This window comes from Pantoea eucrina (assembly GCF_001691555.1).
GTDB classification, from domain to species: Bacteria; Pseudomonadota; Gammaproteobacteria; order Enterobacterales; family Enterobacteriaceae; genus Pantoea; species Pantoea borealis.
The window spans coordinates 230,686-342,609 of record NZ_MAYN01000001.1 but is presented as its reverse complement, the minus strand read 5'-3'; the positions used below and the strand labels follow the sequence as shown (position 1 = coordinate 342,609).

The window sequence follows — 111,924 nt, the reverse complement described above, 5'->3', positions numbered from 1 at the left end:
ATCAATGCCCCACTTTTGCTGCAGCATTGCAATGCCATGCGCTTTATGACAGCCCGGAATGATCAGATCAATAAAGCCAAATCCGCTGGAGACCGGATGCATGATGTTCTCAATTGCACTCAGCTCGTGATGCAAACGCGTCATCAGCGCCTCAACACCTTCATGCTCCAGATTCAGTGAAAATTTAAATATGGTGTCATCGATGCTGCTCAGATCGTCGCGCTTTTCCAGCCGGCGATAATGATTGCTGAGCTTATTGACGATATGTTCAGGCATCGAAGTATGCACATAGGCGCTGTTACGACCGCAGACCACGACGCTGATATCAGGCTCTTTTGCCAGAATAGTGAGGATCTGCTCTACCCGCTCAGGGGCCAGCTCTCCGCAAAACAGCTCTTCATTGCAGTCTGAAACCCAGGCCCCGTTTTCCGCGACGAAAGCGATCTCATCCTTGATGTCAGGAAAATAGTGCTGCAGCTGATAATACTGATTGCCGCTGGCCACAACAAAGCGGATCCCTTTATCTTTAAGCAGTGCATACTGGCGGGCAAAACGCTGCTGATTATAGTGCTTGTTGTCATCAAGGAAGGTGCCATCCATATCTACTGCAATCATCTTAACTGCCATTATTCTCTCCCGTATTGAATCTGTCGTCAGCGCGTCCGGCCTGTCATAAAGTATAAGCTTACTCGCGACATGGATTAATGAGAATGTTAATAGTGAGGATGCTCACTGCTTTCAGAGATTTCTCGCTGGTGAAAGTGGAGTACCTTCACTCTTTACTGATTACAGTGAATGAGACGAGTGATGCAGCAGTGCGAGACAGGCAGAAAAGGATGCCGGCGGCGCGTTACGGCCGCCGGACTGAATCAGTGATTATCAGGATAGCTTAGCGTAATTGCATCATCAGGCAGATGCGTAAAGGTCTTAACCAGCTGATGATAATCGGCTACCGGATTAAGCGCTGCAAACTGTTGCGGATAGAGATCCTTCGCCAGAATTTCCATGCCGATGATATTCCAGGGGTGATTGTAGAAATGGTGATAGATGCCATAAACCCGGTCCTGCTTAACCGGTTCAATCTGTGCCACGCCGGTACGGTGCGTCAGCGTCTGGAAGGTCGCGGTAACGTCCTGAGGCTTAATGTCGTAGCCAAACGGCAGGACATTACTGTTCGGGCGCTTTGAGCCAGTCATGATATAGACGTCTGGCTTCATCGCGATGATTTTTTCCAGCGAGACAAATCCTGAATTACCCGGTAAAAGTGCAGAGCCAATGTTTTTGCCCCCTACTGCTTCAATCAGGCCGCCCCAGCCATTATGACTGTGCGTAAAACAGCAGTTGTCACTGTTACCGGCAATGGGCTCAATAAACACGGTCGGTTTTGTTTCAACGCTTTTTACAGTGTTTGTAATGGCCGACATTTTTTGCTGATAGAAGGTTGTATAGTCACGGGCTTCATCTTCACGATTGAGGATCTCTCCAAGCAGTGAGACGCTTTTGGCCGTGTTCTGTGCCGGATGGAGTTCATAGTCAACAAACACAACCGGTATATGCAGGTTTTCGAGCGTCCTGATCACGCCAGACTGAATCAACGCCGGTTTTGCACGTAACTGTGCAATCATGACATCAGGGTGCTGCGCCAGCACGCTTTCAAGATTAACCTGTCCCTGATCGTTGAATCCCATATCAACAATTTTTTCCGCCTGCGGCCAGCGTGTCTTCAGCATTTGCCAGGTTTGCGTATCCTGCTTTTTGGGCAGGTTATTCCAGGCCACAACGCGTTCAAAAGGATTGTCACGATCGAGCAGGGCAAGCGTCAGTACATCACGCCCATCCTGTAAAATAATATGCCGGGGCTCTTTAGAAAACGTATGTTGCTGTCCATCCAGATCGGTGATGGTCAATGGATAGGTGGTGGCTGACGCTGATACTGCTACACCCAGAGTCAACACCATGCCGCACAGAACTTTCATTTGAACTCCCTTCTTTACTGAATAGTAATTATTATCATCTAATTTATCATAACTCTGAAGGCTCAGGCAGGTTACGTATGGCTGCGGTTGTAACGGAATGCGTCATCTTCCGGTATCTCTGTTTGCCTTCTTGCGCATAAAGGGGAGACCAGAAGAATGAATCAGGACGTTGATTGTTGAGAGGGGTTCACAAATCTGTAAATCCGCAATGCGCGCTGGCAGAGTTTACTATCGTATAACCTGAAACAGTGGCGATTTCAGGCTGAAATTATTAGCAGAACTCCAGACGGGACAATGACTTAGACATGAAATTGCAGTGGAGAACGTTAAAAGCCGCCCGCAGGCGGCATGGTTACTGCTCCAGGTATTTAGCAAGCGTGCTGCTGATCACCTTGTCCAGTTCATCCTGAAGCTCTTTAGGCTGGCGACTGAATTCATAACTGAAGGTTCGCCCTTTGGATTTTTTCCGGGCATACCGATCTTTATCGGCAAAGTTCCAGAGCGGCGTCGTGACGATTTTCTCTTTTCCAGGCGCCTCAAGCAGGGCATTACTGCCATTGCGCACCAGACGTAGAATCGCATTTTTGATTTCATCCTCAGCCAGTCCCTCTTCAGAGGCAACATCATCAATATCTGCACTGATCGTCTCAACCAGCGTTGTTATGCTCTGTTGTTTCTCCTGCAGCTTTTCATACGCCTGAAGCAGCAGCTTATAGTCCGGATAGGCGAGTTCAGCATGGTTAGGAAACAGCATAATCAGTTCAGCTGGCACGCTCGCTGCCTGTAAAGCGCGCGTCACTTTCGCTTGTGACAGCCCCTGTTGTTCAGCAATCTCTTTTTGCGACAGACCACTCTGCTTTAACGCAAGCAGACGCAGGCCGACTTCGCGCAGATTGTGCTCACGCGCGGTCTGAATATCCTGAGCCAGACGACGCGCCTCTTCGGCAGAGATATCTTCATCAGTCACCAGTATGCTCAGGCCCGTTTTGCATAAAAGCGCGGCTGCACGACGGCGCGATCCATCAAGCACCTCGATACGGTCACCGCGCTTTACCCCAATAGCGGGAAAAAACTGCTGCAGTTTAATTGTACGAATAATGTCACGCAGAGATTCTGGCGTCAGGCCCGACTGGTCACGCCCATTCGTCTCCTGCACAACAAATGTCTTTGTTTCCACATCGCGAGCAGAAACGTGCTGAAGTGAGAACAACGCACGCTTGCCGGTATTCAGCACAAACGTTTGCGTATGTTCTGCAGCCTTATCTTCATTTTGCAGAGGTGACTGGCTGAAAGTACGGCCAATAGTAATGCGTTTTGCGCTCATCTTAACCTCAGTTCAAACGAATAAATTCAATACGGTCAAATACGGCTTTGGCAAAATCCTCCGCAGCTGAACGGGCGTTTTTCAGGGCCTCACTGCTGCCTACATAGGTAGAAGGATTCGCTGAAATGACCGTATCAAACGACTCACCACAGCGCTCAAACCCATCAAGCCGCGGCAGGGCGGCATCCAGCATATCACCGCCGAAAATCTCTTTAGCCAGGCTGTGGCACATCTTATGATCGGCTTTATTGGAGAGCTTTGACATAAAACCAATATTGCCCTGCAGCCGGCACTCAGCCCCTGAGGCTTCAATAATCCCGACCAGCTCAGGCAGTCGGGTGAGATATTTGAGCGTTGAATGAAAATCGACCTGTGCCGGGGGAACGGGCGTCATCAGCAAATCAGAGGCAGCAATCGCATTTTTGAGAAAGGCATCCAGATGCGGACCACTGTCGATAAAAATAAAGTCATAATCTTTTTTCAGCTTCGCTACAACGTTTTGATACAGCACGGCGTGCACGTTCTGACCAGGCAGATGCTCGTGACAGAGCTCCTCCCAGCGTGAAGCAATAAACGCATCATCAATGGAGGCCGGCAGCACATCTACGCCCGGGATGATAGAAGGCACGATGAAATCGCTTTTCAGCTCTTCTCCGCTGACATTTTGTAGCATCGCCTGCGCGGCGGTAGCCTCAACCAGTCCAACAGAACGTTCATGATTCAAAAACATGGTGGCAGAGGATTGCGGATCGAGATCGATGACCAGAATGCGTAAATCTTCAAACAGCAGGTGCGGATGGGCCCGCAACGCATGCGCCAGGGAGACGGTTGAAACCGTTTTAGAGACGCCGCCTTTCAGATTGCCTACGAAGAGGGTATACGCTTCAGCGTGACGATCGCGATATTTAGGCACGCCCCGGTGATGGTAGATATCGACAATATTTTCAATCGACATTGCATATTTGGTGGAACTGCCGGCAGCGCGTTTATCAAACACGTAGCCGTTTTCTTCCATCTCATTGACCGCATAATCAACGCTGGCGCGCGTCAGCTTAGGCAGTTTGGCCAGTGCGGCTTTCGCATAGACCTGATAAAACGTGTTTTCTTTGAGTTCTTCTTTTTGCGCCTGAATCTGTTCGGTGAGACTCATCAGCATTCGTTCTGAACGTTGAGCAACCTTCAGAATCTGCTTCTCATCATTAGCCATACCTGCTCCACACATGTAGGATTTATGACTTTATACTTAAATCCTGCACATAAGGCAATTAATTATCCTGTAAACCAGATTGCTCAATTATAGGTACAGAGTGAGTTGCTCGCAGCATTCACTGTGATCAGTAACCGCTCTCCGCACGGGCAATAGCGTTCACTGTAATCAGTAAAAGCAGGGCTGCGGCCAGTCCGGGCGGGAAGCACACGCCTGAACATTCACTGTAATCAGTAAATGGCGATGCTGGCGTTCACTGTAATCAGTAAAATGACCGATAACGGTTTGCCTCGCATACCGTATGCAAGAGAGAAGAGCGTTCTGCGTCAGCGTAGTGAGCCTGAATAATCCGGCATGTTCACTATAATCAGCAGCTGACTGCAGGAAGAGAAGAGCCTTTTCTTCAGCATTCACTGTAGTCAGCCGATCCCGACGAGTTAATCCTTCAGGCAAAAACGTTCACTGTAATCGGGAGAACGCGATGCCGCTTCCGGTAAAACCAGAGACACCTTAACCGCATACCGTCAGCACATTCACTGTAGTCAGTAGCCGGGCGGTCAGTTTTGCCATAAAGGAGTGACTATTCACTGTAATCAGTAACGGCACACTATCCTTCTGCTATTAGCATTCACTGTAATCAGGAGACTGGCCAGAATCCGCCCCGGGCGACCTGCGTGACAGCGGTATACCGGGCTTTATGCCCTGTTATGTTTGGATACCGTAGCCGTTCTTGCTCTCGTACTGATTACAGTGAACAGCAGCATTGCACTCTTTTCACTGGTGCGGGCAGGGCAGGGGGTATGGTTAGACATTCACTGTAATCAGCAGCCGCGATCGAAAGACGCTGCCCAATGATGTATGTTAGTACTTACTATCAATATAGCCCGCAGCAAACGCAAAACGTAACCGGCTGTTTAGCCAGATCAACATAAATCTACTGCTTATAGTGAACGTTACTGACTACAGTGAACAGGCGAGGACAATGCAGAGTTGAGATACTGATTAGCGCTGCACGGCAGGCGCAGCGCAGCAGCGGGAAGACGTTTTACTGATTACAGTGAATGCCACCACTATTCATCAAAATCTATCTCGTCCAGCACATCGATGCTCTCCAGATTTCCGATGCCATCCAGCTTGGGCGTCCTGCTGTGGATGATGAAAAACACTGAACGTCCGCGCTTAACCTCAGAGTAATCAAGATAGCCTATCTCTTTCAGCTGCTCCATGGCACGACGCACCACATGGTTCTGCGTGGTGGTCTTTGAACCCAGATTAAGACGCATACGCAGTCGTGCCAGCGAAATAGGCGCCGGATTGACAGGAAGGCTTTCCAGATAGGTATAAAGCGCCTGCGCAGACTCTTTACGTTTCAGACGCGAAATGGCCCGCAGCTGAAGCAGAACTTTGTGATCAAAGTTATATAACTCAAACAGCTTCGGATCGGCCTGAATACGAACCAGATCCTTTTCCCGATCGTAATAGGCAGATTGCACAAGGTGCGTGTGATAAGCCTTGCCGTTGCCTTCAAAGGAGAGCGTATTGGTTGCAATACGCCGTAAAGAGGCATCCAGGCGCCTGCGCAAAGCTGCAGAGGAGTTAGCTGACGGAATACCACACATCTTAACAAAATCGATAAAAGGCAGCGTAACCGTGTCGCCTTTCGTCGGATAGCGTGAGAAAGACTGAATAATACCTGCCCAGGTTTTGAAATCGTTATCCATATCCAGCCTCGCGCCGGTTATAGTGATCTTTTCATATCCTTCGGCTTTCACCAGTGACAGGTTTTTCAGCTCTTTTGTCGCATCAGTAGACGCCATAGCCCCTGATTTGCCACGAGCAGTGGATTTAAGAGTAGGAACAAACAATCCCAGACGCATCAGTGCCACAGGCTGAACCGTATTATTCTTGTTAGGATGAAGCTGGATAACTTCACCGCTGTTTTTTGTCACCGACAGAAAAGGTTCCAGTAACGCCTTGTTTTTACTCTCGTTGTCTGCCATGGCATGAGATCTTCATTTTGTGGATGAAAGGGATCGTTTTCTGACTACAGTGAACATTAGCACTGATTATAGTGAACATTCCACAGAGTATAGTGAATATAGCACTGATTACAGTGAATGCTTTACTGATTATAGTGAACAGCATCACCCTTTGAAGCCTTGTGTGGCGCGGCCTGCGGCGATCGGGGATCTCTTAGGATCTATCTTTGATCTCTTTATGATCTCTTATTAGGATCTGGTTTATGTATAAGTGGATAACTCAGGATCCGGCGATACATCGTCTCTGTGCAGTTGCTTTCAATATAAGAATAACTTGCTCAATATTATTCATTTTATATCAATAATAATCGGGCGTATCGTGATACACATAATCAACAGCAATGTACTGAGGAATTCTGATGACTGACCATGTGATTTCACGCAATCCTGCAACGGGTGCCATTCTCGCAACGTATCCGCTTCAGACCCCCGGGGAACTTGATCACTCCCTTGCACAGAGTGCTAAGGCTGCTGAGCTGTGGCGTAATACACCGATTGAACAGCGTGTAAAGGTACTGCGCCAGTTGGGTGAACAGCTGCGTCAGCGTCAGGATGAGCTGGCAGCCATGGCCACACAGGAGATGGGAAAACCGCTCGCTCAGGCACGGGCAGAAGTGCTGAAATGTGCCAGCTTATGTGACTGGTATGCTGAAAATGGTCCGGCCATGATTGCCGACAAACCGGCTCCGGTAGAAGGTGAGCAGGCGTGGCAGTCATTCAGACCCCTGGGCGTCATACTGGCTGTTATGCCGTGGAATTTTCCTTACTGGCAGGTTCTTCGTGGCGCTGTCAGCATGCTTCTTGCCGGCAATACTTATCTGTTAAAACATGCACCGAGCGTAATGGGGTCAGCTTATCTGATGGCTGAACTGTTTGAGGCAACAGAGCTGCCGCAGGGTGCTTTCACCGTTATCAATACGGACAATGAAGGCGTTTCTGCGGCGATAAACGATCCGCGCGTTGCAGCCGTTGCAGTCACCGGGAGCGTACGCGCAGGCGCCGCTATCGCAGCACAGGCCGGCGCAGTACTTAAGAAAACAGTGCTGGAGCTGGGAGGGGCCGATCCCTTCATTGTACTGGCCGACGCCGATCTTGACGCTGCCGTCGCTTCAGCCGTTATCGGCCGTTATCAGAATACCGGACAGGTCTGCATGGCAGCGAAGCGCTTTATTATCGAAGAGAGTATCGCGGCTGAGTTTGAAGCACGCTTCAGCCAGGCTGTATCCGCGCTGAAGATAGGCGACCCGCTTGATGAGCAGACCTTTATCGGTCCGATGGCACGTTACGATCTGCGCGATGAGCTGGATGCACAGGTACAGCAAACGCTTAAAGAGGGCGCCCGCCTGGTACAGGGTGGCCATAAAATTGATGGTGAAGGGAATTACTATGCCCCTACCATTCTGGCTGACGTCACGCCGGAGATGACAGCATTTCAGCAGGAAATTTTTGGCCCGGTAGCGGCAATCACCACGGCACGTAATGCTGAACACGCGCTTGCCCTGGCTAACAACAGCGATTTTGGCCTGAGTGCCACGGTCTGGAGCCGCAATGAAACAGTGACCGGCTGGCTGGCAGAACGCCTGGAAACGGGAGCAGTGTTTATCAACGGTAACGGCGCATCCGATCCGCGCGTCGCAATTGGCGGCGTAAAAAAGAGTGGTTATGGCCGTGAGCTTTCCAGTTTTGGCGTGCATGAGTTCTGCAATATCCAGACAGTATGGAAAAACCGTCGCTAACTGCCCTGAGGCGCGCAATACTGTGCGCCTCACGATTTTCAGGCAGCCACTAATATGAAGAGTCCGGGCATTATTATCCTTGCAGCAGGGCGGGGAACTCGTTTTCAGCAGGCGGGAGGAAAGGGCAACAAGCTGCTTGCCATCTGTCCTGACAACACCGGTGCACTTCATCCTCTGCTCAGTATGACGCTGCGTGCAGCGCAGCGCAGCGGCCTGCCGTTTCTGCTGGTAACACGACCTGAATATACCGCAATACAGGCGCTGGCTGCGGTGCAGGCGATACCGGTGCTGTGTGTCAGCAGTGCAGGCAGCGGTGAAACTATTGCTGCTGCCGTTCACGCCACTCCGCACTGGTCTGGCTGGCTGATCCAGCCTGGCGATATGGGCTGGGTCACTGCAGACGATCATCAGCGTATCGCCAGCGCGCTCTCTGAAGGCGCCTGCCAGGTCCGTCTTTGCTGGCAGGACAAACCCGGCCATCCGGTCGGCTTTGCAGCAGAATATGGCCCGGCACTGGGTCAGTTAAAAGGGGACAGCGGCGCCCGCTCGCTGCTTGATCCCGCCCGCCTGTTACGTTTGCCGGCGCACGCTGGCGTTGTCCGCGATGCCGATCTCCCCGTTACCGGTACTCCGTTCGCTCCCCACAGGAAATAGTGGCGCAGGGTGATAATTACCGCTACTCTCGCGCGGTCATATTTATGCGATCGGGTAACATAAACCCGGTTGACAGTTCCTGTTCAGAGTCATGATATGCGGAGAGAGTGATGAGCGCAGTATCCGATCCTTCAGTAATTCAGTCGCGGCGGGAGAGTGCCGCTATCTATCGAAAAATAACGTTAAAACTGATCCCCTTTCTCTGCCTGTGTTATCTGGCAGCTTATCTTGATCGCATCAATATTGGCTTTGCCAAACTGCAGATGGCAAGCGACTTAACGCTAAGCGAAACAGCATTTGGCCTGGGGGCGGGGCTGTTTTTTGTGGGTTACATTCTGTTTGAAGTGCCGAGCAACCTGTTCCTGCAACGCACCGGCGCCCGGATCTGGATCGCGCGGATCATGATCAGCTGGGGAGTGCTCTCCGCGTTAACCCTGCTGGTGAAAACGCCGGGCCAGTTCTATACGATCCGCTTTTTACTGGGGGTGGCAGAAGCAGGGTTTCTGCCGGGCGTGCTGTTTTATCTGACCCGCTGGTTTCCCTCATGGCGGCGTGGCCGCATTATTGCGCTGTTTATGCTGGGACTGCCACTTTCCAGCATCATTGGCGGGCCGCTTTCTGGCTGGATCATGACGCACTTCGACACACTGCACGGGCTGCATGGCTGGCAGTGGCTGTTTCTGCTGGAGGGCCTGCCGAGCATCTTACTGGGGCTGATGACGCTGCGCATGCTGCCGGATGGCCCGGTGCAGGCATCCTGGCTGAGCACGCATGAAAAACAGGTCATTGCTGATGAGCTCCGCAATGATGCGGGCGAAGCGGCTGAAGCGAAACACCGGTTACGGGATGGCCTGCTTAATCTGCGGGTGGTGATGCTGGGCGGGATTGATTTTTCCATACTGCTCAGCGCTTACGCCATGGGCTTCTGGTTACCCACGCTGCTGAAAAAAGCAGGCTCAACCGATCTCACCACGATTGGGTATCTCACAGCGATACCAAGTCTGGCCGCGCTGGCTGGCATGCTGCTGATTGGTGCCAGCTCAGATCGGCTGCGTGAACGCCGCTGGCATATCATTGTCCCTTTTATCATCGGTGCAGCCGCAATGGCCTGCAGCCCGTTCTGGAGCAGCAATGTGGCTGTGACGGTGCTGCTCTTTTCTATTGCACAGGCGATGATCATTGGTGCCGTGCCGGTTTTTTTCAGCCTGCCTGCGACTTTCCTGACCGGTACTGCCGCCGCCGCTGGTTTTGCGCTCGCCTGCTCCATTGCCAATATCGCGGGCCTGGTCAGTAATTCCGTTATGGGGATTGCGCTGGATATGACCGGCAGCAGCGACGGGGCGTTGTGGCTGTTTGCTGCCTGTTTATTGCTAAGCTGTCTGCTGGTGCTGGCTCTGCCGGCAAAACTAGTTAACCGGTAATCGCCTTTAAGCGCGCCTGTTGCGGGCGCGCTTTACTGATTACAGTGAACGTTGCTCACACAGTTAGTCAGGCTCAGGTGAGAATCAGTTCTGCTCGGAAAGTTGCACCGCCATGGTGTCAGCTTCCAGAGCTTCAAACACGTGGGGTTCATCAGCGGGATAGCAGATGTAATCGCCCGGATTCAGCTCTACCGGCGCATCGCTGGGCCCTACGCGGGCACGTCCGCGGGCAATAATAACGTGTTCAACCGAACCCGGCGGATGCGGCTTTGAAGCGCGTGGCGCGCCTGGCTGACTGGTCACCAGATAGAGATCGCGTCGCCCGCCAGGCGGGCAGCTGGCCAGCAGGGCCGCCTGGTAATCAGCCAGTTCAGCAGAGACAATCATCCCTTCACCCTTACGAATAACCTGCAGGCGTTGCACCTCTGGCTCCAGCAGGCGAGCAAAGGGAATATTTAACGCCACACAGAGCGCCCAAAGGGTTTCAATGCTGGGATTGCCGTTGCCCGCCTCCAGCTGAGAGAGCGTTGATTTTGCCACCCCTGCGCGGCGAGCCACTTCGGTCAGTGAAAGTCCGGCACGCTGCCGCTCGCGGATCAGCCCAGCGGCAATAATATCAATCGGTGGTGTCACAGCGGCTCCTGTTCGTTTTATCGAACGTTTGTTCATCTTGTAAAACATCTCCTGCGCGTTCATTATACTGTCTTTATTGTTCGATATGAGATCAATATGTGATGCGTGCAGGGATTAACGTGCTTGATCGCGGCGTAATAAAAGCGATTGTTCTGGTCTGTCTGGCTGATGGTATTGTCGGCCTTTCCTATGGCTCACTGGCGGCTGCGCAGGGCTTCCCGCTGTGGGTGCCGATAGCGCTCTCAACCCTGGTGCTGGCGGGGGCATCAGAATTTCTGTTTATCGGCATTGTGGCCGGTGGAGGAAGCCCGCTCACTGCCGCAGCGGCAGGGCTGCTGGTCAATGCGCGTCATCTGCCGTTTGGTATTGCGGTAAAAGATCTGGTGGGTCAGGGAGGCCGCAGCCTGCTTGGCTGCCACATCATGAACGATGAAAGTGTGGTATTTGGTATCTCTCAACCAGCGTTACAGCAGCGCCGGGTGGCCTACTGGCTGTGCGGGCTGGGTATTTTTGCAGTCTGGCCGCTCACCGTTATCGGCGGCGCCTTGATTGGCCGCTTTATTCCTGATGTTTCCGCAATCGGACTGGATGCCGTTTTCCCGGCAATTTTGATTGCGCTGATTTTTCCGGCGCTGCGCAAGCGGCGAACACGCATTCCGGCGCTGGCGGGGACAGCGCTCTCGGTGGCGGTCACGCCTTTTGTGCCGGCAGGAATGCCGGTGCTGTTTTCACTGCTTGGGCTGCTGAGCTGGCGGGAGCGTAAAGATGGACAATAGTCTGGTCATTGCGGGTATCGTACTGCTGGCCGTCGGAACGTACGCTATTCGTTTTGCCGGATACCGCCTGGGCAGCCGGCTGCCGATGTCAGAAAAAACGCGCAATATGCTGTCAGATGCTGCCACGGTGCTGCTGCTGGCGGTGGCGGTAACAACTGCCCTGTTTGAAGGAACACATTTTGCCGGTATCGCCCGGGTAGCCGGCGTACTGTTTGCCGTTTTTCTGGCGTGGCGACGTACGCCGCTGATTCTGGTCATAGTCGGTGCTGCAGTAATGACAGGATTACTGCGCTATCTGGGCGTATCGTAACGATTTCTCTGGCTGGCAATATCCGCTCTTCACGACTTTTGCTACCTTAACACTATAAAGCGTCGCTCCCGAACCCTTGTCACAGAGCGGCAGAGTAAGCCAGAGCAGGATTGAGGCAAAGATGGAAAATCAGGAACAAAACAGCAATCACGCCGATGAGATCGTCAACTGCGTGGTGTACCGTCATGGCGAGCGGGAAGAGCATGTCAATGTTGCAGAGATCAGCGATATCCTGAAAGAAGATAAATCGTTCGTCTGGCTTGGGCTGTATCAGCCCGAACCTGCATTCATGCAAAAACTGCAGGAAGAGTTCGGACTGCACGAGCTGGCGATTGAGGATGCTCTGCTGGCGCATCAGCGTCCCAAGATTGAACAGTATGGCGAATCCGTATTCATTGTGGTTAAGACAGCGTATATGCAGGCGCAGCAGCACATCACGTTTGGCGAGACGCACTTCTTCCTGGGCAAAAATTTTCTCATCACTGTACGCCACGGTTCGCGCGAAGGATATGCTGCTATCCGGGAAAAAGCGGAAAAGAATCATGCCATGCTGTGCCAGGGGCCAGGCTATGCGCTCTACTGTATTCTCGATTTTATCGTGGACAACTACAGTAAAATTACGCAAACGCTCAGCGAGCGCATCGGTAATCTCGAAGATAACATGTTCTCCACGCGCTTTGATAACCACGCGCTGGAGCAGGTTTATCATCTGCGACGTCAGCTGCTGGCGCTGCGCAATGCCGCGATGCCGGTCACTGAAATCTGCCCGCAGCTGGTTCGTTTTCATGAAGATATTATTCCAAAGAACCTGCGAGCCTACCTGCGCGATGTGCAGGATCATGCGCATCATGTCATGATTGATGCAGAAGATATGCGCGAAACGCTGGCCAGTGCTATGCAGGTCAATCTGGCGCTGGTTTCTGTACAGCAGAGTGAAGTGAATAAAAAGCTGGCTGGCTGGGGCGCTATTTTGATTGTGCCGACCATAGTGTTCAGTATGTATGGCATGAACTTCTCCGATATGCCGGAGCTGCACAGTCATTTTGGTTATCCGGTTGCGCTGGGATCAACGCTGCTTATCTGCTGCATTATGTGGTGGCGACTGAAACGCGCGGGCTGGCTGTAACGGCGCCCGCGCGCGGATACCTGAAATTTCAGCCTGAAATCGCCAGGATTTTTATGGCTTAAAACGGGCTGGCAGTAGGGCGCAGCGTGATTTCACTGACGTCAACTTCGCCAGGCTGGTCGATCGCCCAACCGACCGCCTGCGCTATCGATTCCGGTTTAAGGGCAATAGCCCGAAAGCTGCGCATCGCTTCCTGTGCCACTTCATCAGTGATGCTGTCAGCCAGCTCAGACTCCACGACGCCCGGATTAATAACGGTGACGCGCAGGGCGGGTGACTCCTGCCGCAGCCCTTCAGACACCGCGCGCACCGCAAATTTCGTGGCGCAGTAAACCGCCGCGGTAGGCGATACCGTAAGTGCACCAATAGAGGCGATATTGATAATATGCCCTGCCTGCTGCTGTTCCATAGCCGGCAGAACCGCAGCAATGCCATACAGCACGCCGCGTACATTGACATCCAGCATCTGGTCCCACTCCTCAACTTTCAGGGAACGCATGGGAGAGAGTGGCATTACGCCTGCATTGTTGATCATGACATCGATCCGCCCATATTTTTCCAGGGCCAGACGCGCTAATGCCTGAGTGTCCGCACGCTGTGTCACATCTGTGGTCAGGTAATCTATCCGGGCACCCTGCTGCTGCAGCTCATCACACAACGATGCCAGCCGTGTGGCCCGACGAGCCCCCAGGATCAGCCTGTGACCCTGTCTGGCCAGGTAGCGGGCGATGGCCTCCCCAATCCCGCTGCTCGCACCGGTCAGGATAATTACTTTCGCTTTTGCATCAGTCATCTTTTTTTCCTCATGTGAAGTCGCCCTGCTATTGTTGGAAAATACCGCAACCGTCAACAGACCTATTCACGGCGCATCTTTGCCCAATCCTCTCGCGTGAGGGGCGGGCGCTGCGCCTCATGACGATGCTGAGTCTTAACTATCCGGGAGAACGTGTGATGTATGACGTGCAGCAGCAAATTTGCACCTTGCTGAACCAGCTGGCGCGACAGGAGGGATATACAACCTCTCTGCTGGATAGCGTGTTATTTATGCGCGCTAATCAGCAGTGGGCCCGCACACCGGTGCTCTATGAACCGGGCATCATCATTATTTGTCAGGGAGCCAAGCGTGCCTTTCTGGCGGATAACGTCTATCGCTATGATGCGCAACACTATCTGGTGTTATCGGTGCCTTTGCCTTTCTCAGCGGAAACGGAAGCAACGTCTGCTGAACCGCTACTGGGCCTGGCCATTCGTTTTGACGTGAATGTCCTGGCGAAACTCATTGCGCAGGTGCCGGAAAAGCCCGCGGGTGAAGAAAAGGCAGCCGCCGCTATTATCTCTACGCCGCTGGATAGCGCACTGTTACAGAGCACGCTGGCGCTGCTTCAGGTATTACGGGATCCACTCGAAGCCCGGATACTGGGGCCGGGCCGTGTGGAAGAGATCTGCTTTCGTATCCTGATGGGGCAGCAGGGTGCTGCTGTACGCGCGGCGCTGGCTTATCAGGGCCATTTTGGCCGCATTGCCCGCGCCCTGCAGCAACTTCATGACAACTGGCAGCAGCCCATAAACGTCACGCAACTTGCCCGGGAGGCGGGGATGAGCGTGCCGCGCTTTCACCTGCATTTCAAAACCGTTACGCACACTTCACCTATTCAATATCTTAAATCCCTGCGCTTACATCGCGCCCGACTGATGCTGATCCAGCAGAACATGACGGCTGCCGGAGCGGCGGCACGCACAGGCTACGAGAGTGATTCACAGTTCAGCCGTGAATTTAAGCGCCTGTTTGGCCGTAGCCCGGCAGAAGAGGCGCGCATAATGAAACAGGCATTCCGGCTGCAGTCAGCAGGGTCCGGTGAGCTTTTCTGATCTGACAGCATTGAAGGCTTTCAACACCTTGCCCATGATGCTGACCCGTCACAGGCAGCGGCTTACTGGCGTTTTATTTCGTTCAGCGTCTGCCACAGGCGCAGCACCTCTTTCTCACTGAGATTAGGCTGCTTTACCGTCTGTATAAAGGTGTCACGATCGGGCAACTTTTTATGCTGCAGATTTTCATTAATATCCTTCAGAATCGTTGTGTTGAGCTGGCTCAGCCGTGTCCTGATGACATCAAGTGGCTGAGGCTGCCATCCGGCTTCAGGCGCTGTCAGCCAGTCTGCGCGATAACGGTACTGAATCGCTTTCGCCGCATCCATCTGCGCCTGAATAAAGGGTCTGACAGAATGGCCATCCAGCCCCAGCTTTTCCGCTTCCGCTACGGACTTCGCCAGCACATTCGCCTCCTGCTGTAAATCCTCTATGGGCAAATGCCTGACAGCTTTATAACCGGCAACATCTTTCATCCAGCTGAGTCGCTGATTAACGTTTTCTGCTACGTCAGTGGCAGATGCCATTATGCTGCCGGAAAAACAGATCCCGGCAAAAAGCAGGGCAAAATGCAATTTCTTATGGAGCATCGTTACACCTCTTTATACGTTATTCCGCCTGCGGCATGAGTTTAGAGTGGTACTGCAGGCTGCGCTATCCAGACTACTGCTGATAGTGTTCTGAAAACGATTGTGGAAAGATCACACCCGGTAAACGCTGAATAATTCAGTGTCTTAACAAAGCACTATGCCGCAGATGCATTGCCTGTGAAAGATAAGCAATTATTTTTGCTGACTATTGTTGATTCTGTTCACACTATGCCGATGGTTTGCAGGAGAGTAGCAGGCCTGACAGACGTATCCTGTGCAGCAGGCCGGATATCACGCTTATGGCATCGAGCTGAACAGCGGGATCCGCTGCGGCAGGCAGCGAACTTTTCTGAAAATACGCGCATGCAGGGGTGGCGACTGCTCATAAATCAGTACCAGATGTTTGTTCGGAGCAGAGCGGACATCAGCATCGCACAGCGTGCGCGGACAGGACTGAACGATAACAACAGGGCTTTCCTGCTGACAGCCCGACTGAAGCCTGTACGTCATTTTGTTGCTTTCTTCCGGACAGTTCCGGGCCGGGCAAGCGCTGATAGCAACCCTGGTTTTGCGCACGAGCGCCCGGCGGCAACGGGTAAACAGCGCCACATATGGCGCAGAGATAACGTTAATTTTTCCGGCAGCGGAGTAATGGAATGAGCGCGAAAGTGTGGTTAGTGGATGATGATTTGTCAGTAAGGGAGTCGCTGGGATTTCTGCTGAAAACTGTGGATTATGAGGTGGCCGATTTCGGCGAGCTGGCTGCGTTTGATGCCGCGGCCACTGCAGAACCGCTGCCGCTGCGCGGCTGTTTGCTGGTGGATGTCCGGCTATCCGGCATCAGTGGGCTGGAGTGGCTGACAGCACAGCGCGCCCGTCATCCTCTGCTGCCGGTCATTCTTATGACCGGATATGGCACCCTTGATGTCTGCCGCAGTACGTTTCAGGAGGGTGTATTTGACGTTTTTACCAAGCCGCTGGATATTGAACCGCTGCTTGATACCCTGCACCGCGCGATGAACGAGAGCGAACAGCGCGCACTACAGCAGAACTGATCCTGTCTGTTACGTCGTCCGGCCAGCCGGTGAGTTCTCTGGATCCCCACACAACGCTTTGCGCAAGCCAGAGCGCCTCTGACAGCTCAACAGAGGCGTTCCGGTTTTAGCTGACTTTCTGCTGCTTAAATCCGGCGATGACCTTTTTAGCGCTCAGCAGAGAGAGCATCGGGGCACCTGCCATGACGGCAAAAAGCAGCCAGGCCGCAGAGGAGGCGCCAGCGATCCCCCCCGGCGCGGACAGGCCACCGGCGTTGGCAAGCATACCGGCTATGGCGGAGCCCAGTGCGGTAGCAAACAGCTGAACCGTGGTGATAGACGTTGCGGCAGCGTCCTGATCGTCTGCGGGAACCACCTGCAGGATGCGCGTCAGCAAATGTGGCCAGCCCAGTCCGATGCCAAACCCAATCAGAGCCAGCCCCGTCCCGATCAGCACGAGTATCTGCCCGTCGCTACTGGCTGAGCGTGGAGTTACAAACGCCAGCAGCACCATGCCAGCCAGAACCAGCGCGGGCCCTGCGGCAATCGCGCGCTTAATGCCTCGCATCTGCCAGCCGGAACTCCATATTTCTGATACCGTCCAGCCTGCCGCCATCAGCGCCGCCAGATAACCGGAAATCAGCGGCGTCTGGCCATGCAGGATTTGAAGAAAATAGGGCACAAAGGTTTCACTGGTCATGCCGATAATGAGCAGAGCCATTGTGATGTAGAGCGCCAGCAGAGGCGAATTCAGACGCAGCGCATTACGCGGTAACAGGCGGGTTTCACTGATAAATTCCTGGCGGATCAGCAGCAGTATCAGTAAAGCCGCTGCGCTTATTCCGGCTATATTCACCGTGATGGCAGAGGACATACTCCCTGCGCTCACAGCCAAAACGGCTGTGACCAGGAATATTAACTGTACCCAGGGGAGCTTACCGGTGTGAGAGGCCTCTGCCCGTTTACGCGCCGGGAAAATCAGCCAGACCAGCAGCATATAACTCAGCGTAACCGGTATCAGTATGCCAAATGCCATGCGCCACGCATCCATTTCGGCAAATATTCCGCCCGCCGCCGGACCCAAAAGCGTCGCCACGCCCCACATGCCGGAGATCAGCGCCATCGCCCGTGGCCAGAGCTTCTCCTCAAAAACGGCATAGATCATGGCATAGCAGAGTGCGAACAGAAAACCACCGCCCAGCCCCTGTAGTGCACGGCCTGCCAGCATTACCGGCATGTCGGGTGCCAGCGCACAGACCAGACTGCCCGCTATAAACAGCAGTGCCGCCACCAGATAAGCCTGCCGCGCGCCGGTTACGGCCAGCAGGCGTGCGGTCAGCGCAGAACCCAGTATTGAGGCGACGACAAATAACGTCGTGTTCCATGCGTAGAGATGCAGTCCGCCAATTTCCCTGATAACGGAGGGAAGCACCGTGGTGGCAATGTAGATATTAATGGCGTGCAGTGCGACGCCGCCTGAAAGCGCAACGGCAAAAAACAGATTTTTGCCTCCCAGTAACTCACTCCAGCTTCCTTCCTGTCCTGACGACATATAAGCCTCCCGGCATGCGTTGCGTCATTTGCCCCGTTGCTGAGCGCAGCGGGATCCGTTACATTAATAAAACAAGAAAACGCTTGGATTATTAAAGAGGGTAAAATATTTTGTCAAGCAATCGCTTGTTAAATTCGGGTGAAAGCGCACAGGCAACACCAGAACGTTTGCTTTACCTGCTGAAAACGCGCGGGCCGCTGCAGTCTGCTGAGGCGGGAGACCTGCTGGGCATGACGGCTGAAGCGGCTCGTCAGCAACTCAGCAAACTTGCGTCATCAGCACTGGTAGAGTCTTTCTCGCGGAGCAAAGGAGTAGGGCGTCCGGGACAGTTCTGGATGCTGACGCAGGCGGGACACGGTCGCTTTCCGGATGCGCATGCAACGCTGACAGTGCAGCTGCTGGATACGGTGCGGCACGCTTTTGGTGAACAGGCGATTGATCGCCTGATAGATTTGCGCGAACAGAGCAGCCGCGCCGCCTACCTGCGTGAGCTACAGGATGCTGCCAGCTTGCGGGAGCGGGTTGCGCGCCTGGCAGCCCTGCGGTCGCTGGAGGGCTATATGGCGGAGTATGAGGAGCAGGCCGACGGCACGCTCCTGCTGATTGAGAACCACTGTCCCATCTGTGCCGCTGCCGCTGCCTGCCAGGGGTTCTGCCGCGCTGAACTGATGCTGTTCAGTGAGGTACTGGAGGCGAAAGTAGAGCGCGTTGAACATATTCTGCAGCAGGCGCGACGCTGTGCATACCGCATCACGCCGCTGACAAACCTCGCGCCTGAATAAAGTACGCGGTTAATGCGCCGGGGCTGAGTGGATGGCTGGTCGCTGTGGTAATAGCCAGAGCAGCGTCACGATAAGTAGCGTCAGGGTCAGGGACGCACTATAGCGACTCAGCGCCATCCCGCCCGCCGCTAGCGGCTTATCGAGGAAATCCCCGACAACTGCACCCAGCGGCCGGGTAAGAATAAAGGCGGTCCAGAAAAGTGCGGTGCGTGAGAAGGTCGTAAAGCGGCTGCCAGCCCAGACAACAGCGAGTGCGCCGGCAAACAACATCATGCTGCCCTCATAACCCAGTCCTTCCGTGTCTGCCGTCCAGTCGCCGAGTGCCGTACCCAGGGTTTGCGAAAACATAATTGTCACCCAGTAAAAAATCTCCGTCACGCCGGTATTGACTGAGCTTACCGCAACGGTACCGCAGGTCACGCGCCAGAGAAACAGCGTGAGTATTAACAGCGTGCTCAGCAGCAGCGTTCCGCCCGGATAGCCTATCCCGAGTGAGCGATCGGCAAAATCGGCCAGCGTGGTTCCCATTGTGGTGGTTGCCACCACAGTGATCCAGTAGATCCACTTATTGAAGCTGCTGTGTCTTATCTGAACAACAACGGCAACAAGAAAAATCAGGGCAAAAATCAGGGTGCCGGTGAAATAGCCGAGATTCATCGACATTGTGACTGCATCACCCCCGGTTTCACCAAGCGTTGTGGCAAGAATTTTCACTAACCAGAACGTTGCGGTGACTGTGGGTACTTTGCTTAAAGCGAGAGGCTGTGTGTTATTATTTTGCATGAAAGTGCTCCGGAAAAGCCCGGCATGGGCTGACAGAGCGACCAGATTAACGGAGTATGCTTAAGCAAAAATTAAGCAGGATGGTAAATAGTAAGCGATAAGACGGGCAGTCAGGACTATGCCGGCGCTAAATAACGCCAGCAGATTATGCTCACTATTTGATGACAGGGATATCAGCCAGGCGCGTAGTGTAACGAGGCGGCAGCATGTTACGTTTCATCTGCCACGCCTGGTTTCCTGTGGTCTGACTGGCAAAACCGATTTTCCCCTTCCCTGAACGGTTGATGGCGTCCAGCGCCGTCATCAGCGCAAAGGCTACAATGTCACGCGTGTCCGCCGTCGGATATTGCCAGCTGACGGGTGCCGTAGCCGAGTATCTGGGTTCATCGCCATAGCGCCCGGTCGTCACAGAGACGGTGAGATGCCGGCAGCGGGAGCCCCATCTCTTCCAGACGCTGGGCGATGCGCCAGCCAATACCTCAGATATCGCCAATGGGCGTCAGCTGCAGCTATTTTTGCTGGCGCCGTGTCTCCGAGAGATCGACCACGCCGTGTGTTTTCGTCCACTGCTTTGCCGCCTGATTCGCAAGACTGGCCAGCGTTTTGGTCGGGCCAAAACCTACACCAATGGTCAGGCCGGTTTCCCGGCGAACGCGCTCGCGCATCTGCTGACCGAAGCGTTCCAGCGGCATATAACTGCTGATGCCGGTGACATCGAGAAAGCTTTCATCGATAGAGTACACCTCCTGCCCGGCAGGCATCTCGTCAAGTATTGCCATCATCCGCGCCGACATATCGCCATAGAGTTCATAGTTAGAACTAAAAACGTGTACGCCGTTATCGCGAAAATAGCGTTCATGCTTAAACCAGGGAGCCGCCATTTTGATACCCATGCGCTTTGCTTCAGCTGAACGGGCAATCACGCAGCCATCATTATATCTGAATGGCCCTAACAGTTAGTAATATGTAACGACATGATTTTTATGCGTATTGAATTACTAACTTTTTCTGTGTGTTAAGACTCGGAGGGCTACTTCAGTTAGCAAATTTTAGAGCGAATCCTATGAGAAGCATCTTCAAAAGGAAATGATCAGTCACCGTCCGTTGTGTGCCAGAAGCGGACATTAATACGTTATGGCGATGTGCCGTTCAATCAAAAAGCACCGGTAAGAACTCGTATCTGAGAACGCATGCCCGTCCCGCTTTTTCAGCTGTTCTTATAGATGGAAAATTTTCCGGAAGGATAGTTCCTGTAATCAAGCTATCCTCCCGGCTAAAGTGGTAAAGGGGGTTACGCAGCAAGCGCTGTGCCCGGGAAGCCAGAGCGCGTCCGCGAAACGTGGGAAGGATGACTTCTTCTGAAATCCGCCAACCCTTTAAAAAAGCTATTTCCCCTGGCTCGCAAATGATTAAGCCGGCCCTGTCGCCTTGTTCGTAAATTATATACGCATGGCCCTTGAGAATATGTTTACTGAGGTCTTCGTTATCTACAGAGCGCAGGCTACCTGATAAGGCAGGTATCGTAGACCATGAATGCTGGTAGGCCTTCAGCAAAGCCTGTCGGCACCAATCAAAATCGGCGCTTGCAGCAGGCTTTAGGGTAAGGGCATCGTCATAATATTTTGGTTTATTAACCGGGCAGGATGCATATATAAGCTGATCAGTTATACCCTGGGCAGCAGTGTGGCCGGGCGTAAGCTGGCGAATATGTTGTGGTTTTAATTCCCTCCATTCCCGGCTGATAGCTTTAAGCACGGAATCATCCATTCCGGCGCTCGAAGCTACGACATCGATAAAAGGGCAGTTAATATCGCCGCCTTTATAACGCGGGCCTGTCAGAAAATATCGGCCATTGATACAGAGCTTTCGCTGTAAAAAATAGGATTGAGGCAAACCCGTTTCTTTCCACGGAAACCTTGCGGCAAAAGCACTGTCTGCGCATCTTAGTTCCTGCTCATAAATCCATTTTTCAACCCAGCTATGAAGATTTTTCTGCGAAAAAGGCAGCTCTGCATATTGGGAAAGCATAAACCTAAGCATCATATCCATCTGACATCGCTCCCGGTCACAAATTAAGCTCTTTGATTGTGCTGTTTTTTATTCTTACAGCAAGTGGCATCTTAAGCTATAACGTCCGCTTTTTGCTCATAGCGAACATTGACGGCTAACCTAGCCGTTGCCATCAGACCCTAGCCGTAAGGCCCGAACACCGGAGGGAGTCGGCGGAGCTTACCGGCGCAGTTGGTTAGCGCAGTAGGGCTGACGACCCGGCAACGCCGGGGAGCCGGAGGGGGCCAGCAAGATGGTATTACAAGGTCTGCTATGTGCTAAAAACGGACATTGAAAAGCGGGCAATTGATTGCTGATAAGCGCTGTAGTTATACTTCGCCAGAAAGAGTAGATCGGACCTGTCCGGTTTAGATATCGAGCAAGATTTATATGATTTCTTTTTTTGTAAAACTGCTGTGCAGGCTTTTCAGCACTCCATTCATTGCTCTGCTTACAATCCGGTCCTCCCGCATAACTGCCCCGAGCGTCCTGTGAAGAGGGGGCGTCAAAGAGTAAAGATCGAGTCCCGCTCTTTCCCCAATACATGCAACAGACATTCGGGGAACAATGCTGTAGCCAAGACCAGCACGGACCATTCTCTTAATAGCCTCAATACTGCCCAGCTCCATAACCGGGCAGGCCATATGCCCCGTCTCCCGGAACCATTGATCAATCAGGGCGCGTGTCCCGCTTCCCGGTTCGAAGATAATCAGCGGGAGCGGCAGCAATGCGCCCGGAGTCCATATTTTCGCGCTCTGCTCTGATGCATCCTTTCCCATGATGACAACGAACTCATCCGTACCCAGCGGGATGATGCTGAGGCTTTTACCTGCGACAGGCAGAGTCACCAGCCCAATATCGATACGATTTTCCTCCACGCCCCGCACAATATCGGAAGTGTTACCTGTGCGTACGTCCACTTTCAGGAGGGGATGGGTCTGTCGTAATTGCTGCAGTAAAGGAGGCAGCAGATGTATACAGGCCGTTGCGCCTGTGCCGACAGTAACAGTGCCGGTTATCTCATCGGAATGCATACACACTGATTCAACTGCTGTACTTACCACGGCATCAATTTTTAAGCTGTGCTCAGCCAGAGTCAGACCGGCAGACGTGGGTCTTACTCCCCGGCTGGTTCGCTCGATAAGGCGGACCTGAAGCGCCTGCTCCAGTTGTCTTATCTGCAGGCTCACTGCAGGCTGCGACAAACCAAGTGCTTCAGCCGCGCCAGAGAAACTGCCCCGGCTGATAACCAGTCTGAAAGTAGCCAGATGATCGAGATTCAGGTTTGCCATCCCAAAATTTTCCTTATGCCGCTGATAAGTCCTGCTGCCTGTCTGAAATTCTTCGTTCGGGTTAGTCTCTGCTTCTGACCGCAGAAGGAGCAGTATCGATGGAAATAACTGAAGCAGATGAACGACATATTCCTGCCATCCAGCAGATTTATGCTTATCACGTATTGCATGGCACCGCCACCTTTGAAACCGAACCGCCGGATTCGGCTGAAATGACAGCCCGTCTGAAAAAGGTGCAGGCAGCAGGACTGCCCTGGTTTGTGGCGGTTGAGGACGGCGATATCTGCGGGTACTGCTACCTGTCACTCTACCGTGAGCGGTGTGCATACAAATTCACCCTGGAGGACTCGGTATATATTGCCCCTGACTTTCAGGGTAGGGGGATTGGAAAAAAGCTGTTATCGAGTGCGGTCGTATGGGCAGAGGCCCATAGCTTTCGCCAGCTCGTGGCCGTAGTTGGCAACAGCGAAAACACCGCCTCTATTGCCCTGCATAGTGCGGCAGGCTTCAGCATTACCGGAACGCTCAAATCTGTGGGCTTCAAGCACGGACGCTGGCTTGATACGGTCATCATGCAGCGTACGCTTGGGCAGGGCGACTCCACATTTCCGGAGAGTAGATGTGACTGACGGGCATCTAACAGGCCGCACCATTTTCTGCATTGGCATGACGCAGCTTATCAACTGGGGTATCACATTCTATATGCCAGGAGTCTTCGGGAGCGCCATTATGGCGGATACAGGCTGGTCGCCGGTTGTGACATTCTCCGGCCTGACTATTGCCATGCTTGTTATGGGCCTTGTTTCGCCGCTTACCGGTGCCCTTATAGCCCGTACCGGCGGACGTACGATGATGATGGCGGGAACCTTCACCATTATCATCTGTTGTTTTCTGATGGCTTTCACCCATTCAACAGCATCGTGGGTTGCCGTCTGGCTCCTGACAGGAGCTAGCATGCGACTTGCTCTGTATGATGCCGCCTTTGCTCTGCTTGTAGACACCGCAGGCGCAGGGGCCCGCCGGGCAATTGCACTGGTCACACAGCTTGGCGGTCTCGCTTCAGTCGCGTTCTGGCCTGCTGGCGCTGGGCTGCTGCACATTACCGACTGGCGGCATGCCGTTATCGTTTACGGCTGTGCGGGCATTGTCAGCCTGCTTTTTCTGTCCACCGTTCCGGCAGGGCGTCGGAGTCAACCTCCCGTTGCCGGGCAGTCCGCTCTTCCGGCTATCGGAACAGCAGAAGACCGAAAAGCATTCTTGAGCGGCCTGTGCTACGCCACGCTAATAGCGCTGATAAGCTTTGTTTCCACCGGCGTGTCCACTCATTTTCCGCAGATACTGGCCGCTTATGACTTGCCTGCTGTGGCGGGAATGTTGTGGGGCATGGGGCAGGTAAGCGCCAGACTGCTGGATGTGGCTTCTGGCACACGTACCTCTGCGATCCGTCTCAGCCTGGTGACTGGCATTCTGCTGCCATTTTGCTTTCTGGCTGGCCTTGCGGGTGATATTACCCCTGTAGCTACAGCCATCTTTATTCTGAGTTACGGTGCGGTGAACGGACTGAGTACGGTAGTTAAGGCCGTACTACCCCTTGTGCTGTTTGGTTCGCAGCAATATGCCCGTAAAACAGGCGTACTGCTGTCACCCGCTTTTTTCCTCGCGGCGCTCGCTCCGTCAGCTTACGCCATGCTACTGGAGCGATACGGCATACCCGGCACATTGCTTTTATCTTCCATCCTTACCCTTTTCATAACGGCAATTTCAATAGTTATCTGGCGTATCCACCCCTCCTCTGCCGGACAGAACCGGGTTAAGAGCGTGACATCCATTCCGGGGGAAAATATTTGACGCTGACTATATTTCCATTATTCTGGAAACATAGATTGAGGAGGCCGTATGGATTTAAATATCGCAGCAAGTGCGCTCCGTGAGCTGGGGCACCCGACCCGTCTCAGCGTGTACCGGGAACTGGTTAAAGCGGGTCATGACGGCCTGCCGGTCGGTGCTTTGCAGAAGCGCCTCGGCATTCCTCCCTCCACGCTCAGCCATCATATTTCCGCGCTAATGTCCGCCGGGCTGGTCAGTCAGGAGCGCCAGAGCCGTACCCTGTTCTGCAGACCCTGCTATGCGAAGCTTGAACAGTTGATGGCCTTTCTGACAGAAGAATGCTGTGCAGGCGGCAGCTGCGGCCTGTCACCCGTGACGACTCCCGAAGAGACCCTATTGTGAACAACATGAAAGATACCCTGAAAAACATTGCCCCCAGCCTTTTTGACGCGCCGCTGACTGAAGAGAAACTGCGTACCACAGAAGTGGCGCATCCACCCCGCATCCTGATGCTCTATGGCTCGCTGCGGGAACGCTCTTACAGCAGGCTGGCGACGGAAGAAGCCGCCCGCCTGCTGACCGCGATGGGTGCAGAGGTGCAAATTTTTAACCCGTCCGGCCTGCCGCTGCCCGACGATGCACCGGAGACGCATCCGAAAGTTGTGGAGCTGCGCGAGCTGGTGCTCTGGTCTGAAGGCATGGTCTGGTGCTCGCCGGAACGGCACGGCGCAATGACCGGCATCATGAAGACACAGATTGACTGGATACCCCTGACGTCCGGCGCGGTCCGACCGTCACAGGGGAAAACCCTCGCGGTCATGCAGGTCAGCGGCGGCTCGCAGTCGTTCAATGCCGTTAACCAGATGCGCATTTTGGTGCGCTGGATGCGTATGCTCACCATCCCGAACCAGTCATCCGTTGCAAAAGCCTGGGCCGAGTTTGAGGAAGACGGCCGCATGAAGCCTTCCCCGTATTATGATCGCATCGTTGACGTGATGGAGGAGCTGATGAAATTCACCCTGCTGACGCGCGGTCGCAGTGATTATCTGAGCGATCGCTACAGCGAAAGGAAAGAAAGTGCCGCGCAGCTTTCAGAGCGGGTAAACCAGCGCAGCATATAAAAAAGCCGGCAGATACCGGCTTCTGCCTTTGCATCTCACGTTCTGTTGACAGGACGCTCCAGATTCAGTGGCTGATTCGGTTCCCGTGCTCATCAATGACCTGTTCGCCATCTTCTTTGGTAAAAGGTCCCTGCTGCGGGTCTGGCAGGATGTCCAGAACCACCTCAGACGGGCGACAGAGCTTTGTGCCGAGCGGCGTCACGACCACCGGACGGTTGATGAGGATGGGGTGTTCCAGCATCGCATCGAGCAGTTCGTCATCGCTGAACCGGTCCTCTGCCAGACCCAGGTGCTCATACGGCTCTGTATTTTTACGCAGCAGGTCGCGTGCGCTGATACCCATATCGGCTATCAGCTTTTTCAGCCCGTCGCGGGAGGGTGGCGTCTCCAGATACAAAATCACCGTGGGCTCAACATCGCTGTTGCGGATAAGCGCCAGGGTGTTACGCGACGTCCCGCAGGCCGGGTTGTGGTAAATGGTAATGTCAGTCATGAGCGGTACTCCGTTAAGGAGCTGCGCAGACGCAGCCCCGGGGTTAAGGTTAAACAGACAGGCGCAGGGCAAGTGCGGCCAGCGTCACAAGAAGCACCGGCAGGGTCATCACAATTCCCACGCGGAAGTAGTAGCCCCAGCTCACGGTGATGTTTTTCTGCGCCAGCACGTGCAGCCACAGCAGGGTCGCCAGGCTGCCGATGGGGGTGATTTTAGGGCCGAGGTCACAGCCGATGATGTTGGCGTAAATCATGGCTTCCTTAACCACGCCCTGAGCCGTGCTGGCATCAATGGAAAGGGCACCGACCAGGACGGTAGGCATGTTGTTCATCACCGAGGACAGAAAGGCCGTCAGAAAACCGGTGCCGAGCGTGGCACCCCAGATGCCGTGTTCTGCAAACCGGTTCAGGATGGCAGAGAGGTAATCCGTCAGTCCGGCGTTGCGCAGTCCGTATACCACGAGATACATCCCCAGCGAGAAGATGACTATTTGCCAGGGGGCGCCTTTCAGCACTTTACGGGTGTCAATTATGAGCCCCTTCCGGGCAACAAGCCAGAGAACAAATGCGGCTACAGCCGCTACCAGACTGACCGGAACGCCGAGCGGCTCCAGGGCAAAAAAACCGGCCAGCAGCAGGATCAGGACCAGCCATCCGGCTTTAAAGGTTCGCATGTCCCGAATGGCTTCCCGTGGCACCTTCAGTTTCGCCAGGTCATAAGTGGCCGGAAGGTCTTTACGGAAGAAGAGGTGAAGCATAACCAGCGTGGCCGTCACGGACGCGATATTGACCGGCACCATGACAGACGCATATTCGCTGAACCCCAGTTTAAAAAAGTCTGCCGTCACGATGTTGACCAGATTCGATACGATGAGCGGCAGGCTGGAGGTATCCGCGATAAAGCCTGCCGCCATCACAAACGCCAGCGTGGCGCCAGGGCTGAAGCCCAGCGCCAGCAGCATGGCGATGACAATCGGGGTCAGGATAAGTGCCGCCCCGTCATTGGCAAACAGCGCCGCCACTGCCGCCCCCAGCAGAACACTAAACGTGAACAGCAGCCGGCCTTTACCGCCTCCCCAGCGGGAAACGTGCAGCGCGGCCCATTCAAAAAAGCCAGACTCATCAAGCAGCAGGCTGATGATAATCACCGCGATAAACGTGGCCGTGGCGTTCCAGACAATCTGCCAGACGGCCGGAATGTCACCGATATGCACCACACCTGTCAGCAGCGCCAGCGCGGCCCCGATAACGGCACTCCAGCCAATACTGAGTCCCTTTGGCTGCCAGATAACCAGCACCAGCGTCAGGACGAATATAGCGCCTGCCAGAATCATACTTTCTCCTTTGAATATAAAGCCTGTAAACCGAACTCAAGATAACCCTGCAAACAAATATGAAAAAACATATGTGTCTGGATAAATTTTAAATACAGACAGGCTTGCCGTTGGTAGTCGCGTTATTCATTTCAGCCTGCTGACTGAGTTGCATAATGTCATCGCGCTGACACAGGTAAGCCTGCTCAATCACCGCAGCAGCCCAGGCGGGCATGTGTGGTGACAACCGGTAATAAATCCACTTGCCGTCACGCCTGTCGATAAGCAGACTGGCGTCTCTGAGCAAGGCCAGATGTCGGGAAATTTTAGGCTGACTTTCTTTCAGGATTGACGTGAGCTCACAGACGCAGAGCTCCCCTTTTTCACGCAGCAACAGCACCAGACGGAGACGTGTCTCATCAGAGAGATTTTTGAAAAGCTGAAGAGGCTGAAAATGAGGCATGATGACTCCTGAGTCCGGAAATAAAGATATTATCACTGCCTGCAATTCTTGAGTTAATAATATATTCGTTATTTCAGATGTGTTTGTCTGGTACTGGCTCATTTTGTGACAATTCGCTTACGGTATGCCTGCACAGGTAAACCAGAAGGATGCAATTAATCTTCGAACACTCAATGTCCGCTTTTCGCTCGAAGCAGACCTTCCACTCAGTCAGATTGTCCACTTTGTGCCAGAAGCGGACATTTTACTGGGATGCAGCACGGCCCTTTGCCAGAGTTGCTCCGTTGTTAACGTGATTTTTTCCGATACCAGCTGGTGCTTTTAAGACGACATATCGGCGATTGATTAGTGCAGAATGTTTTGTGCGCAATGATGCTGATTCTGATGGAGTTGATTGACTGCGTCATTTGCTGAATCGTTCTTTACGCATTGACAGAAAATTTTTCACTGTGCATATTGTTACGTTATAACATAACTTTAAGCATAATGATGAAACTGATTTCCCCTCTAATTATGTCTGCAATATTGCTATTCCCTCTGATCAGCCTGGGCGCCACTAACTACCCGCTCACAGTTGAAAACTGTGGGTTTAAAGAGACGTTCAGTCAGGTACCCTCACGTGTTGTGACCATTGGTCAGCATGAAACAGAACTGATGCTGGCGCTGGGACTGGAACAGAAAATAGCAGGCACATCCGTCTGGTTTGGCGCACTCCCCGATGATCTGAAACAGCAGGGTGAAAAACTGAAACGGCTGGCTGAGAATGCGCCTGGATTCGAAGCAGTAGCAGCTCAGCGCCCCGAGATTGTACTTGCCCAGTACAGCTGGCACGTTGGGCCGCAGGGCGAAGTCGCCACACGCCAGCAATTTGAACAGCTGGGTATCAAAACCTGGATATCGCCAGCTGACTGCACAGCAAAAACAGTCACCGCTACCTCGAACAGTGATGGCGCACGTTCTGAACCTTACTCTATTGATATTATTTTTGATGAAATTACCGCACTGGCGCGCATTTTTGATGTACCTGAACGTGGCGAAGCGCTGAAGCAGACGCTGTCTGAGCGCATCGCTGCCGTGCAGAATCAGAGTCGTGTAAAGCCATCAACACCGCTTAAAGTCGTGTACTGGTTTTCAAGCACTCGTCTGAAAGGCGACCCGTGGGTAGCCGGTAACAAAGGCGCACCAGGCTGGATCAGTAAAACCCTTGGTCTGTCTAACACCATCGATTCAGACGAAGAGTGGCCTGCGGTGACGTGGGAATACATTGTTAAGGCTCAGCCAGATGTTATCGTCATCGCGAGCATGGACAGGCGTCTTTACCCCGCAGATGACGTGATGACAAAAAAAAGATTTCTGGAAACTGACCCTGTCACGCGCGAAATGCCTGCGGTGAAACAAGGCCATATTGCAGTGGTTCCGGCTATGTCGCTCAATCCGTCATTACGTAATGTAGAAGCGGTGGAGCTGATTGGGCAACAGATCCATGCTTTCGATCACTCCAGATGACAAATCATCCTTTTTTTTACTGGCGAAACGGCCTGATAATTTTTACTGGCATACTGAGTCTGCCTGTAATGATGGTGCTGGCTGCTGCGACCGGCGATATACCAGTGAGTTTTGCCACTACTGCTCGTGCAATAACTAATGGCCTTGGTTTAACCCACTTCGATCTGCCCTCTGTCGAAGCCGGAATTATCTGGCAGTACCGTATGAGCCGGGCGCTGATGGCAGCCAGCAGTGGTGGTGGCCTGGCGTTATGCGGCCTGGTTTTGCAGTCGTTATTGCGTAATCCGCTTGCTGATCCTTATTTACTGGGCATCTCTGCCGGAGCCTCAACCGGTGCCGTCAGTGTCATGCTGCTTGGTATTGGCAGCGGCGCACTCACCACAGGAGCCGGGGCATTCACCGGGGCCTGTATTGCTTTTTCGCTGATCGTAGTGTTGTCGGGCGGCATGCGCGAGAACGCGTCACGCATCATCCTGGCCGGTATCGCCGGTACACAACTGTTTAATGCGCTGACATCCTACATTGTCAGTACGGCGGCAAACGCCGAACAATCGCGCGGCGTAATGTTCTGGTTGCTGGGTAGCCTGAGCGGTGTACGCTGGGCTGATGCACTGCTGTGCCTTGTCGTAGTGGCGACAGGCTTACTGATAGTGATCTGCTATGCCCGATCACTGGATACATTCAATGTGGGTACCGACGTCTCTGCAACGCTTGGCACACGGGTATTGCTGGTACGCATTATTTTGCTGCTGACTACCGCTTTGATTACCGCAGTTATCGTCAGCGCTATTGGCGCTGTAGGCTTTGTCGGGCTGGTCATCCCGCATATAACGCGCATGATGGCCGGGCACCGGCACCTTATCACGATACCAGTCGCCTTTCTTGCCGGATGTCATTTCATGATCCTTGCAGACCTGGTATCACGCACCCTGATTAGCCATCAGGTCTTACCCATTGGCGTGGTTACGGCTCTGGTCGGCGCCCCTGTTTTTGCCCTGATTCTGTACCGAAACCGGGAGAAATGATGATGCATGTCGTGGTTGAGAAACTGAGCGTGACACTTCAGGCTCGTAGCATTTTATCTGATATCAGTTTTAGTGCGAAACGATCGCAAACAGTGGGGCTGCTTGGCCCGAACGGCTCCGGTAAGTCCACGCTGATTCGCGCTATGGCTGGCGTACAGGCCTGCGCTTACGCGGGCGTAAAAATTGGCGGTACGCTGACAAGTAATCTGAGCCGACGTCAGCTTTCCCGCAAGATTGCTTTTGTGCCGCAGCATGCGGAGTCTGAGGCGGAGATGAGCGTTATTGATATTGTGCGTCTCGGCCGTACACCGCATCGCAGCGCATTCGCGCCATGGCGTCAGGCTGATGAGGAGGCTGTGCAGCAATCGCTTTCGCTGATGAAGCTTAATGCCCTGGCGCACCGATCCTGGCATCGCCTGTCAGGCGGAGAACGTCAGCGTTGTCAGATAGCCCGTGCCCTCACACAACAGCCGGATATCCTGCTGCTGGACGAACCGATCAATCATCTGGATATACAGTTTCAGCTGGAACTAATGCGACTTATCTCCGCATTGCCCGTTACCGTGTTTGTGGCACTGCACGATCTCAATCTCGCGGCAAAATATTGTCAGCATTTGGTGGTATTGCATGAGGGACAGATCGTGGCCACGGGTGCTCCGGCTGCCGTGCTTACGCCGGCGCTCATTCGGTCGACCTGGCAGGTCGATGCCTCCATCAACCGAACCGAACAGGGAATGATGAACATTCAGTACGCCTGAGGCAAGAAGGCTGAAAAACCGTTATTAACGGGCTGATAGCGCCGTCGATATCCTGAGAGACCAGGCGGCGACTGGTCTGCAATTTCAGCCTGTTCTCATCTGATCCCTGTCTAAGGAGTAGTTATGTCCGTAAAGTCCCCCTGTACTGATATCTGTATCTTCAGTAAAACAAAAGGCTGGTGTGAGGGCTGTGGTCGTACGCTGCAGGAAGCGCGTGAATGGCGCAAGCTTTCTCCTTTCCATCGTAAAAAAATCGAACGGGAGTTGCCTTCGCGACTAGAAATCATTTCCGCAAAGGCGGAAGAGTAGCGCTCATTTTCCTTCGTTTAAAGAAATGTGGCCATTGCGCTATGGAATTGCTCAGCGTGCCAGTAAGCCTTTGATAACAGTACAAAAAATTTTAGGCTCGGGACGCTTCGGTTAAGCCGTCATGCTGGTATTGACCCGCCTGAATGCCTGAATTTGAAAATGTTATTTCAGCTAAGCTTTCAACTGGCTTTTATATTGTTATTTCAGGAGAAAGCGGTGACACATGCAAAACCATGTCTCAAACCAGACCTGAAGCGTTCATTAAAGGCTGCAGTCCCTCTCGGTATCGGACTAATGGCGGCTGTTGATGAAATCATTTTTCATCAAATCCTTGCCTGGCATCACTTTTTTGACTGGGGCACGCTAGCGTTCAGCCTGTTTTCGGACGGTCTGCTGCATTCGGGCGAGCTGATCTTTTTTGTGCTCGGCTTTTTTATGTTTATCGATCTACGCAGCCGAAAACGACTTGATCTCACTGCGGCATGGGCGGGCTTCATTCTGGGTCTGGGCGCTTTTCAGCTGTTTGACGGCATTGTCGACCATAAGCTGCTCAGGCTGCATCAGATCCGCTATGTCGATAACCTGTGGCTGTACGACCTTGTCTGGAACGCTTTTGGTCTGCTGTTCATTGCGGCAGGCATTTTCCTCTATCGCCACGCGCGGGCGGCCGCGCATCTTGAGACGGGAAGGTAGCCAGTGGATTCGATGATACATCATTCAGGAGGACACCCTTCAGCCGCATTGTGGCTGCTGCTGGGCATCCTGCCTTTCATCCTGCTCTGCTTTTATCTGCTGGCCGCGGTGCGGCTGCGCCGTACCACCCGATGGAGCCTCTGGCGCCTGGCCAGCTTTACGGCCGGTACCCTTGTGCTCGCGGCCTCCGTGTTACCGCACCTGGCTGACTGGGCGCATCACGATTTACGGGGTCACATGCTGCAGCATCTCTGTCTGGGGATGTTTGGACCGCTTGGCCTGGTATTCGGCGCACCAGGCTCGCTTTTGCTGCGCAGCGTTTCCGCGCAACGGGCGCGCGGCATCATGACTATTCTGCGTATCCGGCCGGTGCGATTGTTAATCCATCCGGTTACCGCTGCCTTTTTAGATATTGGCGGTATGTATCTGCTTTATCTCACCCCCTTTTACGCCCTGAGTATGGCGAATCCCCTGCTGTTTGTTCTTCTTCATCTGCATTTTGTCCTCTCTGGCTACCTGTTTACCTGGTCGGTCGCCGGGCCTGATCCTGCGCCCCATCGCCCGCCGAGATCGGTACGACTTTTGGTCATCTTCCTGGCCACAGCCGCTCATGCCATTCTCGGTAAACTGATGTACGGCTACGGCTACCCGCACGGCACCGCAGCCAGCCTTGCGGAGATACAAGCGGCCGCGCAGTGGATGTATTACGGCGGCGATATCGCCGAATTCTGCATTATTATCGGTTTTTTCGCGGCGTGGTTCCGGCAGCGCAGCACGCTGCCGGATGCGTTGGTGGATAAAAGTCCTCAGGCCAGATAGCCACAGCCTGCGTAACGGCATTTCAGTCCGTTATTTTCAGTCGCAGGGAGCCATGTGGCCCTGCCCGGCGGGCGTTTTTTCGCCGTTGGCGATCCAGCCTGTCCTTACAGCCAGATGCTGTCCAGGGACATCGGTCCTGATTCATGAGGTTCAGTTAAAACGGCAAGCGCACGGGGAAACAGGAATTCTGAGCGGTTCGGGTCAGGAGCAGACATCGACAGGCCCTCAGCCCGCTCCCACAGACACACTCAACACATCAGATAGCGGCGTTCAAAATCGCTGGCTAACTCTGCCAGGGTCACGCTTTCGAGTCGTTTCAACAGCAACGCCTGCGCCGCGTCGAACGCTTCGGTTAATGCGGCGTTCACCGCCTGCTCGACCAGGCACTCCGGATGATCGGTCGACAAGCCGATCGCGAACAGTGAAGAGGAGCCCAGCGCCTTATGAATATCCAGCAAGGTGATACCCGCCAGCGGTTTCGCTAACGTCCAGCCACCCCGATGGCCTTTTTCCGAACGCACATAGCCCTTTTCTTTCAGCAGTGCCATGGTGCGCCGCACTACAACTGGGTTGGTATTGAGCATCTCCGCGATGGTATCCGACGTGGCGGGCCGGTCATGCCGGGACATGTGGATCAATACATGCAGCATACGGGAGAGACGGGTGTCATTTCTCATGTCGATCGCTTCCTGAAGAACTGGCGACGAGCATAACTTGAAACAGCATAAGTTACGAGAGTATTGACACCCCATTATCAAGTAACTTATGTTGTTTCGAAAAATACCTGGCCGTTACCGATTTCAGGAGAGCAAGATGGTTTATGATACGATTATCGTCGGCGGCAGCTACGCCGGAGTTTCCGCAGGCCTGCAGCTCGCACGGGCGCGCCGGCAGGTTTTGATCATCGATGCAGGGCAACGCCGCAATCGCTTTGCTGAGAGTTCTCACGGCTTTCTGGGGCAGGACGGAGAGCATCCCGGCACGATAGCCAGCAAGGCGCGCGAGCAGCTGATGGCCTATCCCACGGTCGAATGGGTGACGGACACCGCCATCCATGCAAAAGCGGAGCCAGAGGGCTATGCCATCGCTGTCGGATCCGGGCTGTCGTTTGCGGCGCGCCGCCTGATCCTGGCGACGGGGGTGAAGGACGAGCTGCCGGCGTTCCCTGGACTGACCGCGCTGTGGGGAAAGAAGATTTTTCACTGTCCCTATTGCCACGGCTATGAACTGAACGGCGGAATGATCGGCGTACTGGCGTCATCGCCGCTGGCTATCCATCAGGCGCTGATACTGCCGGATTGGGGGCCAACCACACTGTTCCTCAATGAGGCCTACACACCGGATACCGCGCAGCTCGCCCAGTTAGCCCGACGTGGCGTAACGGTAGAAGCCGAGCCGGTTTTATCCATCGGGGAAGATCAGGCTGATATCACCCTCGCCAGCGGGCGAATCATCAGGCTTGCCGGGCTGTTTATTCAGCCCCGGACACGCCTGAGTTCTCCTTTAGCCGTTCAGCTCGGATGTGAGATGGAAGCAGGGCCGACCGGAGAGTTTATTAAGGTGGATGTTATGCGCGAAACGAACGTTTCCGGCGTATTTGCCTGCGGGGATGCGGCGGTTGCCGCAGGCAACGTGGCCATTGCCGTCGGCGACGGCGCACGCACAGGCGCCGCCGCTCATCAGTCTCTGATATTTCGCTAAAAGCGAGGGCGGTTATTTCTTGAGCGGGAAAGGAGAAGAAATCACAATTTTTTCCTTTCCAGCCGGGTGACTCCACGTCAGGGAATATTCAACGTTGATAACGACTTTGCAGGTTAGCGGAGTGAGGCTCAACGATCAGGCAACGGCAGAGAGCCGGAGGCGCCATCAGGATACTGATTCTAATGTCCGCTCTGTGCCAAAAGCGGACTTTGTTCACTTCAGCCGCCCGCCGGGCGGCTCTCCGTCTTATCTCATTTCTCAGAGTAAAAGCTCCAGTCCGCTGCTGTCGCGAGCGTCACAAACGGGCCTGCCAGAGTGGCATTGTGATGGCTGATGATTTCATTAGCTGACAGATAGCTGTTATCCATTGTCGTGTGCGCATCTGAAATAAGCACAGTCCTGAATCCCAGCTCCGGCGCTGCACGGCAGGTTGTGTCCACACAGAATTCTGTTTTCATCCCGACGACGACGAGTTGCTTTATTCCCCGCCTGCCGAGCTGAAGCTGCAGGCTCGTATCCCGGAAACAGCTGGGATACTTTTTGATAAAAACCACATCGTGCTCATCATTCACGCTCATTTCGGGTATCAGTTGTGTTAAGGGACTTTGCTCAGAGAAGGGGGAATTGTCAGGCCCGGTGTGGCGGGCAAAAAAGACAGGCACATGTGCCTGCCTGGCTTTTTCTAAAAGCAGGCAGATGTTTGACAAAATCGTGTCTGCGAAATGCGGTGAGGCCGGGCCATGAAAAAGCCCCTGCTGCATATCGATAACTAAAAGTGCATTTTCGGATGAAATCATGATGCATCTCCATTCAGTAAGTCATGAACGGAGAGATTTTCTTCCCCGTCCGGTTTGGCGGGGAGTCAGAATCTGTTTTATCAGGAGCCAGTCACAGATGCGTACACGCCGCCGAAGGTTTCGGTGGTGGTAACGGTTGTAGCTGACTGAACAGACTTGATCATTTTCCGGTGTTCTCTTTTGAGTTGAGAATCAGTAAATACTACAAATCTTAAAAACGGCTCTTCATCTTTTAGCACCGGGAGTTAAAAATTTCAATGGATATGTTTCCTGATTGATGCCGTTCACTGTTGGTATTTTCCAACAATAATTTAGCTTCCGCTTTTCGCTCATAGCGGACCAGTCAATTCTTCAAACCTGAAGAATTGAAAAGTACGAAACTAACTAACACTTCTCACCACTCAGATTATTGTTTGAGACCACAGCGATAGGTTTCCCACGCAAATCGGGCCGGAATACGGTTTCGCAGGATGTGTAAAGTTGTTAGCGTCTGCCAGCACGAATAGAGAAAAAATCTCTTAGCAATCACTGTTTATGCATACAGTACATTTAAAAATAGAAATATGTCTTAACCGTTGACGTCCCATTTTGGGATTGTTATGTTGGTCCCAATTTGGGACTGCAGGGAAAGCCAGTGCGGATTATATCAATCGCCTCTCTCAAACAATTCCGGGAGACGCATAATCAGGCGGAGCAACCCCTGAAAGCATGGGTAGATGAAGTCAAACAGGCACAGTGGAAAACGCCACAGGACATCAAGGACAAATACAGGTCCGCGGATTTTCTGAGTACCAATCGGGTGGTATTTAATATCAAAGGCAATGATTATCGACTGATTGTTGCAGTGGCTTACAGGTTTCAGGCGGTCTACATCAAGTTTGTTGGAACGCACGCTGAATACGATAAAATAGACGCAGATACGGTGGATATGTGATGACTTACAAAATCAAACCGATTCATAACGAAGCAGATTACGAGGCAGCTCTGGCCGCTGTATCTCCGCTGTTTGACAATGAGCCGGAGCCAGGAAGCGCAGCCGGAGATTTTCTGGAAGTAATGATCCTGCTTATTGAAAAGTACGAGCAGGAACACTATCCGATAGAAGCACCCGATCCAGTAGAGGCGATTAAGTTCCGCATGGAGCAGATGGGGCTGACGGCGAAAGACCTGGTGCCTGCGATTGGACGCCCAAACCGGGTTTATGAAGTACTGAACAATAAGCGTGCGCTGACGCTTCCGATGATCCGTAACCTGCATGAAATGTTTAATATACCGCTGGCATCGCTGGTAGGCGCAGCGGAGCCCAAACGGATACAAACGCAGTAACCGAAGCCCGCCGCATGCGGGCTTTTATTCCTGCAGCGTATGGTTGCAATCCAGCCCGGTCAAATCGGTAAGGCACAGGTCACTGTGCCACAGAAAGAAAGGTCGAAATCTGCCATCAGAGTACAAGCTCGCCGTTGCCAGACTGCTACTGCAGCGCTGGAGACGGGATCAGCAGCAGTCAGCGCAGGACATGCTCGTCATGATCTGTAATAGAGAATGGCAGTATGGCAGTATGGCAGCAGGTCTGAGAGCACCACGAGAGGCCACAGCGCTTAAGCAGCTTACTTAGTGCGGATTATCGTACCTGGCCTGAAAATGGTTTCACAGGTGGCGTAAAAATTGTTGGCATCAGCAAGCGCAAACATCGCTATTTTCCTGCAGGTCCGGTGAAACCCTGGCCCGCGATATCATTGAGCGCATAAGCCACCACGCCCCACACCGGCAGCAACTGGTTCTCATCGAGCAGAACGACAGCCCCGGACATCTCCAGCGACTGCAGCGCCGGAACGGGTTGCAGCAGCAATCTGCGCAGCACCAGTTCACCCTCATATTCCGCCACAATAATCTGACCGTGCCGCGGCGTCAGTGCCCGATCAACAGCCAGAACTGAGCCTTTGATAATACCCGCCTCCGGGCAGGCTGTATCACTGCGCATCAGGTAGGTTGACCAGCGTGACAATGCTATGAGCGCAGTTATCTCTCTTTCGCCACGGTTTCCTGCAGCCAGCGGATAAAGGTTTCGGTCTTTGGCCAGCGTCTGTCGGCGCGGGTAGCGATGTAATACCGTTCTCTGCACAGCAGCGCCAGCCGGGGGAAAGGGGTTATCAGTTCGCCAGAGGCGATACGCTGTTTCAGCAGCGTCTTACGTCCCATCGCGATGCCGGCATGGTTTATCGCTGCCGCAACCGCAAGCTCTGCCTGATCAAATTCGGCACGGCGTGCTGCCGTGATATCCACGTTAAAGTGCGTTGCCCACAACAGCCATTCATTTGCTCCGGAATCCACCCCCCACGCCTGACGATCGTGCAGCAGGCGACAGGCCCGCAGATTCTCCGGGCAGTCTGCCAGCCTGAATTGTTCAGCGTAGCGCGGGCTGCATACCGGAATAATATGTTCATCCATCAGCGGATCGAGATGAAACCTGTCCGGCACGTCAGCATCAAAACAGATGGCCAGGTCAGCTCCCATCTTATGCAGATCAACCGGTTCGTTTCCGGTATTAATCACAAGATCGATAGCAGGATGATGTTCCAGAAAGGACGCCACCGCCGGTGCAAGCCAGGCGTGCGCAAACGACGGGCGACTGTATACCGTAAGCCTTCCGCTGAAACCCTGATTCCTGATGCCCTGAATTTCCCGGTTGAGATAGTCGAGTGACGTACTCATTGCATTGAAAATGCGCTCACCTTCTTCGGTCAGCAGTACCCTGCGGTGTAAACGGATGAACAGGGCGATGCCGAGTTCTTTTTCCAGCTGGCTGATACGGTGGCTGACTGCACTGGGCGTCAGCGACAGTGCAGCCGCTGCTTCGGCAAACGAGCCGTGGCGGGCAGCCGCTTCAAAGGTGAAAAGACGTCCCAGCTGGCCACCCTTTATTTCACGCATTGCAGAGGACAATTTTTTACCCTTGTCAGTTAACAGGTTGATAGAGTGACTAATTTGTTAAACCGGTGTGCGCATGACAGATAAATCACGTAATGCGCGATTATATTTTGGGTTAGCTGAGCTCATGTTAAGTTGAAGAACTATCGTTTGTCACCCTGCAAACGGGTGCATTTAAATAGCACTCTATTTCCTTTTTATGCGCAATGCTGATTGAGAGTGACCATGACTGATTTAACTGAAAAATTCCGGTCTCTGCCGGTGGTAAGCGATCTGATCGCGCTACGTGAAACCCTCTGGTTTAACGACAAGGTAACGACGGCAGACAGGGGACTTCTGCATACGGGACTGACGCGCAAAGATGCTGAAGATGCCGAAGCTCGTCTGCGTCGCTTCGCTCCGCTGCTCGCCGCTGCCTTTCCGGAAACGGCCGGGAGCGGCGGGATTATTGAGTCAGATATGGTGCCTGTACCCGCGATGCAGGCGCGGCTGGAACAGAGTGCGCCGCTGCCGGGCAGACTCTGGCTGAAAAAAGATAGCCATCTGCCCATTTCAGGGTCAATCAAAGCGCGCGGCGGCATTTATGAAGTTCTTGCCCATGCGGAGAAGCTGGCGCTGGAGGCGGGCCTCATCACGCCAGACGATGACTACAGCCTGCTGCTTTCGCCGGCGCATCGTCAGTTTTTCAGCCAGCATAAAATAGCCGCAGGTTCAACGGGCAACCTGGGCCTTTCGATCGGCATAATGAGCGCCCGGCTCGGGTTTCACGTTACCGTACATATGTCGGCGGATGCGCGTCAGTGGAAGAAAGAGATGCTGCGCGGGCACGGGGCAGACGTGATTGAATATGAGCAGGATTACGGCGTTGCCGTAGAGCAGGGCCGCAAAGCGGCTGAGTGCGATCCCGCCTGCTTTTTCATTGATGATGAAAATTCACGCACGCTGTTTCTGGGCTATGCCGTGGCCGGGCTGCGCCTGCCAGCACAGCTGGAAGAAAAAGGCATTACTGTCGATGCATCCCATCCGCTTTTCGTGTATCTGCCCTGCGGCGTGGGGGGCGGACCGGGAGGCGTCGCTTTTGGCCTGAAGCTGGCTTTTGGCGATAACGTCCACTGCTTCTTTGCGGAACCTACGCATTCACCCTGTATGCTGCTGGGAATGAGTACCGGTCTGCACGATCGCATTGCGGTACAGGATATCGGCATTGATAATCAAACCGCTGCGGATGGGCTGGCGGTAGGGCGCGCTTCCGGCTTCGTAGGGCGGGCGATGGAGCAGCTGATCGACGGCTGCTATACGATCAGCGATCGGACTCTGTATGACCTGCTTGTCATGCTGGATGAAACGGAAGGCATTCAGCTTGAACCCTCCGCGCTGGCGGGCATGTCCGGACCCCGGCGCGTCGCGGCAAGCCCGGATTATCTGGCGCAGCGGGGGATCACCCCGCAGCAGCTGCAGCAGGCCACGCATCTTGTCTGGGCAACCGGCGGCGGCATGGTCCCCGCCGCTGAAATGCAGCACTACCTCGCTAAAGCCAGGCGCTGATAAACGCATGCAGCAGCAGGATCCTCTCCTGGCAGGGGACGGTGACGTCGTCAGTCGGGTCGAATGACACGACGATTGACGGGCAGGGCAGCCACGCGAGCTGCCCTGCCGCCATTACAACCCCAGCGCAGTCAGCCCCGGATGATCGTCCGGACGCCGTCCCAGCGGCCAGAAAAATTTGCGTTCGCTCTCTTTGATAGGCATATCGTTGATACAGGCAAAACGACGCTTCATCAGGCCATCGCCCTCAAACTCCCAGTTTTCATTGCCGTAAGAGCGGAACCAGTTACCGGAATCATCGCGCCATTCATACGCGTAGCGAACGGCAATGCGGTTGCCATCAAACGCCCAGAGTTCCTTAATAAGACGGTACTCAAGCTCTTTTTTCCATTTACGGGCCAGAAACGCTTCGGCTTCTTCACGATTATGGGCAAATTCGGTGCGGTTGCGCCATTGCGTGTCCGTTGAGTAAGCCAGTGCGACTTTGGCGGCATCGCGGGTGTTCCAGCCATCTTCGGCCAGGCGCACTTTTTCCGTTGCCGTTTCGCGGGTAAAAGGGGGAAGCGGCGGGCGCAGGTGTGCATCAGACATAGTAAAACTCCTGTAAATTCCGGTTGATGAGTAAAAACAGGGTGCTGAGAAAAGAGTTTTAAGAAACCTGATCCAGTAAAATTTTTGCCACGTCGCGTGCGTCGTCGGCAGCGCTCCCGCTTCCCATGACATAGGATGCGGTAATGGCGCCCTCTATCAGAATCAGCAACTGCCTCGCCAGCGCGTCGGGATGCACAACATTCATCTGTTTGCTGAGCTCAAGTACGTAATCCAGTAATTTCTGTTTGTGGATTTTCGCTATCTGGCGCACTGCGTCGTCAGGATTGCCTGTCTCACCGGCGGTGTTAATAAACGCGCAGCCGCGGAAACCGTCTGACTCAAACCAGCTTTTCAGCACGGTAAACATATTCAGAATGCGATCCTGCGGCGTTTTGCCTTGATCAGAAGCGGTTCTGAACCACGCCATCCATTGCTCATCGCGTGCGCTCAGCGCGGCTGATGCCACCTCTTCTTTACTGGTGAAGTGGCGATAAATACTTTTTCTGGCGACGCCTGAGGTCTTCACCAGAAGGTCCATGCCCATAGCATGAATACCGTTCTGATAAATAAGCTGCTCAGCACTCGTGAGGATTTTTGCCCGGGTATTGCCTGTTGTTTTGTTCATGGCTCTAAGGTAGAACGATCGTTCTACCTCGTCAACGTTTTTATGCCTGAGATTCAGGAATGCGGGCAATAACCTTTATCTCAAAATCAAATCCCGCCAGCCAGTTAACGCCCACGGCGGTCCAGTTAGGGTAGGGAGGCGCCGGGAAAATAGTTTGTTTCACCTGCATGATGGTTGAAAACTGGTTCTCCGGGTCGGTATGAAAGGTAGTCACATCAATCAAATCTTTAAACGTACATCCTGCCGCAGCAAGCGTGGCTTTGAGATTCTCAAAAGCGCGCTGTACCTGGGTTGCAAAGTCCGGCTCCGGGGTGCCGTCATCGCGGCTGCCCACCTGTCCGGAAACAAATAATAAATCGCCAGAACGGATTGCTGCAGAATAGCCATGCTGCTCATAAAGAGCGTGACGATGAGCAGGAAAAACAGGTGTTGGCTGGGTCATAGTGACTCCTTTGCAGGGATTAGCGTCAGGGGATGCGCGGCATAAACAAAAGGATTAATATACGCGGCGTATGTAAAATTAATCACACATACGCCGTGTATGTCAAATGGCATACGCAGCGTTAGCTGCAGGAAGAGCATATGGTTACTAAACGCCGCACAGAAACGATGGAAGAAAACCGGAAGAAGTTGATTTCAGCTGCACGCAAAGCGTTTGCTGAAAAAGGGTTTGCCGCTGCATCAATGGACGATCTGACTGCCAGTGTCGGTCTGACGCGCGGAGCGCTTTATCATAATTTTGGGGATAAAAAAGGGTTACTGGCTGCGGTAGTTGCGCAGATAGATTCTGAAATGGCGCAACGCGCTAAACGCGAAGCGGCAGACGCCGAAAACGATCAGCAAACGCTCCTCGCTGAAGGGGTAGCCTATATCAGAATGGCGCTGGATGAAGAAGTCCGGCGCATTGTTCTGCTTGATGGTCCCGCTTTTCTTGGCGATCCTGCAAAATGGCCGAGTCAGAATAACTGCCTCAACGCCACTCGTGAGAGCATGTCAGATCTGATCGAACGTGGATTAATCAAACCGGTAGATGTGGATGCCGCCGCCTGGCTGTTAAATGGCGCAGCACTGAATGCCGCACAATGGGTGGCCGCAAGCGGCAATCCGCAACAGGCATTACCAAAAGCTATCCAGGCATTTACTCTGCTGGTCAGCGGTCTGCTCTGTTTTAATACCCATTCCTGAAACCTGCCTAAGCGACACCGATCACTATAAAAGCGTGCTACAGAGCATTAACAACAGCCTCTGCTGAACAATGCTCTGTGCAATAGGCTTTCTTTATTCAGATGATGATGTCGAGGCGGGGATCCATCGCGTAGCGGTCGCGGAAGGATCATAACTCAGGGCATCCGGAAGAGAAATAAGCTCAATGAGAAGCCCAAATGGCGTCATGCAAAACCATGTCTGATTGCCTTTACCCTGCTCCTGAGCAAAACAGTCTGAGGGGCCATCAAACATTTTTGCGCCATGCGCACGTAATTTTTCACCGGTCTGGTGAATGTCGTCAACGTAGAGAGAAAAATGGTTGATGCCGGGCTGGGATGGATTAGCCTGATGATCCTTTGCCACCGGTTGCGTCTGAAACAGCTCCACGTTACATCCATTAGCGAGACGCAACATGGCCAGACCGGTCAGATTAAACTCACCCGGAAAACCATTTAATGGCTGCATAGTTTTGCCGTCTATATTTTTCTCTGCTTCTTCTGGAGGCACTAACTGATAAAGAACGGAAGCGCCGAGTGCATCAATGAAAAATTGTTTTGCCTGTTCAATATCTGCAACAGTAATTCCAATATGCTCAATACCGCGGATAGTCATTTTCCCTCCAGTTGTTATATCTGTCCTTAATGCTGACGTAGGGTATAAGCCTGGCAGAAATGAGGCGCATGTCACGTAACCAGGCTAACTTATCCATGCTGAAAAATAGTCGTGCTAACGCTGCTGATGCCTGTCAGCAGCGCCATTACGAAAAACCGCTCTGTCAGGCCCGATGCTTTTTGAGCAATCTTTCGTGCAGACTCAATACCGCAACGAAAAACACCGGGACGAAGAAAATGGCCAGCAGCGTACCCGTTACCATACCGCCAAACACACCCGTGCCAATCGCCTGCTGTGTGGTTGCGCTTGCCCCGCTTGCCAGCATCAGTGGTACTACGCCCAGTGTAAACGCCAGTGACGTCATCATGATCGGCCTCAGACGCATCCTGGCTGCCTTCACCGTTGCGCTAATCAGACCTTCACCCTCATGTTGAAGCTGGCGCGCAAACTCAACGATCAGAATGGCGTTTTTAGCCGAAAGCCCGATGATGGTTATCATGCCCACCTTAAAGAAGGCGTCATTCGCCATTCCGCGCATGTAGACAGCAATCAGGGCACCTAACAGCCCCAGTGGAACAACCAGCATGACCGAGACCGGTATTGACCAGCTTTCATAAAGCGCGGCAAGTACCAGGAAAATAACCAGCATGGAAAGGATCATCAGCATCGGCGCTTCTGAAGCTGACTGCTGTTCCTGCAGTGACTGACCGGTCCATTCAATAGCAAATCCGGCAGGCAGCGTGGAGGCGATTTTTTCCATTTCAGCCATCGCATCCCCGCTTGAATAACCCCAGTTTGGCCAGCCGGTAACGCGGAATGCCGGATAGCCCTGATAACGGATAAGCTGAACCGGCGACTGTTGCCAGAGGGGACGAACAAACTCCGAAAGCTGCACCATACCGCCATTTTTATTGCGCACGTTCAGCTTAAGGATGTCATTCAGCTGCATACGTGACGACGCCTCAGCCTGCACAATGACCTGCTGTATACGACCATTATTGGGGAAGTCGTTGACGTAACTTGAACCCAGTGCGCCTGATAAAGTCTGATTGATTTCGCTGAATGATACGCCCATCGCCTCGGCTTTCGGACGGTCAATCTTCAGGCTGACGCCCATACCATCCGGGAGGCCATCCATATAAACGCCATACAGCACTTTGCTCTGTCCGGCTTTTTCCAGAAGCGTATTCAGCGCGTTAACCAGTTCCGGATAGCCGTGCCCTGAGCGATCTTCCAGGCGCAGCGTAAAGCCGGAAGACGTACTCAACTCCGAAATGGCCGGCGGCATCAGGCTGGTGATGGTGGCTTCCGGGATCGTGCCCAGGGCATTCTGGACGTTATTCACCTCATCCTGCGCCGTGGCACCATTGCGTTTATCCCACTCTTTCAGCGTGGTAAAGGCCATGGCAGAGTTGGTGCCGGAACCGGAGAAGCTGAAACCCAGAATGGATACGTTGCGTTCAATGCCGGGGCGTCCCAGTACCATGCTTTCATACTTCTTAACCACCTGCTCCGTGCGCGCCATCGTGGCATCTGCAGGTAGCTGAATTGACGTAATAAAGTATCCCTGATCCTCATCAGGCAGAAACGACGAAGGTAAATATTTAAAGCCCAGCCAGAGCACGCCACACAGCACCACATAGATCAGCGACATTCGCCCGGTTTTGCGCACTACGCGCGTCACACCATTTTCATAACGCCCGGTCATCCGATCAAACGTGCGGTTGAACCAGCTGAAGAAAGGGTTCTTTTTATGTGAATCTGCCGTAACCGGTTTGAGCAGAGTGGCGCATAACGCTGGGGTCAACGTTAAAGCCAGAAACGCAGAGAACAGGATCGACACGGCCATCGACAGAGTAAACTGACGATAGATAACGCCAACCGAACCTGAAGCCAGTCCCATTGGAAGGAAAACAGCCGTAAGCACCAGCGTAATCCCCACCACTGCGCCGGTGATTTCCTTCATGGCTTTTACCGTTGCGTCTCTGGGAGATAGCCCCTCTTCTGCCATCAGGCGTTCAACGTTTTCCACCACAACAATGGCGTCATCCACGATGATGCCGATAGCCAGCACCATGCCATACATGGTCAGCACGTTGATAGAGAACCCGGCCAGCATCATGATGGTGAAGGTGCCGAGTAGTGCCACCGGCGCAACGATAGCCGGAATAAAGGTATACCGAACGTTCTGCAGGAAGAGGTACATGACCAGGAACACCAGTACCATTGCCTCTATGAACGTGTGTACCACCTTTTCGATAGAAATTTTAACAAACGGCGAGGTGTCAAAGGGAATGGAGTAAGTCATCCCTTCCGGGAACGATTTTGCCAGCTCCTGCATACGCGCCTTTACAGCTTCCGAGGTGCGCACCGCATTTGCGCCTGGCGAAAGCTGGATGGCGGCGGCAGTAGAACTATGCCCGTTTTCACGAATGGCAAAGCCGTAGGACTGAAGACCCAGTTCGACTTTGGCTACGTCACCCAGCGTTACCCGCGAACCATCCGCATTTGCCCGTAGCACAATCTGTCGAAATGCCTCTGGTGTGCCAAGCTGTCCATCAACGTCCAGCGGGTAGGCCGTGAGCTGCTGGGGTAATGCCGGTGAATCACCCAGCTTGCCCGGCGAGACCTGCGCATTCTGCTCGGTGATGGCGGTGGTAATATCGCTGACTGACAGCCGGTAGGAAATCATCCTGGCCGGATCGACCCATATACGCATGGCTTTTTCTGAACCAAACGCCTGAAGTTTACCTACGCCGTCAATACGACGGAGTTCATCCGTTACCTTTCGCGCAAAGTAATCGCTCAGGTCAGCCTCGGTAAACTTACCGTTCGGCGAGTTCAGGCCGACCATCATCAGAAAGCCGGACGAAGCGGCCTCAACGTTCAGGCCATTCTGGCGTACGGCCTGCGGCAGACGCGGCTCAACCACTTTAATCTGGTTCTGGACATCGACCTGTGCCAGCCGGATATCCGTGCCGGGTTTAAACGTCACGGTAATCGTCGCCACACCGGATGTATCGCTGGTTGACTCGTAGTAAAGCAGGTCGTCAACGCCCGAGAGCTCACGTTCGATCAGTGAAATGACCGAATCGTTCATGGTCTCTGGCGTGGCGCCCGGATAGGTAACCGTAATGGATACGCTGGGCGGAGCCACAGAAGGATATTGTGCGACCGGAAGCTGCGGGATCGCAATGAGACCCAGAAGGATAATAAAAAGCGCTATAACCCACGCAAAGATGGGTCTGCGGATAAAAAACTGAGACATCAGATATTCCCGTGTTTAATGAACAGTGCTGAACTAACTGGCTGTATTTTCCGGCTGGACAGAGACTTCAGCCCCTTCCTGAAGCTTGTCCTGCCCTTCAACGACAATTTTTTCACCGGCCTTAAGGCCGTGCGTAACCGTCACGCCTTCAGCAGTCTGCTCACCGGTCTGGATTTCCATGCGCTGCGCTTTATTGGCACTGTCAATGATCCACACGGTGGTTTGGTCTTTATTACGGTTAAGCGCCTGCTCGGGCACGGCCATGCCTGCTTTATTAATCAGCCGGGTAATACGGAGTTTGACGAACATGCCGGGCAGTAACGTGCGCTGTGGATTTTCAGCTTCAGCTCGCAGGACAACATCCCCGGTTTCATCGCTAACGCTGATACCAGAGAACAGAAGCTTTGCCGCCAGTTCATAAGGTTGACCGGCATCATCAAGCAGGGTGACAACAGGCGCAGCCTCCTGCTGACCTTGACTCATCAAAGCGCGAAGCGCCTGAGCCGGAACCCGTGCGTCAACATAGACGTTTGCCAGCTGCTGAATGGTAGCCATAGCCTGCGAATCACCCGGGCTGACCAGAGCGCCCTCCGTCACCAGCTCCTGATCAATACGGCCGCTGATGGGCGCACGGACGGTGGCATAGTTGAGATCCAGTGTCTTACGATTAAGTGAGGCTGTTGCCTCTGCTAAATCGGCGGCAGCCTGTGCGCTGCTGGCTTTCGCATCATCAAAATCCTGCTGGCTAATGGCTGCGCTTTGCTGCAACCGGGAGAAACGGTACGCACGCTGACTCATCTGCTGGTAAGTGGCTTTCGCTTTAGCAACCGCAGCGCGAGCCATTTCGACATCCGCTTCAAAAGGCGCGGGGTCGATTTGGAACAGAGGTTGTCCCTGCTGAATTTCAGAGCCCTGCGTAAACAGTCGCTTTTGTATAATTCCCCCCACCTGAGGGCGAATTTGTGCCGTCCTGACGGCTAAGACTCGAGCCGGAAAGGTCTGTGATATATAAATTTCCTGCGTCTTAAGCGTTTGTGTAACAACGTTTGGCTTAGCCGGAGACGCATTCATATCGGCCTGCTCCGATGAGTCGCAGCCGGTAATGCCGCCGAGGCAGAGAGCAGTGGTTAATACCAGCATCCTGAATTTCATAATAAATATCCAATAGGGGTGAACGAATAATTTGCCGGTGAGCGTTCAATCGTGACGAAGAGCACTTTCCGGTTTAAAAATCACGAAGGTCAGCAGCATCAGCAGCCCCAGCATGATTGAGGCCGCTTCCAGCGTGATGGAGTGAGAATGCATAAACGCAGACGAAGCGGCTGAAAGCAGCTGCTCCCGGCTTGAGTTATCCAGCAGACGTGAGGCTTCAACGGCCTCACTAAAGGATGACGCTGCGGAAGAAGAAACGGCGTCCGGCAGTCCTTCCGGCAGGTGAACATTTGTGGAGTACATAGCAGCCAGCATCGAGCCAAACAAAGTAATGCCGAGACCGGTGCCCAGTTCATAAGACATACCCTCAATCGAGCCGGCCGATGCCGCCTTGCTGGCTGGCGCAGCGGTCATGATCGCTGAGGAGGAAGCCATCAGAGCTAAGGTATCGCCCACGCCGAGTAACACCATTTATGCCCAAACCTTGTGAGGCTGGCTGACAAAATCGATGCCAGAAAGTGCATAAAGACTCATCGCGGACCCGGCTAACCCGGTAATTGCGACGGGTCTGATACCGAAGCGGGTAATCAAAGGCGCAGCAAGCGGCCCGGCTACGCTGGCTGCCAGCATCAGCGGCAGCATGTACATTCCGGCCTCAAGTGGCGTGAAACGGTGCACGAACTGCAGCTCCGGAGAAATAACCAGCTCGAAGCCGACCAGGGTGATCATGGAAGTCATGGCAAGAATGATGCCGGCAATGATATTGCGCTGCGTAATCAGCCCTCTGTCCAGTAAAGGCTCAGCTGAAAAAACCTGAAGGGCGATAAATCCGGCAAGTAACACAAGGCTGACGAGTAAGAGATAAAGCGGTAATACACCCTGGTCTTCTGGCTTTATCAGACTCTTGGCAGAATAAATGAACATCAGAATGGCGCTCATCAGCAACAGAGCCTGGCTAAGATTAACCGGTGGCTGACTACAGGACTTATCATCCCTAACTCTTCGCCTGATCAGAATGAGGACGATGACTACGACAGGTACGTTAATAAGAAAAACTGAGCCCCAGTAGAAGTGGGTCAGCAGAGCGCCTCCAACCAGCGGCCCCGCCAGCGCACCGCCCGTACCGATAGCGGTCCAGATGCCCAGAGCAAGATTTCTGTCTTTTTCTTCAGGAAAATTATGCCGGAGGGCAGCCAGCGTCGCCGGTAATATCATTGACGCACCCATGGCCAGCAGCGCGCGCGCAGCGATGAGTAACGAAGGTGAGGTGGCAAACGCTGCTGCCAGAGATCCTAAACCAAACAGCGAGCTACCATAAAAAGCCAGATTTCTATAACCAATCCTGTCTCCCAGTGCGCCCATAGGGAGCAGTAACGCGGCCATGACGAGCGGATAAATATCCAGTATCCACAATAGCTGGTTATGGGTTGCCTGAAGCTGGACGCTCAGAAGCGGTGCAGCCACATATAAAATAGTTGCATCAATTGATACCGGTAAATACATGAATATAACGACAACCAGTATATTCCATTTAGTTCGCATACTGTTGTTTACCCGAACAGTAAAAAGATGGACAAGTGTTCAGGATAAACTTATAGTGAAGATGAACACTTGTCCACATCTGAATGAAAATAAGGAAAGCAGATATGTCGTATCTCAGTCACGATGAAAGACATCAGATGATCCTGGAAACAGCCGTGAGTATTGCTTTTTCTGAGGGGCTAACAGCGATGACAGTGCGCAGAATTGCGCAGGAAGCACAGATTGCTGTAGGACAGATTCATCGCCATTTTTCGTCAGCGTCAGAACTAAAATCTGAGGCTTTTTTGCTAACGGTGACCCAGTCTCTGGCGTTAATGAATAAGTCAGGCGTGCAGGAGGATGCCAGTGCGCTAAAAATGATTAGTTGGTGCCTGTTTACTGAAAATCTGGAAGAGGCGCGTCATTACAGCAAACTCTGGAAAGAGGCTGAAGTGATTTCTTACCAGGATGACGTGATGAGAAGCGCTTTCCGTACGGCTTTGAATCAGTGGCATACTGCGCTGGTCTATCTGCTGGAAACCGGTATTAAAAAGGGTGAGTTTACAGTTAAAAGACCGACAGAAACCGTTGCCTGGGACTGTATCGCTTACTCATGTGGACTGGATGGTATTTATAACCTCAGAATGGAGAACTTTGGCGAAAAAGAATATCAGACGCACACAGCAGCATTTCTTAAAAGTCAGCTGGACATATATCAGTAACCGGAGTGGTTCTGATAAATATATTTTATATAACATGCTCAGAATAAAACAGAAATTTTTTCTTTTGGCAAGGTAGCATATGAAGAACGCAATTAAATCAGGGGTGGCAATAGTGCTCCTGACAGGCTCTTTCCTGCAGGCAGCTCAGGCTAATGATTTATCCCTGGGATTAACGGCAAGCTGGTCATCAAAGCTTTACCAACAGGTAAATGAAAATAAAAATAACCTGCTCTTTCCAAACGTAGATTACGAAGCAGATCGGTTCTGGTTTCACGGCCTGAGCACGGGATATGATCTATTACACACACCGTCCGACAGAATCGCAGTGCTGGCTTATTATTTGCCCCTCTCTTTCAGGGCTGGCGACAGTCATTCATGGCAGATGCGTCAGCTGAAAGATCGCCGCAGCACACTCATGACAGGACTAAGTTATTCGCACCAGTCTGACGATCTGGGTAAATTAGAAACGGCTTTATCGACAGACGCGCTGGGTACCAGTAACGGTCTGCACTGGAGCAGCACCTGGAGTTATCCGTTACAGTCAGGCGCATTCAGCATTGAGCCTGCACTGGGCGTTAACTGGAACGACCGTAAGTTTAATCGTTACTACTTTGGTATCAGTTCCGGTGAATCAGCCCGGAGTGGGCTAAAAGAGTACTCGCCAGGCGACAGCTGGACGCCTTTTGCTGAACTCAGTCTGAATTATAATCTGACAGCTAACTGGGATGTGTATGGAGGCGCACGCTACACGTTTCTGCCTGACGAAGTGAAACACAGTCCAATGATCGCTGAGGATTCACTTGTGACGTTTTGGGGCGGTTTTTCATATTCATTCTAATGAAACAGCCGGAGTATAACTCCGGCTGTTTCATGCGTGCTTCGCAGATGCAGACCTTAATTCAATTAATTAACAGGTTAAATCATGGCAGATTCGCTCTTTTTTGATGAACTTATGGTATGGATTAAGAGCAATATAACGCAGAGGTTACTTCTGCAGGAAGTTGCCAGTAAATCAGGGTTTTCACTCTGGTATCTTCAGCGTATTTTTAAAAAGCACACCGGTATAACCCTGGGTTTATACATCAGGAAAGCTCAGATGGAATCAGCCAGATTAGATATTATTACGAATAGTAACTCTATCTCAGACATTGCGATAAAATACGGATATGAATCGCAACAATCATTTACCCGTGCATTCAGCCGTCATTACGGAATGCCACCCGCTGCTTACCGTAAAGTGCAGGCGCTGTTTTAAACACGGCTACAGATTAACCCCTTTCGTTATGACTAAGCCGTACATTTCAAAAATATTTTATCACCAGCCGCATTTCGCCCAGAAGGTGCCTAAAGTGAAATGATTTTTCCTGCCCACTCTGCAGCGTAAGGCTTCTTCCACACTCTTATTAATTACGTCGTTGCGCTTTAATCAGGGGGCACATGCGGCGGGCATTTTCCTTTACGCTTTGTGCCAGAAGCGGACCTTTCAATACTAATCATCCTTTGTAAACATCCAGCGCAGGTTCTTATAACATCACCAGATTATTTTTTTAAGGGAAAAAGATGCAGAGTATTAGCAGCCAGGGGGTAAATTCCCAGCATTCGGGTTGACGCCTTCAGTTCTTCAAGGCTGGCGTTTTCCTGGGGGATACGGCCCCCCCATATAGTTATGCCTTCAGCCAGGTGTGCAGGTCGGCCTTGTTTTTCTTCACTGATTTCTATTGTTTCACCATTACTCAGCGTGATAACCAGAGATGCCACTTCCAAAGGCTGGCTTTCTCCGGTAGCGCTCTTTAGTTCTACCTTCATTAAAATACTCCCGTAGTATCTCCCTATATACTACTCCATACATGCCAAAAAGTTACGAACATCAAGAAAGTCCGCTATTCACTTATAGCGGATTGTGTGTTCTCGCCTGATGGCCAGGCACTGAGAGCGGACAAAACAGATATGAGTTCTGTTTATATACAGTTCGAGACTGTATGGCTACGGGCATGTGCCTGCCTTTTATGACAGGCACTACGCTTCTAGCGACTCAGTGTAGCGAGTAATGCATCAATTGACGTTTGCAGACCGGCTTCAACACTCATCGTAAGATCTTCCATCTCGAGTGAAACATCACCGTCATAGCCAGTCATACGCAATACTGAAAAGAACTCTTTCCACCATTTGAGATCCTGCCCGCAACCTACGGCGACATAGTTCCATGTACGGGTTTTAGTATGGGTGACCGGCTGATACTCCATCAGTCCATCAATATCGGCAAGGCCTCGTTCAATGCGCGCATCTTTACCATGAACATGAAATACTGCGCCTTCCAGCTTACGGGCTGCCGCAATAGGATCGGCCCCCATAGCTATCAGATGGGAGGGGTCCAGGTTAATGCCAATCATATTATCTACCGCGTGACGCAGGCGCAGCAGGGTAGACGGGTTATAAACCAGCTGACTCGGAAATTCTTCGATAGCAATTTGCTCTACGCCATGGTGCTTAGCGTGCTGCACAAATTTTTTCCACCATGGAATCGCGACATCGTTCCATTGATAGTCGATTACCCCCGGCATGTAATCCGGCCATGACACAGTTGAAGTAATCCAGTTCGGTACGCGATCGTCTGGCCCGCCTCCAGGTAAACCGCTCATCATCACAATCTTTTTAACACCCAGTTTGCCTGCTAACTCAACCGCCCTGTAGCTACTTTTGCTATGGGTTTCACCCAGTTCACCTGGCGCTAACGGGTTGCCAGAACAGTTCAGCGCCACAATACGCATCTCCCGCTCAGCCAGTTCCTGCTTAAATTGCTCAAGCTTTTCAGGTGAACTTAATAATTCTGTGGTGTTGACATGTGGACAGGATGACCAGCCACCTGCGGTCATTTCAACACCATGAATGCCATAACTTTTCACTTTATCCAGCATGGCCGGGAAAGGTAAATCCGCCAGAACGTCAGTACATAATGCTAATTCCATTCTTTTATCCCCAATGTTTCACGTGAGTTATGCTCTTTCAAACTGATCAATAAAACCGGATTTAGTTCTGGCATTTGCTAATAAGGTGGTTTTTACTTCATCACCTAATAAATCTGCAATATCTGCCAGAATCTGGATATGTTCATTTTTAGTTGCAGCCACGGCGACAACAATAAAAACAACTTTTCCTTTTCCCCAGCTTACGCCATCAGGAAATTGAAATACCTGAAAGCCAGATTGGATCACTAAATCAAGGTTTTCCTTTGCGCAATGGGGAAGCGCAATACCTGCTCCAATATAGGTTGAGACACTTTTTGATTGGATCACTAAATCAAGGTTTTCCTTTGCGCAATGGGGAAGCGCAATACCTGCTCCAATATAGGTTGAGACACTTTTTTCTCGCGACAGCATTCCTTGTTCAAAGCCGGGCTTAACATAACCTGCTTTTTCCAGAGCACTGGCGGCAATATGTATAGCCTCATTTTTATTCGTTGCGCGGCACTGCAAATGCAGCGCGTCTTCAGTTAAACTCAGCATGAATCATTCCTCACCGATGGCGCAAAAGTGCATTAATTAACGGTAAAGTGCTGGCTGCGGCGGAATAATGACATCGTGTTTCAGGCCATCTTTCAGCGATGCTAAACCGGCATCACAAACCAGCGCTACTACGTAACCATCCCATGAGGAGGGGCCGCTCATGTCGCGCCCTTTACGCACGTTATCGACAAAATGCTGCACTTCCCGATCGTATGCCGTAGCGAAACGCTCCATGCAGGATTGTGCGATATGCTGTGCGTTGCCGTTCAGCGAACGCGTGCTGATCAGCTGCTGTTCAGTAAGCGCGACAATCGCGTTTTCGCCAATCACCTCACAGCGGATGTCATAGCCGTAATGGCAGTTCACAAACAGCTCATCATCAATGCGCACACCTGATTCAGTCTCAAAAATTATGATTAAAGGATCCTGTAAATGCGGCAGCGCGCGGTGGGTTTTCTTACGGGGTTTATCCACCCGCACCGAAGTAATATCCTCATTAAGCAAATAGCGGATAATATCGATTTCGTGAGTGGCTGAATCATTCACCGCCATTTCCAGCGTATAGCTTTCAGGCACAGAGGGGTTTCTGTGTGCGCAATGGATAAGCAGGATATTGCCGGCTTTACCGTCATCAATTGTCTTTTTCAGCGCCTGATAGCCTGGATCGAAACGACGCATAAAGCCAAGTTGAAGCAGACGCTTACCAGCCCTGACTTCAGCATCAATGATTGCTGCTGATTCGTCAGCAGTTGGGGTTAATGGCTTTTCGCAAAATACCGGTTTGCCAGCATTAAATGCCGCAAGTATTTGCGTTTTATGAACCGGGCCTATTGAGCAAATAAATACTGCATCGACCAGCTCTGAATTAATCATCTCTTCAGCATCATAAAACGCTGTAGCGTTAAATTCTCTGGCAGCTACATCAGCTGCCGTGTGGTTTATATCGCAAACAGCAGTAACCTGCGCACCAGTAATAACATTTTTAAAACGTTTTAAGTGGTCCTGGCCAATCATACCCAGACCAATCAAGCCAATTTTGACAGTCATTTATTTATCCTCAGTAACTACAGCTTTAAAAACGAAATTTCTTTTCAATCTGCTCTAGTGTCAGACCGCGTGTTTCCGGCAGATATTTCACCAGCAAGATAAGCATAATGATGTTGGTTGCCCCGAAGAAGCCAAAGGTCAAGCCGCCTCCGTAATGGCTCAGTAAGAAAGGAAAAATAGACTGGATCATAAAATCGAATATCCACAAACCGAATACCGCAAAGCCCATACCGATACCGCGCATTCTGAGAGGATAGATTTCTGCCAGCATCAGCCAAAATACCGGCGCTATCCAGCCTTGCATAAACACCAGGAAAACCAGCATTAAGCCAAGTATCACATAAGGTGCGCTGGCAAAATTCGCGTGCAGAATTTCTGTACCGTTAACAACTTCAGTATGGAACAAAAATTTAAACGCTAAACCAATCAGTAGCAGGCTCAGAGTGACGCCGGCCTGTCCGGTAAAAAACATTTTTCGGCGTGAGTGTTTGCCAATTAATGCCATGCCAAGCAGGGTAGCCAGTACTGAAATAATGCCATTGGCTACTGCACCAGTTACAGCCGCCGCATCGCCCAGACCAGTAGCTTTCAATACTGTTGGCGCGTAGTACATGATGGTGTTGACCCCGGTAACACGCGTTGCCAGCACGATCATTAATCCCGTTAACACCAGTTGAATCACCCAACGTTTTTTCAATTCTTCAAACAGGTTTAATTTCATCTGGTCGGCTTTGACGATTTGCTGGATATCTTTCACTTCACGGTCAACTTCTTCCGGCAGGCGAAGCGATTTCAATACTTTTATGGCCTTTTCGGTTTCACCGCGGCGAATAAAGAAACGCGGTGATTCCGGCATCATAAGCATACCAATCCACAGTAGCGCGCCAGGCAATGCTGGAATGGCTAACATAATGCGCCAGTTGTGCTGCAACTCGGGATAGGCATTCACAAGCGTCGCATTAACGGAGTAAGCAAGGAACTGACCGGTAACAATCATTAATTCGTTGACGGTGACTAACCGCTCGCGCTGATCCGCGCGGGCCAGTTCAGAAATATAAATGGGTACGGTTACAGAAGCACAGCCCACAGCTAAACCCAGGATAAAGCGCGCCACAATCATTGATGGCACATCCCAGGCAAATGCCGTACCTAATGCGCCAAACATGAAGATTGCTGCCACCCAGAGCAAATTTTTACGACGCCCCTGCTTGTCTGATAAATATCCGCCAAATAAAGAGCCTAACGCGGCACCAAACAGCAGGAATGAAGTAATAAAACCTTCCTGAGCCGGTGTCAGATTCATATCATATTTCATGAATATCAGAGCGCCGGAAATAACGCCGGTGTCATAACCAAAGCATAAGCCACCAATTGTTGATACAAGAGTAATCAAACGCATGCGCTTAGGATTCTGCAGGGTAGTTTTGTTATACATAGTTTTTCCATCTGGTTGTAAGGTAATACCGATGCAAGCCGTTTATAGTCAGAATAAAGCTATGTTTTTTAAAATCAGAAATAGAGCATTTAACTCAGGGACCAGGCCAGTGTGGTTTCTTAATATCAGGGTGAAAGCGCTGCTGTACTCCTTAATCGTTACAGAAACGTTATATCAAAGTGAAAACCAAAAGCCAGACACTCCGTAATGCACTATTTGTCAGCGTGCTGGCGATCAAGAATATTCGATCAAATTCATGGAAAGTAGTGATAATCATCACGTCGCTCAATAAGTGCGTTGACATAGCAAGAATGAAGAGGATTTAAAAATTCGTCTTAAACGGGCACCGCTATTACATGCTGCTAAATAAAAAAATAGTCATTTTGATGATAATTGGTCGTTTAAAGAGAATATGTATGTCAGATGGGATTAGTTATTGTCTTCCTTTCTCAGAATGAGCACATCGGGCCTCTTTCAAAAGAATGTGATGATGATCATATTTGTTTTCGTACCCCGGGTGTTTATGACAATTACAGAGAGTTAAAGATAAAGAAATTTTCCTGAGGCTTTACATATCAGTGGGTTGGACATGAAGAAAAAGCAAAGTTGATGATTGCCACTGCCTAAAGTCATGTCAGAATAGCGGCATCACGACAGGGAGACACTATGATCACTTTCAGCCTTAACGAGCATTCTTCCGTACGCGGCTTCGATAGTGGCTTGCGACCGCGTTTGAGCTTCATTTGCAAGGCCGAAGGCAAAGAGGAAGCGATCCCTCGCGTAATGCATAAGCATGATGAACGCTTTGAGTTAATGTTTATCCGCGCAGGAAAAGGTATTTATAATATTGACGGCCGTAACTATGTTGTTAAACCCGGCGATATATTGCTGTTCAATGCCAGCGTGCTTCATGATGAATGTCCGGAAGCAACAGATGACTTACTGATATTTAGCTGTGGCGTTGAACAGCTAAAAGTCGATGGTTTGCCACTCAACGTCCTTACGCCACGTGCACAAACCGCGGTCATGCCGAGCGGAAATTATTACTATGAAATTTGCCAGCTGTTTGAACAAATGTGGTCGCACGTCAGTAGTAAACGGCTGTACAGCACAGAAATTGGCGATAGCTTACTCAACGTTTTATTATTAATATGCAGAAATATCTGGATAGAAAGTAAGCCGCAACAAGAAACAGCCAGCGTATTATTAGGGCAGCGTGTGAAGGATTATATCGATAACCATTATAAAGAAGATATCTCCCTGAATTCAATTACTGCGGCAATGAATATGAATCAGTTTTATCTGGCGCATGTGTTTAAAGCCTATTCAGGTTACTCTCCAAAACAATACCAGACCCGTCGCCGTATTGGTGAGGCCCAGAACCTATTATTAAGTACCGATTTGGGTGTGATAGATGTAGCAAGTGCGGTGGGCTACGATAATGTAAACAATTTCCATCGAATCTTTCATAATCTTGTCGGCATCCCGCCGGCTCGTTATAAGAAATTCTGGATAACCGGGCAGATAAAAAGTTAAGTCACATGGATGCTGTGCGGCATCATTGCCGTGCCACTACTCCATTGTGAATTGCCATCCGGTTTTATTTTTTTTCACGCAAAGAGCCATGCGCTCGGTGTATTGCGTAACAGTATGTGATTTTTATGTTTCCTGACCTTTATCACTATATAACATTCTGATCCGGAGGATCCTTATGCTTAAGGCCCTGCACGGCATTTCAACACATTACTGCAATGTCGTTACTGAAGCGCGTATAGCTGCAGAAGCGGGCTATGATGGTCTGGAATTTTTACATGACAAATTGCTGCGTTATCTTGATCACGGCGGCACTACTGCTGAACTTAACAAGTTGGTGCAGGGGCATGGATTGCAGACTCTGTGCCTTAATGCACTGATAAATATTGAACGCCATCAGGGGGCAGAAAAGCAGAAAATGCTGGCTGAAGCCAGGCGACTGACGCAGATTGCGGCTGATTTGGCCTGCCCGACGATTCAGATACTGGCGCAGCATGGCATTGATCATCTGCCCGAGGGGCAGATTCTCGACATTATTACCGACAATATTTCTGAGATTGCCAGTATTGGTCAGCAATATGGTGTGCGCTATCAAATTGAGGTTATCGCACATACCCGATTTAACACGCTCAGTCAGGCGCTGGAGGTGATTCAGCGTATAAACGCCCCTAACATCGGTTTAGTCATCGATTTCTGGCATCTCTTTGCGACCGGGCATACTACGCCGGAAGATATTAAACAGCTTGATCCTGCCCTTATCTACGGCGTTCACTTTTGTGATGGTCGTAAGCCGTACCCGGGTGAAGAGTGGAATGAAACAGTGTTGCGCGCTTATATGCCGGGCGAAGGGGATATTGATATTCATGCATGGAGTAATGCGGTCAAAGCCACCGGTTTTGACGGCGTGTGGTCAGCAGAACTCTTCAGCCCGGCACGCTGGGAAATGGACCATGCTGTTCTGGCAAAACAGATAATTGAAAATATGAAGTTTTACTTAGGTTAGAGGTGTATTAAGCCTTTATCAGATTTTGACGGCGAACAGTGGGCTGGCTTGCACACTGCTTGCCTGCCTTAAATTCTTAACAGCCGTTTTAAGATCCGTTACTCGCTCATAGCGGACGTTAGCCGGTAAATCAGGCTGCTGTATAAGTGAAGAGTCCTGCGTTCAGCCGCCCTGCGGGCGGCTGCGGATAGCGTTACAAACGGGCCAGCCAGCGTAACATTGTGATGGCCGATAATGTCTTTGGCTGACAAGCCGCTGTTATCCATTGGGGTGTGCGCATCCGCAATCAGCACTGTTCTGAGTCCCCGTTCTGATGCTGCACGACAGGTCGAGCCTACACAAAACTCTGTTTTCATCCCGGCGATAACCAGTTTTACACGAAACCCTCTGCCACTCTCTGATCAACCGTCAACGTGTAAGAGGCAGCTTTACATCATAAGCAGAGTGATCTGTAACCGTGCACCATCACACTCGCGATAGGTTTGCTACTATGCGGAGATCAACGATTGCTTTTGGATAATGCTGATATGCCTGACATAACTCTCCATATTCTGAATGCTCAGCAAAAACTTACCGCTCACCGTGAATGGCTTCAGGCCACTCTGATCGATACTTATGAAAAAGCCCGGGAGCTGATGCCGGTTCCTCCGCTGGATGTGGTGGTTAAAGCCGGAAAGTTTGTTATCCCTGAAAAAGGGCACACGGGTTTTTGTCCTGAACCGGGCGTTGTCTATTTAACGGTCGATCCTGAGAGTCCGGCATTCTGTCAAAATGACGCGCAGTCGCTTGAGCGAATGTTTGCTCATGAACTGCACCATGCTGCAAGATGGGCAGGGCCCGGATACGGCTCAACGTTAGGGGAGGCTGTCGTTTCTGAGGGACTTGCCGGGCATTTTTCTCTCGAACTTTTGGGCGGCCAACCTGAACCCTGGGAACGCCTCGAATCAGATATTGTCCGTTCTTATGCTCTGCAACTGCACGATAGCTGGCATCGCACTGATTACGATCATAATGCCTGGTTTTACGGAACCAGCGGGTTGCCAAAGTGGCTGGGCTATACCGCAGGTTTCAGGCTGATTTCCAGGTATCTTGCAGCATCCCCGCAACTGAAAGCGTCAATGCTGCCGTATATCAGCGCTGAGGATTTCAGGACATTTCTTTAAAAAAACCAATGTCTCTGTTTGCAGGACTACCCTGTTTCACAGGCGAAAACTGAATGCTCTTTTTTGCTAATTGCTGTTACAACACTGCAGGGGTAAAGAGAGCGTTTATCACACACAAAAAGCCGGCTAATTGATTCAACCCGTGATCTCGATAAGGTTGCCGTCAGGGTCCTTAATGACAGCCTCGTAATAACCATCGCCTGTGAGGCGAGCCGGACTGACTAAAATTCCATCACCTGATGCTTTGATCACCATTTCATCAACCCGATGACGGGAGCCAACATTGATAGCAATATGAGCCCATCCGGTAAGCTCTGCGCCGTGCCGCCCTTTTGCCAGGCCATCCAGACTCATTAACTCAATAGCAGGCCCTTCGTATAAGCTGATAAAATAAGATACAAAACCAGGCCTGTTTTTACTGATATATAATTCATTAGGCGTTCCGGCAAAATAATCGCGCCAGAAAATTTTTTGCGCTTCAATATGGGCTGTCCATAAAGCTACATGTGAAATTTTCATTTGTTCGCTCCTGGAGAGTATTTCCCGCTAAGATTAAGTGTGAATGATATTGCGCCGACAAAGAGCATTAAGGCTGTAATTAACGAGAAAGCCAGTGCAAGAGAACTAAAATGAGCGACAAACCCGATAATAGCGGGGCCACTTAATACGCCCAGATAACCCATAGTTGTCATTGCCGGAACAGCTACGGATTGAGGCATCACGTTCTGCTGACCCACAGCCGAAAACATCACCGGTACAATATTTGCGCACCCGCACCCGATCAAAATGTAGCCAAACAGCGACAGATGCCAGGATGGTATGAAAGTCATTAATGCCAGGCCAATAGCCGCAGCCAGTGCGCCACCCACGACGACTATTAATTGACCGAAATATTTTACAACCCGATCTCCCGTCAGCCTGGCTGCTGTCATGGCAACAGCAAAGCAGGTATATCCAAGTCCTCCTAACGATTCAGGCATATTTCTTACCTGCGTCAGATAAATTGCACTCCAGTCAAGAACAGTACCTTCGGTCAGGAACACCGATAAACAGATAATTCCCAACATCAGAACAATACCGCGGGGTAAGGCAAAGGCCGGCCCCTCTTTAGGATTGGCATAAGTCAGTAACCCCGGATAACTCAGTAAAGCTAAAGCGATAACAGTGAGCGTAATGAAAAGGATGGATGTAACAACATCAAGACCTGCAGCCAAAAGCAGGGTCATCAGACCTGCACCAGCAATACCGCCAAAACTATACATGCCATGAAAACCGGACATCAGCGGAGCAGACGCTTCTTTTTCAACAAGAATCGCCTGAATATTCATGGCACAGTCTGTCACTCCAATGCCTGTCCCAAAAACCAGCAGGGCTAATGCCAGAAGTAAAGGGTCACTAATCACAGCCAGTAAAGGTGTGCTGACAACGACTAATGTAATAGCCGACATAATAACGCGGCGACAGCCGAAGCGGCTGGTCAGTGAGCCTGTTACCGGCATTGCAATTAAAGCGCCTAAACCAAGGCATAGCAGCAGCGAACCAAGTGTCGCTTCATTTACACCCGTATTGGTACGTGCATATGGCACAAGAACAGCCCAGGTCGCCGTAACAAAACCGGCAATGAAAAAAGCTAACCGGGTTGCCCGGCTGGAAGAGATCCGGTATGACTTTAAGTTCATTACGCTCCTCGTGATAACAGCTGATTGTGGTATGTGTGCAGCGTAATACCGACAGGAGATAAATTGACAACGTATTGCTCCTGCATGATTATGCTCGTTGTAGCTCTTTTTTAAATTTAAGAGGTTTTAAGTGCTCGATTATGCAGCTTTACCCGATCAGCGACAAGACTTTATCCGACAAAAGTTGCGCCATGAAGGAAGAGTGGTCTGTACTGAACTTGCCCGGGAAACCGGTGTGTCAGAACATACCATCCGGAGAGACCTTCATGAATTAAGCAGAGAAGGCATCTGCAGAAAAGTCTATGGTGGTGCAGTGCTGCTGCTTCCCGATGCAGGAAACCTGTCTTTACGAAAAGAGCAACACCTGTCAGAAAAGGACATCATCGCGCAGAAATGTGCAAGCCTGATTAAGAATGAAAGCTGTATTTTTATCGATGCAGGCAGTACTAATCTGGCCATAACTAAGTTTTTATCTGCTGAATTAGCCATAACAGTAGTAACTAATGCACCTGATGTCGCAGCAGCGCTTTTGAAGCACCCCAATGCAGAGGTAATTATGCTGGGCGGTCGTATTCAGCAAGAGAGTGGCGGTTGTGTAGGAAATACGGCAATAACGCAATTGAAAAATATCATGTTCAACCAGGCGTTTATAGGCGGATGTGCAATGAGCGCAGAGGCCGGGCTGACTGGCTTTGACTTCGACGATTGTGAATTTAAAAAAGCAGCCATAGCACAGAGCGATCAGGTTATTGTTGGACTGACATCAGAAAAGATTCCTGGCGTGGCAAGATTTTCAGTTGCCCGCTGTGAGGAGATAGACATTCTGGTTATTGAGGGAAAACGTGCTGAAGAGACCTCTATAAACCTGCTGTCTGAACACATAACGATTTTATCTGTGTAATTTTAATCGGGTTACGCTTCGTGTCAGTAAAGAGACAAAGGGTATTTATTCGTCCCCGAGGTAAGTCATTCATCAGGTCCGGGATAGGAGTTTGCATCTTTGATAAAGAGATGATTTGAAGCCGATGTTTACACCAGTGCCTGAAGGGTTGCCATGAACGGATTAAGTCTGCAAAACAGGTATCACGCGGTAAACGATAACACTGCTGCACAGTGGGCGGAAAATGCAGGCATCGGAAAAATCAGAGAGGAAAACTACTACGATCCGACCAGACTCGCTTTTGCAACTGGCATACGGCCCTCCGCGACCTCAGGTATTTCGCGGCTTATTGAACAACTATCTCAACTGACCAAAGGTGACAGGCTTGCCGACACGCTGCCCGCCTGTGGTTTGCATTTTACGTTTTTACCTCTGACTCTGCCGCTCTATCACGCAGATGAGCCATTACCCGCGAAAGTGGATCAATTGATGGCTATCTGGCGCGAATTTGCAGCGGAAAAAATAGTGATTACCCATCTCCGGCTGGTTGCGTTACCCGATCAGCTTTTGCTGGCGGGCATCCCGGCACCTCCTGCGCTGGCGCTGCGCGAGCAGTTCTGTGCAAACGTGCTGGGCTCTCAGTGGAAAAATGAACTACTGATGCGGCATGCGGGCAGAGCGCTGCCGGCTCCCTTCTGGCACAGCACGCTTCTGCGCTATGGAGCGGCTTTCTTACCGGATTATGTGCGTGCGTTTTTCTTTAGGCATCAGGCCGCCACGTTCGGGAATGTGGCCGGGGAACTGACGCTGGTAAAAACCAACTACAACTGGACAGAGTGCTATCCCTTAAAACCCGTTTAAGCGAAACGACGTTACCTTAAACGCTACATTGTTTGCTGTACTGCAGGAGCAAGCGTAAACGCTTTCAACACTGCACCACAAGTCAGCAAGTATTCACGATTCCGCTATCTCCATGCTTTGTGCCGGATTGAGCGGGGCCGGCAGATGCGATAAAAATGCATTAGTGCTAATGCATTTCAGGAGGTGAATGTGGTTTATATCCATGGTCTGGGCGAAATGCTGAGGCATCTCTCTGAGCTTATTGATAACGGCTCTGAAAAAACGTATCCGGCGCTGCCCGTTAACTATCGCTCCCGCTACACACCCGTTATACGGGCTATTGCTGCAGGGGCAACGACGGTCAGCGATATAAAGTCCATCACGTTTCTGACCCAGGGCGCAGTCAGCCAGACAGTGGCCCTGATGGAGCAGGATGGCATTATTGAACGGAAGCCCCTGACTGACGGCAGAAAAAATGCGCTGCAGCTGACGGCACACGGGCATACCGTACTGAGCAGGCTTGAATGTCACTGGCAGGCTATTTTTTTAGCAGTCTCAAAACTTGAAGCGGAAACAGGAACACCGCTCATGGAGACGCTTAAAAAAACGATAAGTGCGCTTAGCGACCGTAGCGCTGAAGCACGGATACGCGAAGCGACGGCTGAGTTACAACAATGTGAGGAAAAAGGCGATGCGCGATGACACTGCCGGTACAAACTGGTTTTCAGAAGGTGGGCGGAATTATGCACAATATCGCCCGGAATATCCCCCTGAGTTAGCAGGCTATCTTGCAGAACTGGCGCCGGATAACCAGAAAGCACTGGACGTAGGTTGCGGTACCGGGCAGCTAACTCAGCTTCTTTCTGCATATTTCAGCTCGGTGACCGGCGTTGATCCCAGCGAAGATCAGTTGTGCAACGCTTCTCACACACCCGGCATTACTTACCTTCACTCTGCCGCTGAAAGCCTGCCGGCAGACTTCAGCGGTTATAGTCTGATTACGGTTGCGCAGGCCGCCCACTGGTTCCGGTTAGACGATTTTTATCGTGAAGTTCGCCGTGTGGCCAGGCCGCAGGCAGTCATTGCTCTGATAAGTTACGGCGTGCTGAACATAGAAGGCCAGGCCGGAGAGCGGTTCAGGCAATTCTACTATGAAGAGATTGGCCGCTTCTGGCCTCCTGAGCGGCAGCTGGTTGATGCAGGTTACCGCGATCTGCCTTTTCCGTTTGAAGAGCTGAATGCTGCACCTTTCAGTATCGAAGCAGAGTGGAAATTGCAGGCGTTGCTGGGATACATATCCACCTGGTCTGCTGTACGGCAGGCCAGACAAAAAGGTGAGGCGCACCTTATTACGCAGTTTGAAAATGAGCTGACTTCACTATGGGGTAGCCCTGACAGGCGCAGAAAAATAGTCTGGCCGATCGCCATGCGTCTCGGCAGAATACAAAACTAAAATTGATCGCCGGGCATCTCTTTCCCTCTTCTGTCAGAATAGGGTGTCTGATTGCAGATAAGCGTAAGCAGGCTATGCCGTTGCGGTAGCCGCTGTAAGCTTAACCCTGAGGGTGCCCGGGTACGGTGAGTGCAGACGCCGTACCGGTTAATGTCGGATCCACGGCAGACCAGGGGGTACTGGACGATAACGCGAAACGATAAGAGGTTGATATGAAACTGCCGGGAATGCCGGAAAATGAAGCCGCGCGGCTGAAGTCGCTCCACAAGCTTGGCCTGCTGGATACGCAGGACGATGAGCGCTTTGAACGGCTGACCCGCATTTCTCGCCGGCTGTTTCAGGTACCGATCGCGCTGATCAATCTTATCGATCGCGATCGTCAATGGACGCTGGCCTGTCAGGGGATCAACGGCCGTGAGATGAAGCGCGATATCTCATTATGTGCGCATGCCATTATGCTGGATGAACCGCTGATTATCACAGACGCGCGCGAAGATGCGCGGTTTTGTGACAACCCGCTGGTTACCGGCACGCCCTTTATCCGTTTTTATGCCGGCTACCCGGTGCGGCTGCCCGACGGCGCCGTTGCCGGTACGTTGTGTCTGGTTAACAGTGAGCCGCGCAGCTTTACCGGTGATGACATTGCTGCGATGAAAGATGTGGCGGCGATTGTCGAAGATGAATTCCAGGTCACGCACATTGCAATGGTGGACAGCCTGACGGATATTCCTAACCGTCGGGGATTTTATGCAATGGGCGAAAAGCGGTTTCAGCTATTACAGCAGCAGAATCACGATTTTGCCATCCTCTATTTTGACCTCGACAAATTCAAACCTATCAACGATATATGGGGGCATGCGGAAGGCGATAAGGTCCTGAAAACCTTCGCGGCACTGCTCTATCAGCAGCTCGGTCCGGATGACATTGCTGGTCGTCTTGGCGGGGATGAGTTCGCTGTATTGCTGGCTCATCAAAGCGATGCCAAAGCTTACCTGTGCCGGCTGCGCGACACGTTAGCGGTGTGGAATCAGCAGGCGGCTAAACCTTATAACATCAATTACTCCTTTGGCATGATCGGCAGTGAGGCAGGCAGATATGCCTCGCTCGAGGAAATGATCAGCGAGAGCGACAGCGTCATGTATGCCGAAAAGCGCCGGAAAAAGCCGCGATAAGCACGCGGCCGGCTGTGCAGGATCTTAATGGCCGTGAACGGTTAACGCCACCAGCCGGATAACCACCGGACGCACAAGCAGAATACAAATGAATGCAGCAGGCATTGCCACCCGGTAAGCATTCATCACATTTGTCATATAGTGCGGGCCTGCACCTGACTCTGCCAGCGTAATAACGAGGCTCATGAGGAATGCCATAATCGTCGCCATATACAGAGAAAATATATAGGGAGTCACGCGATGGGGCAGTCGTAAGCGCAAGCCAGCCGACGCAATAGCTTTAATCATAAAATCTCTCCTGAGCGATAAGTTAAGAAACAGCGGCTACCTTACGGGCCCGTGCCGGACAAAAACAGAGCAGCTGTGCTTTAATCATTGCTAAGCAAAAGTTACGAAAAGAGCGGCCCGTTAATGGATATGCTGGGGTTAATCGACAATTTTGTTCGCGTAGTGGAAAACGGCACCATTGCCGCCGCTGCCCGCAACAGAGGAATGAGTGCTGCAGCCGTCAGTCAGAGCCTGGCCCGGCTCGAAACGCAGCTTGGTGTGCGCCTGCTTTCGCGGACAACCCGCAGTATGGTCCTGACGGAAAGCGGCAAGCGCTATTACGCAAAAGTTCGTCATATTCCGTATGATATCGACCTTGCTGCGCAGGCTGCTGTAGTGGAAACCGAACCGCAGGGTCCGCTGCGCATCGCCACCACCGCTGCGTTTGGCCGCTACGTGGTTGCCCCTCTTATGCCAGCTTTCAATGAAAGGTTCCCTGGTATCGATATCGAACTGATCAGCACCGATCGCAATGTCGATCACCGGCTGGAAAACATTGACGTCAGCCTGCGCATTGAGGCGCAGCTGAACGATCAGCTGGTGGCACGCAAAATTGCCTCCCTGCCGTTTATTTTCTGTGCGGCACCCGCTTACCTCTCCCGCGCAGGCATTCCGCAACGGGTAGAGGAGCTGAGCCAGCACGCCTGTCTGGTATTCCGCTATCCCACGGACGGCCGCTTTCTTCCCTGGAGCTTTAGCGCCGGCGGAGAGATCATCACCGCCCGGCTTAACCCGCGGTTTATCAGTGATGATATTGATATTATTGCCCGGATTGCCGTCAGCGGCGGCGGAATTGCACGACTGGCAAGCTTTATTGCCCGGCCGCTGATCGCCAGCGGCCAGCTGATACCGCTGTTTGCTGATGATAAGCAGACGATCCGGTCGCTGCCGATGACCCTCTATGCCTGCGTCAGCGAACGTTCAGCCCTGAGCGCCAAAGTCAGGGCGTTTATTGATTACATTGCGGCGGCGGTCTCCAGTGAAGAAAAGCGGTGACCTGCGCATGCCGGGCAGGGGGTTAACGCGGACTTCGCAGCCGCAGTATAAACAGGCTGCTGATAATCATCATGGTGGCTGCCAGTAACACCATTTCCTGCAGGCCGATAACGTCTGCCAGATGACCACCGGCCAGCGCACCGCTGCCGATTGCCGCGTTGAATATCGCAACATAGAGCGCGGAAGCAGGCTGTGCAGCAGGACCGGCACTGCGCAGCAGCCAGGTCTGCAGCCCGACGAATATCACGGCGATCCCGGCGCTCCAGAGTGCCAGCAGCAGCGCGGTCAGGCCGTGTGGCAAAGCGGCAATACTCAGCGCGCCCAGCGCCGTCGCGCTCAGCAGCAGCGCTGAAAGAATAAGGCCCCTGAGATAGCGGTCAATCAGTTTTCCGGCAATGATATTGCCTGCTACGCCAGCGATGCCGGCAACCAGCAGCAGGGCGGAAACCGCAGCAGGGGCAATGCCCTGTTTTAACGTCAGCAGCGGGTCGATATAGGTAAACGCGGCAAAGTGTGCGGTAATGACAGCGGCCGTGGCGCCAAACAGCGTCAGCAGCGTCCGATGACGAAAAATCGCCAGATAGGCATTCAGTTTCAATGGAACAGGCGGCGTCAGAACCGGAAGCGTGCGCCAGAGAACCACGGCGGCGGCCAGTGCGAGCAGCGCAATGGCATTAAACGCACTGCGCCAGCCGGCAGCAGCAGCCATAAAGCTGGCAAGCGGCACGCCGAGTACGCTGGCGGCTGATACGCCGCCAAAAATGACTGACGTCGCCAGTCCCAGTCTGCTGGCCGGAACCAGCTGTGCGGCGACGGTGCCAATCAGCGCCCAGAACACGCCATGGGCCAGCGCACCGGTAATACGGGCGGTCATCAGGGGGACAGAGTGTAAGCGTGCATCGCCATCAGACAGGAACCGGCCAGAATCACCATTAAACCCACCAGTAACGCCTTACGCGGAGTACGTGCCGGCATCATACCGGCGCAGAGTGCAGCCAGCGCAGCGACCCAGCCATAGGCGGTAACAATCAGTCCGGTACTGGCAGCAGGCTGATGCAAATCTGTTGCCAGGGCATTCAGCATGCCTACCGGAGCCAGCTCGCTGGTAACAATGGTAAAGGCACTGAGGCCGAGCGCGGCAATAGCAACCCAGTTACGTGCCGGCACAGCGTGCGGAGCGATAGCGGTATCATTCATGGTGCAGTCTCCTTGTGTTCAGATTCCGGAATTCTTAACCTGTTTAACTTCCCGGGGATGCGCAGTATCATCTGATCGAAATCGGGAAAACAGTGCGCAGAATGGAATGCTATTTTCCATAAATGGAAACTATGAAAAGTGAATTTTACTGGGATGACATCAGGATCTTTCTGGCAATTGCCCGCGCCGGAACGCTGAGCGGCGCTGCCAGCACGCTGGACACAGGCATCGCTACCGTCTCCAGAAAGCTGGATCGGCTGGAGCAGTCGCTGGGGCTGCCGCTGTTTAGCCGGCATCAGAGCGGATACCGGCTGACGGATGATGGCGAAGCGCTGCTGGAACGGGCGGAGGCGCTGGAAGACCCAGGACGGGCAGTGACGGAAAAAGCGCAGCTGCAGGGTTCGGTTGCCGGGCTGGTACGGCTGGCAACGTCGGACAATCTGGCGACCCATTTTATACTGCCTTCACTTCCGTCTCTGCTGCAGACGCACCCGGCGCTCCGGCTGGAGGTACTGAGCGGAGTACAGTCGGTCAATCTGCACCGCAGAGAGGCCGATCTGGCGATCCGTCTGGTTCGCCCTGAGGCGGGCAACCTGACTATCAGGCGGCTGGGCACCCTGGGGTTCGGTTTGTATACGGCACCGGCTTTACTGCAGGCTTCAGCGCCTTTTACGCTCAATGACGCACCCTGCATCGGCTGGTCTGAATCGCATCAGCATCTGCCGGCCGCTCGCTGGCTGAAGCGGATACTGCGCGGCAGGCCCTGCCGGCTGGAGGCCAATACGCTTGCCGCACAGGTCGCAGCCGTTGCGGCCGGGCTGGGCGTGGGCGTGTTACCGCATTTTATGGCCAGAGCCAGCGGTTTACACTGCCTGCAGCGTGACAGCAGTGCCGATCAGCCCCTGTGGCTGGTGATGCACGCCGATCTGGCAACGTCAGGCCGCGTACGCGCGGTGGCCGATCATCTTATCGAACTCTTCAGCGCATGCCGGGAACAGCTTGAACACTGAGCAAAGTGCAGCGCACACGTCTGTAAGCGCAGCAATGTTCTACACTCCGGTACAGTACAGAATAAGAGGAGAAAAGATGACGACCCCAAAAAACAGCGAAATCAGCCACGAACTGGTGTCACAGAGCGGCGCAGCCTGGAACGGTCAGGCTTACGACGGTTATCCGTCGGGCAAGCCACAGATTACAGTGATGCGCATGTCGCTGCCGGCCCACAGTGAACTGCCGTGGCATACGCATCCCATGCCTAACACGGCTTACGTGCTCTCCGGCCAGCTGATTATTGAAGATAAAGAGAGCGGCCAGCGCCAGCATGTTAATGCGGGTGAAGCGCTGAATGAGACAGTTAACAGTGCGCATCGCGGCTATACCGCTGAGCAGGCGACTGAGCTGATCATTTTTTATGCCGGGGCGGAGGGGCAGTCGCTCTCTGAACCTCTGCCGGGTGAAGAGCCGGAATTTTAAGCCTGAGCCGGGTGGAAAGCGGACAGAGGCGTAAAACTCCTGCTGCACACCCGGTTCGCTTTAACCCTTAATGCTTTTTGCGCCCCGCAGCGTTTTCGATCTGCCTGGCTGCCTGGTTGCTCGCCTCAATCATCACGGCGCCTCTGCTAAACTTCCCGGGTCGCAACCAAAAAACAGAGGACTGTAATGAAAATCAAAAGCTATGCCGCCATGAAAGCGGGCGAAGCGCTGGTGCCGCACGAATATGAAGCAGGTCCGCTGAACGCGGAAGAGGTGATGGTTGAAGTTGACTACTGTGGCGTCTGCCACTCCGATCTCTCCATGATTGATAACGAGTGGGGCATCTCCTCGTTCCCGGTTATTGCCGGACATGAGGTGATTGGCCGCATCAGCGAGCTGGGCGATGCAGCGCAAAACAAAGGGCTGAAAGTGGGTCAGCGCGTGGGCATCGGCTGGACGGCGAAAAGCTGTCAGCACTGCGACGCCTGTATCAACGGCGAGCAGGTAAACTGCGAAAAAGGCTCTGTCCCTACCATTATGAATAAGGGCGGCTTTGCCAGCCATCTGCGTGCAGACTGGCAGTGGGTGATCCCGCTACCGGAATCAATCGATATCACGTCAGCCGGCCCGCTGCTCTGCGGTGGTATTACCGTATTCAAGCCGCTGCTGATGCACAATATCAACGTTAACAGCCGCGTTGGCGTGATCGGTATTGGCGGTCTGGGTCATATGGCCATCAAACTGCTGCGTGCTATGGGTGCAGAGGTGACCGCGTTCAGTTCCAACGCCAGCAAAACTGAATCTGTTAAGGCGATGGGCGCTGACCGCGTGGTCAACAGCCGCGATCCAAAAGCGCTGAAGGCGCTGGCTGGCCAGTTTGATTTAATTATCAGTACGGTTGCGGTCGATCTCGACTGGCAGCCCTATTTTCAGGCGCTGGCCCCGCACGGTAAGTTCCATACCGTGGGTGCGGTGATGAAACCGTTCCCGGTACCGGCATTTACCCTGATCATGGGCGATCGCGCCGTAACCGGCTCCTCTACCGGCTCACCGGGCCAGCTGCGTACGCTGATGCGTCTTGCCGCGCGTGCCGATATCGCGCCGCACGTAGAAGAGTTCCCGATGTCAAAAATCAATGATGCGCTGGAACATGTGCGTGCCGGTAAAGCAAATTACCGCGTTGTGCTGAAAGCTGACTTCTGATGCAGAGGTGAAAAGAGGTGGCTCAGCCACCTCTTTTTTTTACCCTTTGTTTGCTGAATCGTCCTGCTCGCCGAGGAAAAAGTACCAGAGCGGAATTGACATCAGCCCGGTAAATACCAGCGTGTAGAGCGTAATCATAAAGCCCTGGGTCAGATACATGGTCAGCGACCAGTGGCTGAACGGAATACCATACTGGTCGATCACGCCACCGATAATCGCATTACTCATTACCGTACCGACAATCAGCGCCAGGATGAACAGGCCGCGCAGAAAATAGCGCATCTCTTTGCGTTTGACCGTAAAGCGGGCGCGGATAATACCCAGCGGCGACTGCTGGGCTGCGAGGATCTCCGCTTCAGTCATTGGCGTGCGCTGCTGCCTGCGCCAGCGCAGATAGTCGATGGCTAAAAACAGCAGCAGACTGACACCCATTACCGGCAGCGCATACCCCAGCGCCAGCGCCAGCAGCAGGCACAGCAGACGCGCCGTCAGCGGCAGCGCCAGCCAGCTTGCCGTCAGCGTTTCAAGCGGACTGGCGGCAGCAGAAGCGGGGCGGCGCAGCCACCACATACGGTAGCCCAGCACTATCATGGTGCAGAGGCCGAGCCCAAAGAGAGCCAGCAGCAGCTGATTAGGCAGGCCGAACAGTACGCCCATATGGGCATCCACACCCCAGCGGGTCAGTTTTGCCACCAGCGGAAAGCGGGCAAACTCTGCGCGGTCCACAATCGCAAAACTGTGCGGATCTACCGATACCGCATCCACCTGCGTTGGCCAGTGGCGATCAATTTCCGTGACGGTCCAGGCGCTGCCGCTGTTTTTCGGCTGGCGCAGCTCCACTTTCGCTGCATCAATTCCGTTCTCACGCGCGGCCTTCAGCACCTGGTCCCAGTCAGCATCGGGCATATTGGCAGGCACCGGTTTCATCGCCGTCATACCAGGCTTGCGCATCGCGGCCATATCGGTCACTGACATACTGTGATGATCGGCGTGGGGATCGGCGGGTGCCGCTGGCGCATCCGGATCGAGGACCGTCCTGACCTGGGGCGTCAGCCAGTTCAGCTCGCTGCGCATTTTATCTATGTTCGCACCTGCCCACTGTGACCAGGTGAGGCCGGTCGCAGAGAAGAACAGCAGGCCGAGCAGCAACACCAATCCCAGAGTGGCGTGCCAGTGGCGGCTGAAAGCGAAACCGCTGCGTGCCGGTTTGAGCCGGCGCTTTGGCCGGGTCGCCAGCCACAGCACCACGCCGCCCAGCGCGGCTACCCAGAGCCAGCTTGCCGCCAGTTCGCTGTAGTTGCGTCCTGCATCGCCCAGCAGCAGGCTGCTGTGCAGCAGATCGAGCGTGGTGCGCAGTGGCAGTATGCCGCTGGTGCCATAAACCGGCATATCTCCCTTTATCTGCAGGGTATAGGGATCGATAAACAGCGCGCGCGAGGTGGAGGCGCCCAGCGTCGGATCGCTGAACTGCACGCGGGTGGTATCCTCTGCACCCGGTGCCGGTCGCACCGCATAAACAGGCGCCTGCGCGCCAGCCCTGGCGCGTGCTGCGCCAATCTGAGCCGACAGCGGCTGTGGTTCACCTTCGGGCTTTACCGTCAGCGCATCGTGATAGACCAGCTGTTCCAGCTGGGGCGTCAGCACATAAAGCGTGCCGCTCAGCGCCGCAATAAAGATAAACGGCGCAACGAACAGGCCGATATAAAAATGCAGACGGCGAAGCAGATTAAGCACCGCGCCGCGCGGTGCTGCAGAATTAATAGCAGACAAAAGCGTCTTCCTTCTGAAGATAAATAACCGGGGCGACGGGCAGCAGGCTGCGTCCGCACCACGTTAAAGCAGATTCAGTTAAGAAGCAGGCAAGGCGGTCCGCGCGGACGGGGAATGGCCGCCAGCGTGCGCACTACTGGCGCGGCAAGCCACGGGAGCGGCGGCGCACGGGAGTGAAGCAACATCAGCCAGATAAAGGGAATAAATACCCAGATCATCAGCGGCACATGCACCAGCAGATCGCAGTAGCCGCAGGCAAGCTCGCCGTCGTCCGCGTCATGATGCATCATGCCCGGCATGGCGTGCTCCATCATCTGATGATGATCCATCTCCATCATGGCCGGGGCAGGCTGCGAGACGCGCTGCTGCTCAATCAGGCTTTTCGACACCACCGGCGCAACAAACAGCAGCAGCACCGCCAGAATGGCGAGGCAGGCAGTAAGGCGCTGATGAAGTGCAGGTAAAACCGTCATAACAGATAGCAGGTCACGTCAGAGAAGAGGCGGAATTGTAACGCGATTGCCGCTGCCGCGTTAAACAAACGCCACCCTGCAGAGAAAAAATTCGCATTTTTTGAAAAAGCTCACCCCGGGCGCTGTTTTTGTTAACCTTAACGCAACCTGATGAGAACAGTGCAGAAACAACAAAGCGGAGCGCAAATGAAAATAGTGATGCTGGATGGTGATACGCTGCCCGAACGCCCGGCACAGCCTGCCTGGTGCAGTGACTGGATCTGGCGCGGGCAAACCGCGCCTGCGGATATTGTGTCAGCCCTGCAGGGGGCCACAATTGCGATGACGAACAAAGTTCCGCTGCGCGCCGAAACGCTGCGGCAGCTGCCCGCGCTGCGCTACATCTGCGTTACGGCTACCGGTTATGACTGTATCGATCTTGACGCCTGCCGGACACAGGGCATTGTCGTCAGCAACGTACCAGGTTACTCCACCCGCAGCGTGGCGGAGGGCGTGATCGCTGCGCTGTTCGCGCTGCGGCGGCATCTGGTGGACTACGCCATGAGCAGCCGCGAAGCGTGGCCCGCTTCACCACATTTCTGTATACATCGCGAGCCATTACTGGATATTCAGGGCGCCGTACTGGGTGTGGTGGGTAAAGGCGATATTGGCAGCGCTGCCGGTGAGATGGCGCAGGCGCTGGGCATGACGGTGCTCTATGCCGAACGGCCCGGTGCGACAGCCGTCCGTGCAGGCTATACCGCTTTTGATGAGGTGCTGGCGCGCAGTGACGTGCTCACGCTGCATTGTCCGCTCACGCCGCAGACGCAGCGGTTGATCAACCGGCAGACGCTGGCCGCGATGAAACCGGGCGCGTTACTGATCAACACCGCACGGGGCGGACTGATTGAGGAGGACGATCTGGCGGCCGCGCTGCGTCAGGGAACCCTCGGCGGCGCGGCGCTGGATGTGCTGAGCAGCGAGCCGCCACCCGCTACGCATCCGCTGCTGCAACCCGGCCTGCCAGGCTTGCTGCTGACGCCGCATATCGCCTGGGCAACCCGACAGGGCGTTGCAAACCTGCTGCGCGGCCTTGAAAGCAATCTGGAGGCGTTTGCGCAGGGCAAACCGCGTAATCAGGTGAGTTAAGCATCAGAAGACTGAACGCCCCAGACGGTCGCTCAGCTTTTCCAGCAGCGCGGTGCCTGCCAGTGAATTGCCTGAGCGATCCAGTGCCGGGGACCAGACGGCAATGCTCATCTCACCCGGGATCACCGCAACAATACCGCCGCCCACGCCTGATTTGGCCGGCATTCCCACCCGCCAGGCAAATTCGCCGGCGCCATCATACATGCCGCTGGTCATCATCAGCGCATTGACCTGGCGCGCCTGGCGCGGCGAGATCACCGCCCGGTGATTATCCTGCGTGCGTCCCTGATTGGCCAGATAGAGAAACGTCCGCGCCAGTTCGTTACAGCTCATGGCCAGCGAACAGTAGTGAAAATAGGTCTCCATCACCTTGCTGACATCGTTATTGAAATTGCCAAACGACTTCATCAGCCAGGCAATGGCGGCGTTACGGGCGGAGTGCTCATACTCAGAGCGGGCGACGGCACGGTCATACAGAATATCGTCCTGCTGCGCCAGGCGCCGGACAAATTCCAGCATGCGCTGGCGCGGGGCCGTCAGGCGGCTCTCCAGTAAGTCGCACATCACCAGCGCACCGGCGTTAATAAAGGGGTTACGCGGTTTGCCCTGTTCCAGCTCCAGCTGTACCAGCGAGTTGAACGCCTGCCCGGACGGTTCTTTGCCCACGCGCTGCCAGATTTCAGCGTCTTCATACAGCGTCAGCGCCACCGTCAGCGACAGCACTTTAGAGATGGATTGCACTGAAAAGCGCGTAGTGGCATCACCCGCCTGATAGCACTCACCGCCAGGCGTACAGATGGCGATCCCCAGCTGGTCAGGCTCCACATCTGCCAGTGCCGGAATATAATCCGCTACCTTTCCCTGACGCGTCAGCGGCCGAACCTCGCTGATAATCTCTTCAAGCAATGCGTTACTGAGTTCTGACACATCCCGCTCCGATAGTAATAAACCCGGCCACAATGGCGATGGCCAGGATGATGGTGATTTGCAGGCGCCGCGTCAATCCGCCAGCCGCAATTCTGTGACACATTCTGTTGTGCATGATAGCAGCACTGTCTCAGGCCGGAGGTCATTTAACCCCAGCGTAAAATTCTGTTGCGAATGACCAGGTTACGGGCTGTCCGCTTTTGGCTATGCTGAATCGGTGCAGCGCGCAGAGACGATGCACATGGATTTCTGACAAGGGGAAACTGATGTCTGTTACACCTTCTGACGCTGAAGAGAATACGCGTCGTCCTGGCCGGTTTATGCGACTGCAAGCGCTGCTGCGCCGGGACACCACGCCGGTGAGACTGCTGCTGCTGGCGGCTCTGGTTGGCACGCTGACCGGATTCGCAGGGGTGGCATTTAACCGGGCGGTCAATCTGATGCTGCAGCTGCGTATCAGCACGCTCTCTGCGCAGCATACCGGTTTACTGACCGGGCTGATCTACGCTTTTGCCGCCTCCGCTATTATGGGTGGCGTGGGCTATTTTCTGGTACGCCGCTTTGCGCCTGAGGCGGGCGGATCGGGCATTCCGGAAATTGAAGGGGCGCTGGAAGAGCTGCGTCCGGTGCGCTGGTGGCGGGTACTGCCGGTAAAATTTTTTGGCGGCATGGGTGCGCTGGGTTCAGGAATGGTGCTGGGCCGTGAAGGGCCCACGGTGCAGCTGGGCGGAAATATTGGCGGTATGTGCAGCGATCTTTTTCGCCTGCGCAGTGCTGAATCGCGGCATACGCTGCTGGCAACCGGCGCAGCAGCCGGTCTTTCAGCGGCCTTCAACGCACCGCTGGCGGGAATTCTGTTTATTATTGAAGAGATGCGTCCGCAGTTTCGCTACAGTCTGGTTTCAATCAAAGCGGTATTTGTTGGCGTCATTATGGCGAGCATTGTCTACCGGCTCTGCGAGGACAATGGCGCGATTATTGATATCGGCCAGCTCAGAGATGCGCCCACTGACACGCTGTGGCTCTATCTGCTGCTGGGGGTTCTGTTTGGCGCTGTCGGCGTCGCGTTTAACCGCCTGATTTTCGCAGCGCAGGATCGATTTCAGCGTCTGCATCGGGGGCGCACAATGGTATGGGTAGCATGGGGCAGCGTGCTGGCCGGACTTTGCGGTGTACTGAGTATGGTGCTGCCGCAGGCGGCGGGTGGAGGAATAACACTGATCCCGGCGTTCTCTGGCGGCGAATATAGCGCACTTATGCTGTTCGGACTTTTTATTCTGCGCACGCTGGTGACCCTTTGCTGTTTTGCCTCCGGAGCACCGGGCGGAATTTTTGCGCCCATGCTGACGCTGGGGACGCTGCTGGGCACCTGTTTCGGCCAGATCTGTATAGCCTGGTTTCCGGCGTGGCATCTGGAAGCGGCAACTTTTGCAGTGGCAGGTATGGGCGCGCTGTTTGCCGCGTCGGTACGCGCGCCCCTGACAGGGATTGTGCTGGTGCTGGAGATGACAAATAACTATCAGCTGATCCTGCCGATGATCATCACCTGTCTGGGTGCCACGCTGGCAGCACAGTTTTTTGGCGGCAAGCCGCTTTATTCATCACTGCTGGCGCGTACGCTGGCGAAGACCCCGCTGAGTGAACCGCAGTCCCGCCATGCTAACTGAGTCGTCTGTGGCCGGGATAAGCGTGACCCCCGTGCTTATTTCACCTATGCTGACTTGCGGCATCCTGTATCGCAGTCCACCTTTACTCTTTGACCTTTTAAAATGGACGCACCATGCTCTGGTTATGGAACACGCTTATTCTGCTGGCAACCGTTGCACTGATGGAAGCAGTGGCGGCGCTCTCGCACAAATATATTATGCACGGCTGGGGATGGGGCTGGCATCTCTCTCATCATGAACCGCATACCAGCCGGTTTGAACTCAATGACCTTTACGCCGTCGTGTTTGCCGTGCTCTCGGTCGGGCTAATCTACTATGGCGTGCAGGGCATGTGGCCCCTGCAGTGGATCGGTGCCGGTATGACCACCTACGGCGCGCTCTATTTTATGGTGCATGACGGGCTGGTGCATCAGCGCTGGCCGTTTCGCTATATTCCGCGTAAAGGTTATCTGAAGCGGTTGTATATGGCGCACCGGATGCACCATGCGGTGCGCGGGCGTGAGGGATGTGTCTCATTTGGCTTTCTCTATGCGCCGCCGCTGCATAAGCTGCAGGCCACGCTGCGCGAACGTCACGGCCGCAAACCTAACGCGGCCGCTGCCACAGACCAGCAGGACGCGGCTGCGGACGCGCCACGCGAGAAGTAAGCGCAATCCCCGCGCCTTTAAGCAGCAGCGCCAGCTTTTCTCCTTTGCTGGTGCGCTGCCGGGCATCCCAGGCGCGCATACCTGCATCCTGCACTTTTACCCCGATTTCGCGATACACCCCGTGAGCCGTAGCGATAGCCCATGCCGAGCGCAGCGGCAGATCGGGCAGCCCGCTGCGGGCTGAATGGTAGTAAGGCTCCGCTGCTGCTACCAGGCGTGCAGCCAGCGGCGCTATCGCCGCACGATAGTGTGGGTCGGCCAGCTGATCGGCACGTAACCCGGCTTCCGTAAGCCAGCTTTCCGGCAGATAACAGCGCCCGTTTTGGGCATCTTCAACAATATCACGAGCAATATTGGTCAGCTGAAACGCCAGCCCGAGATCGCAGGCGTGATCGAGTACGTTTTCATCGCGTACGCCCATCACGCGCGCCATCATCAGACCCACGACGCCCGCCACGTGATAGCAGTAACGCAGCGTGTCTTCAAACGTGATGTAGTGCTCTTCGCGCGCGTCCATCGCGAACCCTTCCAGATGATCAAATGCCAGCTGGGGCGGAAGCTCATGCGTCAGCGCCACTTCCTGAAACGCACGAAAAGCGAGTTCATCCATATGCGCACCGCTGTATGCGCGGCGGGTTTCAATCTGCAGATGCTGCATGCGCAGTTGTGCATCTGCCACCTGATGTTGCGTGCCACCTTCGCCCAATGTTTGTCCGTCAATCACGTCATCACAGTGACGGCACCAGGCGTAGAGCATCAGCGTGCTGCGTCGCGTAGCCGGATCGAAAAGCTTTGCTGCCGTGGCAAAACTTTTCGAGCCTGCGGCCATTGTCTGCGTGACCTGCTCAATCAGGGGAGGCTGATTCATCCGGCAAGATCCTCCACCATCAGCTGCGCGGTGGCTTTTGCTGAACCGATCACACCGGGCACGCCAGCGCCGGGATGCGTACCCGCACCGACCAGATAGAGGTTACTGATGTCGGCATCACGGTTATGCGGCCGGAACCAGGCGCTCTGGGTAAGGATCGGCTCCAGCGAAAACGCTGAACCCTGGTGTGCATGCAGCGTGTCGCGGAAATCTTCCGGCGTGAACATACGCTGTGTCACTATCTGATCGCGCAGGCCTGGCATGTAGTGCTCCTCAAGATAAGCAAAAATACGGTCGCGGAAGCGCGGCCCTTCCTGCTGCCAGTCAATTGCGGCAGTGCCGAGGTGCGGAACCGGCGCCAGCACATAAAAGCTGCCGCAGCCTGCCGGTGCCAGCGACGGATCGGTGGTGCAGGGTGCATGCAGGTAGAGCGAAAAATCGTCCGCCAGCTGACTGCTGTTGAATATCTCATTAATCAGTTCGCGATAACGCGGGCCGAAGCAGACCGTGTGGTGCGCCAGCTGAGCGTGCGGCTGATTGAGACCAAAATAGAGCACAAACAGCGAGTTACTCATGCGCTTGCGTTTCAGCGTGGCGGCGCGCTTACGGGCAGTTGCATGGTGCTGCAGCAGCCGGTCATAGGTATGCACAACGTCAGCATTGGAGGCCACTGCGGTGGCGTCAAAGCGACGGCCATCCTTTAACTGCACGCCGCTGATGCGGTTACCCTGCGTTTCCAGCTGGCTGACTTCGGCGTTGAGCAGCAGTTCACCCCCGAGGTCGCGAAACAGCCGCGCCATACCGTCGACCAGCGCGCCGGTCCCGCCACGCGGAAACCAGACGCCCCATTCACGTTCCAGCGCATGAATCAGAGTGTAGATAGAGGATGTTGCAAACGGATTACCACCTACCAGTAAAGAATGAAACGAAAACGCCTGACGCAGATGATCGTCCTGAATAAATTTCGCTACCATATCGTACACGCTGCGCCACGCCTGCAGACGACCCAGCTGCGGACCGGCGCGCAGCATATCGCGGAAATTCAGGAACGGCACCGTACCCAGCTTGAGATAACCCTCTTTAAACACCGCCTGTGAATAGGCAAGGAACCGGCGATAGCCTTCGACATCCTGCGGATTAAACGCGGCAATCTGCTGTTCGAGCAGAGTCTGGTTATTGTCATAATCAAGCACCTTGCCATCTTCCCAGCAGAGACGATAAAAAGGCGTCACCGGCATCAGCTCAACGTAGTCGCTGAGTTTTTTTCCGGCCAGTGTAAAAAGCGCTTCAATCGCGCTGGGATCGGTGATGACTGTCGGGCCGGCATCAAAGGTAAAGCCCTCATCCTGCCAGACGTAAGCACGCCCGCCGGGTTTATCGCGCTGCTCCAGCAGCGTAGTCGGAATACCGGCCGCCTGCAGACGAATAGCCAGAGCCAGGCCGCCAAAGCCTGCGCCAATCACATAAGTACGTTTCATTCTTTCTTCCCTGTTAGCGAAGGAGTCATCAACAGTGCACGCAGCGCTTCTCCCACCGGCACCGGTGGTTTGCCGCATAAAATACGTGCTTTATCCCTGAGAAAGAGTTCTCCGGCGTAAAAACGGCTGATAAGACCGGCATCAAGCCGGTAAAAACGTTGCATAACCTGCCAGCGTTTTTCCGGTCGTCCGGCCAGAAACAGCATACGATTAAGCAGGCGAAAAAAATGCTGCTCGCGCCACTGACGCCGGGCAAACTGTTCAATACGCTGGCTGAGCTGTTCTGCCTCACAGGGCAGGGCAGCAGCAATCTCATCCGCCAGCGCAACGGCAGAGGGCAGTGAATAACCCGTGGTCGCATGGAACAATCCGGCGCGCAGCCCGCTGCAGGGCTGACCCTGCTGCTGCTGCCAGAAACGTCCGATATCGCCATCAAGCGTAATGGGCAGGGAACCCTGTTCTTCACGCAATAAACGACTCAGCTGCCAGCCCTGCTGCTCTGCGTAGTGCAGGATGTTTTGTCGCGCCTGTACGCTATCAAGCGTGGCGTGATTGATATAGTGGGTATCTTCAATCAGCAGACGTTCAGCGCTGAGCGGCAGCGTATAGACAAAGCGATAGCCGCTGTGCTGATCCACCGTGGCATCCATCAGAACCGGCTGTTGCAGACCGTGCGGACGTGCCAGATGCCACTCCTGACCAACAAATGACTGATAACCAAGACGCAGATGCGGCGTAGGCTGCAGGCCGCGTCCGTCAATCACGGCGCGGGCATGCAGTACGTCGCCGTTTTCCAGCGTTACGCGCTGTGGCGCAACGTCGCGCACGGGCGAGGCGGTACGCAACCGATCTCCCAGCGTATCGCGCAGATGGCGGGCAAAATCCTGTGAAGCGATGGAGCAATACTCTCCGTGCAGATTACGCCGCAACGCCGGAAAGCGGACCTGATAACCAGGCCAGCGTGCGGACAGCAGCGGCGCAAGCCAGGCAAACTGCGCGTCGCTGACATCGTCACGGTGAAACGACCAGGTGTGATTGCCCGCCGGCTGAGTGGCGCTCTCCAGTAGCAGAATGTCAGGTGCCGGCTGCAGCTGCATCAGCCGCAGGGCGATCAACCCGTTTGCCAGCCCGGCCCCTACCAGAATAAGGTCTGCACACTTCTCTGACATCAGGTCGCCTCCGCCAGCACAATTTGTTGCTGGCACAGCGCCTGTTCAGCAATATCGGCCGCGCGCTGACAACCGCCGGCACGCTGCATCTGCGCCTGTATCGCTGACATGCGCAGGCGGTAATGAGAATCGGACAACAGCAGTTGCAAGTGGGTCTCCAGCTGATGAGTGCGGCTGAACCGTGAGGCCCTACGCCCTACGCCATGCCATTCGATGCGCGATGCTACTCCGGGCTGGTCAAACGCAATGGGCAGCGCCAGCATCGGAATGCCCTGAGCCAGCGCTTCCAGCGCGCTATTCAGCCCGGCGTGGGTAACAAAAACCTGGGCATGCTGCAGCGCAGCGTGCTGATCGAGAAAATCCGTTACCCATGCGGCGCCGGCCAGCTCCAGCTTACGTACCTGAGGCGCTGTCAGCCCGCCACAATGAGCAACGACCAGCGATAACCCGAGATTACAGCAGGCGCGCGCCAGCCGCAGAAACAGCCGGAAGCGGCGTCCCTGAAGCGTTCCCAGCGATGCGTAGACCACCGGCTGGCGCAGCGCCGGCCACGGTGGCGGCAGATGAGTAGTGATACTCTGCTGACGCAGCGGTCCAACGGCGTGATAGCAGGCGGGCAGCTGCTGGCGCGGAAAATCAAAGGCGGGTACCAGCTGGCTGATCTGCGCCAGCGATGAGAGACAATCCTGCAGGCCTGAACGCGGTGACAAACCGAACGCGCGCGCATGGTAGGCGATAACCTGGCGATGACGGCGCATGATCCGGTCATACATGCGGCTGCTGGCAGCAAAACGCTTTAGTGCTTTCTCATCCTGACCATAGCGAAATGACATCACTGCCAGCGGGATACCCGCTTCGCGGTTCACCGGCAGCGCGCAGGCAACGGAAATAAACGGCAGGCCTGACGCCTCAGCCACCAGCCCGCCGGCCGCCTCCATTTGATCGGCAATGACACCATCCACCTGCAGCTTTCTCAAAATAGCCGGTAATTCGCGACACAGCATATCGGTGGTGCCGGCCATATCATTGATTACGCGGAACAGAGAAAAACCGCCCGGTGCAGCCAGCCGCTGCAGAGCCGAAGCCAGAGATCCAGCCGGATGGGTTCGCTCACCCACCGGATAGAAGGCGATGCGCTCATCCGTCAGCAACGTACGTGCGTCGGCCTGCTGTATAAAGGTAATGCGATGCCCGCGGCTGATAAGGGTCTGTGCCAGTGACTGCAGCGCGTGGAAATGGCTATAGAGTGGCGGCGCAATAACGGCAAAATGCCCCATAGATGATCCGCGTTAGTTGAACATTGCCAGCTGCTGGTTAAACAGGGCATGCATATATTGACGGGTTGCAACGCCGCGATGGCAGGCGCAGGCAAGGTGTTCATCAGCGCTGCGCAGATGCTCACGCAAACGGCGCTCTGCGCTGTCAGCACCCAGCATCTGGACCAGCGTCGATTTACCCTGATCTTTATGAATATCCTTTCCGGTATGTTTACAGCCATCGGCAAGGTCATCCAGCAGCTGAAAAGCCTGACCCAGATCCTGTGCAAAGTCGCCGAGTTTCTGACGCATGACGGGTGCAGCATCGGTCACAATAGCTGCCATCTGCAGCGCGGCGCGAAACAGCACGCTGGTTTTAAGCTCGTTGGTCATGGCAATCGCTTCCGGACTGCGGCTCTGGCCACCATCATGCAGATCCTGAAACTGTCCCTGAACCAGCCCCTGCAGGCCTACGGCCGCAGAGAGTTCAGCAATGGCATCTGTTTTATGCTGGGCCGGCAAATCCGGCGCGAGCGCAATCACTTCATAAGCGCGACTAAGCAGGGCGACTGCCGCTAGGATAGCCACATTTTCGCCAAATTCGCGATGCACCGTTGGACGACCACGCCGCATCAGCGCATCGTCCATACAGGGGATATCATCCAGTATCAGTGAGGCCGCATGAACCATCTCAACCGCACAGGCGAGATCAAGGATACCGCGCTTTGTCAGGTCATAGCCCATGTCACGCGCAGCCAGCAACAGCAGCAAGGGGCGGATGCGTTTACCGCTGGCCAGCGTACCGGCACGCATCGCAGCCCGCACGCGATCGGAGGGCTGACCCGCTGGTAACAGCAGTTCAAGATTCTCCTGCAGAGCATGGCAAAGCTGGCGAAGATCGTTTTCCTGATTTGCTGCAATTTCGGCATGGGCGGTCATAGCGGCTATCCATGGTTAATAAACGTGGCGCTTTTTTTATTAACCGTAGACTGCGCAGGGAAAGAATGCCAGCAGTGACGACTCGTTAAGTCTCAGAAACCAATTATTTATATTAATTTACCGTTCCGGCTGGCGGGTATGGCAGCAGACTCTGTGAATCGGGACAGATTGCTGCCAGCCGTTTCAGAAACCGCAGCGCGTAAGCCCGTGCTGATGTGTGAGCGTGGTTATTTTTTGAACTAAAAAAACGAACTTAACGATCCTGATCAAATTTCAGAATGCAGCGTTGCCGGAAGATAGAGGGAATCAGGAAATAACCGGAGGCAGCAATGAGCAAATCACTGATGCGTTTATCGGATATGGCGCGTTATCTGGAGGTTCCCCCCGATGTGCTGATTCGCGCAATCTGTAACCGCGGCACGCTGGAGAAAGTGCCGCTCCCCCCGGCAATCGATGAAGAGCTGCCGCTTTCCCGCCGGTGCTGGTCACCGCAGGAAGTCAGGCAATTTCGTCATCAGCTGCAGCGCCAGCGGCATCAGCATTGAGAAGCAGGCAGAGCCGATATCTCTTTATCGGCCCTGCTGTATCAGGCTGCGACGCCCGCAGGATGAGAAGCCAGGTGGCCTGCCCAGAGGCTGGCAACCCATTTCACGCCTTTAGCGGTAAAGCGGGCTTGTGAGAAAGCGTGCTGGTTTTCTCCGGTGCCGGTGCGGAAAGCAAAGTAGCCCGCCTGCACATGATGTTTTTGTGGTGCCAGCGTATTTTTCTCCCGGTACATAATATTGCGCTCAAGCAGAAACTGCCGGAAGTCCGTCTCTTTGACCTTCAGCATTTTACAGAGCTGCCGAAAGCCCAGTGCCTCATCGACTTCAGTAAACCGGTCAAAAAATTCCGCTTTGGGCGCAGAGAGCGCCAGCTGCTGCTCTGCCCGCCGCCGCTGTTCAAATTGCTCTGCCCAGGCTCGGGCGGCTTCAGCCGGATTCGTGAAGTCAGGCAGCTGAGCGACCTTTTCCTTTTCCTGCCAGCGATCGAGCAGGTCAGCGGTAAAGCCGGGCGAAAGCCGTGCCACGGCGAGCAACGAGTCACGTTTATTGAGCAGAAACTCCTGACGGCTCTCACCTTCATGCTCGTAAAGACCGACCGTAACAGGCTGGGAAAGACGCTGTGCGGTTTCCAGGCTTTTAATCAGGCGCTTCACTTCGCCGTGCGTGATGCCAGTCAGCCTGGCAAGGTCACGGCTGCTCATCAGCAGGGACGCGGTTTGAGCAGCAAGAATTTCCGTTGAGATCATCATTCATATCACCTCTTAAAACGTCATTCAGTCTTCAGGACTGCTGGATAAGTATACAACTTACTGTGGTTATATCCAGTATTTTTTTTAACCGATCGGGTTATTTATCCATTACTGTGTATCACGTTCCAGCGCGGCTGAAGCCGGTTGCATGGCGCGGCAAGAAGTGCCGATACGCTTGCCTAATCAGCGATCAATGCCATGCTCAACCGATTCGCCTTAAATAATGTCAGGCACTCGCTGCGCTTATTACTGAGGAGTTAAGAATGAAAGCGTTAACCTATCATGGCCCGCATAAAGTACGCGTTGAAACGGTTCCCGATCCAATATTGCAGGCGCCGGATGATATTATTCTGCGCGTCACCGCAACGGCTATTTGCGGATCTGATTTACATCTCTATCGCGGCAAGATCCCAAAAACCGAACATGGCGATATATTTGGTCATGAATTTATGGGGGAAGTGGTGGAAGCTGGCAGCGCCGTAACCAATGTGGCCGTAGGCGATCGTGTGGTCGTGCCGTTTGTCGTGGCCTGCGGTGACTGCTTCTTCTGCCATTTACACCAGTATGCTGCCTGTGAAACCACTAACCCCGGTCGCGGTGCGATACTCAACAAAAAAAATATCACGCCGCCTGCCGCCCTGTTTGGGTTCAGTCATCTTTACGGCGGAATACCTGGCGGACAGGCAGAATATGTCCGCGTGCCGAAAGCCAATACCGGCCCGTTTAAAGTGCCGCTGGCGCTGCCGGATGACAAAGTGCTTTTCCTGTCTGATATTCTTCCGACCGCCTGGCAGGCAGTGCAGAACGCCGGACTGGATAAAGGCTCCAGCGTGGCTATTTTCGGTGCCGGTCCGGTCGGTCTGCTCAGTGCCGCCTGTGCGAGACTGATGGGTGCCGAAGATATTTTCATGATTGATCACAACGCGTATCGTCTGGAGTTTGCCCGTCAGCGCTACGGCGTCACGCCGATAAATTTTGATGAGATTGACGATCCCGCAGCCTGGATCATTGACCATACCAAAGGGAACCGCGGCGTGGATGCAGTGATCGATGCGGTAGGTTTTGAAGCCAAAGGTAGCCTGACCGAAACCGTGCTCAGTAATCTGAAGCTTGAAGGCAGCAGCGGCAAAGCGCTACGGCAGTGTATCGCAGCTGTGCGTCGTGGTGGGGTGGTCAGCGTACCGGGCGTCTATGCCGGATTTATCCATGGTTTCCTGTTTGGCGATGCGTTTGATAAAGGACTGACGTTCAAAATGGGCCAAACGCACGTGCATGCTTATTTGCCACGACTGCTGTCGCTGATTGAACAGGGATTATTAACGCCGGAAGAGATCGTTACGCATCATATGCCGCTGGAAGCCGCTGCCGAGGGCTATGAGATTTTTGATAAACGCAAAGAGGATTGCCGCAAAATTATTCTGGTGCCAGGAATGAAATCCACTACTGCCACCGCATAATGTCACGCAGGCTGCCGCGTGGCAGCCTGCAGGGCAGGACTTCAGCGGACGCTGCCTTCATCACGGTCGCTCAGTTCAGAAAGCGAAACTTCAACAAACGGCATGTTATCCAGCCTGTCACCGTAATCTTCACTGACGTCTGGCAGACTGGTGAACTGACCATCCACAAACAGAAAGCTCAGGTGCCGTTCAACCTCTTCCAGCAGCTCATCCACCTCTTTTGCGGTTTCGCCCTGAGCGTCCTTGCCATCCAGTTTCCAGCGAAAATGGTTACCTACAATTTCTGCGCTGCCAATATCAACCACTTTGGCATCAATATTTTCCAGTAACAAACGCTGGCGGGCAAAATAGAGCAGATATGGCATCTGGTCGCGATCAATTTCAGACATAAATTACTCCTGAATAATAATATTTTTAGTGCAGGAAATAGTGGCGTACAGCATAGACTGACCAGTAAACCGCATTCAGGCCCAGCCATGCCCAGCAGCCCCAGTAAGCAACGGGTTCACGCCGGGTACGCAATTTAGGCAGAAATGCCAGCAAATAACCCGCCGCTGCAATAAGCGCAACGAAATAAAGAAATTTCATGCTTTCTCCTGATTATTTATCATGGAGTAAGCATAGTCAGATTAACGCGTTTGTGGAGCGCAGCGCCGGATATCCGGCTATGAGTTTTTGCAGTGCTTCTGCGCTTGTTTCGTCGGCCGGTACGTAAACCAGCAAGCGGTCGCCATTGCGTGACGCGGACCACCAGTTATTCTGACGCAGCGTAAATTCTCCTGTTTCTGCCCGCCAGAAGCGCTTGACCCGATTCTCAACTTTTCCCAGTTCATAACGCTGCCAGGTCTGTGCAAATTCATCAGAACTGTTAATCAAACGGGTAAGAAAACTCTCCCAGTGCGGATCGCCAATGTGCTCTCCCATCTGACCGCGAAACATCGCTACCATTTGCGGCATGACCTCATCCCAGTCGCGTATCATGCCGCGCCAGCCAGGGTGGTTAAACGCCAGCCAGATGCAGTTGCGATCCTCAGCGTCAACGTTCGCCAGATCGATGCCCATCAGCGCACACCATGAGTCGTTATAGCCAATGATGTCAAAACGTGGCGTCTCAATAATGGCCGGCAGCTGAATTGCATCCAGCATCTGCTGATTATGCTCAGCAAGTTTGCAGCAGGCGGCAACCTGAGGCGCAGGCAGTTTATGCCCGGCAAGTGAGAAAAGATGCTGCGTTTCAACGTCGTTGCACTGAAGTGCTGATGCAATCGCCGTCAGCGTTTTCAGCGACGCTTTGATATCACGGCCCTGTTCCAGCCAGGTGTACCACGTGACACCCACATCAGCCAGCTGGGCGACTTCTTCCCGGCGCAGTCCGGGCGTGCGCCGCTGACGCATACGCGGCAGCCCCAGCCTGACAGGATCCAGGTTTTCCCGTCGGGAACGCAGAAAGGCGCCCAGCAGTTTGCGATTAGTATGAACATCTTTTTCAGAAAGGTTTACAGCAGGTTGTATGAACATCAGCGGGCTCTCTCCGGCAAGACGGGTGGTTTTAATACCATGATAATCAAAAACTGGTACCCGGTTATTTTTCAGCAGATGCTATGCCGCAATGAACACGAAAACAAGGTGAAACTGATGCACACTCCGCAACTCCGTCAGGCAGGGCTGATGGTACTGCTGGCCGGGCTGTTACTGCCCATGATCGACTTTTCTATCGTTAACGTCGCGCTGGATGCGATGGCGCATAGCCTGCAGGCGACGCCAACAGAGCTGGCGCTGATTGTTGCTGTCTATGGCATCGCTTTTGCTGTTTGTCTCGCGATGGGAGGGCGGCTCGGGGACAACTATGGCCGGCGCAGGGTTTTTATCAGCGGCGTCGGGATCTTTGGCCTCGCTTCCCTGTTGTGCGGTATGGCGGGCGGGACCGGGATGCTGATGTTTGCCCGCGCGCTGCAGGGGGTGGGCGCGGCATTTATCGTTCCGCAGATCCTGGCAACGCTGCATGTCACGTTACAGGGCAGGGAGCATGCGCGGGCAATCGGTCTCTATGGCGGGATGGGCGGGCTGGCGTTTGTGATTGGTCAGGTATTGGGCGGCTTTCTCATCAAAGCTGACCCCGGTGGATATGGCTGGCGCAGCGTGTTTCTGATCAACCTGCCGATCTGCCTGGGCGTACTGATCGCGGCACGCCGGTTTATTCCGGAAACCCGTAACGCCAGCCGCATACCGGTTGATATCAGCGGTGCGCTGCTGCTGGGGGCGGCTACCGGCGCGCTAATGCTGAGCCTGGCGCTGGGACCGGTGCTGAACTGGCGCTGGCCATGCGTGATGTTACTGCTGCTGGCCCCGCTGTTTTTGCTGCAGCTGCGACGGGTCTCTCTGCGTGCTGAAGCGGCAGGTCGTTTACCGCTGTTGCCCCCGTCGCTGCTGCGTTTGCCCGCCGTGCGTTTCAGCCTTACGCTTGCCGTTATTTTTTTCTCCTGCTGGAGCGGGTTTATGTTTGTCATGGCTCTGACGCTGCAGTCCGGGCTTGGCTTCAGCGCCTTTGACTCCGGTAACGCTTTCATACCGCTGGGGGTAGCCTATTTTATCGGTGCTATGCGTTCGACCGCACTGGTCACGCGTTTTGGCACGCGCACCATGCTGCTGGCTGGCTGTGCCATTCAGATCACCGGCCTGCTGGCACTGATGGCAACCTTGCAGCTCCGGTGGCCGCAGGCGGGTATTCTTGCGCTGGCGCCTGCCACGGCGCTCATCGGGTTTGGTCAGTCTTTTATCGTCAGTACCTTCTACCGTATTGGCATGCGCGATATTCCGCATCATCAGGCGGGTGCCGGCAGCGCCATGTTGTCGACCGTGCAGCAGTCGGCGATGGGGCTGGGACCGATGCTGCTGGGCGGCGTGTTCAGCCATTTCAGCCAGGCCGGATCCTGGCTGAGTGCCATCAGCGGTACGCTGGGGGCTGAGCTGCTCTCCATGCTGCTGCTGGTGGCGATCGCCTTAATGCAGCACGACAACGCGGCAACAACACCCGCAGAGGGATAACGTTCACGGTGAGGGCGGCGCTTCCTGCAGACGCTGGCCGCTCTGCGCATCGAACAGATGGATTTTTTCCATGCGCAGCGCAATAGTCAGCGGATCGCCGCTGCCGGCTGCGTGACGTCCTGATACCTGCATGTGCAGCGTGTGTCCATGCCATGTCAGATGCAGCAGCGTGGATTCTCCGGTGATCTCCGTAACCGCAACCTGCGCCAGACTGCCCTGCGTTGCAGGGATCAGATCGTGAGGGCGGATGCCAATCGTCAGCGCTGCCCCTTCCGGTGCCGCATGGTGCCAGCGCGGAGGAAGCGGCTGCCAGAGATCTTCACATTCGATGCCCGGCACGTCCTCCCGCGTCACCAGACGTGCCGGCAACAGATTCATCGGTGGCGATCCGATAAAGCGGGCCACAAACAGATCCGCCGGACGATCGTAAATGCTGAGCGGGGCACCCTGCTGGATAATCTGACCTTCACGCATCACCACAATCTGGTCAGCCAGCGTCATCGCCTCAACCTGATCGTGTGTGACGTAAATCATGGTGGTTTTAAACCGCTGGTGCAGCGCTTTGATTTCAGCCCGCAGCTCCATGCGCAGCTGAGCATCAAGATTAGAAAGCGGTTCATCAAACAGGAAAACCTGCGGATTTCGCACCATTGCCCGGCCCATCGCCACGCGCTGACGCTGCCCGCCGGAAAGGGCTCGTGGGTAGCGCTGCAGCAGTTTATCGATACCCAGAATGGCGGCAACACGTGCAATTTTATTCTGCTGCTCCTCGCGTTTCACCTTTTTAACCTGCATATGAAAAGCGAGGTTTTCAGCCACGGTAAGGTGCGGATAGAGCGCGTAGCTCTGAAACACCATTGCCATGTCGCGATCGGCCGGATCGCGATCGCCAATCGGCGTGTTGTTCATCAGAATGGATCCCTCTGACAAACTATCCAGTCCGGCCAGCAGCCTCAGCAGCGTGGATTTACCGCAGCCGGACGGGCCAACCAGCACGGTAAAGCTGCCATCGGGTATGCTCAGATTCAGCGGGTGCAGTACCGTTTGTTTGCCGTAACGTCTGGCGACGCTGACGAGCTCAATACTGGCCATAAATTACTTCTCCTCTGCAGAAAATGGCAGCTGCTGCCAGCCGGGATAGCGGCGTGGCTGGGTGCTGATCGCCTGTGATGCCACGGCAATACCCCATTGCAGCGCGCGGCTTAGCGGCTGATGATGCAACAACGCGGTGAGAAAGCCGGCGTTGAAACTGTCACCGGCGCCTATGGTATCCATGACGGTGACGGCAGCGGCAGGCTGTTCCAGCCAGTGTGCTCCCTGCCAGCAGGCGGCACCTGCGGCACCGCGTTTCACCACGCAACCGCCACGTCCGCTCAGCGCACCCGCCAGCTGCCGGGCGCTCTCCGGCAGTGTCACCGCCGCGCCAAGACCCTGCGTTTCGGCTTCATTCAGCAGCAGCCAGTCGCAGGAAGGCAGCCACCGGGCAACCTGCTGCCGTACTTCTGTACTCCAGCCCTGCGGAGGCCAGCCGGTATCAACGGCGGTTATAAAGCCGCGCCGCTGCAGTTCTTCCAGCAGTGCGGCATAGTGCGAACTGAGTGCCAGGCAAAGAAAGGTGCCGCACAGCAGAACAATATCTCCCGGTACGGCACGCAGCGGAATTTGATCCAGTACGTCATCCGCGCTGAGTTGCGCCACGTGACCAAAATTGCTCAGAAATGAGCGCTCGTGATCGCTGTGCGTAATGCCAACGGTAATGGAGGTTTCGCAGGCGTAGCGTGTCCAGTGCGCCGCGCTGTGAGGAAAATAGCCCGCCAGCCAGGCGCTGAGGCCATCATCACCCTGATTGGCGACAGCGCGATGGCGGACCTGCATCGCCTCCAGCGCCAGCGCACAGTTGCCCGCTGATCCGCCCGGACGCAGTTCACTCTGAGGAAGCAGGACTTCGGTCCCGCGCTGCGGCCAGCTATCCAGTGTGCCCATAATTAAATCGGCGTTAACGTTCCCGACGACGTAGAGCGTCGCGTTGCAGTCAGTTGTCATCCTTTACTCCCGCCGCTGGCCAGCCCGCTTACCAGCGTTTTCTGCAGCCAGACAGCAATTAACAGAGGGGGAACCGAAGCCAGAATGCCAACCGCGGCAATCAGGCCATCATCGGTTGCGCGTCCGGCAGTAAAGCCGGCAATGGTCACCGGCAGCGTTTGCGCCGTAATATTGCTGGTGAAGAGCAGGGCGTAGAAAAACTCATCCCACGCCAGCAGCCAGCCAAACAGCGCCGCTGCGCCCAGAACCGGTTTTGCCAGCGGCAGTGTGATCCGCAGCAGCACCTGCCACACCCGCAGACCGTCGAGCCGGGCAGCCTGTTCAATATCACGCGGCAGGGTGTCGAACTGGTTTTTGAGCATCCAGGTCAGAAACGGCAGGATCAGCGAGCAGTAAACAATCATCAGACCCGGGCGGGTGTTCAGCAGATCCAGCTGCTGCAGCAGAAAGTAGAGCGGCAGTACAAAAGCGACCGGCGGCACCATGTAGATCGCCAGCGCCGCAAACAGCCAGCCGTCGCGTCCGGGGTAGCGGGAAAAGCTAAAAGCGGCAGGGATCGCCAGCAGCAGACAGACCAGCGTTCCGCCCGTAGCAACCAGCAGGCTATTACCCAGCGCATGCAGAAACAGCGTGCCCGGTTCACCTGGTGCCAGCGACAGGAGCCGGTTATAGCGGCTGAAATCCCACTGGCGTGGTATCCACTCCAGCGGCACGCGCGTCAGGTCGCTGGTGGCGCTGACGCTCATCAGAAACAGCCAGCCCATCGGTGCCAGAACCGACAGCGCCACGGCAGCCGCCGCCACGTATTTAGCAACAGACATCACCTTATGCTTCATGCGCAGACCCCCGGCGCCGCTGCCGCCATAGCAGCAGCATATAGAGCGCGATCAGCACCGCACATAAAAGCGTCATCAGGATGGCGTAAGCCGCTCCGCTGCCGGCGCGCAGATAGCTGAAGGACTCCTGATAGACGTAGAAACTGAGCGTTTTGGTGCTATCTACCGGCCCGCCACGGGTCATGACATAGATGATGTCGAATATTTTGAATGCATCAATCGTGCGCAGCACCAGCGCCACGCTGAGCGCCCCGACAATGGCCGGAAAAGTGATGGCGCGAAACCGTCGCCAGGCAGAGGCGCCATCCAGACGCGCTGCCTCAAAGAGATCGTCCGGAATCGACTGCAGCGCTGCCAGCACCAGTAGCGTGACCAGCGGATAGTTTTTCCATACATCAGCAAACATCACAGCGTTAAGCGCTGAGTCGGGCGAACCCAGCCAGCTGCGATAGCCATCCAGGATCCCCAGCTGCGTCAGCAGCGCGTTCACGCTGCCGTAGTCCGGATTAAAATTCAGCCGCCACATCATCGCATTCACGATAGTCGGCAGCGCCCACGGCAGGATCACCAGCACACGCAGCACGTTGCGGCCGGCAAACCGCTGATTAAGCAGCAGCGCCACCAGCACGCCAATGACGCCTTCGAAAGCAACCGACACCAGCGTAAAATAGAGCGTGCGCCACAGTGAAAGCCGAAAATCGGGATCGCTTAAGGCGTACAGGTAGTTCTCCAGTCCTGTCCAGCCGGGCGCATCGCCGCTGCCGATCAGGGCTGCGTCGGTAAAACTCAGCCAGATCGTACGCATTAGTGGCCAGGCGGTAAGCAGCAGCATGACCACCAGCATGGGTGCCAGCAGCACCCATGCCTGCCGTCGCTCGCGTTGACGCAAACTCAGCATGCCTGCTCCTTAGCGCAGCCGCGCAGCACTTTTATCAACCGCCTGCATGGCCGCTTCCGGGGTCGCGCCGCCGGTCAGCACCTGCTGCAGCTGCTGCTGCAGCGTGCTGGACAGCCGCGAATAGTCCGCGGTTTCCGGACGTGACAGCATGACGCTCAGTGAGGTGTTCGCGGCTTTAATCAGGCTCTCCTGATCTTTCATCACCGCCGCATCCTGATAGGAGCTTTTCCAGATAGGCAGGCTCAGGCGCGCATAATTGTTCTGCACCGGCTGGGAAGTCATGTAACGGATGTACTGCCACGCCTGATCGGCATGGGTGCTGCCGCTGGCGATACCGAGGCCCATTGAGCCATTAACCGCGCCCGCTTTGCCCGGTGCATCGCCGGGCGCAGGCATAATGCCGACCTGACCCGCAACGTTGCTCTGTTTTGCATCGTTGGCCATGTTGTACATATAAGTCCAGTTCAGCGCGAACGCAGCGTCGCCGTTAGAGAACGCTTTGCGCACATCTTCTTCCAGATACTCACGTGAAGCGGGGTTAGTCAGTCCGTCATCAAGCGAGCTTTTCATCAGTTTTACCGCCTGCAGTGAAGCGGGGCTGGAGAAGCTAAGCTTACCGTTCTGATAGAACTGCCCGCCAAAGCCGGAGACCAGGGTGGTGTAGTCGCATACCAGCGCTTCCGCCTGAGACCAGCTCCACACCAGCGGATAATTCACGATCTTTTTCTCTTTAATAATGCGCGCGTCATCCATTACCTGCTGCCAGGTTTGCGGCAGGTCGCGAATACCCGCTTTCTCCAGCATCGCTTTGTTGTAGTAAAGGTATTTGGTATCCAGAATCCACGGCATACCGAGCGTTTTACCGTTGAACACCACGGTTTTCAGTGCGCCGGGGAAAATCTGCGCCTTGTCTTCGGCGCTGATACGGCTGCTGACATCCTGCAGCAGGTTAAATTTTGTGAATTCCGCCGGCCAGATCGCATCAAACAGCACCACGTCGTAGCCGTTTCCGCCTGCGCCACGCGCCGCGACAATCTTGTCGTGCAACGCTTCATACGGCACAAACTCAAGGTTGACCTTTACATCCGGATGCGCTTTTTCAAACGCCTGCGTCATGGCGCGAATATCGCTCTCGCTATAGGCCGCCTGAGTCATAAACAGCGCATTGAGTGAGGTCGCCGCCGTGGCGCTGGCAGCGCTGGCGAGCAGAAACAGTGCCAAACAACCGTGAACCGATTTTTTCATGATATGTCCGCCTGAAAGCTATAAGAGATTAATTAAATCAATTTGATTGATTTAATTACGCGCGCAAAATGAGTGCGTCAGTTGCCATGCCACAGAAAGGTAAGCAAGCGATGTGCCAGAAACGATCTGCTGCGGGTCCTGCTTCTACTTTGCACGTTTTCCCGCCGCTGTCAGGTAAACAGGTTGTAAAATGTGCCAGCGATCATAGATATTGTGGCGGTGGCAGAGCGGCCAGGCGCCAAAAGGAAAACAGCACGATGAGAACATCAGGGACTAACCTCGAACACGCACGGGCGCATAACCGACGCGTAATCATTGAGGCCATTCGCCTGCACGGTGAGCTGACACGTGCTGAACTGGCGCGGCTCACGGCGCTGACCGCGCAGACGGTGTCAAATATCGTCGCTGAACTTGAACAGGCGGAATTGCTGATAAGCCATGGACCGCGACGTCAGGGACGCGGGCAGCCTGCTATTCCGGTAACCCTTAATCCGGCCAGCGCGTTCTCAATCGGTATTCATCTTGATCACCAGACGTTGCTGATTGTGCTGGTGGATTTAACCGGCGAGACCCATTTTCGCCGTCTCATTATGGTGCAAAAGCCGGAACCAGCTGCCACGTTAGCGCGCATTGCCACGGTGCTGGACGAGATTAAATCACAGCTGGGCAACCGCTGGCGCAAAGTGCTGGGTATCGGCGTGGTGATGCCAGGGCCCTTTGGCGTTGAGGGGCTCTCTTCACTGGGGCCTACCACGCTGCACGGCTGGGAAGATGTGGATATTGCAGGCGAGCTGGCGGCGCTCAGCCAGCTGCCGGTAACGCTGGAAAATGATGCCACGGTGGCGGCAATTGGTGAACGCTTTCACGGCGTGGCGCGTCATCTTAACTCGTTTATCTATCTCTACATTGGTACCGGGCTGGGCGCGGGCATTATTGTTGATGGTCACGTGTGTAGCGGTGATGCACACAACGCCGGCGAAGTGGGCCATATGGTGGTGGATCCCGGCGGGCGCGCCTGCTACTGCGGCAATCAGGGGTGTCTGGAGCGCTATGTCTCGCTGCAGGCGGCTTATGAATTCTGCGGGCTTGATCCCATGACCGCGCTGCCGGACGATTTGCTGGCGGTGCCGGCAGACACATTTGACGCGTGGATCGCTACTGCGCTGACGCCGCTGCGTCAGGCCATCAATATGCTGGAGTGCATCTTTGACGCGGAGAGCGTGATTATTGGCGGTATGATCCCTGCAGCCCTGCTGGAAAAGATTGTTGCGCGCCTGCCGCCGCTCTATCAGTCTGTGCGCGGGCGCTACCTGACCGGCACGCGCATACGTACCGGAATGAGCGGCAGTGATACCGCCGCGCTGGGTGCCGCGGCGCTGCCGCTGTTTGATGAGTTTAATCCGCAATTTCAGGTATTGATGAAATGAGTATGATGATGCGTCAGGCTGGCGTGGTGAATGTGCGCGCCGGACAGAATGTGACGGTGGTTGAGCCGGTTAATCTTTATGGATGCACGCTGGACGATGAGGTATTTGTCGGCCCGTTCACCGAAATACAGGCGCATACTACCGTCGGACGCGGCACGCGGGTGCAGTCGCACAGTTTTATTTGTGAATATGTCACGATCGGCGCGCGCTGCTTTATTGGTCATGGCGTCATGTTCGCCAATGATATGTTTCGCGAGGGCAAACCCGACGCCGATCGCGCCAGCTGGGGTCGTATTGTGCTGGGGGATGACGTCTCTGTAGGGAGTGGTGCCACTATTCTGGCGGTCACCATCTGCAGCGGCGCGGTGATCGGCGCCGGTAGCGTGGTCACACGCGATATTACTGAAAAAGGCGTTTACGCCGGTAATCCTGCGCGGCTGCTGCGCACGCTTTAGCCTTAGATTGCGCCGATGCGAAAAAACCTGTCCGGCCCGTTTCCTGTCGGCGTTATTTTATTTACATTGCCAGCACCTTTTTGCTGACTCAGCGGACTCTGTAATGACCAGCTCTTCCTTACCGGTAATCTGCCTCGATCTTGGCGGTTCATTTATCAAACTCGGCGTGATGACACAGTCTGAGCAAATTCAGCTGCTCGATCAGCAGCCGATGCCCGCCCGGTCATGGGAAACGTTTTGCGCCACCGTCAGCGATACGATCGCCAGACATCAGGCTCATTTCAGCGCGCACTCCCCGGTCGCGGTGTCCACCGCCGGGATCGTAGCGCCGCTGAGTGGCGAAATGTTTGCCAGTAACATACCCGCTTTTCACGGGCGGCACATGGCGCAGGAACTTGGCGTACATCTGCAGCGTCCGGTCACGGTCCATAACGATGCTGACTGCTTTGCCGTTGCGGAGGCGCTGGCCGGGGCCGGACAGGGGCATAAAGTGGTGCTGGGCGCTATTCTGGGCTCAGGCGTGGGCGGCGGGCTGGTCGCTGATGGCCGGTTGATCACCGGACAGAATGGCTTAACCGGTGAATGGGGACATGGCCCGATCACCCTGCGTGAAGTTGATATTGACGGCAAAACGGTCGCCATACCGCGGCAGCCGTGCCCGTGCGGTCAGGTCGGCTGTCTTGATACCTATGGCGGCGCGCGCGGTCTGGAAACCCTGCATCGCGTACTGCATGATGAAGCGCTCAGCAGCAAAGCGATCGTTTCGCGCTGGCAGGCAGACGAAAAACAGGCGCAGCAGACGCTACAGGCGTGGCTCCAGCTCGTGAGTGAACCGCTGGCCTATACCGTTAATATCACCGGAGCCAGCTGCGTCGCCGTGGGGGGCGGACTCGCCTCCACTGAACCGCTGATAGCCGCCCTTAACGAGGCGGTACAGCAGCGGGTACTGCGACGTACGCCGCAGCCGCTGGTGATCCCCGGCCGGCATGCCCATCAGGGAGGCATGCTGGGCGCAGCGCTGCTGGCGCTGGCTCACTGAGCCGCCATTTTTTGCTGCAAAAACGCAATAAACTGCCGGTGGATCTCGCTGCGCTGGCGATGCTGCGGATAGAGCGCATTAAGATGCAGTGAGGCGGGCTGCCACGCATCCAGCACGCGAATTAATTCACCGCTGGCCAGCGCCGGCGCCACAATGAATTCCGGCAGCAGGATCAGCCCAAGCCCGGCAATTGCCGCGTCGCGCAGCATTTCACCATTGTTGCTGACCATGGGCCCCTGCACTGCAATGACGCTGCGCTGCCCGTCTCTGAACAGCTCCCAACCCTGCTGACTTTCGCGGCCGTAGCGCAGGCAGCGGTGCTGCGACAGCTCCGAAGGCGTCTCCGGCGCACCGGCGCCCTGAATATAGGCGGGACTGCCGCAGATCACCCGCCGGAACTCTCCCAGCCGGCGTGCAATAAGGCTGGAGTCGGGCAGGGTGCCAATACGAATGGCCATATCAAATCCTTCTCCCACCATGTCCACATAGCGGTCGGCCAGCTCGACCTGAAATTGCAGCCCCGGATGCAGCGTGAGAAATTCGGCAATATAAGGGGACAGATGCGTGATGCCGAATGACATCGGCACGCTCAGGCGAAAGCTGCCCTGCAAAGCCTGATGACGACCGGATACCGCCAGTTCTGCCTCCTGCACATCATCCAGTATGCGCTGAGCATGACGCGCAAACAGCAGACCATTTTCTGTCACCGAAAGCTTGCGGGTATTGCGGTTAAGCAGGCGGGTGCCCAGCGCCGCTTCCAGCGCCGCCATGCGCCGGCTGACATACTGCTTGGAAAGCATCAGCTGTTCAGCTGCTGCACTGAAGTTGCCGGTATTGATAACAGCAACGTAAATCCGGAGATCGTCTATCTGCATAATGTCCACTAAATCGTGACAGTGATTGTCATTTCAGCACATTGTTGAGCAAATGAGTTTACGTATACTGAATCACATCAGGAAGCAAAATCGCTTTTCCTTACTTATTCAGGAGCAGATCATGATTGAACAACGCCTCTCACATCAGCGCGGCACCGGCGATCACGGCTGGCTGCATTCCCGTCATACGTTTTCGTTTGCCGGTTACCGCGACCCGCAGCAGGTGGGTTTCTCCGACCTGCTGGTGATCAACGATGACCGTGTTGCGCCCGGGCGCGGCTTTGGTGCTCATCCGCACAACAATATGGAGATCATCTCTTATGTGCTGGAAGGCGCGCTGGAGCACAAAGATTCAATGGGCACCGGTTCCGTTATCGTACCGGGTGACGTGCAGCTGATGAGCGCCGGCAGCGGCGTGACGCACAGCGAGTTTAACCACTCGAAAAATGACAACGTGCATTTTCTGCAGATCTGGATTGTTCCGGCAGAGCGTAACACCCCGCCCGGCTATCAGCAGGTTTCGGTGGCGGAAGAGGAAAAACGCGGCAAACTGCGCCTGATTGTCTCTCCGCAGGGTGACGCCGGTTCGCTGCAGGTGCGTCAGGACATGCGTATCTATGCCGGTTTGTTCACGGGTGATGAGCAGCAAACGCTGACGCTGGCAGCCGATCGCTACGCCTATATTCACGTGGCGCGCGGCAGTATCAACGTTAATGGTGTGAGCTTCAACGCAGGCGACGGCGCGCGGGTGCGTAATGAAACGGCGCTGACCTTTGCGCAGGGTAATGATGCAGAGGTGCTGGTGTTCGATCTGCGCCCGCTTGAAGTCAATCATCCTCAGCGTTAATAGTAAAAAAGGGTAGCGTGCCGCAGCGGGCTACCCTTTATTCAGAACTGTTCTCCATTATTTCCTCACGTTTGACTGTTTTCTCAGCGCTCAATTCTGAACCCGTACAGGGCCACGCTAAAATAAGAATTTTTACCTTCCTTTAATTTTAGTCACGCTTTAAATTTGCATCCTGAGACCCATGCTATCTTTCAGCAAAGGGCGATCAAATAACAAACAACATTAACCTGATTGCATTCCATTTTTTAAATGGTAATGAGGATTTTGATGACTTTAAAACGCAGCTTTAATATTGTTGCCGTGCTGGTGCTGGCTTTTTCTGTTACCGCATGCAGCGGCATGTCACACCGTGGTAAAAATACCGCAATTGGCGCTGGCGTCGGCGCACTGGGCGGTGCCGTGCTGACCGGTGGCAGTACCTTCGGTACGCTGGGCGGGGCGGCTATTGGCGGATTGATTGGCCATGAAGCAAGTCGTTAAACAGTAAATATGACAGGACGCGCATGATGATATTATTGCGCGTCCTGTAAATAAGCTTATTTCTGCATTGCACGCCATTATTAAACAGGCGGAATAAACGTAATACTTTATCAGCCTTAATCAATATTAAGCTGATGAATAGCCAGCACGGCTCGCGCAGCTTCTTTTCCCTTCTTAATAAAATGTTCGGTATAAAAAGATTCCAGTTCATTGACCGGCTGAAAATTATGTGGCGTCAGTGAAACGGAAAATACCGGTACGTTGGTACTGAGCTGCACGCTCATCAGGCCATCAACCACCGCCTGCGCAACAAAATCGTGACGGTAAATTCCGCCATCTACAACCAGTGCTGCACAAACGATAGCGTCAAAACGTCCGGTTTCGGCCAGGCGCTTTGCCAGCAGCGGCATCTCAAAAGCGCCGGGCACATCATAGGTTTTGAGCACGCTGTCGACGCCCTGCTCATTGAATTCACTGACAAAACCCGCCAGCGCATTGTTCACAATATCTTTATGCCAGCCAGCCTTGATAAAGGCGATTTTAATCTGTTCCATAAGTCTTCCGTCATTGGCCAAAGTAGAGTAGGCGGATAATTATCCGTAAATTTTCATCATTTTCATTAACATGAGTGTGTATAACATAGCCTGGTTGCGCGATCCACTCCGTTGCGATGCAGGTTTTTCATGTCACCTGCGGGCCGAAATCACGCTCCGGACATAGGGTGAAAACGAAAACTATTTTGAGTCGATGCTAAGCGCTCAAAGCTGATCAAGAACATCCGGGACTGAACGCTTTGCACCCATTAGCCCGTTGGCGATATCAATGGCAATTTTCACCCCTGTTTAACTTTGTTTGATGCAAATTTTCCGATCCCGAATATTCGTCCATTGCATAGAGAAAACATCGGTTATCCCCTAAGAGTAATTAGATCAAGGGGTTAACTAAAATATGACCCCTTGACCACTTTTATCAGGTAGGTGATAATATGACCTCATGACCACAATTAGTGAGGTTAGTATGAAAGTTCTGAACGTAGCCGAATCGAAAGCTCGTTACTCTCAGCTTTTGAGTTCAGCGAGTAGTGGTGAAAGTTTCATCATTGCTAACCACGGCGATCCGATAGCCATGATCGTTCCTTATAAATCAGCGCCTCTGCTAAACCGTGTCGGCTTTTTAGATCACAAAAAGTATGCCATTCCTGAGAATTTCAACGATTTCATGTCAGATGAAATTCAGTCGATGTTTGAAGGTGGCAATGACTAGTCCTGTAAGAACGCGGAACATCTTTAATCGTTATCTTCTTGATACTCATTATCTTATCTGGGCTTGCGCAGACTCTAAGCGTCTTCCGCAAGCCTGTTTCGATCTGATTGTTGATCCCTTAAATGAGCTATATTTTTCCGCCGCATCTATTCATGAAATCGCCATAAAATTCGCATTAGGGAAACCTCATTTTACGGTTGATCCAGAGGAGATATTGCGCGGATTGCTCGCAAACGGTTATAACGAACTTCCCATTTCATCACATCACACCGTAAGTCTTAAGCGTTTGCCTCGTGATATGCACGGCGATCCGTTTGACCGGCTGATCGTTGCTCAGGCGAACATGGAGGCGCTGACCTTAATCACGGATGATGAAAAAATTATTCGATATTGTTCGGATTACATTCCGATGAAAACGTTCTGATAAAACACACCCGTCCCGAGCGGTTTTTTTTATGGGCTACATTCATGGCTGAAACAATGACCGGGATCTGGGCGGCGTGCCCGGTCGCACCTTCAGCAAGGTTCATTACCGCAGCATTACCCGCACACAGGAAGCAGCCAAAGCCCTCGCCGCGACGATTCAAGGCTTTGAGTCTTTTATGATCACCAGACGTAAACGTGGCATTACATTCTCTGTTTTCATGAAAAATATATTAATTGAATGTGATCTCATTTCTGGCCTCAGACGCTAATAAGCCATAAAGTCGTGTTCAAAACGGCTTCTAAGTTATTGTTTATAAGTGGTGAGAAACCGCAAAAAGTCGTTTTTTGCAGTGCAAAATTTAAGCTCCTGAAGAGAACCTTAAAAAGCGCGCCTTGACGGCGTGATGCGGCTTGAATAAAACTAAAGATGTCGGGGGAGTCTCGCCACAGAGACTGAGAGGCTGATAGCGCAACCGCGCGGTTCAGCGACCCTTTGAACCTGACCCAGTTGATACTGGCGTAGGAAGACTGAGGGCGCCCGACCGGTGCCGTCCTGGATGTTGCAGCAAACGGCTGTACCTCCCTATCTCCCTTCCTGTATCTACGGGTCTCAGTCAACACTGAGAGGCCGATGTGACCCTTCTTTTTTATCCGGAAACCGGACAATGAGCCGCTGGAGCGTGTTAGGCGCAGGCGTCAGCGGACTATGCGTGGCCACTCTGCTGGCGGAGCGTGGTGAATCCGTTGAAGTCATCGATGACGCGCAGCGTCCGCCTGCCTCGTGGTATGCCGGCGGCATGCTGGCACCCTGGTGTGAAGCAGAAAGCGCGCCCGCCGAGGTTATTTCACTGGGTCAGCATGCCGCCCGCTGGTGGCAGCAGCGCGTCAGCGGCGTTGAGCATCAGGGTACGCTGGTGCTGGCTCCGCCACGCGACAGTCAGGAACTGAACCGTTTTGCGCGCCTCACCCACGCGCATCAGTGGGTCAATCCGGCAGAAGTGGAGCCGGCGCTGGAAGATCGTTTCGCACGGGGGCTGCTGTTTGCGGGCGAAGCACACCTTGATCCCCGGCTGGCACTCACCGAACTGCGTCAGAACCTTGAAGCTCAGGGTACAACGTTCCATCACGCTGCGCCTTCGGGCCAGATTATCGATTGTCGCGGCATTCATGCCCGCGCTGCGTTGCCATCATTACGGGCGGTGCGCGGTGAAATGATTATTTTACAGAGTCAGGAACTGCATTTTTCGCGACCGCTTCGCCTGCTGCATCCGCGCTTTCCCTGCTATCTGGTCCCGCGGCGCAACGGCTGTTTCATGCTGGGAGCCACCATGATCGAGAGCGATGATGACAGCGCGATCAGCGCCCGCGCGATGATGGAGCTGCTGAGCGCCGCGTGGACGATACATCCGGCGCTGGCTGAAGCGCGCATCATTGAGAGCGCCAGTGGCCTGCGGCCCGCCTGGCCGGACAACCTGCCCGAAATTCGTTATCAAAACGGTATTCACTATCTTAACGGCATGTATCGCCACGGCTTTCTGCTGGCGCCGATGCTTGCAGAGCAGCTGATGCAACAACTGACTCAGGAGACCCCTTATGCAAATCCAGCTTAACGGACAGACCATTGAAACGCAGGCGCAGACAGTGAGCGAACTGCTGCAGGAGCAGCAGATTGATGCCAGCTGTGTGGCGACGGCGCTGAATGGCAACTTCGTGCCCAGAAGCGCTTATCCGCACCAGTCGCTGGCGGCGGGCTGCCAGCTGGAAGTGCTGTCGCCGATGCAGGGAGGGTAAGGCATGTTTTATGATTTTGCAGGCACATCGCGCTTTCTGCTCGGGACCGCCGGGTATCCGTCACCGGCCATTCTGCAGCAGGCCATAGCGGCGGCAGGCAGTGAAATTATCACCGTAAGCTTGCGGCGGGAAGGCAGTGCGGGTGCCGCGTTTCGCGAACTGCTGACCAGCCTGAACGTCCGCATACTGCCAAATACTGCAGGCTGCCACACGGTGAAGGAAGCGGTCACCACGGCGCATATGGCGCGCGAACTGTTTAATACTGTCTGGATCAAACTTGAGGTGATCGGGCACGCTGATACGCTGCAGCCCGATCCGTTTGCGCTGGTGGAAGCCGCACGCATCCTGTGTGCCGAAGGCTTCAGCGTGTTTCCCTATACCACAGAAGATCTGATTGTTGGCGAGAAACTGCTGGCTGCCGGCTGTGAGTTATTAATGCCCTGGGGGGCGCCGATTGGCTCCGGGCAGGGGCTGCGTAACATTGACGGGCTGCGCGCCATGCGGGCGTGGTTCCCGGATACACCGCTGATTATCGATGCCGGCATCGGTGCGCCTTCACAGGCGGCGCAGGCGATGGAGCTGGGCTTTGATGGCATCCTGCTTAACACTGCCGTCGCGAAAGCGGGCGATCCCATCCGCATGGCAGCGGCGTTCAGCCAGGCGATTGCTGCGGGGCGCAGCGCCTGTGAGGCGGGGCTGATGGAAAAGCGCGACATGGCGATGGCGTCAACGCCGATATTTGGTCTGGCCACGCTGAGCTGAGGAGAACAGGATGGAGCGCTATCAGCGACAAATGATGTTGCCGGAAATTGGTGAGTCAGGACAGCGTAAACTGATGCAGGCGCGCGTGCTGATAGCAGGCGCGGGGGGGCTGAGCGCAACGCTTCTGCCGCAGCTGGCGGGAGCAGGTGTGGGAACGCTGCGTATTTATGATGCCGATGACGTGGCGCTGCATAATCTGCATCGCCAGACGCTGTTTACGCAGCAGGATATCGGGCAGTCAAAAGTGCTCAGTGCGCGTCAGGCGCTGGTACAGCGTAATCCGGAGGTCAATATCGAAACCTGCGCGCAGGCGCTGACGGCAAGTAATATCGCGCAGGCTATCGCTGGCTGCACGCTGGTCATCGACGCGGCCGATAATTTTGCCGTGACCTGGCAACTTTCAGACGCCTGCTATGCGGCCGGTACGCCGTTTATCAGCGCTTCAGTGCTGGGCCGGCAGGGCTATGCGGGCGGATTTTGCGGTGGTGCTCCCAGCTACCGGGCGCTGTTTCCCCGGCTGCCGCGTACGGCCGCCAGCTGTAGCACGGCAGGCGTGATGGGACCGGCTGTGGCCGTGCTGGGTGCCATGCAGGCGCAGATGGCCCTGACGGTACTGCTTGAGCTGCAGCCGTCACCGCTGGGATTGATGGTTAACTGCGATTTTGTGAACTGGCACTTTCGGGCGTTTCGCTTTGATGAAGCGCAGGAACCTGCTGTACCGGGCGTGCCCTTTATCGATCGCTCGCTGCTTACTCCGGCAGATTGTGTCGTCGAACTACGCAGCCGGGATGAAGCGCCCGTCAGCGTGGCCAGCCAGGCTGAACGCATTTTACCGGCAGACCTGTCTGCCTGGCAGCCCCCCGCCGGACGGCGCATTGTGCTGGTTTGCGCCAGCGGCCTGCGCGCTGCGCAGGCGGCCAGCGAGCTGGCGGAGCGGGGCTATACAGACCTGGCTATCCTGGCGGCAAACAATATCCCGGAGGCAGGCAGTTTTTCGGAAAATACTGGAATCCTGTGACTGTTATCACATGAGAAGCCACGCTAAACTAAACGCTTCTCATTTTGTTAAGGGGTGTTCGTCACAATGTTTTCACGTTTTACACTGGCTTCTTTAGCCGCTGCCTTGCTGCTTACCGGCTGCGCCCGTCATCATTCCGGTGAGGCTGCCAGCAGCACGCCAGCAGAAGTAAGTGCTGCCGCGCCGATTGAGAACAGCAACACCGACACGCCCTTTGCCAGCGGCCCCACGGTGATTAACGTTTCGCACCTGGTTACGCGCACTGATGACGGATCGGCAGTGTATGTCACCGTTGACGGTCAGGACGCAGGTATGCTGAAAAAAGGTGAGAATAAAGAGATCCGCGTTGCGGCAGGCAAGCATGAAATTGGCGGCTACGTCCAGACGCTGTTTGGTTTTGGCAAAGTCACTATTCCCGGGGTTGATATCACCACGGATGCGACTAACCCGAAACATGTGGTTTATTCGGTGACCCGTCAGCGTCCGCAGTTCAGCGAAAGCAGTACGCCTCCCGATAACTCCTGAGAAAGTGCGGTGCTGCAGCACCGCTCCATCACGCGACACTCTGCACTATTCAGGTGGCTGTCTGACATCAGCTCAGCAGCGCATGAATGACATCAATGACATTGATGACGACAATAAAAAACACAATGTGCGTAAGCGGCCTGCGCGACCGGGATCTGGAATAAGACATTACCCATCCTGAATAGTTGGCCTGACAAATATGTACTGTCACTTACTATTACCTATTCAGAATAAGAATACCATGCCAGGCCAGGCTAAACCGGAGGGATGCCCGGGTTACACACCCGGAGAAGGCTGTCAGGATGCAATTTATGGTATACATGCAGCAGAGAATAGAGAGCAATCCGAACCCGATTATCAGAAGTGCTGGCGCTAATAAGCAGAGCCCTGCGGTTAAAAATCAGGCTGATTGTTAATTTTTGCCCGGCATCGCGATGCTGTTTTGCAGATGCTGACGTAAGTAATGATGAAGAGCGCGGATCGCCGGCGAGAACTGCCGGCGGTGCGGACAGATCAGGTGCAGCGGGGTCGGCTCGCCCGTTACTTCAGGCAGAATCCACTCCAGCCTCCCCAGGCGCACATCTTCAGCCACATCCAGCCAGGATTTATAGGCGATACCCATCCCCGCCAGCGCCCAGCGGCGTGCGACTTCAGCGTCATCGCACAGAAGGCGGCTTTTTACCGTGATGAGCTGCGTGCCATCGCCCTGCGGGAAGCTCCATTTGTCATACACGTGGCCCCCCATCATAAACGGCAGACAGTGATGGCGGGTCAGGTCGGTCAGCGCGGCCGGCCGGCCATGTTCGTTGAGATAATCGGGTGACGCGACCAGTACCCGGCGGTTATTTTCAGCCAGCGGCAGCGCAACGTAGCTGCTCTCCTCTAATTTGCCGTAGCGGATAGCAATATCTACCGGATCGCGGAAGACGTTACTGACCTGATCGGAGAGTGAAAGGCGCAGCTGTAATCCGGTATGCTGACGGCAGAAACGGGTCAGCAAGGGCAGCAGAATATGCCGCCCGATATCAGATGGCATCGCAATTTTCAGTTCACCGCGCAGTTCGTCGTCATGACGCTGCAGACTCTCTGCACCTGCCTGCATCAGCGCCAGCATCTCCTGTGCAAAAGGCAGATAGCGTTCACCCTCGGCGGTCAGTCGCAGACTGCGCGTTGAGCGCGCAAACAGGCGGCGATCGAGATCGCGCTCCAGCCGCTGAATAGCTGCGCTGACCTGACCCGGCAGCAGGTTTGCTTCGCGCGCGGCACGGGAGAAGCTGCCCAGCGCAGCCGATCGGACAAACAGCGTAATATCTTCGAGGCGAACCATAACGTTTTTACCTGATGAACTGGATTTTCACTCTACGAGTGAAAGTCTTCCCCTGCAACGTTGATTTTTCCATGTGCTATTGCCCGCTATGCTTGATGGGTACACAAAAAACCTGTCAATCACCATGGAGATAAGGCATGAAAGCCATTGTTTATAGTCAGAACGGCTTACCCATTTCGGATGAAAATGCGCTGTATGACGCTGAGGTTGCCAAACCCCGGCCCGGCGCCCGCGATCTGCTGGTCAAAATCAATGCCATCGCGGTGAATCCGGTCGATACAAAAGTACGTAAAGGTGCCGCCACTGAGCAGCCGCGTATTCTGGGCTGGGATGCCGTTGGCGTGGTAGAAGCAGTGGGTGAAGCGGTTACGCTGTTCCGGCCGGGTGATGAGGTGTTTTATGCCGGCGATATCAGTCGGGCCGGCAGCTACGCAGAGTATGGTCTGGTGGATGAGCGCATCGCCGGCCACAAACCGCGCTCCCTGAGCGATGCCGATGCGGCTGCGCTGCCGCTGACGTCACTCACCGCGTGGGAGCTGCTGTTTGATCGCCTTGAGGTGCAGGCGGATGAGAACGCAGCGCTGCTGATTGTGGGCGCGGGCGGGGGCGTGGGTTCTATCCTTACTCAGCTGGCACGCAAGCTCACCGGTCTGACGATTATCGGCACGGCATCACGTCCGGAAACCGAAGCGTGGGTGCAGCAGCAGGGCGCACATCATGTCATCAATCATCATCAGCCGCTGGCGGAGCAGCTGCGCGCACTCGGCATCGACACGGTGAAGTATGTTGCGTCGCTGACGCACACTGACAGCTACTATACGCAGCTGATTGAAGTGCTGGCGCCGCAGGGGAAACTGGCGCTGATTGACGATCCGGAGACGCTGGATGCCATGCCGCTTAAGCGCAAGGCGATCTCATTACACTGGGAACTGATGTTTACGCGTTCGCTGTTTGAAACGCCGGATATGCAGCGGCAGCATGAGATTCTGCAGCGTATCAGCCAGCTGATTGATGAGGGCACGCTGAAGACCACCGCCGGTGAACACCTCGGCACCATTAATGCTGCCAGCCTGCGTAAAGCGCATGCGCTGATCGAGAGCGGACGCGCGCGCGGCAAGCTGGTGCTTAGCGGTTTCTGATAACGTGATTCACCCGGCACGGAGCGGCCGCTTCGTGCCGGGTTTCAGTCAGGAAAACGTCACCCGCCGCCTTAAGTTAATCTGATGGCCGTCGTAATTTTCGCTAACCCCCTAACTATTATAAGAATTTGCTCTGCAAATCTGGTCTGCGGCTATGGCCGAACCCGGCGGGTCATGATATGACTGGTCTCTGTGCTTTCAGCCTTCCGGAGAGAATTATGTACAAGCGAATTTCACTGGCTCTGCTGCTCTCATATTGCGCTATTCAGTCAGCCGCAGCGCAACAGACGCTGCGCTTTGGCGTCGATCCTACTTTTCCACCTTTTGAATCCAAAGCCAGCGATGGATCGCTGCAGGGGTTTGACATCGATCTCGGTAACGCCATTTGTGCCCAGGCCAAAGTGACCTGCAAATGGGTACAGATTGGTTTTGATGGCTCTATTCCGGCGCTGCAGGCGAAGAAGTTTGACGCGATTTTATCGGCGATGTCGATGACAGAGAAACGACGCGAGCAGGTTGCGTTCAGCGATATGCTCTATGTTACGCCCAGCGCGCTCATCACCCCGGCTGACAGCGCGCTGACGGATGACATCGCCACGCTGCGCGGTAAAAACATCGGCGTGGCGCAGGGGACTATTCAGGAAACCTACGCACAGACTTACTGGGCACCCAAAGGCGTCAGCGTGGTTTCCTATCCTAACCAGATGGAAATTTACCCCGATCTGGTTGCCGGGCGACTGGATGGTACGCTGGCCAATGCGGTATCTGCCGATCAGGGCTTTCTGAATACCGCAGAAGGGAAGAAATATGTGAATAAAGTGACCCTGACGGATAAAGCGGTGCTGGGGAATGGCGTGGGGATCGGGCTGCGTAAAGATGACGAGGTGAATCGTAAGCTGATTAACACGGCACTGGCAGAGCTGCACCGTAACGGCACATATGACCGCCTGGCGCAGAAATATTTCAAATATAAAGTCTATCCCTGACCGATATCAGTGAACCCGCTATCTGCCCGCTGGAGGATTATGCATAACCTGACCGATTACCGTGCACAGCGCGCCCGGTTTCTTGCTGCCGTTGAGCAGAAAAAGGGCGTGGTGCACACCTGGCAACATCCGTTAACCGGTCCGGCCGGTGAGGCACTGTTTACCGATCTTGCCGTCATCGGCAATCCGCACGCCCCGCGCGTCATGCTGGTTATCTCCGGCACGCATGGCGTAGAGGGGTATTACGGGTCAGATAATCAGATTGAGTGGCTGAACAGCCTCGATGCTGCCCGCTTACCGGCAGAGTGTGCCGTGATGCTGGTACACCTGCTGAACCCGTGGGGAGCGGCGCATCTGCGGCGCGTGAATGAAGACAATATCGACCTGAACCGCAATTTCATTACGTTCAGCGCGCCGGGGCCGGATAACGCTGACTATGCACGCTATCACGCGTTCTATCACGGTGAACGGGCAGAAGCGGATCGGCTGCTGGCTGCCGCGCTGCAGCGTGACGGCTGGCCGGCGATCAAGCGGGTGGTAGAGGCCGGACAGTATCAGCACGCCGATGGCCTCTTCTATGGCGGACAGCACGCCACCTGGTCGCAGCAGACGCTGCAGAAGATTGTGGACGGCCATCTGCGGCAGGCAGATCAGATCCTGAGCTTTGATCTGCATACCGGCGCCGGGGCCTGGGGACATCCGATGCTGCTGGGCATTGCGCAGCAGCGGGTTCCTGCGCATGCCTGGGGACGCGAACTGTATGGTGAATGGCTGACGCTAATCGGCACCGGCAGCGGGCAGGAGAGCGACACCGGCGTGACGGCAACCGCGACCGGTTACGTGTCGCAGTTTCTGCTGGATCAGCTGCCGGACGGGGCCATACTGCCGCTGGTCGTCGAGTGTGGCACTTATGCGGGTGAAGAGATGCACCGGCGGGTGCGGGACGATCACTGGCTGCACTTACAGGGTGATGTGCAAAGCGCGGCCGGGCAGGCCCTCAAACAGCAGCTGGTTGAGGGGTTCTGGCCGCAGGATAGCGACTGGCGCGCGCTGACGGCCTTCCGTACGCAGCAAATTTTCCGGCGCGGCTGGCAGGCGCTGCTGTCAAAGACGACCATAAAACGTCAGGCGGGCGGTCTCTGACAGCGCGATCCCCGGCTGCGTATTATACGCCAGTACCGCCAGCATGCGGGTGATATCACCCTCGGTCGGCGTCACGCGATGAAGCGAATTGCGTCCGCGAAACAGCACCAGATCGCCCGCGTCAATCGCCAGCGCATCAGGTGTGTGGGTTTGATCCAGCACCGCGGCAACGCCGTCGTAGTTCATCTCGCCTGCGTCAGCATCGCGCAGATCGCGCACGTACTGAAACAGACCGCCCGCCTGCGGCTTCTGCAGCAGCAGAGTAATGGCAAAGGAGGAGTTGTCGAAATGCCAGCCCAGCTCCTGCCCCTGTGCGGCATAGTGCAGGTTGATCGACGAGAGCGGATCGGCATAAGGATAGAGGGCGCTCTCGTTCAGCACTTCACAGAGAAACTGCTTAAACAGCGTGTCGTTGTACAGCTGACGCAGCGGTGAGTCGTGAGCGATCGCCTCATCAGTAATACAGCCTTTGGTGCTGATAACATCGCGGTTACGGGGATGATCTGCGCTTAATGTCTCGTCTGTTTTCAGCAGATAGACGTTATGGTTGCTGCGCGTATGCCAGGCAAGATGGCGCTGTGCGTTGCCTTCTGTAATGATGGCCTGCAGCGCTGCCGGCTGCAGAAACTGCCGCAGTACCAGTGCGCCGTGTTGTTCCAGCTGCGCGCGACACTGCGCGCGCCAGTCAGCGTCCGCCAGCGGATGCAGGTCAAAACGTATTAATTCAGACATAGTGCGGTTCCCGGTAGCAACAGTATGCTGAAAACTCTACGATGCTGCGGCGGGAATGCGTAGCGATAAATCATTACTGCCCTGCTAAGGAAACGTTAATGTCCGTCAGTGCTTCGCGTCTGCCAAAAATCAACCTTATTCTCGCGTTCAAAGCTGCTGCGGAGCTGGGCAGTCTTGCAAAAGCAGCCGCGCACCTGGCGCTGACGCCGGCGGCGATCAGCCAGCAGATCCGCCAGCTGGAGACGCTGCTGGGACACGCCCTGTTTGTGCGTACGCAAAGCGGTGTCATGCTGACAGAAAGTGGCAGAGCCTATCTGCGCTACGTCTCAGAAGCGTTTGATATCCTGCGCATGGGCCAACTCAACCTGCGTCAGGCCGCCATCCGACCCGCGCTGACTCTCTACGCGCTGCCGGCGCTGGCATCAAAGTGGCTGATGCCGCAGCTGAATCACTGGCGGGAGCGCTGCCCTGCGAGCGATCTCTGCCTGCATGGCACCCATGCGCAGGTCGATTTCAGCGCCACGCCGGCTGATTTCGCCATCGTGTTCGGCGAGGATCGCTATCCGCAGCTGGAGAAACAGCGCCTGTTTCATGATGAAGTGCTGCCGGTAGCCAGCCCGGCGCTGCTGCAGCGCTACCCGCGCGATCGGTTATTTAACCAGGCACCGCTGATCCATCTCGACTGGGGTAATGAGGGGCGCTTTCTGCCGGACTGGCGAAGCTGGCTGCAGGCGCGCGGCACTGGCGAACCCGCGCCGCAGCCCGCTTTTACCTTTAACCTGACTTCGCTGGCGATAGATGCTGCGGTGGCTGGCGCCGGGCTGCTGCTGGGACAACGACGCCTGATTGCCGCTGAGCTGGCCCGGGGCGATCTGGTTATCGCAGACAGCTACAGCCTGCCGCTCAGTAAACCTTACTACCTTGTCTGGCCGCAGCGTACGCTGCAGCAGCCCGACGCCCGGGCGCTGATAGCGTGGCTCACTGCGCTTGCGGCCGCCTGATTTTATCCGCACGCTGTTGTCAGATGATCTCAGGCGCTGCAGGAATGGACCAGACTATGTCAGACAGTAAAGATTGGGTTGAGCTGCGGCGCGACCAGGAAACCGGCATTGAGAGTATCAATGCCCATTTTAGCGGGCACGCTTACGATGCACACGATCACGATGAGCTGCTGGTCGGGGTAACCCGGCAGGGCCTGCAGCGCTTTAACTGCCGCCGTGCCTTGCATACCAGTACGCCCGGCCGCGTCATACTTATTGAGCCGGGCGCAGTGCATGATGGCCACGCGCCGGAGGCTGCGGGTTTTACTTATGTCATGCTTTATCTGCCACAGCCGTGGGTGGCTGACATGATGCAGCAGCGCGGGCAGGGTGATATTGCACGGATGGGCGGTGCATTCCGGCATACGCTGACCGATGACGTGCAGCTTGCCCGCGCCACGGAAGAGGCGTGGTATGCCCTTCACCAGCGCGAAGGGCGTCTGGCGCGCGATCAGACG

At 54.2% G+C, this 111,924-nt stretch carries 119 protein-coding genes, 3 pseudogenes and 1 riboswitch (2 of these 123 cut by a window edge); of the genes and pseudogenes, 63 read left to right on the top strand and 59 right to left on the bottom strand.

Going from position 1 to position 111,924, the window contains the following annotated elements; all coding sequences use genetic code 11:
• The 5 genes from BBA90_RS01530 to BBA90_RS01510 form a co-directional block, all read right to left on the bottom strand.
• A protein-coding gene (locus BBA90_RS01530; protein WP_065647565.1) for a Cof-type HAD-IIB family hydrolase crosses the window boundary here: on the bottom strand, positions 1-627 show its 5' portion. It extends 195 nt beyond the left edge of the window; 627 of the gene's 822 nt are visible here — the first part of the coding sequence; the start codon lies at positions 625-627; its stop codon lies off the left edge, out of view.
• A gap of 242 nt (positions 628-869) precedes the next feature.
• Positions 870-1,976: an ABC transporter substrate-binding protein gene (locus BBA90_RS01525; protein WP_065647564.1), complete on the bottom strand. Its 1,107-nt coding sequence runs from the start codon at positions 1,974-1,976 to the stop codon at positions 870-872.
• 352 nt (positions 1,977-2,328) lie between these two features.
• Positions 2,329-3,300 (bottom strand): ParB family protein, encoded by a 972-nt coding sequence (locus BBA90_RS01520; protein ID WP_065647563.1) that lies wholly within the window; start codon positions 3,298-3,300, stop codon positions 2,329-2,331.
• Between the two features lie 7 nt (positions 3,301-3,307).
• Positions 3,308-4,507 (bottom strand): AAA family ATPase, encoded by a 1,200-nt coding sequence (locus BBA90_RS01515; protein WP_065647562.1) that lies wholly within the window; start codon positions 4,505-4,507, stop codon positions 3,308-3,310.
• A 1,070-nt stretch (positions 4,508-5,577) separates the two neighbouring features.
• Positions 5,578-6,507 carry a RepB family plasmid replication initiator protein gene (locus BBA90_RS01510; protein WP_065647561.1) on the bottom strand — a complete coding sequence of 310 codons (930 nt, stop codon included), beginning with the start codon at positions 6,505-6,507 and terminating at the stop codon, positions 5,578-5,580.
• 398 nt (positions 6,508-6,905) lie between these two features.
• Here BBA90_RS01510 and BBA90_RS01505 point away from each other — a divergent pair, with 398 nt between their 5' ends.
• From BBA90_RS01505 to BBA90_RS01495, 3 genes are all read left to right on the top strand, one after another.
• Complete coding sequence (locus BBA90_RS01505; RefSeq protein ID WP_065647560.1) at positions 6,906-8,282, top strand: aldehyde dehydrogenase family protein; 1,377 nt, start codon at positions 6,906-6,908, stop codon at positions 8,280-8,282.
• A 54-nt stretch (positions 8,283-8,336) separates the two neighbouring features.
• Entirely contained in the window at positions 8,337-8,936 is a 600-nt protein-coding gene (locus BBA90_RS01500) for a nucleotidyltransferase family protein (protein WP_065647559.1), read from the top strand.
• Between the two features lie 110 nt (positions 8,937-9,046).
• Positions 9,047-10,357: an MFS transporter gene (locus BBA90_RS01495; RefSeq protein ID WP_065647558.1), complete on the top strand. Its 1,311-nt coding sequence runs from the start codon at positions 9,047-9,049 to the stop codon at positions 10,355-10,357.
• 84 nt (positions 10,358-10,441) lie between these two features.
• Here BBA90_RS01495 and BBA90_RS01490 read toward each other — a convergent pair whose 3' ends face one another.
• A complete protein-coding gene (locus BBA90_RS01490; protein ID WP_065647557.1) occupies positions 10,442-10,990 on the bottom strand; it encodes a helix-turn-helix domain-containing protein in 549 nt (182 codons plus the stop codon).
• A gap of 101 nt (positions 10,991-11,091) precedes the next feature.
• On the opposite strand from BBA90_RS01490, the gene BBA90_RS01485 reads away from it, so the two are divergent.
• The 3 genes from BBA90_RS01485 (at position 11,092) to corA (ending at position 13,202) form a co-directional block, all read left to right on the top strand.
• On the top strand, positions 11,092-11,766 hold the full coding sequence (locus BBA90_RS01485; protein WP_065647556.1) for an AzlC family ABC transporter permease: 675 nt from the start codon (positions 11,092-11,094) through the stop codon (positions 11,764-11,766).
• Complete coding sequence (locus BBA90_RS01480) at positions 11,756-12,076, top strand: AzlD domain-containing protein (protein WP_065647555.1); 321 nt, start codon at positions 11,756-11,758, stop codon at positions 12,074-12,076. The genes BBA90_RS01485 and BBA90_RS01480 overlap by 11 nt, the downstream gene beginning before the upstream one ends.
• A 121-nt stretch (positions 12,077-12,197) precedes the next feature.
• Entirely contained in the window at positions 12,198-13,202 is a 1,005-nt protein-coding gene (gene corA / locus BBA90_RS01475) for a magnesium/cobalt transporter CorA (RefSeq protein WP_065647554.1), read from the top strand.
• Positions 13,203-13,260: 58 nt separating this feature from the next.
• On the opposite strand, the gene BBA90_RS01470 is transcribed toward corA, so the two are convergent.
• Positions 13,261-13,995: an SDR family oxidoreductase gene (locus BBA90_RS01470; protein WP_065647553.1), complete on the bottom strand. Its 735-nt coding sequence runs from the start codon at positions 13,993-13,995 to the stop codon at positions 13,261-13,263.
• 119 nt (positions 13,996-14,114) lie between these two features.
• On the opposite strand from BBA90_RS01470, the gene BBA90_RS01465 reads away from it, so the two are divergent.
• Positions 14,115-15,071, top strand: coding sequence for an AraC family transcriptional regulator (locus BBA90_RS01465; RefSeq protein ID WP_240484868.1), 957 nt, complete (start codon positions 14,115-14,117; stop codon positions 15,069-15,071).
• Between the two features lie 62 nt (positions 15,072-15,133).
• Here the strand turns inward: BBA90_RS01465 and BBA90_RS01460 are convergent, their stop codons facing one another.
• Positions 15,134-15,661, bottom strand: a complete 528-nt coding sequence (locus BBA90_RS01460) for a chorismate mutase (protein ID WP_065647551.1) — start codon at positions 15,659-15,661, stop codon at positions 15,134-15,136.
• Between the two features lie 177 nt (positions 15,662-15,838).
• Between BBA90_RS01460 and BBA90_RS18990 the strand changes: the two genes are divergently transcribed.
• Together BBA90_RS18990 and BBA90_RS01450 are read left to right on the top strand one after the other, a co-directional pair.
• A complete protein-coding gene (locus BBA90_RS18990) occupies positions 15,839-16,321 on the top strand; it encodes a hypothetical protein (protein ID WP_139074145.1) in 483 nt (160 codons plus the stop codon).
• Positions 16,318-16,716 (top strand): response regulator transcription factor, encoded by a 399-nt coding sequence (locus tag BBA90_RS01450; protein ID WP_075050689.1) that lies wholly within the window; start codon positions 16,318-16,320, stop codon positions 16,714-16,716. Before BBA90_RS18990 ends, BBA90_RS01450 begins: the two co-directional genes overlap by 4 nt.
• Positions 16,717-16,822: 106 nt before the next feature.
• Here BBA90_RS01450 and BBA90_RS01445 read toward each other — a convergent pair whose 3' ends face one another.
• The gene (locus BBA90_RS01445) at positions 16,823-18,247 is read right to left on the bottom strand and encodes an MFS transporter (protein ID WP_065647549.1); all 1,425 of its coding nucleotides are present in this window, start codon (positions 18,245-18,247) and stop codon (positions 16,823-16,825) included.
• A 125-nt stretch (positions 18,248-18,372) separates the two neighbouring features.
• Between BBA90_RS01445 and BBA90_RS01440 the strand changes: the two genes are divergently transcribed.
• The gene (locus BBA90_RS01440) at positions 18,373-19,029 is read left to right on the top strand and encodes a helix-turn-helix transcriptional regulator (RefSeq protein ID WP_240484867.1); all 657 of its coding nucleotides are present in this window, start codon (positions 18,373-18,375) and stop codon (positions 19,027-19,029) included.
• A 9-nt stretch (positions 19,030-19,038) separates the two neighbouring features.
• Here the strand turns inward: BBA90_RS01440 and BBA90_RS01435 are convergent, their stop codons facing one another.
• The 5 genes from BBA90_RS01435 to BBA90_RS01415 all read right to left on the bottom strand — a co-directional run bounded on the left by BBA90_RS01435 (position 19,039) and on the right by BBA90_RS01415 (position 23,153).
• Positions 19,039-19,812 carry a COG4705 family protein gene (locus tag BBA90_RS01435; RefSeq protein WP_065647547.1) on the bottom strand — a complete coding sequence of 258 codons (774 nt, stop codon included), beginning with the start codon at positions 19,810-19,812 and terminating at the stop codon, positions 19,039-19,041.
• Positions 19,813-19,966: 154 nt separating this feature from the next.
• A complete protein-coding gene (locus tag BBA90_RS19460) occupies positions 19,967-20,305 on the bottom strand; it encodes a DUF4113 domain-containing protein (RefSeq protein ID WP_240484866.1) in 339 nt (112 codons plus the stop codon).
• Positions 20,306-20,321: 16 nt separating this feature from the next.
• Positions 20,322-20,735, bottom strand: a complete 414-nt coding sequence (locus BBA90_RS19455; protein WP_075050688.1) for a hypothetical protein — start codon at positions 20,733-20,735, stop codon at positions 20,322-20,324.
• A 226-nt stretch (positions 20,736-20,961) separates the two neighbouring features.
• Positions 20,962-21,852 (bottom strand): GNAT family N-acetyltransferase, encoded by an 891-nt coding sequence (locus tag BBA90_RS01420; protein WP_065647664.1) that lies wholly within the window; start codon positions 21,850-21,852, stop codon positions 20,962-20,964.
• Positions 21,853-22,247: 395 nt separating this feature from the next.
• A complete protein-coding gene (locus BBA90_RS01415; protein WP_065647544.1) occupies positions 22,248-23,153 on the bottom strand; it encodes a LysR family transcriptional regulator in 906 nt (301 codons plus the stop codon).
• 98 nt (positions 23,154-23,251) lie between these two features.
• Here BBA90_RS01415 and BBA90_RS01410 point away from each other — a divergent pair, with 98 nt between their 5' ends.
• From BBA90_RS01410 to arsH, 4 genes are read left to right on the top strand one after another with little or no spacing between them, the layout of a single operon-like run.
• On the top strand, positions 23,252-23,782 hold the full coding sequence (locus tag BBA90_RS01410; RefSeq protein ID WP_065647543.1) for a GNAT family N-acetyltransferase: 531 nt from the start codon (positions 23,252-23,254) through the stop codon (positions 23,780-23,782).
• Positions 23,775-25,001: an MFS transporter gene (locus BBA90_RS01405; protein WP_065647542.1), complete on the top strand. Its 1,227-nt coding sequence runs from the start codon at positions 23,775-23,777 to the stop codon at positions 24,999-25,001. Before BBA90_RS01410 ends, BBA90_RS01405 begins: the two co-directional genes overlap by 8 nt.
• 48 nt (positions 25,002-25,049) lie before the next feature.
• Positions 25,050-25,382 (top strand): ArsR/SmtB family transcription factor, encoded by a 333-nt coding sequence (locus tag BBA90_RS01400; RefSeq protein ID WP_065647541.1) that lies wholly within the window; start codon positions 25,050-25,052, stop codon positions 25,380-25,382.
• A gap of 5 nt (positions 25,383-25,387) precedes the next feature.
• Positions 25,388-26,101: an arsenical resistance protein ArsH gene (gene arsH / locus BBA90_RS01395; RefSeq protein ID WP_065647663.1), complete on the top strand. Its 714-nt coding sequence runs from the start codon at positions 25,388-25,390 to the stop codon at positions 26,099-26,101.
• Positions 26,102-26,165: 64 nt separating this feature from the next.
• Here the strand turns inward: arsH and arsC are convergent, their stop codons facing one another.
• From arsC to BBA90_RS01380, 3 genes are all read right to left on the bottom strand, one after another.
• Positions 26,166-26,594, bottom strand: a complete 429-nt coding sequence (gene arsC, locus BBA90_RS01390) for a glutaredoxin-dependent arsenate reductase (protein WP_065647540.1) — start codon at positions 26,592-26,594, stop codon at positions 26,166-26,168.
• 49 nt (positions 26,595-26,643) lie between these two features.
• Entirely contained in the window at positions 26,644-27,927 is a 1,284-nt protein-coding gene (locus BBA90_RS01385; protein WP_065647539.1) for an arsenic transporter, read from the bottom strand.
• Between the two features lie 88 nt (positions 27,928-28,015).
• Positions 28,016-28,369 (bottom strand): metalloregulator ArsR/SmtB family transcription factor, encoded by a 354-nt coding sequence (locus tag BBA90_RS01380; protein ID WP_065647538.1) that lies wholly within the window; start codon positions 28,367-28,369, stop codon positions 28,016-28,018.
• Positions 28,370-28,858: 489 nt separating this feature from the next.
• On the opposite strand from BBA90_RS01380, the gene BBA90_RS01375 reads away from it, so the two are divergent.
• The 6 genes from BBA90_RS01375 (at position 28,859) to BBA90_RS01355 (ending at position 33,479) form a co-directional block, all read left to right on the top strand.
• The gene (locus tag BBA90_RS01375) at positions 28,859-29,875 is read left to right on the top strand and encodes an ABC transporter substrate-binding protein (protein ID WP_065647537.1); all 1,017 of its coding nucleotides are present in this window, start codon (positions 28,859-28,861) and stop codon (positions 29,873-29,875) included.
• A complete protein-coding gene (locus BBA90_RS01370) occupies positions 29,872-30,900 on the top strand; it encodes a FecCD family ABC transporter permease (protein WP_065647536.1) in 1,029 nt (342 codons plus the stop codon). Before BBA90_RS01375 ends, BBA90_RS01370 begins: the two co-directional genes overlap by 4 nt.
• Positions 30,897-31,658, top strand: a complete 762-nt coding sequence (locus BBA90_RS01365; protein ID WP_084798725.1) for an ABC transporter ATP-binding protein — start codon at positions 30,897-30,899, stop codon at positions 31,656-31,658. The genes BBA90_RS01370 and BBA90_RS01365 overlap by 4 nt, the downstream gene beginning before the upstream one ends.
• 123 nt (positions 31,659-31,781) lie before the next feature.
• On the top strand, positions 31,782-31,967 hold the full coding sequence (locus tag BBA90_RS18505) for a DUF1289 domain-containing protein (RefSeq protein WP_075050686.1): 186 nt from the start codon (positions 31,782-31,784) through the stop codon (positions 31,965-31,967).
• Between the two features lie 216 nt (positions 31,968-32,183).
• Positions 32,184-32,660, top strand: a complete 477-nt coding sequence (locus BBA90_RS01360) for a DUF2243 domain-containing protein (RefSeq protein WP_065647535.1) — start codon at positions 32,184-32,186, stop codon at positions 32,658-32,660.
• Between the two features lie 12 nt (positions 32,661-32,672).
• Positions 32,673-33,479, top strand: coding sequence for a cytochrome c oxidase assembly protein (locus BBA90_RS01355; protein WP_065647534.1), 807 nt, complete (start codon positions 32,673-32,675; stop codon positions 33,477-33,479).
• Positions 33,480-33,727: 248 nt separating this feature from the next.
• Here the strand turns inward: BBA90_RS01355 and BBA90_RS01350 are convergent, their stop codons facing one another.
• Complete coding sequence (locus BBA90_RS01350; protein ID WP_065647533.1) at positions 33,728-34,156, bottom strand: Rrf2 family transcriptional regulator; 429 nt, start codon at positions 34,154-34,156, stop codon at positions 33,728-33,730.
• A 136-nt stretch (positions 34,157-34,292) separates the two neighbouring features.
• On the opposite strand from BBA90_RS01350, the gene BBA90_RS01345 reads away from it, so the two are divergent.
• A complete protein-coding gene (locus BBA90_RS01345; RefSeq protein WP_065647532.1) occupies positions 34,293-35,180 on the top strand; it encodes an NAD(P)/FAD-dependent oxidoreductase in 888 nt (295 codons plus the stop codon).
• 251 nt (positions 35,181-35,431) lie between these two features.
• Here the strand turns inward: BBA90_RS01345 and BBA90_RS01340 are convergent, their stop codons facing one another.
• Positions 35,432-35,977, bottom strand: coding sequence for a cysteine hydrolase family protein (locus tag BBA90_RS01340; protein WP_065647531.1), 546 nt, complete (start codon positions 35,975-35,977; stop codon positions 35,432-35,434).
• Between the two features lie 634 nt (positions 35,978-36,611).
• On the opposite strand from BBA90_RS01340, the gene BBA90_RS01335 reads away from it, so the two are divergent.
• Both BBA90_RS01335 and BBA90_RS01330 read left to right on the top strand, forming a co-directional pair.
• The gene (locus BBA90_RS01335) at positions 36,612-36,911 is read left to right on the top strand and encodes a type II toxin-antitoxin system HigB family toxin (RefSeq protein WP_065647530.1); all 300 of its coding nucleotides are present in this window, start codon (positions 36,612-36,614) and stop codon (positions 36,909-36,911) included.
• Positions 36,911-37,303: a helix-turn-helix domain-containing protein gene (locus tag BBA90_RS01330; protein ID WP_065647529.1), complete on the top strand. Its 393-nt coding sequence runs from the start codon at positions 36,911-36,913 to the stop codon at positions 37,301-37,303. Before BBA90_RS01335 ends, BBA90_RS01330 begins: the two co-directional genes overlap by 1 nt.
• Before the next feature lie 367 nt (positions 37,304-37,670).
• Here BBA90_RS01330 and BBA90_RS01325 read toward each other — a convergent pair whose 3' ends face one another.
• Together BBA90_RS01325 and dsdC are read right to left on the bottom strand one after the other, a co-directional pair.
• Complete coding sequence (locus BBA90_RS01325; RefSeq protein ID WP_240484864.1) at positions 37,671-37,958, bottom strand: S24 family peptidase; 288 nt, start codon at positions 37,956-37,958, stop codon at positions 37,671-37,673.
• A gap of 38 nt (positions 37,959-37,996) precedes the next feature.
• Complete coding sequence (gene dsdC, locus BBA90_RS01320; RefSeq protein ID WP_065647528.1) at positions 37,997-38,908, bottom strand: DNA-binding transcriptional regulator DsdC; 912 nt, start codon at positions 38,906-38,908, stop codon at positions 37,997-37,999.
• 222 nt (positions 38,909-39,130) lie between these two features.
• Between dsdC and BBA90_RS01315 the strand changes: the two genes are divergently transcribed.
• The gene (locus BBA90_RS01315) at positions 39,131-40,450 is read left to right on the top strand and encodes a D-serine ammonia-lyase (protein ID WP_065647527.1); all 1,320 of its coding nucleotides are present in this window, start codon (positions 39,131-39,133) and stop codon (positions 40,448-40,450) included.
• A gap of 114 nt (positions 40,451-40,564) precedes the next feature.
• Here BBA90_RS01315 and BBA90_RS01310 read toward each other — a convergent pair whose 3' ends face one another.
• From BBA90_RS01310 to BBA90_RS01300, 3 genes are read right to left on the bottom strand one after another with little or no spacing between them, the layout of a single operon-like run.
• Positions 40,565-41,041, bottom strand: coding sequence for a DUF1348 family protein (locus tag BBA90_RS01310; RefSeq protein WP_065647526.1), 477 nt, complete (start codon positions 41,039-41,041; stop codon positions 40,565-40,567).
• A 58-nt stretch (positions 41,042-41,099) separates the two neighbouring features.
• A complete protein-coding gene (locus tag BBA90_RS01305) occupies positions 41,100-41,666 on the bottom strand; it encodes a TetR/AcrR family transcriptional regulator (protein WP_065647525.1) in 567 nt (188 codons plus the stop codon).
• 40 nt (positions 41,667-41,706) lie between these two features.
• Positions 41,707-42,108, bottom strand: coding sequence for a RidA family protein (locus tag BBA90_RS01300; protein WP_065647524.1), 402 nt, complete (start codon positions 42,106-42,108; stop codon positions 41,707-41,709).
• A 140-nt stretch (positions 42,109-42,248) separates the two neighbouring features.
• On the opposite strand from BBA90_RS01300, the gene BBA90_RS01295 reads away from it, so the two are divergent.
• On the top strand, positions 42,249-42,851 hold the full coding sequence (locus tag BBA90_RS01295; protein ID WP_065647523.1) for a TetR/AcrR family transcriptional regulator: 603 nt from the start codon (positions 42,249-42,251) through the stop codon (positions 42,849-42,851).
• 93 nt (positions 42,852-42,944) lie between these two features.
• Here BBA90_RS01295 and BBA90_RS01290 read toward each other — a convergent pair whose 3' ends face one another.
• The 4 genes and pseudogenes from BBA90_RS01290 to BBA90_RS01275 all read right to left on the bottom strand — a co-directional run bounded on the left by BBA90_RS01290 (position 42,945) and on the right by BBA90_RS01275 (position 49,446).
• Positions 42,945-43,484 carry a glyoxalase/bleomycin resistance/extradiol dioxygenase family protein gene (locus BBA90_RS01290; RefSeq protein ID WP_065647522.1) on the bottom strand — a complete coding sequence of 180 codons (540 nt, stop codon included), beginning with the start codon at positions 43,482-43,484 and terminating at the stop codon, positions 42,945-42,947.
• Between the two features lie 163 nt (positions 43,485-43,647).
• Positions 43,648-46,752: an efflux RND transporter permease subunit gene (locus BBA90_RS01285; RefSeq protein WP_065647521.1), complete on the bottom strand. Its 3,105-nt coding sequence runs from the start codon at positions 46,750-46,752 to the stop codon at positions 43,648-43,650.
• 33 nt (positions 46,753-46,785) lie between these two features.
• Positions 46,786-47,823 carry an efflux RND transporter periplasmic adaptor subunit gene (locus BBA90_RS01280; protein WP_240484874.1) on the bottom strand — a complete coding sequence of 346 codons (1,038 nt, stop codon included), beginning with the start codon at positions 47,821-47,823 and terminating at the stop codon, positions 46,786-46,788.
• A 126-nt stretch (positions 47,824-47,949) separates the two neighbouring features.
• Positions 47,950-49,446 (bottom strand): annotated as a pseudogene (locus BBA90_RS01275) (MFS transporter).
• Positions 49,447-49,550: 104 nt separating this feature from the next.
• Here BBA90_RS01275 and BBA90_RS01270 point away from each other — a divergent pair.
• From BBA90_RS01270 to BBA90_RS01260, 3 genes are all read left to right on the top strand, one after another.
• Positions 49,551-50,147, top strand: coding sequence for a TetR family transcriptional regulator (locus BBA90_RS01270; protein ID WP_065647519.1), 597 nt, complete (start codon positions 49,551-49,553; stop codon positions 50,145-50,147).
• Between the two features lie 79 nt (positions 50,148-50,226).
• Positions 50,227-50,985 (top strand): MipA/OmpV family protein, encoded by a 759-nt coding sequence (locus tag BBA90_RS01265; protein ID WP_065647518.1) that lies wholly within the window; start codon positions 50,227-50,229, stop codon positions 50,983-50,985.
• An 84-nt stretch (positions 50,986-51,069) separates the two neighbouring features.
• Positions 51,070-51,402, top strand: a complete 333-nt coding sequence (locus BBA90_RS01260; protein ID WP_065647517.1) for a helix-turn-helix transcriptional regulator — start codon at positions 51,070-51,072, stop codon at positions 51,400-51,402.
• Between the two features lie 284 nt (positions 51,403-51,686).
• Here BBA90_RS01260 and BBA90_RS01255 read toward each other — a convergent pair whose 3' ends face one another.
• From BBA90_RS01255 to BBA90_RS01235, 5 genes are all read right to left on the bottom strand, one after another.
• The gene (locus BBA90_RS01255) at positions 51,687-51,953 is read right to left on the bottom strand and encodes a hypothetical protein (RefSeq protein ID WP_065647516.1); all 267 of its coding nucleotides are present in this window, start codon (positions 51,951-51,953) and stop codon (positions 51,687-51,689) included.
• Positions 51,954-52,171: 218 nt separating this feature from the next.
• Complete coding sequence (locus BBA90_RS01250; RefSeq protein ID WP_065647515.1) at positions 52,172-53,113, bottom strand: sugar phosphate isomerase/epimerase family protein; 942 nt, start codon at positions 53,111-53,113, stop codon at positions 52,172-52,174.
• Between the two features lie 27 nt (positions 53,114-53,140).
• The gene (locus BBA90_RS01245) at positions 53,141-53,650 is read right to left on the bottom strand and encodes a PTS sugar transporter subunit IIA (RefSeq protein WP_065647514.1); all 510 of its coding nucleotides are present in this window, start codon (positions 53,648-53,650) and stop codon (positions 53,141-53,143) included.
• A gap of 36 nt (positions 53,651-53,686) precedes the next feature.
• A complete protein-coding gene (locus tag BBA90_RS01240) occupies positions 53,687-54,697 on the bottom strand; it encodes a Gfo/Idh/MocA family protein (protein ID WP_065647513.1) in 1,011 nt (336 codons plus the stop codon).
• A 25-nt stretch (positions 54,698-54,722) separates the two neighbouring features.
• Entirely contained in the window at positions 54,723-56,132 is a 1,410-nt protein-coding gene (locus BBA90_RS01235; protein ID WP_065647512.1) for a sugar porter family MFS transporter, read from the bottom strand.
• A 666-nt stretch (positions 56,133-56,798) separates the two neighbouring features.
• Here BBA90_RS01235 and BBA90_RS01230 point away from each other — a divergent pair.
• Positions 56,799-57,668 carry a helix-turn-helix domain-containing protein gene (locus BBA90_RS01230; protein ID WP_065647511.1) on the top strand — a complete coding sequence of 290 codons (870 nt, stop codon included), beginning with the start codon at positions 56,799-56,801 and terminating at the stop codon, positions 57,666-57,668.
• Positions 57,669-57,843: 175 nt separating this feature from the next.
• Positions 57,844-58,668, top strand: coding sequence for a sugar phosphate isomerase/epimerase family protein (locus BBA90_RS01225; RefSeq protein ID WP_065647510.1), 825 nt, complete (start codon positions 57,844-57,846; stop codon positions 58,666-58,668).
• A gap of 98 nt (positions 58,669-58,766) precedes the next feature.
• Here BBA90_RS01225 and BBA90_RS18500 read toward each other — a convergent pair.
• Positions 58,767-59,042, bottom strand: a pseudogene (locus BBA90_RS18500) (isochorismatase family protein); the annotation flags it as partial.
• Positions 59,043-59,174: 132 nt separating this feature from the next.
• Between BBA90_RS18500 and BBA90_RS01220 the strand changes: the two are divergent.
• A complete protein-coding gene (locus tag BBA90_RS01220; protein WP_240484863.1) occupies positions 59,175-59,831 on the top strand; it encodes a DUF2268 domain-containing protein in 657 nt (218 codons plus the stop codon).
• A gap of 135 nt (positions 59,832-59,966) precedes the next feature.
• Here the strand turns inward: BBA90_RS01220 and BBA90_RS01215 are convergent, their stop codons facing one another.
• Both BBA90_RS01215 and BBA90_RS01210 read right to left on the bottom strand, forming a co-directional pair.
• Complete coding sequence (locus BBA90_RS01215) at positions 59,967-60,350, bottom strand: VOC family protein (RefSeq protein ID WP_065647509.1); 384 nt, start codon at positions 60,348-60,350, stop codon at positions 59,967-59,969.
• Positions 60,347-61,510: an MFS transporter gene (locus BBA90_RS01210; RefSeq protein ID WP_065647508.1), complete on the bottom strand. Its 1,164-nt coding sequence runs from the start codon at positions 61,508-61,510 to the stop codon at positions 60,347-60,349. The genes BBA90_RS01215 and BBA90_RS01210 overlap by 4 nt, the downstream gene beginning before the upstream one ends.
• Positions 61,511-61,640: 130 nt before the next feature.
• On the opposite strand from BBA90_RS01210, the gene BBA90_RS01205 reads away from it, so the two are divergent.
• The 5 genes from BBA90_RS01205 (at position 61,641) to BBA90_RS01185 (ending at position 65,855) form a co-directional block, all read left to right on the top strand.
• Positions 61,641-62,411 (top strand): DeoR/GlpR family DNA-binding transcription regulator, encoded by a 771-nt coding sequence (locus BBA90_RS01205; RefSeq protein WP_065647507.1) that lies wholly within the window; start codon positions 61,641-61,643, stop codon positions 62,409-62,411.
• 153 nt (positions 62,412-62,564) lie between these two features.
• Positions 62,565-63,251, top strand: coding sequence for a hypothetical protein (locus tag BBA90_RS01200; protein WP_065647506.1), 687 nt, complete (start codon positions 62,565-62,567; stop codon positions 63,249-63,251).
• 189 nt (positions 63,252-63,440) lie between these two features.
• Entirely contained in the window at positions 63,441-63,932 is a 492-nt protein-coding gene (locus tag BBA90_RS01195; RefSeq protein WP_206099877.1) for a MarR family winged helix-turn-helix transcriptional regulator, read from the top strand.
• Positions 63,922-64,683: a class I SAM-dependent methyltransferase gene (locus BBA90_RS01190; RefSeq protein ID WP_065647505.1), complete on the top strand. Its 762-nt coding sequence runs from the start codon at positions 63,922-63,924 to the stop codon at positions 64,681-64,683. The genes BBA90_RS01195 and BBA90_RS01190 overlap by 11 nt, the downstream gene beginning before the upstream one ends.
• 212 nt (positions 64,684-64,895) lie before the next feature.
• Complete coding sequence (locus BBA90_RS01185) at positions 64,896-65,855, top strand: sensor domain-containing diguanylate cyclase (RefSeq protein ID WP_065647504.1); 960 nt, start codon at positions 64,896-64,898, stop codon at positions 65,853-65,855.
• Positions 65,856-65,879: 24 nt separating this feature from the next.
• Here BBA90_RS01185 and BBA90_RS01180 read toward each other — a convergent pair whose 3' ends face one another.
• Entirely contained in the window at positions 65,880-66,143 is a 264-nt protein-coding gene (locus BBA90_RS01180) for a DUF2798 domain-containing protein (RefSeq protein ID WP_065647503.1), read from the bottom strand.
• 123 nt (positions 66,144-66,266) lie between these two features.
• On the opposite strand from BBA90_RS01180, the gene BBA90_RS01175 reads away from it, so the two are divergent.
• Entirely contained in the window at positions 66,267-67,178 is a 912-nt protein-coding gene (locus BBA90_RS01175) for a LysR family transcriptional regulator (RefSeq protein WP_065647502.1), read from the top strand.
• 22 nt (positions 67,179-67,200) lie between these two features.
• Here BBA90_RS01175 and BBA90_RS01170 read toward each other — a convergent pair.
• Positions 67,201-68,375: pseudogene (locus tag BBA90_RS01170) on the bottom strand (MFS transporter).
• 131 nt (positions 68,376-68,506) lie between these two features.
• Between BBA90_RS01170 and BBA90_RS01165 the strand changes: the two are divergent.
• The 3 genes from BBA90_RS01165 (at position 68,507) to ahr (ending at position 71,051) form a co-directional block, all read left to right on the top strand.
• Positions 68,507-69,385 carry a LysR family transcriptional regulator gene (locus BBA90_RS01165; RefSeq protein WP_065647658.1) on the top strand — a complete coding sequence of 293 codons (879 nt, stop codon included), beginning with the start codon at positions 68,507-68,509 and terminating at the stop codon, positions 69,383-69,385.
• Positions 69,386-69,461: 76 nt separating this feature from the next.
• A complete protein-coding gene (locus BBA90_RS01160) occupies positions 69,462-69,848 on the top strand; it encodes a cupin domain-containing protein (RefSeq protein WP_065647501.1) in 387 nt (128 codons plus the stop codon).
• A gap of 186 nt (positions 69,849-70,034) precedes the next feature.
• Entirely contained in the window at positions 70,035-71,051 is a 1,017-nt protein-coding gene (ahr, locus tag BBA90_RS01155) for an NADPH-dependent aldehyde reductase Ahr (RefSeq protein ID WP_065647500.1), read from the top strand.
• A 39-nt stretch (positions 71,052-71,090) separates the two neighbouring features.
• On the opposite strand, the gene BBA90_RS01150 is transcribed toward ahr, so the two are convergent.
• Positions 71,091-72,821, bottom strand: coding sequence for a DUF2534 family protein (locus BBA90_RS01150; RefSeq protein WP_065647499.1), 1,731 nt, complete (start codon positions 72,819-72,821; stop codon positions 71,091-71,093).
• 74 nt (positions 72,822-72,895) lie between these two features.
• Positions 72,896-73,294, bottom strand: coding sequence for a DUF2946 domain-containing protein (locus tag BBA90_RS01145; RefSeq protein WP_065647498.1), 399 nt, complete (start codon positions 73,292-73,294; stop codon positions 72,896-72,898).
• Between the two features lie 186 nt (positions 73,295-73,480).
• Here BBA90_RS01145 and BBA90_RS01140 point away from each other — a divergent pair, with 186 nt between their 5' ends.
• A complete protein-coding gene (locus BBA90_RS01140) occupies positions 73,481-74,422 on the top strand; it encodes a D-2-hydroxyacid dehydrogenase (protein ID WP_065647497.1) in 942 nt (313 codons plus the stop codon).
• A 3-nt stretch (positions 74,423-74,425) separates the two neighbouring features.
• Here the strand turns inward: BBA90_RS01140 and glsB are convergent, their stop codons facing one another.
• Positions 74,426-75,349 carry a glutaminase B gene (glsB, locus tag BBA90_RS01135; RefSeq protein WP_065647496.1) on the bottom strand — a complete coding sequence of 308 codons (924 nt, stop codon included), beginning with the start codon at positions 75,347-75,349 and terminating at the stop codon, positions 74,426-74,428.
• A gap of 266 nt (positions 75,350-75,615) precedes the next feature.
• On the opposite strand from glsB, the gene clcA reads away from it, so the two are divergent.
• Both clcA and BBA90_RS01125 read left to right on the top strand, forming a co-directional pair.
• Positions 75,616-77,016, top strand: a complete 1,401-nt coding sequence (clcA, locus tag BBA90_RS01130) for a H(+)/Cl(-) exchange transporter ClcA (RefSeq protein ID WP_065647495.1) — start codon at positions 75,616-75,618, stop codon at positions 77,014-77,016.
• Positions 77,017-77,129: 113 nt separating this feature from the next.
• A complete protein-coding gene (locus tag BBA90_RS01125) occupies positions 77,130-77,663 on the top strand; it encodes a sterol desaturase family protein (protein ID WP_065647494.1) in 534 nt (177 codons plus the stop codon).
• Here BBA90_RS01125 and crtB read toward each other — a convergent pair.
• The 5 genes from crtB to BBA90_RS01100 are packed head-to-tail and all read right to left on the bottom strand — an operon-like array spanning position 77,602 to position 83,373.
• Positions 77,602-78,531, bottom strand: a complete 930-nt coding sequence (crtB, locus tag BBA90_RS01120; protein ID WP_065647493.1) for a 15-cis-phytoene synthase CrtB — start codon at positions 78,529-78,531, stop codon at positions 77,602-77,604. The two genes, BBA90_RS01125 and crtB, sit on opposite strands and share 62 nt — an antisense overlap.
• Positions 78,528-80,009: a phytoene desaturase gene (locus tag BBA90_RS01115; protein WP_065647492.1), complete on the bottom strand. Its 1,482-nt coding sequence runs from the start codon at positions 80,007-80,009 to the stop codon at positions 78,528-78,530. Before BBA90_RS01115 ends, crtB begins: the two co-directional genes overlap by 4 nt.
• A complete protein-coding gene (gene crtY / locus BBA90_RS01110) occupies positions 80,006-81,178 on the bottom strand; it encodes a lycopene beta-cyclase CrtY (RefSeq protein WP_065647491.1) in 1,173 nt (390 codons plus the stop codon). The genes BBA90_RS01115 and crtY overlap by 4 nt, the downstream gene beginning before the upstream one ends.
• Positions 81,178-82,455, bottom strand: coding sequence for a glycosyltransferase (locus tag BBA90_RS01105; RefSeq protein ID WP_065647490.1), 1,278 nt, complete (start codon positions 82,453-82,455; stop codon positions 81,178-81,180). The genes crtY and BBA90_RS01105 overlap by 1 nt, the downstream gene beginning before the upstream one ends.
• Before the next feature lie 12 nt (positions 82,456-82,467).
• Positions 82,468-83,373: a polyprenyl synthetase family protein gene (locus tag BBA90_RS01100; protein ID WP_065647489.1), complete on the bottom strand. Its 906-nt coding sequence runs from the start codon at positions 83,371-83,373 to the stop codon at positions 82,468-82,470.
• 329 nt (positions 83,374-83,702) lie between these two features.
• On the opposite strand from BBA90_RS01100, the gene BBA90_RS01095 reads away from it, so the two are divergent.
• A complete protein-coding gene (locus BBA90_RS01095) occupies positions 83,703-83,918 on the top strand; it encodes a hypothetical protein (protein ID WP_065647488.1) in 216 nt (71 codons plus the stop codon).
• A 41-nt stretch (positions 83,919-83,959) separates the two neighbouring features.
• On the opposite strand, the gene BBA90_RS01090 is transcribed toward BBA90_RS01095, so the two are convergent.
• Positions 83,960-84,667, bottom strand: a complete 708-nt coding sequence (locus BBA90_RS01090) for a phage antirepressor KilAC domain-containing protein (RefSeq protein ID WP_065647487.1) — start codon at positions 84,665-84,667, stop codon at positions 83,960-83,962.
• A gap of 263 nt (positions 84,668-84,930) precedes the next feature.
• Here BBA90_RS01090 and BBA90_RS01085 point away from each other — a divergent pair, with 263 nt between their 5' ends.
• Positions 84,931-86,124 carry a zinc-dependent alcohol dehydrogenase gene (locus tag BBA90_RS01085; RefSeq protein WP_065647486.1) on the top strand — a complete coding sequence of 398 codons (1,194 nt, stop codon included), beginning with the start codon at positions 84,931-84,933 and terminating at the stop codon, positions 86,122-86,124.
• A 41-nt stretch (positions 86,125-86,165) separates the two neighbouring features.
• Here the strand turns inward: BBA90_RS01085 and BBA90_RS01080 are convergent, their stop codons facing one another.
• Genes BBA90_RS01080 through BBA90_RS01075 form a run of 3 tightly spaced genes read right to left on the bottom strand, consistent with a single transcriptional unit; the run spans position 86,166 to position 87,642 of the window.
• Positions 86,166-86,513 (bottom strand): hypothetical protein, encoded by a 348-nt coding sequence (locus BBA90_RS01080; protein ID WP_065647485.1) that lies wholly within the window; start codon positions 86,511-86,513, stop codon positions 86,166-86,168.
• Positions 86,514-86,538: 25 nt separating this feature from the next.
• A complete protein-coding gene (locus tag BBA90_RS19230; protein ID WP_167350647.1) occupies positions 86,539-86,712 on the bottom strand; it encodes a hypothetical protein in 174 nt (57 codons plus the stop codon).
• Between the two features lie 36 nt (positions 86,713-86,748).
• Positions 86,749-87,642: a helix-turn-helix transcriptional regulator gene (locus BBA90_RS01075; RefSeq protein ID WP_065647484.1), complete on the bottom strand. Its 894-nt coding sequence runs from the start codon at positions 87,640-87,642 to the stop codon at positions 86,749-86,751.
• A 117-nt stretch (positions 87,643-87,759) separates the two neighbouring features.
• Between BBA90_RS01075 and BBA90_RS01070 the strand changes: the two genes are divergently transcribed.
• Positions 87,760-89,169, top strand: a complete 1,410-nt coding sequence (locus tag BBA90_RS01070) for an MFS transporter (protein ID WP_065647657.1) — start codon at positions 87,760-87,762, stop codon at positions 89,167-89,169.
• Between the two features lie 3 nt (positions 89,170-89,172).
• Here the strand turns inward: BBA90_RS01070 and BBA90_RS01065 are convergent, their stop codons facing one another.
• The 5 genes from BBA90_RS01065 to BBA90_RS01045 are packed head-to-tail and all read right to left on the bottom strand — an operon-like array spanning position 89,173 to position 94,191.
• The gene (locus BBA90_RS01065) at positions 89,173-90,261 is read right to left on the bottom strand and encodes an ABC transporter ATP-binding protein (protein WP_065647483.1); all 1,089 of its coding nucleotides are present in this window, start codon (positions 90,259-90,261) and stop codon (positions 89,173-89,175) included.
• Between the two features lie 3 nt (positions 90,262-90,264).
• Positions 90,265-91,212 carry a carbohydrate kinase family protein gene (locus tag BBA90_RS01060; protein WP_065647482.1) on the bottom strand — a complete coding sequence of 316 codons (948 nt, stop codon included), beginning with the start codon at positions 91,210-91,212 and terminating at the stop codon, positions 90,265-90,267.
• A complete protein-coding gene (locus tag BBA90_RS01055; RefSeq protein WP_065647481.1) occupies positions 91,209-92,048 on the bottom strand; it encodes a carbohydrate ABC transporter permease in 840 nt (279 codons plus the stop codon). The genes BBA90_RS01060 and BBA90_RS01055 overlap by 4 nt, the downstream gene beginning before the upstream one ends.
• Positions 92,038-92,946, bottom strand: coding sequence for a carbohydrate ABC transporter permease (locus BBA90_RS01050; protein WP_065647480.1), 909 nt, complete (start codon positions 92,944-92,946; stop codon positions 92,038-92,040). Before BBA90_RS01050 ends, BBA90_RS01055 begins: the two co-directional genes overlap by 11 nt.
• 9 nt (positions 92,947-92,955) lie before the next feature.
• Positions 92,956-94,191, bottom strand: a complete 1,236-nt coding sequence (locus BBA90_RS01045) for an extracellular solute-binding protein (RefSeq protein WP_065647479.1) — start codon at positions 94,189-94,191, stop codon at positions 92,956-92,958.
• A 257-nt stretch (positions 94,192-94,448) separates the two neighbouring features.
• Here BBA90_RS01045 and BBA90_RS01040 point away from each other — a divergent pair, with 257 nt between their 5' ends.
• From BBA90_RS01040 to BBA90_RS01030, 3 genes are all read left to right on the top strand, one after another.
• On the top strand, positions 94,449-95,618 hold the full coding sequence (locus BBA90_RS01040; RefSeq protein WP_065647478.1) for an ROK family transcriptional regulator: 1,170 nt from the start codon (positions 94,449-94,451) through the stop codon (positions 95,616-95,618).
• A 2-nt stretch (positions 95,619-95,620) separates the two neighbouring features.
• A complete protein-coding gene (locus BBA90_RS01035) occupies positions 95,621-96,073 on the top strand; it encodes an acyltransferase (protein ID WP_065647656.1) in 453 nt (150 codons plus the stop codon).
• A gap of 103 nt (positions 96,074-96,176) precedes the next feature.
• Positions 96,177-97,112, top strand: coding sequence for an ROK family protein (locus BBA90_RS01030; protein ID WP_065647477.1), 936 nt, complete (start codon positions 96,177-96,179; stop codon positions 97,110-97,112).
• On the opposite strand, the gene BBA90_RS01025 is transcribed toward BBA90_RS01030, so the two are convergent.
• Complete coding sequence (locus BBA90_RS01025) at positions 97,106-97,987, bottom strand: LysR family transcriptional regulator (RefSeq protein WP_065647476.1); 882 nt, start codon at positions 97,985-97,987, stop codon at positions 97,106-97,108. The two genes, BBA90_RS01030 and BBA90_RS01025, sit on opposite strands and share 7 nt — an antisense overlap.
• Before the next feature lie 121 nt (positions 97,988-98,108).
• Between BBA90_RS01025 and BBA90_RS01020 the strand changes: the two genes are divergently transcribed.
• Positions 98,109-98,834 carry a pirin family protein gene (locus tag BBA90_RS01020; protein ID WP_065647475.1) on the top strand — a complete coding sequence of 242 codons (726 nt, stop codon included), beginning with the start codon at positions 98,109-98,111 and terminating at the stop codon, positions 98,832-98,834.
• A gap of 267 nt (positions 98,835-99,101) precedes the next feature.
• Entirely contained in the window at positions 99,102-99,314 is a 213-nt protein-coding gene (locus tag BBA90_RS01015; protein WP_065647474.1) for a glycine zipper 2TM domain-containing protein, read from the top strand.
• A gap of 116 nt (positions 99,315-99,430) precedes the next feature.
• On the opposite strand, the gene BBA90_RS01010 is transcribed toward BBA90_RS01015, so the two are convergent.
• Positions 99,431-99,868, bottom strand: coding sequence for a 6,7-dimethyl-8-ribityllumazine synthase (locus BBA90_RS01010; protein WP_065647473.1), 438 nt, complete (start codon positions 99,866-99,868; stop codon positions 99,431-99,433).
• 463 nt (positions 99,869-100,331) lie between these two features.
• Here BBA90_RS01010 and BBA90_RS01005 point away from each other — a divergent pair, with 463 nt between their 5' ends.
• The 7 genes from BBA90_RS01005 (at position 100,332) to BBA90_RS00970 (ending at position 105,099) form a co-directional block, all read left to right on the top strand.
• A complete protein-coding gene (locus BBA90_RS01005) occupies positions 100,332-100,577 on the top strand; it encodes a type II toxin-antitoxin system Phd/YefM family antitoxin (protein ID WP_065647655.1) in 246 nt (81 codons plus the stop codon).
• Positions 100,570-101,001 carry a type II toxin-antitoxin system VapC family toxin gene (locus tag BBA90_RS01000; protein ID WP_052246551.1) on the top strand — a complete coding sequence of 144 codons (432 nt, stop codon included), beginning with the start codon at positions 100,570-100,572 and terminating at the stop codon, positions 100,999-101,001. Before BBA90_RS01005 ends, BBA90_RS01000 begins: the two co-directional genes overlap by 8 nt.
• Positions 101,002-101,425: 424 nt before the next feature.
• Positions 101,426-101,546: riboswitch (TPP riboswitch) on the top strand.
• Positions 101,547-101,668: 122 nt separating this feature from the next.
• Entirely contained in the window at positions 101,669-102,613 is a 945-nt protein-coding gene (locus tag BBA90_RS00990; RefSeq protein WP_065647471.1) for an FAD-dependent oxidoreductase, read from the top strand.
• The gene (thiS, locus tag BBA90_RS00985; protein ID WP_065647470.1) at positions 102,597-102,794 is read left to right on the top strand and encodes a sulfur carrier protein ThiS; all 198 of its coding nucleotides are present in this window, start codon (positions 102,597-102,599) and stop codon (positions 102,792-102,794) included. The genes BBA90_RS00990 and thiS overlap by 17 nt, the downstream gene beginning before the upstream one ends.
• A 3-nt stretch (positions 102,795-102,797) precedes the next feature.
• A complete protein-coding gene (locus BBA90_RS00980) occupies positions 102,798-103,556 on the top strand; it encodes a thiazole synthase (protein WP_065647469.1) in 759 nt (252 codons plus the stop codon).
• A 10-nt stretch (positions 103,557-103,566) separates the two neighbouring features.
• Positions 103,567-104,574, top strand: coding sequence for a HesA/MoeB/ThiF family protein (locus tag BBA90_RS00975; RefSeq protein ID WP_065647468.1), 1,008 nt, complete (start codon positions 103,567-103,569; stop codon positions 104,572-104,574).
• Positions 104,575-104,640: 66 nt separating this feature from the next.
• Positions 104,641-105,099 carry a hypothetical protein gene (locus BBA90_RS00970; protein ID WP_065647467.1) on the top strand — a complete coding sequence of 153 codons (459 nt, stop codon included), beginning with the start codon at positions 104,641-104,643 and terminating at the stop codon, positions 105,097-105,099.
• Positions 105,100-105,511: 412 nt separating this feature from the next.
• Here BBA90_RS00970 and BBA90_RS00965 read toward each other — a convergent pair whose 3' ends face one another.
• On the bottom strand, positions 105,512-106,426 hold the full coding sequence (locus BBA90_RS00965; protein ID WP_065647466.1) for a LysR family transcriptional regulator: 915 nt from the start codon (positions 106,424-106,426) through the stop codon (positions 105,512-105,514).
• Between the two features lie 137 nt (positions 106,427-106,563).
• On the opposite strand from BBA90_RS00965, the gene BBA90_RS00960 reads away from it, so the two are divergent.
• The 3 genes from BBA90_RS00960 to BBA90_RS00950 all read left to right on the top strand — a co-directional run bounded on the left by BBA90_RS00960 (position 106,564) and on the right by BBA90_RS00950 (position 109,694).
• The gene (locus BBA90_RS00960; protein ID WP_065647465.1) at positions 106,564-107,565 is read left to right on the top strand and encodes a zinc-binding alcohol dehydrogenase family protein; all 1,002 of its coding nucleotides are present in this window, start codon (positions 106,564-106,566) and stop codon (positions 107,563-107,565) included.
• Positions 107,566-107,783: 218 nt separating this feature from the next.
• Positions 107,784-108,551 carry a transporter substrate-binding domain-containing protein gene (locus BBA90_RS00955; RefSeq protein WP_065647464.1) on the top strand — a complete coding sequence of 256 codons (768 nt, stop codon included), beginning with the start codon at positions 107,784-107,786 and terminating at the stop codon, positions 108,549-108,551.
• A gap of 39 nt (positions 108,552-108,590) precedes the next feature.
• Positions 108,591-109,694, top strand: a complete 1,104-nt coding sequence (locus BBA90_RS00950; protein ID WP_065647463.1) for a DUF2817 domain-containing protein — start codon at positions 108,591-108,593, stop codon at positions 109,692-109,694.
• Here BBA90_RS00950 and BBA90_RS00945 read toward each other — a convergent pair.
• Entirely contained in the window at positions 109,656-110,426 is a 771-nt protein-coding gene (locus tag BBA90_RS00945) for a HalD/BesD family halogenase (RefSeq protein WP_065647462.1), read from the bottom strand. The two genes, BBA90_RS00950 and BBA90_RS00945, sit on opposite strands and share 39 nt — an antisense overlap.
• 98 nt (positions 110,427-110,524) lie before the next feature.
• Between BBA90_RS00945 and BBA90_RS00940 the strand changes: the two genes are divergently transcribed.
• Positions 110,525-111,427: a LysR substrate-binding domain-containing protein gene (locus tag BBA90_RS00940; protein WP_065647461.1), complete on the top strand. Its 903-nt coding sequence runs from the start codon at positions 110,525-110,527 to the stop codon at positions 111,425-111,427.
• A gap of 56 nt (positions 111,428-111,483) precedes the next feature.
• Positions 111,484-111,924: the 5' portion of an AraC family transcriptional regulator gene (locus BBA90_RS00935; RefSeq protein ID WP_065647460.1), read on the top strand. The gene runs 417 nt beyond the window's last position; only the first 441 of its 858 coding nucleotides appear in the window; its start codon is at positions 111,484-111,486; its stop codon lies off the right edge, out of view.

Coding starts and splice junctions, on each gene's coding strand:
- BBA90_RS01020 (WP_065647475.1), top strand. CDS start 98,109: ATGATTGAACAACGCCTCTCACATCAGCGCGGCACCGGCGATCACGGC.
- BBA90_RS01225 (WP_065647510.1), top strand. CDS start 57,844: ATGCTTAAGGCCCTGCACGGCATTTCAACACATTACTGCAATGTCGTT.
- BBA90_RS01420 (WP_065647664.1), bottom strand. CDS start 21,852: ATGCTTAGGTTTATGCTTTCCCAATATGCAGAGCTGCCTTTTTCGCAG.
- BBA90_RS01290 (WP_065647522.1), bottom strand. CDS start 43,484: ATGACTATCCGCGGTATTGAGCATATTGGAATTACTGTTGCAGATATT.
- BBA90_RS00960 (WP_065647465.1), top strand. CDS start 106,564: ATGAAAGCCATTGTTTATAGTCAGAACGGCTTACCCATTTCGGATGAA.
- BBA90_RS01385 (WP_065647539.1), bottom strand. CDS start 27,927: ATGATTCTGGCAGGCGCTATATTCGTCCTGACGCTGGTGCTGGTTATC.
- BBA90_RS01000 (WP_052246551.1), top strand. CDS start 100,570: ATGACTAGTCCTGTAAGAACGCGGAACATCTTTAATCGTTATCTTCTT.
- BBA90_RS01245 (WP_065647514.1), bottom strand. CDS start 53,650: ATGCTGAGTTTAACTGAAGACGCGCTGCATTTGCAGTGCCGCGCAACG.
- BBA90_RS00940 (WP_065647461.1), top strand. CDS start 110,525: ATGTCCGTCAGTGCTTCGCGTCTGCCAAAAATCAACCTTATTCTCGCG.
- BBA90_RS01255 (WP_065647516.1), bottom strand. CDS start 51,953: ATGAAGGTAGAACTAAAGAGCGCTACCGGAGAAAGCCAGCCTTTGGAA.
- BBA90_RS19230 (WP_167350647.1), bottom strand. CDS start 86,712: ATGAAATTTCTTTATTTCGTTGCGCTTATTGCAGCGGCGGGTTATTTG.
- BBA90_RS01410 (WP_065647543.1), top strand. CDS start 23,252: ATGGAAATAACTGAAGCAGATGAACGACATATTCCTGCCATCCAGCAG.
- BBA90_RS01415 (WP_065647544.1), bottom strand. CDS start 23,153: ATGGCAAACCTGAATCTCGATCATCTGGCTACTTTCAGACTGGTTATC.
- clcA (WP_065647495.1), top strand. CDS start 75,616: ATGTCTGTTACACCTTCTGACGCTGAAGAGAATACGCGTCGTCCTGGC.
- BBA90_RS01140 (WP_065647497.1), top strand. CDS start 73,481: ATGAAAATAGTGATGCTGGATGGTGATACGCTGCCCGAACGCCCGGCA.
- BBA90_RS00980 (WP_065647469.1), top strand. CDS start 102,798: ATGTTTTATGATTTTGCAGGCACATCGCGCTTTCTGCTCGGGACCGCC.
- BBA90_RS01100 (WP_065647489.1), bottom strand. CDS start 83,373: ATGACCGCCCATGCCGAAATTGCAGCAAATCAGGAAAACGATCTTCGC.
- BBA90_RS01165 (WP_065647658.1), top strand. CDS start 68,507: ATGAAAAGTGAATTTTACTGGGATGACATCAGGATCTTTCTGGCAATT.
- BBA90_RS01085 (WP_065647486.1), top strand. CDS start 84,931: ATGAAAGCGTTAACCTATCATGGCCCGCATAAAGTACGCGTTGAAACG.
- BBA90_RS01095 (WP_065647488.1), top strand. CDS start 83,703: ATGAGCAAATCACTGATGCGTTTATCGGATATGGCGCGTTATCTGGAG.
- BBA90_RS18505 (WP_075050686.1), top strand. CDS start 31,782: ATGTCCGTAAAGTCCCCCTGTACTGATATCTGTATCTTCAGTAAAACA.
- BBA90_RS00955 (WP_065647464.1), top strand. CDS start 107,784: ATGTACAAGCGAATTTCACTGGCTCTGCTGCTCTCATATTGCGCTATT.
- BBA90_RS01445 (WP_065647549.1), bottom strand. CDS start 18,247: ATGTCGTCAGGACAGGAAGGAAGCTGGAGTGAGTTACTGGGAGGCAAA.
- BBA90_RS01325 (WP_240484864.1), bottom strand. CDS start 37,958: ATGCGCAGTGATACAGCCTGCCCGGAGGCGGGTATTATCAAAGGCTCA.
- BBA90_RS01510 (WP_065647561.1), bottom strand. CDS start 6,507: ATGGCAGACAACGAGAGTAAAAACAAGGCGTTACTGGAACCTTTTCTG.
- BBA90_RS01465 (WP_240484868.1), top strand. CDS start 14,115: ATGACGATGCTGAGTCTTAACTATCCGGGAGAACGTGTGATGTATGAC.
- BBA90_RS00950 (WP_065647463.1), top strand. CDS start 108,591: ATGCATAACCTGACCGATTACCGTGCACAGCGCGCCCGGTTTCTTGCT.
- BBA90_RS01045 (WP_065647479.1), bottom strand. CDS start 94,191: ATGAAAAAATCGGTTCACGGTTGTTTGGCACTGTTTCTGCTCGCCAGC.
- BBA90_RS01525 (WP_065647564.1), bottom strand. CDS start 1,976: ATGAAAGTTCTGTGCGGCATGGTGTTGACTCTGGGTGTAGCAGTATCA.
- arsH (WP_065647663.1), top strand. CDS start 25,388: ATGAAAGATACCCTGAAAAACATTGCCCCCAGCCTTTTTGACGCGCCG.
- BBA90_RS01355 (WP_065647534.1), top strand. CDS start 32,673: ATGATACATCATTCAGGAGGACACCCTTCAGCCGCATTGTGGCTGCTG.
- BBA90_RS01380 (WP_065647538.1), bottom strand. CDS start 28,369: ATGCCTCATTTTCAGCCTCTTCAGCTTTTCAAAAATCTCTCTGATGAG.
- BBA90_RS01340 (WP_065647531.1), bottom strand. CDS start 35,977: ATGATTTCATCCGAAAATGCACTTTTAGTTATCGATATGCAGCAGGGG.
- BBA90_RS01285 (WP_065647521.1), bottom strand. CDS start 46,752: ATGTCTCAGTTTTTTATCCGCAGACCCATCTTTGCGTGGGTTATAGCG.
- BBA90_RS01315 (WP_065647527.1), top strand. CDS start 39,131: ATGACTGATTTAACTGAAAAATTCCGGTCTCTGCCGGTGGTAAGCGAT.
- BBA90_RS01065 (WP_065647483.1), bottom strand. CDS start 90,261: ATGGCCAGTATTGAGCTCGTCAGCGTCGCCAGACGTTACGGCAAACAA.
- BBA90_RS01310 (WP_065647526.1), bottom strand. CDS start 41,041: ATGTCTGATGCACACCTGCGCCCGCCGCTTCCCCCTTTTACCCGCGAA.
- BBA90_RS01500 (WP_065647559.1), top strand. CDS start 8,337: ATGAAGAGTCCGGGCATTATTATCCTTGCAGCAGGGCGGGGAACTCGT.
- BBA90_RS01235 (WP_065647512.1), bottom strand. CDS start 56,132: ATGTATAACAAAACTACCCTGCAGAATCCTAAGCGCATGCGTTTGATT.
- arsC (WP_065647540.1), bottom strand. CDS start 26,594: ATGACTGACATTACCATTTACCACAACCCGGCCTGCGGGACGTCGCGT.
- BBA90_RS01450 (WP_075050689.1), top strand. CDS start 16,318: ATGAGCGCGAAAGTGTGGTTAGTGGATGATGATTTGTCAGTAAGGGAG.
- BBA90_RS01075 (WP_065647484.1), bottom strand. CDS start 87,642: ATGTTCATACAACCTGCTGTAAACCTTTCTGAAAAAGATGTTCATACT.
- BBA90_RS01330 (WP_065647529.1), top strand. CDS start 36,911: ATGACTTACAAAATCAAACCGATTCATAACGAAGCAGATTACGAGGCA.
- BBA90_RS00975 (WP_065647468.1), top strand. CDS start 103,567: ATGGAGCGCTATCAGCGACAAATGATGTTGCCGGAAATTGGTGAGTCA.
- crtB (WP_065647493.1), bottom strand. CDS start 78,531: ATGAATCAGCCTCCCCTGATTGAGCAGGTCACGCAGACAATGGCCGCA.
- BBA90_RS01250 (WP_065647515.1), bottom strand. CDS start 53,113: ATGGAATTAGCATTATGTACTGACGTTCTGGCGGATTTACCTTTCCCG.
- BBA90_RS01460 (WP_065647551.1), bottom strand. CDS start 15,661: ATGCTCCATAAGAAATTGCATTTTGCCCTGCTTTTTGCCGGGATCTGT.
- BBA90_RS01015 (WP_065647474.1), top strand. CDS start 99,102: ATGACTTTAAAACGCAGCTTTAATATTGTTGCCGTGCTGGTGCTGGCT.
- BBA90_RS01480 (WP_065647555.1), top strand. CDS start 11,756: ATGGACAATAGTCTGGTCATTGCGGGTATCGTACTGCTGGCCGTCGGA.
- corA (WP_065647554.1), top strand. CDS start 12,198: ATGGAAAATCAGGAACAAAACAGCAATCACGCCGATGAGATCGTCAAC.
- BBA90_RS01005 (WP_065647655.1), top strand. CDS start 100,332: ATGAAAGTTCTGAACGTAGCCGAATCGAAAGCTCGTTACTCTCAGCTT.
- BBA90_RS01350 (WP_065647533.1), bottom strand. CDS start 34,156: ATGAGAAATGACACCCGTCTCTCCCGTATGCTGCATGTATTGATCCAC.
- BBA90_RS01230 (WP_065647511.1), top strand. CDS start 56,799: ATGATCACTTTCAGCCTTAACGAGCATTCTTCCGTACGCGGCTTCGAT.
- BBA90_RS01240 (WP_065647513.1), bottom strand. CDS start 54,697: ATGACTGTCAAAATTGGCTTGATTGGTCTGGGTATGATTGGCCAGGAC.
- BBA90_RS01375 (WP_065647537.1), top strand. CDS start 28,859: ATGAAACTGATTTCCCCTCTAATTATGTCTGCAATATTGCTATTCCCT.
- ahr (WP_065647500.1), top strand. CDS start 70,035: ATGAAAATCAAAAGCTATGCCGCCATGAAAGCGGGCGAAGCGCTGGTG.
- thiS (WP_065647470.1), top strand. CDS start 102,597: ATGCAAATCCAGCTTAACGGACAGACCATTGAAACGCAGGCGCAGACA.
- BBA90_RS01190 (WP_065647505.1), top strand. CDS start 63,922: ATGCGCGATGACACTGCCGGTACAAACTGGTTTTCAGAAGGTGGGCGG.
- BBA90_RS01295 (WP_065647523.1), top strand. CDS start 42,249: ATGGTTACTAAACGCCGCACAGAAACGATGGAAGAAAACCGGAAGAAG.
- BBA90_RS01070 (WP_065647657.1), top strand. CDS start 87,760: ATGCACACTCCGCAACTCCGTCAGGCAGGGCTGATGGTACTGCTGGCC.
- BBA90_RS01215 (WP_065647509.1), bottom strand. CDS start 60,350: ATGAAAATTTCACATGTAGCTTTATGGACAGCCCATATTGAAGCGCAA.
- BBA90_RS00945 (WP_065647462.1), bottom strand. CDS start 110,426: ATGTCTGAATTAATACGTTTTGACCTGCATCCGCTGGCGGACGCTGAC.
- BBA90_RS01305 (WP_065647525.1), bottom strand. CDS start 41,666: ATGAACAAAACAACAGGCAATACCCGGGCAAAAATCCTCACGAGTGCT.
- BBA90_RS01060 (WP_065647482.1), bottom strand. CDS start 91,212: ATGACAACTGACTGCAACGCGACGCTCTACGTCGTCGGGAACGTTAAC.
- dsdC (WP_065647528.1), bottom strand. CDS start 38,908: ATGCGTGAAATAAAGGGTGGCCAGCTGGGACGTCTTTTCACCTTTGAA.
- BBA90_RS01175 (WP_065647502.1), top strand. CDS start 66,267: ATGGATATGCTGGGGTTAATCGACAATTTTGTTCGCGTAGTGGAAAAC.
- BBA90_RS01400 (WP_065647541.1), top strand. CDS start 25,050: ATGGATTTAAATATCGCAGCAAGTGCGCTCCGTGAGCTGGGGCACCCG.
- BBA90_RS01145 (WP_065647498.1), bottom strand. CDS start 73,294: ATGACGGTTTTACCTGCACTTCATCAGCGCCTTACTGCCTGCCTCGCC.
- BBA90_RS01025 (WP_065647476.1), bottom strand. CDS start 97,987: ATGCAGATAGACGATCTCCGGATTTACGTTGCTGTTATCAATACCGGC.
- BBA90_RS01365 (WP_084798725.1), top strand. CDS start 30,897: ATGATGATGCATGTCGTGGTTGAGAAACTGAGCGTGACACTTCAGGCT.
- BBA90_RS01200 (WP_065647506.1), top strand. CDS start 62,565: ATGAACGGATTAAGTCTGCAAAACAGGTATCACGCGGTAAACGATAAC.
- BBA90_RS01160 (WP_065647501.1), top strand. CDS start 69,462: ATGACGACCCCAAAAAACAGCGAAATCAGCCACGAACTGGTGTCACAG.
- BBA90_RS01080 (WP_065647485.1), bottom strand. CDS start 86,513: ATGTCTGAAATTGATCGCGACCAGATGCCATATCTGCTCTATTTTGCC.
- BBA90_RS01300 (WP_065647524.1), bottom strand. CDS start 42,108: ATGACCCAGCCAACACCTGTTTTTCCTGCTCATCGTCACGCTCTTTAT.
- BBA90_RS01270 (WP_065647519.1), top strand. CDS start 49,551: ATGTCGTATCTCAGTCACGATGAAAGACATCAGATGATCCTGGAAACA.
- BBA90_RS01520 (WP_065647563.1), bottom strand. CDS start 3,300: ATGAGCGCAAAACGCATTACTATTGGCCGTACTTTCAGCCAGTCACCT.
- BBA90_RS01485 (WP_065647556.1), top strand. CDS start 11,092: ATGCGTGCAGGGATTAACGTGCTTGATCGCGGCGTAATAAAAGCGATT.
- BBA90_RS01435 (WP_065647547.1), bottom strand. CDS start 19,812: ATGCAAAATAATAACACACAGCCTCTCGCTTTAAGCAAAGTACCCACA.
- BBA90_RS01495 (WP_065647558.1), top strand. CDS start 9,047: ATGAGCGCAGTATCCGATCCTTCAGTAATTCAGTCGCGGCGGGAGAGT.
- BBA90_RS01515 (WP_065647562.1), bottom strand. CDS start 4,507: ATGGCTAATGATGAGAAGCAGATTCTGAAGGTTGCTCAACGTTCAGAA.
- BBA90_RS01055 (WP_065647481.1), bottom strand. CDS start 92,048: ATGAAGCATAAGGTGATGTCTGTTGCTAAATACGTGGCGGCGGCTGCC.
- BBA90_RS01010 (WP_065647473.1), bottom strand. CDS start 99,868: ATGGAACAGATTAAAATCGCCTTTATCAAGGCTGGCTGGCATAAAGAT.
- BBA90_RS01180 (WP_065647503.1), bottom strand. CDS start 66,143: ATGATTAAAGCTATTGCGTCGGCTGGCTTGCGCTTACGACTGCCCCAT.
- BBA90_RS01370 (WP_065647536.1), top strand. CDS start 29,872: ATGACAAATCATCCTTTTTTTTACTGGCGAAACGGCCTGATAATTTTT.
- BBA90_RS01125 (WP_065647494.1), top strand. CDS start 77,130: ATGCTCTGGTTATGGAACACGCTTATTCTGCTGGCAACCGTTGCACTG.
- BBA90_RS00990 (WP_065647471.1), top strand. CDS start 101,669: ATGAGCCGCTGGAGCGTGTTAGGCGCAGGCGTCAGCGGACTATGCGTG.
- BBA90_RS01035 (WP_065647656.1), top strand. CDS start 95,621: ATGATGATGCGTCAGGCTGGCGTGGTGAATGTGCGCGCCGGACAGAAT.
- BBA90_RS01345 (WP_065647532.1), top strand. CDS start 34,293: ATGGTTTATGATACGATTATCGTCGGCGGCAGCTACGCCGGAGTTTCC.
- BBA90_RS01280 (WP_240484874.1), bottom strand. CDS start 47,823: ATGAATGCGTCTCCGGCTAAGCCAAACGTTGTTACACAAACGCTTAAG.
- BBA90_RS01265 (WP_065647518.1), top strand. CDS start 50,227: ATGAAGAACGCAATTAAATCAGGGGTGGCAATAGTGCTCCTGACAGGC.
- BBA90_RS00965 (WP_065647466.1), bottom strand. CDS start 106,426: ATGGTTCGCCTCGAAGATATTACGCTGTTTGTCCGATCGGCTGCGCTG.
- BBA90_RS01050 (WP_065647480.1), bottom strand. CDS start 92,946: ATGCTGAGTTTGCGTCAACGCGAGCGACGGCAGGCATGGGTGCTGCTG.
- BBA90_RS01040 (WP_065647478.1), top strand. CDS start 94,449: ATGAGAACATCAGGGACTAACCTCGAACACGCACGGGCGCATAACCGA.
- crtY (WP_065647491.1), bottom strand. CDS start 81,178: ATGTCAGAGAAGTGTGCAGACCTTATTCTGGTAGGGGCCGGGCTGGCA.
- BBA90_RS01210 (WP_065647508.1), bottom strand. CDS start 61,510: ATGAACTTAAAGTCATACCGGATCTCTTCCAGCCGGGCAACCCGGTTA.
- BBA90_RS00970 (WP_065647467.1), top strand. CDS start 104,641: ATGTTTTCACGTTTTACACTGGCTTCTTTAGCCGCTGCCTTGCTGCTT.
- BBA90_RS01185 (WP_065647504.1), top strand. CDS start 64,896: ATGAAACTGCCGGGAATGCCGGAAAATGAAGCCGCGCGGCTGAAGTCG.
- BBA90_RS01470 (WP_065647553.1), bottom strand. CDS start 13,995: ATGACTGATGCAAAAGCGAAAGTAATTATCCTGACCGGTGCGAGCAGC.
- BBA90_RS01090 (WP_065647487.1), bottom strand. CDS start 84,667: ATGATGATCTCAACGGAAATTCTTGCTGCTCAAACCGCGTCCCTGCTG.
- BBA90_RS01105 (WP_065647490.1), bottom strand. CDS start 82,455: ATGGGGCATTTTGCCGTTATTGCGCCGCCACTCTATAGCCATTTCCAC.
- BBA90_RS01030 (WP_065647477.1), top strand. CDS start 96,177: ATGACCAGCTCTTCCTTACCGGTAATCTGCCTCGATCTTGGCGGTTCA.
- BBA90_RS01115 (WP_065647492.1), bottom strand. CDS start 80,009: ATGAAACGTACTTATGTGATTGGCGCAGGCTTTGGCGGCCTGGCTCTG.
- BBA90_RS01260 (WP_065647517.1), top strand. CDS start 51,070: ATGGCAGATTCGCTCTTTTTTGATGAACTTATGGTATGGATTAAGAGC.
- BBA90_RS01505 (WP_065647560.1), top strand. CDS start 6,906: ATGACTGACCATGTGATTTCACGCAATCCTGCAACGGGTGCCATTCTC.